This window comes from Nanohaloarchaea archaeon SW_7_43_1 (genome assembly GCA_003009795.1).
Taxonomy (GTDB): domain Archaea; phylum Nanohalarchaeota; class Nanosalinia; order Nanosalinales; family Nanosalinaceae; genus SW-4-43-9.
On the sequence record PXPE01000001.1, the window covers coordinates 286,369 to 396,624 of the forward strand.

The following is a 110,256-nucleotide window of genomic DNA, read 5'->3' on the forward strand; positions in this document are numbered from 1 at the left end:
TGAACCCCTACGGGACAGGATAACTTAAGTGAAAACCCTTTAGTTTTCTATGTCCTCGTTCCCTGAAGAGAACTTGAGGGTCTTAAGTCCTGCGCCTTTGGCCACTTGGCTACCCCGGCATGTTTCTTATTCATGAAATTAGAGTTAAAAGAAGAGATCTTAATCCGCAGCCTGTAGAAGTTTCTGTTTCGGTTCAAGTATGTAGCTTCCATCAACTTCCTTGCCAGGTGTCTGATCCAGTAGATGACCTAGGGCACGATTCAATTTCGCTAAATCTTTCTCCAGTTTATCATAGTTCGTTGTCAGGTCTTTGAAAACTTCTTCCTGTATATCTGTATCTTCTATCTCGTTATCAAGATACTCCTGATATTCTTCCTCAAGATCAAATAAGAAGTATTCCTGTGCTTCTTCCCAAGCTCTGGAAACGAAGTAAGAAAAGACTTTCATATCGGCTAAAGCTCCATTCTCACTGACTTCAATACTTGGATGTAATTCTGATCCTATATGTGGTGTTGATCCAAGTTCATATGCTATTCCAGGGTGTTGATGGGCTGCTTCGGCAAGTTTTTGTGTTTGGTTGTAGAGTTTGTTATATTTTTTACCTGCTTCAATAACAGGGTTGTCAGAAAAGTCCTCCTCCATGATAAATTACTTATAAACTAAAAGTTATAATGAAAACGGGTGTGTCCTAAATTTCGGCTACGGCTTCTTCGAACTCATTGAGCCGGTTTTTGATCTCTTCGACTCCTTTCTGTAGTAGTTCTTCGTTGCTGTATCCGGACGTTGATTCGATCCTGAACTCGTATGTGTCCTCACTTTTCTTTTCGTAACCGATTGTCCCTCCCTGATGTTTGGCATGTTCCTCTCCTTTCTTGAGTTCTGCCTCTGCTTCTAGGTCAACTGCCTGACCTTCATTCAGGTCGACAATCACAGCTTCTGGATTGACAGGTTCTGCTTCATCATTATCTGCCTGAAGGTCTTCTGCGAGAACTGTTCCAGGTCCTTCCTGCTTTAGAGCGATGTGAACCGTATCATCCTCGTCGACGTTCTGAGGTATTGTTAAAGGTACTTGTCCGATTCTGTTTGCTAGGATTTCGTCTATAAGTGCGGAACCGTTTTTTCTAATTTCTAGTTCCTCGACTGAAAGTGTTGGGACTTTGATCATCATTGATCTTCTGAGCGAATTGGCTATCACTTCGTTTATATCTGAGATTTCTACCTTTAGAACGTCTTCCGTTTCTTCTACTGTTTCAACTTCCATTTTTTGAAAAACCTCTGTTTATACTCTGCGTCCTCTTTTACCGCCTTTTGCTCTACATCCATCGTGCGGTACAGGTGTGACATCTTCAATGTTTCCGACCTCTAGGTCGGATCGGGAAATCGCTCTAATAGCTGGCTGTGCTCCCTTACCTGGCATCTTCTGTTTCTGTCCGCCAGGTGCTCTTACCTGTATGTCGACTTTCTCAATGCCTTTCTCCATAGCCTCATCTACTGCTTGTTTAGCTGCTTTCATGGCGGGGAAAGGGCTTCCCTGTAGTCTTCCTTTGTCTGTTACCATTCCGGCTGAGATTCTTGAGATTGTCTCCGCCCCGGTTGCATCTGTAATGTGTAGTATTGTGTTGTTGAAACTCGAGTAAATGTTAACTATCCCTTTCTTGGTCATTATCTGAGCACCTCTGCTTTGTTAAGTTGAAAATCCCTGACTTTCATATTATTCTTCACCTTCTTCGTTATCCTCGTTTTCTGTGGTTTCTTCTTCAGATTCGTTTTCTTCAGCTTCATCTGTCTCATCTGATTCATCTACTGTTTCCTCCTGTTCCTCAGTCTCCTCTGTTTCTTTGTTCTCTTCTTGTTCTGGAAGTTCGACTTCCAGATTTTTCTCTTCATCCTTTGTGAGCAGGTATCCTGGAATGTTTACTCGTTTTCCGTCGATCTCTGTATGTCCATGTGTTACCAGTTGTCTTGCCTCTTTGACGGTATCGGAGTATCCTTTTCTATTGACTGCTGTCTGCAGCCTTCGGTCTAGGATGTCTGTAGTATTCAGTGTTAGAATATTTTCAAGTTGTGCATCACTCTTCACAAGTCCGAGTGACTGCGCCTTGTTGATCAGGTTCCTGTTCTGTTCCTCATCCTCCTCTGCAACAAGCTTTCTTGCTTCTCTTCTCAGGTCTCTGAGCATGCTTTCTGCTTTGTATACTTCTTTCTTGTTCTTAAGGCCGTACTCCTCAACTAGCTGGTCTTCTTTTTGGATTCTTTCTTCGCTCCAGCCTTCGTTTGGTGTCTCGTACTGTTTCTTTAATTTTTTAACCATTATTCATCACCTTCCTCGCTGCTTCCCTCTGCGGCTTCTTCCTGAAGTCTTGCTCGGGAAACCCCGATTTTGCTTCCTGTTCTGAATGATGATTTTGTCTTCTGACCTCTCACTGGTAGGCCGATCTCATGTCTCCACCCTTTGTATGAATTAATTTCTTTCATTCTTCTGATATCGAACTCTTCTTTGAGCTCCAGATCGGATTCGATCAGATGATTATCTTCGCCAGTATCTCTTTCCTTTCTCCTGTTTCTTACCCATGTCGGCAGATCAATCTGGTCAGGATTTTTGATTATTTCTTCGATCTCATCTATTTTGTCTTCTGAAAGATCTCCAAGTGTCTGATCTGCGTCTATATCAAGTTTCTGTGAAACGGCATTTGCATACATATCTCCTACACCTTTAAGCCCTGTAAGCGCTTTGCTTACCGGTTTAGCTCCGCCCACACCTGTTCTTGCAATCCTTACAATTTGCTGTGTCTCGGCCATGATAACCTATACCCTGAAAATCTCGGTTAATTTTTATAAAGGTAGACTAGGTGTTAGAGCCTGTCTTTAATTGTATGTTTCCCGTAGCTGTTCTATCAGAGAACTCGTGTTTATACTCTGCTGGAATTTTTCTGGAGCGTTCTCACGATCGATTATCTCCTTACTGAGATCGAATTTGCCGTGGTTGTCTGCCACCGTCTTATAGTTTCCTTCCCATCGATAGAGGAAAACCAGAACTTTTTCGCCTTCATCATAGTCCGCGCTAGGTTTGTTATTGGTATACCCATCTACAGTGCCGGAGTCGATTCTTACCGTGACCCAATCCCTGTCTTCACCTTTGATCGTCTCATTTACGTCGATCCTGACATCATGATGAATATTATCGAGGTTTTCATTGGTAATGTTTTCTGGCCTCCGGTTGTTTGGAGTACTCCATTTTCCGTCGCTCACTTTTTCGACAGTTCCTGTCACAATAAGATCGGCTCTTTGAGCTTGATGGGTTGCATTGTGAACTTGTTCGCTGTACAATGATCTAGTATTTGCTTTCATTACACCGTTATTTTGGATTAAAACGAAGCCTCCGAATGCAGCCACAATTAGAGCTATTAACATGATTTTTCTACCGTGCCGTAGTTCTTGTCTAATAAATTGCATTAATCCCACTGTTGTCGTCCCCAAGAGATCTTTTTCTGGTGTTACCCTTCCCTGTAAATGAATCATCGTTGCTTCATAGGTATCGGAGTGTTCTAGGCCTAAAAAATGACCAAATTCATGTGGGGCGGCGCTTTCTACATCAAATGAATTTATTGGTTATCTTTCATCTGTTTTCTTGATTAGGTGCCATCCGAACTCTGTCTTTACAGGATCTGAGACTTCTCCTGTATCCATCTCAAATGCTTTCTTCTCGAAAGGCTTCACCATGTCTCCCCGGCTGAAGAATCCCAAGTCTCCGCCTTTGTCGCCGGAGGGTCCTTCGGATTTCTCTTTTGCTAGCTGGGCGAAGTTCTTATCGCTCCTCTCCAGCTCAAGCTTAATCTGGTTTGCGTGTTCTTCATTGTCAACGAGAATATGGGATGCACGTACTTCAGTCATAGGTTATAGTTCTCAGTTAATAATAAGAAAAGTAGATTTTAGCCCCCAGAGGATTCGAACCTCCGTCACCGGCTATCTTTTTCGAAGATCAGAGATCTTCTCAATCCCCGTCCCTAAGGACTTGAGGTTCCAAAGGCCGATATGAATGGTCCTACCGAAGTCAAACATCAGATAGTTTGACCGCTACACCAGGGGGCTATATCTGTATACCATAAAATTTAGTTGAATTCTTAAAAAGAAAGATGGTTAGCCCCCGCAGGATTCGAACCTGCGTCGAGAGGGCCAGGGCCTCTCATGATTGACCGCTACACCAGGGGGCTTTACGGCAACAGTAAAGCCAAAAAGTTGAGAGTGCGCCGGAGCTGGGATTTGAACCCAGGAGGGCGGTAATGCCCACCACCTGACCGAATCGAAAACCTAGATGGTTTTCTCAAACTGCCATCTCTTTCGGGAAAGCAGTATTCCAGGGTGGCACCTTAGGCCACTCAGTCACTCCGGCATAAGCCTAGGTTTAGAAGCTGGTAGAAACTTTAAATGAGAACTGGCAGATTAATGATTTACTGTTTCCATCTTTTGGGATATGTTTCCGGTTTCATATGTACTGATTCTAGAGTTACCGCTTTGTCGTCTTTGTCGAACATCTGCTCTGATGTCATCTCTGCGGTTCCGAGCGCTATTAGCTCGCCTTTCAGCGTGGTGATTGCCACTCTCTCACCTTCTTTTATGCCGTCCTGGAGTTTAGATATTCCTTGTGTTCCTAGGTCGGCGCCGTTTGCCACAGCGTTCACAGCGGAATCTTTGATAGCTATTTTTCTTAAGTGATTGATTGCTTTTTCGATCGGGCAGAGAACTTTACGTAGTTCTTCTTCGTCACCTTCGTTGTAGTAATGATAGGCATCGACTATCTCCTGTAAAGTGTTTGTCTCCGTTTCTGAGATATCTGCCTGCTGTGTTCTCCTGAGTTCCTCCATTTCTGCTTCGGTGTCAAGTTTCTCCCCTAGCTGGCTGATCAATACCCGGACATAGAACCCTGATTCACATTTAACTCTTCCTAGAATCCTTTTTTCTTCTACTTCCAGAAGTTCAGTTTCGTATGCTTCTCTTTCCCTCTCCTCTCTTTTCACTGCGCTTTTCTCAGGGGGTAACTGTCTGTTGACTCCCTTGAAGCTTTTAAGCACCTCTCTTATCTTAGCCTTATTTTTTCCTTCTCCCAGCTCAGCTTCGAAGATATACTCCTTATCTGTTTTGCTCATGGCTTTGCTGGCTCTTGTTCCTTTGTTTACGCCGATCGGTAGAATGCCTGTGGCGTTTGGATCTAGGGTGCCGAAGTGACCTGTTTTCTTTACATTAAGTTCTTTCTTTATCCATGTAGAGACTTGGTTGCTCTGTGGGCCGAAAGGTTTGTCCAAGAGTATGATTCCTTTCTCCATTAACTCTTCTATGCTTCCTTCCTTAGGTATACTCCCGAACTCCGGGTCGGTCTCTGCTTGTTCTTTTGTGTACCATTTAGCTGACTTCATGTATTAGAGAATGTACTGAAGTCTTTTTAATTGACGAGAATCGTTTTCACTGTACGCCAAGCATTTTCCTGAACACGAAGGTTAGTGGCATCGCTATCAGGATATAGAATCCAAGCCAGTTCAGTGCCGGTCCTATAAACGGCGGTGAGACTGGAAGCGGTATAAATACTGCATTTATTTTAGCATTGATTCCGTCACTTCCTGTTAGACCTAGGTAACCTCCTCCGCCTTCTCCAAATCTCTTGAATTTCCAAGATATTCCCTGTTGATTGAACTTTTGTCCCTGGTTTATTTCTTCCCCATCGACCTGAAGCACAGGTTCTGTCTCGTTGATCACAGTTATTTTATTGGTTTCTCCAGCGTAGCTAAAGTTCCCTTCGTAACTTGTACTGTCTACCTGTTTAAGATCTACTGAAGGTGCGAATGTTGCTCCAAGCCATGGAAAGATTAGTCCAACGAATACCATTGTGGCAATCATCGGTTTGAAGTTAAGCATCATCATTTTCTGGTTGAGTTCCATGGTCTTTTGCATGTGATCCGATGCTTTATCGGTCTCATCGTTCTTCCGGGCTTCCTTCATTTTTTCCTGTGTGTCACTAATTTTTTCCTTCAGATTCTTGTTTTTCTCAATATCAAGCAGGAACCAGTAAATTACGGAGAAGATACCTGCCAGCGCCACAGAGAAAAATGTTAATGCAAGATATGGCCCCACTGAAAGTACTGGCTGGAATACGGTATTGTAGAAACCGAATAACCCGGTAAGTAATCCCTGTATCGATACCATGCTGTGAAACTATCTTAGGTAGTGAAGCCTTTTAAACCAAAGCTTTGTCCGGTATCAGAATAATAACGTAAATAATCCCGTTACTGCATAAAGTCTTTCATGGCCGGATGAAGTTCCTCCATGTGCTTCTGCGCCAGCTGCTCGTACAGCCTATAAAGAATCATAACTGTCAGCAGGATCCCGGTCCCTCCACCGGCTGCCTGTGTCATATTGGCCACCCCTGCTAGAAGACCTACCACAAGTCCTGATAATATTGTTAGTCCTGGGATGTAACGGTTAAGCACTTTTTTGATAACTCGTTTATCCTTTCTGAATCCCGGCACTTTCATACCGGTTTGTTGTATCTGGTCTGCGACGGAGTCTGCGTCTTGTCCTGATGTTTTGACCCAAAAGATAGAGAACAGCATTGAACCGAATGTGTAGACGGATAGATAGAACAGTACGTGGAATAGACTCCCTGTCTGAGTGCTTAGTACAGGGATGCTGAGTCCGGCTACTGATGCTTCGGATAGTATATTTATGCTGGCGGCTCCACCTGAAATTAGGTTGGTGACAAACTGGGTGGGAGCTGTTAGAAGACCGATTAGACCGGAGGATGCCTGTCCACTTGAGTTGACACATCCCAGTAAGCTGCATCCGTCCGCTCCTGCTAACGTTGTACCCAGGATTTGGAAGTTGGAGACGAGTGCTGCGATTAGAATTACAGGCATGTTCGATGTGTAAAGGAACTTGAGAGGCCATTTCTGGCCGAATCCTCTGACATTTCCGAAGGTGAGAGGAATTTCTACTTTCATTATCTGCATGTATACCACTGCTGCAAATACTAACGCGGTTGAGATTATGGGTAAGAGGGAGGTAAATTCCAGTGTCGTTACAAACCGGAATATGGCTCCTACCGGGTTTCCGTTCACCATCCAGTAGAGGGTTCCTGAAGTCGTCAGAGGTGATATGATAGCTACATACACCTGTTTTGATACTCCGGCTGCGATGAACAAGCCTACTCCTGATCCGAATCCCCATTTCTGGACTAGGTCATCCATCATTATGATCAGCCATCCTCCGAGGGATATCTGTCCTGCAAGCAAAAATATGAGTGCCGGACTCCCTGTTACATTGCCGAATGTGCCTGATAGGACGTATCCGAATGCCTGGACAATTGTTAATACATAGGCAAGTAGTTTCTGTGTTGCCTGGAATTTCTGCTGTCCTGCATCGGTGTTAGTATCCCATGGAAGAAGCTCAGATCCTACCATCATCTGGAGGACAATGGAAGCTGTTACGATAGGTCCAATACCTAGAGTAATTATTGATCCGATCTGTGCTCCAAGCAGTGTCTGGAATGTCTGAAGACTGTTAAGTGCCTGTTCAACTGCTGCAGAGTTTGCTCCGTATATATCAATAGAACCTAGGACGAAGTACAGTACAAGTACGATCCCTGTCCATGTCAGCATCTGTTTCAGGGTCTGTTCCTTATCTGGTTCCTCTACGCTAGGTAGGTAGCTCGCTGCCTGAAGTAGTGCTGACATCTAGTTTTGGACACCTTGATGAATTCTTATCTCGAGAGCGTTATTAACTATGTTTATTCTTCTTCTCCGACTTTAACTGCTTTGGCTCCTGCTTCTTCAATCTTTCTTTCAGCTGTTGAGGAGAACTTTTCTGCGTGAATCTCTATTTCTTGTGTAAGTTGTCCGGATCCGAGAATCTTCTCGTATCCTGCTTCTTCAGCATTAAATACGTAGCCGTTGTCTGTCTCTTCTGCGAGTCCTGCTTCAATAAAGCTTTCAATTCTCTGGTCAATGTCTCTGAGGTTGATCCCGGTCTGGTCTTCGGCATCCTTGAATCCTTCTCCTTTCTCTCCAAGCTTGTGGAGTCCGTCTTCTGTCATTTTTTCGTGTTTCGCCTTCTTTCCTCTTCCAGCGTTTCCTCTTCCACCTCTGCTTCCTGCTCCCCGGTTTTTCTTGCTTGAGCCATGTCCGTGGCTTCCGGATTTGTTCTTCTTTGATCTTCTTTTTGTCATTGTTTTTTCCTCAAACCATTTTCTGGATCAGTTCATCCAGATTATCTCTTTTTCCAAGGCTTCCGCCTTGTCCGACCTGTTTTTTTGTGTTGCTGAATCCTCCTGTTGGAGGAGTAAGTTTTACAGTGTCTCCGCTTTCGATTTCTGAGCCTTTTCTTTCTTCAAGTTTTTCCAGTGTTTCCTCACTGATTTCTCCGTACGTTATGTAGTCTTTGGCGGTCTCCAGCATCCCTCTTATTGAGTTGTTATCTTCGAATATGACGCATTGGTTTCTTTTCTCAAGGTTGAGGTATTTGAGTGTTCTCTTTGCTTTGTGTCTTGCGTCGATACTTCCTCTAACTTTTACTGTCGCTATCATTCTTTTTTTACTCCTGTTTGTATTCTTCTACTTTTTTGAGGGCTTTGAAGGCTGCTTTCATCAGGTTTTCCCGGGTTCTTGTAGTTCCTCTTGCGTTTACCCATACGTCTGTGTATCCTGCGAGTTCAAACATTTTCTTCAGTTCGTCTGAGCATGCAAGCCCGATTCCTTTTGGTGCTGGTTTTACTGTTACTGTCACTGAACCTGAGTTTCCTTCTACTTCGAATGGTACTGTGTGTTTTGTTCCACATGAGCATTCCCAGGAACCGCATCCCCTTGTTATCTGAATGAGGTTGAGTTTGGCTTTCCGGTTTGCGTCTTCGATTGCTGCCCGGGTGTCGTTCGCTGTTCCTTCTCCGAGCCCGATTACGTTTCTTTTGTCTCCTAGTACTGACATTGCTTTTGTTGAGTATCTTTCACCTGATTTGTGCATCCGGGCGGTTCTCTTGGATACTGTTCTTCTTTTTCCGCCTCCTTTTCCAGGTGTTCCTCCGATCAGGATTACTTCTTCTTCAAGGTCTGTGAGTTGGTCGGCGATCTCTCCTTCCATTATTTTGTAGTCTGATTCAAGTGCTTCTACTATGTCTGTTATTTGGCCGTTTGCTACTTTTTTCCCGAGTTTTGTCTTCGGTTTCCAGATCTCCTCTTCCTCCATTTCTTGGTCAGCCATTATTCTAGTTCACCTTCGATATTTTCCTTTACGGTTTCAAAGTTTTCAGGTACGTTATTGCCTGTCATTTCCTTGATGTGTTCGCCTCTGAGTCTTGATTCTTCAGGTATTACCTCTTCTCCTGCAGGGATTTCTACTCCAGCGTCTTTAAGTCCTTGTAGAGCTGCGAACATTTTTCCACCTTTTTTGGTTTCTTTGATTCCTAAATCGAGTACTGCTTCATCTACATCTGCTTTCATCCCCGCCAGATAACCTGTCAGGTATGTTGCTGGAAGGTTTCCGGTGTGGTACTCCCATCCGTGGTCTTCCAGTTCTTTGCTGACTGTCTGTGCAGTGTTCTTGTCTCCATCTCTGTCGTAGTGGGCGATATGTACTCTAGTATGGTTGTTTGAAAGTCTTACTACTGCTCTTGGTTTACCTGATTTCAGCAGGGTCCTTCTCTGCTTGTAGTCGGTTTTCTGCTCTCTTCTCCTTCTAAATGGTACTTCGTAGTTAGTGTTATCTGCCATTGTTGATCACTCCAGCTTGTTCTCCACGTGGTTTTCCAAGTGTTTTGTGTCTCTGAAGAATCCTCCTTTCGCTCTGTCATAGAGGCTCCAGTATGTGTCGTTGTCAACTTCTCCTTCTTCCTTCATCTCTTTGAGTCTTTTTCTGATCGCTCTGATTCTTTCCATCCATTTTTTCTTTGATCCTTTTCTTGCTGTCTTTTTTCCTTTCCTGTTTCCGTGACCTTTTCTTCTTCCTTTCTTCTTCTGTTTCTTGATTTCTTTGCTTCTGGCCTTGGAAGTTCCTTTAACATCTCTTTTCTCGATTACGCCTGACTCAACTAGGTTTCTGATGTCCTGTCGTGTGATGGCTTCCTCTACTTTCTCTTGTTCTCCAGGATCGATTCTGACCCTGGTTTTTCCTACATCCATTACTTCTGCTGCCATCCTTTTCTGTGATTTAAGGTCTGTCATTCTTCCTCACCTTCTTTTTCTCCGTTCAGTACTTTGATATCTTCTTCATCAGCTTTTTCAATTATCTTTGCTCTTTTTCTTCCGCCTACTGTTGATCCGATTCTTGCTGCTTCTGTCTCCGGGTCTATATCTTCCAGGTCGCCTGTATTGTGGATCATTACTTCTTCGTATCCTGATGGGTGGAGTCCTCTTACTTCTGTATCTGTACGGTATCCTGCCTTTGGTTTTGCAGGTGCGCCGTTTACCTCAAGTCTTATTCTGGAATGCCCTCCTTTCGGTCTTCTCCACGATTCAGGTGTCTGAGTTTTCTTGTGGCTGTTTTCTCTCTTGAATTTGTCACTCATTTACTTTTCACCTCTGCTTGTGATGTAGACCCCGTCTTGGAATGTTCTGGGATCTCTGTTTCCTTTTTTGCATGCCTGTTCGATTTTTCCGGCGGTCTGGCTTACTGCATCTTTGTCTGGACCTCTTATTGTGAGGTCTTCGCCGTCGATTTCAACTGTTACTCCGTCTTCAACATTGATTTCTCGTGGGTTTCTCTCTCCCATGAAGTTTTCGATAAGTACTTTGTTTGATTGCTGTTTGATTGTCATTGGGAAGTGGGCGTATACGCCTTTCATTTTGTAGACGTGTTCGCTTTGGAGCCCTTCAATTATGTTTTCTGTGTGGCTTCTGAATGTGCTTACAATACTCTGTATATCCTTTCTTGTCTCTTTGGTGGAGATCTCTATCTCGTCTTTATTGGCTTCGACTTCTACCAGTGCGTGCTGCATTTTCTTCTCTACTTTTTCATCGTGTCCTTCAACTGTAAGTACTCCATCTGTGTATTCTGCTTCGAAGCCCTCTGGTAGTTCAATTGTTTCTTCCATTTCGATCACTCAGTAGACGTATCCTAAGAGTTTTCCTCCCACGTTTTTTTCTACTGCTTCATCGTGGGTGAGTACTCCTTCTGGTGTTGTTACAATGATTTTTCCGAATCCTTGAGCGGGCAGGTATCTTTTAGCCCATTTTGTGTATTCGTCACTTCCTACGAAGAAGTTTGGTTTGATCGGTTCGCATTTGTTTAATGCTGATTCTACTTCTACCTTGAATTTTCCTCCTTTTCCATCTTCGATCAGTTCGAAGACTCCGATGTATTCTTCTTCCTGTAGTTTCAGGAGGACGTTCTTGATCAGGTTGCTTGTGGGACTTACTTTGGCGTGTGTCCTGTCCTGTCTTGCTGCGTTGTTTATTGAGCTTAGTGCGTCGCTGAGTGTATCATGTTGCATTACTCTGCATCACCTATTTGAGCTGTTCGAATCCGATTTCTTCTGCGATTTCTCGGAAGCATTGTCTGCAGTAGTTGAGTCCGTACTGGCCGATGACTCCTCTACCTGTTCTTCCGCATCTTCTGCATTCTTTTTTGGCTTTTCCGTAATCTCTTTCCTTTGGAGAGTTGTTTTTCTCGAATTTCTCTTTCTTTCCTTTCTTGTGTTTTATCTGTTCAAGTACTCCTTCGTAAGTCATTATTTACTCACCTCGATTTCGAACCGGTCTTCGATGAATTCGATTGCTTCGTCGTCGGATACTTTGTGTTCTTTCCCGATTTCATTTGGCTTGTGGTCTCTTTTCTTTACACGGTATCCTGGTCTTTCTAGTTTTACTGCGACTTCGAATCCCATCATGCCGATGTCGGAGTCATATTCTACGCCCGGTACATCTATGTACTCCGGGATTCCGAATCCGAAGTTTCCGTTTCCGTCGAATGATGATTTTTTGATTCCTTCTGCTGCAGGCAGTACTTTTTCCAGGAACTCTTCTGCTTCTTCGTCTCTAAGTGTTACCATTGATCCGATTTCAAGTCCGGATCTCACCCCAAACTTTTTGGATCCTTCTTTTGATTCGGTTTTGACTGCTTGTTTTCCTGTTACCTTTTCCAGCAAGTCTTTGGCCTTCTCTACATCGTCGCTTACTTGCCCGATTCCAATATTTACTGTTACCTGACTGACCTGTATCTTCTTCATTTTGTTTTCTGCCATCCTGATCACTCCTCTACCTTGATATCTTCAACTGCTACAAGGTTTTCAAGATCTGTCTCGAACTCTCTATCGTTTTTAATTATTGCTGTGTTCTGCATTCCTTCTGTCCTCATCTCCTTGACTTCTGCTACGTCTCCTGCGTGTTTTCCTTGGACCACTAGTGCTTCTGATCCTTCCTCAAGTTCTACTTCGGTTACTCCGGAGTTGAAGATCAGTGTGTTTCCTGTCGAGTATTCGTCTTTTGTGGAGTAGTTCTCTCCGTTATGGAGTCTGTAGATGAACCGGTCTCCCTTAACATCTTTGTTTTCTATCTTTGCTGCAACCTTTGAGTCTCCTACAGGGATAAATTTGAGATATTTTCCGTCTCTTACTGCTCTGTAAGTTTCTTCTGTTTCCGGGATTTCAACTACGTCGAGAATACCTATTCCTTCCTTGACATCTCTGATTGTGTCGCCGTTTCTCTTGAGATCGCCGTTTTTAACTATTTCTTTTGCTTCTTTCTCGTTATCTGCATACTCCAGTATGTCTCTGAGCAGTACTACTACTGGGATTGCGTCTTCTTTACTTCTTGATCCTTTGATGGTTGAGACATAGGTGTTGTCCTTTCTCTTGATTGAGTAATGTTTTGGTGCCGGAATTCTTTTCTGGTGTGTCATGTATTTGTCACTCTTTTTGGTTCTCTAGGTATTCTTTGAGGGTTTTCCTGTCTTTGTTGTCTTTTTCTGCTTCGATAAGTGCGTCGAAGTCAGGATTCTCTATTTCTTTGATCTCGTCCTTTGAGTCGCTGATTGTTCCTGATACAACTTCATTATAATCAACTTCTGCAGTTGTTTCTTCGTCCTCGTCAGCTTCCTCCTCTTCTTCCTGCTCTTCCACTGCTTCCTCTATCTTTTCTTCAGTTTCTTCGTCTTCAAACTGTTCGTGTGCTCCTGATTCTCCGGACTGCATCTGCTGCATCATTTCCTGTTCCTCGTCTTCTTCAAGTGCTTCTTCCAGTTCTTCTTCGTCTACCTGGATTGATTCATAGTCGTCGACCTCGAACTTCTCCAGTCTGTTAGAATCTTCTACGTTCAGTGCTACTATCTGAAGATTGGAGGGTCTGAGCGCTTTCTGCTGAAGTGAGCCATCGTTCCTTTCATTATCGATTCCGTCAATGTAGACTACTGTGTTTTCTCTATCGATATTATTGATTATACCTTCTGCGCCTGATTCATCTCCTCTCATCACTTTCGCTCTGTCGCCGGTTCTTACCTTTACTGTCCGGGTTCCAAGTTCATTTCTGAGTTCCTGTGAAGCGTTGGCTGAAACCAGTTTATCCTTTACGTGTAGAGGTGCATTATCTCTGTATTTCCTCTGTTTGGAGGGGTTCTTGCTTGATTTCCATTCTTTGCTCCAGTTCTCTGTTTTCTGTGTCATTATTTTTTCCTCAGACTACCTGTGATGCGATTTTCCCGATTGGAGTGTATCTTTCAACTACTTCTTTTGCAATCGGTCCTCTTGTTACGGATCCTTTTGGAAGCCCCGTCTCCTCTACGAGTACTGCTGCGTTGTCTTCGAACTTGACCCTGAGTCCGTTTGGTCTCTGGAACTCTTTTCTCTGTCTCACAACAACTGCCTCGAAGACCTGATTTTTGACTTCTTGGTCTCCTTTTAGAATTTTGACCATGACAACATCGCCGATTCCTGCTGAGTCTCTTCTACTTCTTCTTCCCTGTCGTGTTTTGACTCCGATTATCTCCAGTTTCTTAGCTCCCGAGTTGTCTGCGCATGTAAGTTCTGCTCCGATGTCCAGGGTTTTTGTGATATTGGATCCGATCGGTTTCATTTCAGAACCTGCCTCGCATGTTACTAGTGGAAAATCTTTGTTTTTCGGTCATTCGGGATCACTCTTCAATTATTTCGGTTATGACTGTGCTTTTGGTTTTTGAGATAGGCTTTGTCTCTTCAATTCTTACCTCATCGCCTTCTTCTACTTCAAGGTCTTCAGGTACGTGTGAAGTGATCTTGGTGTTGCGTCTTTCGTATCTCTCATATTTTGGAACTTTCTGGCTGTGTTCCCATCTTACTGTTGCTGATTTCTCCATCTTTGTAGATTCTACTGTTCCTGTGAAGGAGCTCCCTCTAGTAGGAAACTCTATGCTCGTTGATTTTTGTGCTTCTTGCTGTGCCAAGACTTGTTCACCTATGGATGATCAAAGTGGATGTAATTCTTTTAAACCAAGTGACTCTAGACGTAGACCTGAGAAGCGCTACTCGATGAAAAGCGGGTTTTCCCGGCCGCCCAGAGTATCGATCAAATCATGGATCCCTTACAAAAGGATCAAATGATCTACCCGACTCCAAACGAGTCGAACTAAGTAACTCAAAATAGAATACAAGTTTTAAAAAGGAGTTTGGGTTTCTACAGCTTTTTTGTTTCAGGATACTACTTCTAGTTCTGGGAAGTATTCTCTGTGGAATCCGGTATCCAGACTAGCGAGTTGGTCGGCCTGTTGGATGGCGTGGCTGCCTATCAAAAAGTCGGGGTTAACGTGTTGTCTTCGGCTCAGGTTTGTTTCGCATTTCCGGCATTTTAGTTGGTTTTCTGTCCCGCATCTGGGGCACTGGAGTTTTTCTCCTCTGTTTTCCAGGTATTCTGAAAATTTCTTTCCAGCCAGTTGGGAAGCATCCTTACTCAGGGCTTCGAATCGGATTCCTGTGTCTTCGAGAAAGCTGTCCAGTTTCTGTTTGGAATCGAAGTAAACTGCCAGCTCGCTGTATACCACGGTATTTATGAATAGGCCTCCTTCTTGATTCAACTTTCCAAGAAGTTTTACCGCCCGTTGATTATTGGGATCATCCTTGTTCAAGAGTGATATCAGTATGTTGGTGTCAACTACGGTCTTGGTCACCGCGTAGCTCCTCCATTATCTCCTCTGTTTTCTTCCCGGTCTTTAGTACGCCTTCCCATCTCTTGAATGGATTCTCTTCTGTGTTTTTTCGGATCTTTATTTCTCCATCTTCGATATTAAATTTCAGGTCATCGCCAGGGCTTATACCGGTTTTTTCTCTTACCTTCTTTGGAATTGTTACTTGTCCTTTCTCTGTTACAGTAGTCATAAGTATTAACTTTCAGTAATACTTAAAAATCTTACTAGAAGTAAATAGGTCTTTCATTGATTGGGCTATTTTCTTTTCAAACTCTCGAGTTAGATTTTCTCCATTCCTTATTCCATACTGCCGATTATTCTTTTAGATCCGATATTTTGGCTGCTGCGAATGGTACTAGCATTTCTGCTTTGCTCATTCCTCCGTGATGGCCGTGGTAATCTTCGTATGTCTTGTAGTCCTCATAGTTATACCATACCATTTTCTCTTCTTTTCTAGGAATCACTACTATGTCTCCAAGCCTTGATCGGTTATTTACTTCTCCTTTTCCGAATAGATCTAACTCTACAGCTTCTTCTGTTTTTAGGACCTCTGCGTTCAGTTTTTGATCAAGGAATTCTTTGACTCTATCCTCTTTCCCCGATTTGATATGTAGGATTGCTGTTCTTGGCCCGCCGGTAGGTAGGATTATCTCTCCTTTTTGATCTCTTTCTAGGTTTTTCTCCACGGTTTCGAAGCTGAGAAGATCTTCAATATTGTCTGGATCCACATCTGCTTGGCCGTGATCTGCTATAATTATCAAAAGAGTGTCTTCTGCTACAGAGTCGCTTGTTTTTTCAACAAGTTGTTTCTGAAGTGCCTGTGAGACTGCCTCTAACTGAGAAATATGTTCTTCAGAATCAGGCCCTAATTCGTGTAGTGCTTTATCGACTTGATCCGTATAGCAGTGGAGATATTCTCTATTATCCGAGCTTTCGAGACTTTTTCTCAGTTTTAAAGCCATATCGAATGTATTGTTGAACCCTTTAACAGCAGATTCCTTCATCATCTTGGAGTTATAATCACTTCCTATGACCGCATCAGGCACTATGGCGGTAGAGTCAACTCCTCCAGAGCTCAAACGTTCAAATACTGTTTCGCCATCATAAAGCACTGATATATCTGTATCTCCCATTATTTCTCTTGGATCTTCTCTATCAAGTGTTGTAAAAGGCAAGGTTCTGATAGTTGTATCTAGTCCCTCCAGGAAAACCCTCCACGACACGATGGAGTGTTCTTGAGGGGTTAATCCCGTGTTCATACTTGTAACCGCTGCAGCTGTTTCCGATGGAAAAACTGCGGTTAGAGGAGTAACTTTTCCGTTCTCAATTAAGTTACTGAAGAACTCTAGATCTTGACCATACTTTTTCCACTGAACATAGCCGAACGCATCAACGAAAACAAGAGCTACATTCTGTACATCGCCAGTATCAATTCCCTCAAATACCGTCTCCGGAAGATCTCTTTCGGATTTGACATCTAACAGTTCCTCAATAGTTCCAGGTATGTTAGCAAAGTTATATTTGTTATAATGTGGAGTTACAAGCCCCTCGAGTTTTGATTCATCTAGAATTTTTTCTTCAATATCTTCATCCAGCATAGATTAGAATTCATCCTCAATTTTTTCTAGCTGTTGCTTAAGTTCCGTTTTGATACTATTTTGTTCTCTGTCTGCGGTTATATATATCATCAGAGTAACGTACGGCAGGAAATAGAGGTTTATTCTTTTCTCCCATCCATTTTTTATGAGTTCCCTATTTCTTTCATCCTAGTTAATCCTCTAATTATTTCTTTGCCAACACTATTAATCTGTCTGCTTCATCGTCAAAGTCTTCTCCTTCGACATTTCCGTAGAAATCTACTTCAGAGAATCCGACCTGTTTCAGCATTTGTTCTAGTTCGGAGGCGGCGTAAAGTCGTTGTTCCCAGGTGTATTCGGCGGTTTCCCCATTTTCGACTTTGATCCAGGTATTCTCGACCTTTTTCCAGTTGTTTTTGGGCCTTGCTTTTTCCATGTTATAAATTCCGTCTTGTTCGCTCCAGTGATGGCTTAGGTCTCGCATAGCTGCAATCTCTTTCCCGTAGTAGTCCATAACTAGAACTCCTCTGTCTTTTAAGGAAGTGTGAATGTTTTCCAGCATCTGCCTGTCGTCTTCTCTGTCTTCAAAGTAGCCGAAACTGTTCCACCAGTTGATAACTACATCAAAACTGTTTTCTCTCCCGAAATCCTTCATGTCTTCCCGGATGAACTCTATGTTGCCTGACTCGTCTTCCGCTTTTGCGTCTTCGATATAGTCTGTGGTTTTGTCTACGCCCACTACTTCAAATCCTTTCTTCTGAAGTTCTATGCTGTGTCTTCCTACTCCACAGGGCATATCCAAGACTTTCATTCCTGCTTCTAAATCAGCTAAATCAATTATCTTCTCGATCTCCTCTTTGGAAGATTCAAGTTTCTCTTCAGCGAATAGCAGATTTTTGAACTCCATCCAGAACTCTTCGTCAGTAAGTGTTTCGTCGGCCATCGAAGATCAACTCAGTTTAATTTCCTTGTTTTTCGCATCTATTCTGATCTCTCCACCTATAGGCAGAGGGATTTTTGGGTGTGTATGTCCGAAGTCTACATCGAATACTACAGGTGTACTCGGACAGTATCGCTGAACTTCGTCCTTAATTGTTTGTTTCTGTTCTTTGTGGTATTCTTGTTTTTCCTCTAGGTTTTTGTCTTCTCCTAATAGTGGACTTCTCATAGGTCTACCAACCAGAATTGCGGAGAATATCTGTAATATACCTCTTTCGCCCATACATAGCAGGTTTCTTTTCACTTCTAATGCGTCTGGGTTTTCTTCTGATGTTTCTAAAGCCAGTATCTTACCTTCTAAGTCTTCCATTTCTGGCAGGTATTTTTCCACCGCCATCTGTTCTGGAATTATAGTAAGACAGCCTCCCCAGAGCCTTCCTTCAACTGTTTCCTCATTAAAGTTCCAGAACTCCCAGCCAGGGTTGTCATATCTTTCACGGTCATCCTTGATTTCATCCTGAAACAAATTGAAGTAATCATCTGTGAACTGTTCTGAAGGCTGGACTATGCCTAAACTGTCTTCGAAGAATGCCTTTTCCAGATGTTCACAGGTGTATTCGCCGATTTCTCCTTCAGCCAGTAAGTCATCGAGTATCTGACCACCGTAGAACGTCTGGATACCCAAGTTCCAGAGATAGATATGTAGGTTAGTGTTATCGCTTATACCGTAGAATCGAGTTGGGTTTTGTTTTAGTCTTTCTTGCTCTAAGTGTTTCAGCATCCTGATTTGTTCCGAACCTCCTGTCAATGCGATCACTCCTTTGATTTCGGGGTCTTCAAATGCCGCCATGAACTCCTCTGCCTTTTCTTCATGATGATTATCCAGGTATTCTGTATCTTTTCTAGCAGTATCGTATACTACAGGTTCTAAACCGAATCTGTTTTCCAGTCTTTCAACTCCTTTATTCAATACTTTTGGAAAATCCTGAACACCACTCGAAGTCGCAACAATAGCCACTTTATCGCCTTTCTCAAGTGCTGGCGGCAACACAAATTCTTTACCCATAGCATTCATCCTCTAAAATACTCATCCAAGTGACATTTATCCATTCCCCGTCTACACACTTGTAGTCTCTTTCTACTCCTTCTTCCTGAAAACCTGCTTTCTCCATTACTCGGCGTGAGGCAGGGTTTCCTTCCAAGTATCCGCCTCTAATCTTGTGGCGGTTCAAGGTTTCAAAGGCATAGGTTACGACCATTTTCAGGCTTCTTGTTCCGATCCCTCGACCGTGATAATCCGGATGAATGAAGTATCCTACATGGCTTTTACCATAATCGCTTTCGAGTCCGTCAAGAAATATATGACCGACTCTTTCCCCCTGATGTTCTATGAGGAAATGAACGCTATTATCATCTGAATTGAATTCTCCGATGATTTCTTCCTGTTGCGATACGTTAGTCGGTCTTGGTTCTCTCCCAAGGTATGATCTTACTTCTTCGTGGCTAATTGTTTCGGTGATAAATTCGGCGTCACTCTTCTCTACTGGTCGGAGTACTACATCATCCCGTTCCATAAATTTGTTCTCAGTTTCCGTCATTCCCAGTCACCTTCTAAAATGCCGTAGTATACGATGTCTTTGTATTCTCCCTGTGTGAATGTATGGTCTTTGAATACCCCTTCCTTTTCGAATCCAAGTTTCTTCCAGAGGCTGATTGAGGCTTGGTTGTCGGTGTGTGCTCGTGCATAAATTTTATGATAGTTGAGTTGTTTGAATCCGTATTCTGTGATTAGTCGTGCTGATTCTGTTCCGTATCCGTTTCCGTGATGTTCTGGGTGTAGCCAGATACCGATTTCCGCCATTTTCTCTGCATTACTGCCTTTCGGTATCAAACTGATGATACCTTTTCGTTCATTATTTTTGGTTATTAGCAGGTGAACTTTGTCTTCGTCGCAGATTTGCTCCTCGAAGAACTCCTGTTCATTCTCAAGGTTTTGAGGTCTTCTGTTACCCATATGAACACGGACATCAGGATGATTAACTCCATTCCTCAAAAACTCTATGTCTTCCTCCTCTACAGTTCTAAGGTTTATTTTGTCTCCTTCCAGAAATACTGTTCCGGACATACCAATTAGTTAAACACGGATTGTTCTAAAACATAGGTATGAAGCAAGTACCTGAGAAAGATATTACAGAAGCAGTCAAGCAATTTGACTATAAAAACCAGATAAATGAGAAAGAAGACATCTCAGGTCATAACAATAGAATTTTCAAAGTCAAATTAGAGGACAAAACGGTTATCTGTAAGTCCTGCGTAGGTACTAAACCTAAGCAGGACTGCCGGAAAGAAGTCGGTATGAATCAACTTCTGAAAAGACGGACCAGCGTCAAGACCCCTGAGTTGCTTTACAGCAATCCATCCACAGACAAAACAGAATATCCGTTCTTCATAACCGAATACATCGATGGGAAAAGCCTACAGGACAGTTTTCCAGAACTTAATGCGGAAAATCAGGTTGAAATAGTGGAACAGGCAGGGCAGATTCTCGGAGAGGTACACTCCGAGATCAGTTTTCAACACGCAGGTGAACTGAAACCAGAAAACGAAGGTATCAAAGTTGATAGGGAATCCAACTGGATAGAATACATAGTAGAAGAATTAAACCAAGCAATAGAGAAGGCAGAAGATACAAGGTTCAAAGATTTAACGGGCAAAGCAGATAATGTAGTAGCTAAACTTTCCCAGCTTGAAGAACCTGAGAAAACACTGGTATTTTACGACTTCCGACCAGATAACGTGATTACTGAAGATGGCAAGATTAAAGCTTTGATTGATTTTGAGAGGGCTTGGTCGGGAGACCCGCTTTGGGACTACGCTTACAGCGAAATGAGCTTTGTTGAACCATATCATTACTTCACGATGCATAAACCGCGGAAGGCAGGCGATGCGGAGCTTCGAGAAGTCTTTCAGAAAGGCTACGAACAGGAAGAACAGTTGGGAACTGGCTGGCGTAGAAAAGTCAAGCTCTACAAGCTAGGAATAATTATTAAGGGATTTATCACTTTCAAGGGTTTTACGGAGGGTATGGAAATGTCCGAGGAAGAAATAAATCGGCAGGAAAAACTATTAAGAACTGCCTTTGGCAGGCTTTTTGAGAGTGTCTAGTTCTGGACTTCTATCTGGTTTCGTGAGAAGCCTTCTTCTTCCAGAACATCTGTGATTCGGTGGGTGTGGTCGCCTTGGAGCTGGATCTGTCCATTCTTGGCTGTTCCACCGCATGCCAGTTTTGTCTTCAGCGTGGAGCTGAGTTCGCTGAGATCCACATCGTCGGATAGACCTTCGATGACGGTCATCTCTTTTCCAAAGCTTCTGGTATCGATTTTAACAGTTATCTTTTGTTCGTCCCGCGCTATGTCGTCGCATACGCACAGGTCTTCAGGCATTCCGCATTTAGAACAATTTTCAGACATTTTAGTATACTTTTAATCCTCGTTTTGAATAGTTTTGATACGTGCAATGGTTTTCTTGATTTCGCCTATTCTTCCAGGGTTGTCTGCGAATCCACCGGTTTCGATCTGTCCTCTCTCCTCTACGATTTCTTTCTTGAGATCTGCGAGTTTCTCATCGAGTTCTCTTTCGTTCATGTTTCTTATCTCGTCTGCTTTTAGGATAGCCATTTTTTGATCACCTTTTCTTCGAGTTCTTATTCTTTCTTACTTTCAAGCCATTGCTTGAAGGTTTTCCTGTCTTTGTTGTCTTTCTCTGTCTCAAGTGCTGCTTCGTAGTCCGGATCGTCAAGATTATCTAATGCATCCTTTGCGTCGCCAATAGTTCCTGAGACGATATCCTCGTAGTCTGTTTCGTCCTCGGAATCTTCTGTGGCTGATTCATCTTGTTCCTCAGTTTCTTCTGTATCCGGTTCCGGTGTCTCTTCGTCTGCATCGGGTTCTTCTTCGGATGTTTCTTCAGGTTCGTTTTCTTCTACTTCTTCAGTCTCGTCTTCTGACTCTATTTCCGCTACATCCCCGCTTTCGAACACATCTCTTACTTCTTCCTTGGAGACATCAGCTGGCTGTACCTCTTCAAGTTCTTCGACCGCTCTCTCGATTTCGGATGCGGTCATGTTATCCGCTTCATCTATGATCCTTGCGATGATCTGCGGTTTCTCTGCCTCATCTGGTGCTTCAACTGTTTCATGGATCAGTTCTTTCTCCACATCCACGTCTCTGTGCATGAAATCTGGGATTTCCTTCATCAGTCGGACTTTTACACCGATTGCTCCCGGTTTGGTTCTCGCCAGTTTGTATCCTGTATCAACGTTTTCCTGTGATGTGTTCCCACATCTCTTAACATATCCGAACGAGAATTTCTCTGTTCTTCCTCTGTTTCCTGATAGTTTTCCTGATACCTCGATTTCAGCTCCTAGTACTCCTGATTCTTTTACTCTTCTCAAGTATGTGTATCCTACTCTTTTTGCCTGTCCGCCTTTTTCCAGCCAGTCTGCCATTGACTGTGCTACGATCTGTGCGTCGGCGTCAGGGTTTTCTATTTCGTTTACCTCGATCTGAGGATTCTCGAAATCAAATACTCTTTCTGTTTTCTTCGTAAGTTCTTTGATTCTGCTTCCGCCTCTTCCGATTACAAGTCCCGGTTTCTGTGCGTGGATAACTATCTTGGTCGAGGTCGGTGTTCTCACGATGTCCGCGTGTGAGTATCCTGCGCCTTCAAGTTCGTCCTGAAGGTATTCGTGCAGTTTTACTTTTCTTGCACCTTTTTCGATAAACTCTTTTTTCTGCACTCAGAGATCACTCTCGCGTTTTGAAATTCTTTTAGTTTCGCTCATATTATTCTTTACCTCTTATTTCTGTTCTACAACTAGTTTTACGTGTGAGCTTTTGATTTCACGGCCTCTGTGTCTTTTCGGTGTTCTAATGCTTGGTCCCTGGTTGGTTACCACGTTCTCAATCTTAAGAGCATTCCTGTTAAGACCTTCGTTCTCCGCGTTGCTTTCTGCCTGTTCAACCAGTTCAAGCATTTTCTCTGCTGACTTTACAGGGTATTTCCCTGGTCCTTTACCTGATTTGTGACCGGCTCCTGAGTCAAATTTTGTCATTGGTACAGGTAGTTTCTTTTCGATCACTCTTTCCAGTTTGTTCTTTGCTTTCTCTACTTCATCTCCTTTTATGAAGCGCCCGATTTCTGTGGAATCTTTCCATGATACTCGAAGGTTTTTGCCGACCGCCTTGGCTTGGTGTGGTTCTGTTTGTAATGCCATCTATATTGCCTCTATTTGAGCGGTACGTGCTGGGAAGATCTTGTAGCTCCCAGTCCTGGTGCGCTGTGTGATACTTCTTTCCGGGTTTTGGAGAACTCGCCTAGGTAGTGTCCGAGCATTTCTTCGTCGATCTCTACTTCCATGAATCTCTGTCCGTTATATACTTCTACAGTGTTTCCAACCATTTTCGGTACCACGATCATGTCTCTTTCATGTGTCCTTATTCGGTCTTTCTCTTCAAGGTCTTTGAGGATTTTCTTTTCGTTGTCTCTTAGTCCTCTCTGAATTTTTCTTCTTCCTCTTGCATCAAGCAGTTCTGAAAACTGGTTTAGGTTCATCTGCTTGAGTTCATCCATTGTTTTTCCTCTGAATGTGAATTCTTCATCTGACATTATAGTTTCACCTCGAATGGGTGATCTGTGGTTGCTGCTATCATTGCATCTTCCCATGGTATTCCTTCGTCTTTTTCCTCTATTACAGATTCGTTATAGCTGATTAGATCATCAACTTTTTGGTATATGTCCGTAAGTGTGTCTTCTTCTAGAGTTTCTTTCTCTTTCCCTATTTCGTTTATGATATAATCTGTTGTGTTTTCCAGAACTGCTCTTCTCTTCCTTTGATATTCCTGACTTTCTGAGTCTATCTTTCCCAAAATATCATAGAAATCCTCATTTGCTGCTTCTAGTTTTATTTCGTTCATGTTTTCAACCTCTAGTCGTTTTTCTTCTTTCCGGAGCGTTTGGCCCCGATGTTTCCGACCTTGCTTCCTGGTGAAGCATGTTGGGAAACTGTCTTTGGCTGTCCTGGTTTTGCTGATCCACCGAATGGGTGGTCTACTGCGTTCATTGATACTGCGGAGACTGTTGGGTAAGGCTTGCCTTTTGCCTTCATAGCGTGGTGTTTGTTTCCTGCCTTGGTGAATGGTTTCTCCTTTCTTCCGCCTGCTGCTACTTTACCGATTGTTGCCCGGCATTTAGTATTTAGTTTCTTGAAGTCCTTGCTTGGAAGCCGGATTCTTACTCCGTCTTGTTCATGTGTTACAACGAATGCATATGTTCCTGAGCTTCTGACAAGTTTTCCTCCATCGCTTGGCTGTAGCTCAATATTATAGATCGGAACTCCTTCAGGGATTTCTCCTACAGGCATTGTGTTTCCTTCCTTGATCTCTGCTGATACACCTATCTCTATTTCCTGTCCGACTTCAATATTTTCAGGTGCGAGAATATTTCTTTTCTCCCCGTCCTCGAATTCTATTACTGCTACAGGAGCTGTCCTCACTGAGTCATGCTGGAGATCTACGACTGTCCCTGTTGTTTCTGCGTTCTTGTTTTCTACATCTCCGTTTCCGTGATGTGAGTTTGCACGGTAGTTGGGAGATCCTTTTCCTCTTCTCTGTTGTCGTAGTGGTGATCCCATTTTACATCATCCCCATCTTGGTGGCAACATCCATCGCATCGTCAGAATCTGAAAGGCCGACAAACGCTTTTTTCTTTGCCTGTGGAGTGATATTCGTGTTTACTTTTTTAACCGTGACATCGAACAGTGTTTCGACTGCGTCCCCGATCTGGTTCTTATCTGCCTCTAGATCAACTATTAGAACAAGCTTGTTCTCCCTGTCAACCTGATCCATTGCTTTCTCTGTCATGTGAGGGTTCTCTATTACATCCCAAGCCTTGTCTGTTTCCATTATTCTATGTCACCTGTAGAGTTCTTCGTGTTTTAGTTTTTCCACTGCTTTTTTGCTCCAGACCACAACTCGTCCAGGTTCAGAGCCTGGTGCAAGTTTCTCGGCGTTAAGCTGATCGACTAGCGATACATCGACCCCTGCCAGATTGTTTGCTGCCTGTGCTACTCCTTCATCTTCTGCGATCACTACTAGGGGGCCGGTTTTTTTCCTGTATTTTCTTCCTCTGTTCTTTCCTTTTCCAGCTCTGACTTTCTTTTCACTGCATCTCTCCAGTTCTTCTTCAAGTCCTAGGCCTTCCAGTGCTTCTTCGAGTTCCTGAGTCTTCTCGACTGTTTCAACTCCGTCTTCAATTATCGGGACCTCTCCGTTGTATGAATGTTTTTCTGAGACCAGTTCTTGGTCTGCTGTTGCTGTGATAGCTGATCTGATTGCCTTTCTTCTTTCCTTGTCGTTGATTTCTTCGTCAAACTCTTTCTCCGGTTTCGGTCCGTGAGCTCTTCTTCCGCCTTTCGTGTTAGGGGATTCGGCTCCTCTTCCGAAAATTTGGCTTCCTCTTCTTAACATTATTTTTCTAGGTGTTCTGGATTGGCCTCTTCCTTTCTGTCCTCTGTATGCGTTGTTCCTCTTCTTCCAGTATGTTACATGTTTGTTACCTGCCTCTGGATCTGATCCGTATGGCTGTCTCTTCTTGGATTTGATTGATAGGAACGCTCTTTTGATGATGTCCGGTCTTACTCTTTCCTCGAACTGTGTCGGTAGGTCTGACATTTTTATCGCCTCTATTTGTTGATATGTGTTATTTCTGGTTCGCCTGGGTTTTCATCGTTTCTGATCGCGGTTCTCAGTCTTATCAGTCTCTTTGTTGCGCCGGGTACTGATCCCTTGATCAGGATGTAGTTGGATTCTACTTCTCCGTAGTTCTTGAATCCTCCATCTCTCTGTACTTCTTCTGCGTCTCCTGTGTTGAGGATTCTCTTGTTTAGTTCTGTCCTGTTGTTATATCCCTGCTGTCCTGGCAGAGGTACTCTCCAGGAAAGTGTGTCAGGGTGCCACGGGCCTACGTTCCCGGCTTTTCTTCTCTTTTTCTGTGTCTTGTGGCCGAGCTTCTTGATTCCGTATCTTTTTACCGGTCCTTCGGTTCCCTTTCCTTTTGTAACTGCCACTGCATCAGAGAAGTCTCCTTCGTCGAATACTTCTGAGAACTCGATTTCTTTTCCAATCATTTCTTCCGCGTATTCGGTTTTTTCTTCTACACTGCCTCCAATTCCCAGCTCGAAGTTCGCCGGTTTTTCCTTTGACATTCCTGTCCGGGTTGGCTGTGTGTGAACGAGAAGTCTGACATCTGTGATGTCGTCTCTTTCTTTCGCTTTTTCTAAGTTGTCGAGGTTTCCGTCTTTAGGTAGGTCTACTGCGTTCTGAAGTTCTTTTGATGGTGATTCTGTCCATGCCTCTGTGAAGACCTGTTTTCCTGTGTTAGGATCTTCTGTGTAGAAGCGTGCTCCGTAAACTCTGAGGGGTGGTGCTTCGAGTATTGTTACTGCTTCCGCTACTTCCTGACCCTTGGTCGCTCCTTCCTGATCGTCAATCATCACGACTCGGGTCATTCCTACTTTGTAGCCTGCGAAGCCTAACGGTTTTTGCTCATCGGTTTCCTTCCAGTTATCAATATCCGGATAGATTCTATCCGCTCTTACCTTGGGTTTGAAGCCCAGTGATCCGCTTCTTGGTACATTTATATCTGACATTCTTGTATTAACACCTTTGATCAGAGCCCTCTTGAGAGGGTTGACTCCCTTAGAAAAATACTTCCTAGAGAGTAAGAACAAAATCTCAACTAATTTTTATAAAGGGGTTGACCTGGTTTCCAGTTTTTTCCTCAAAAATGAATGAACCGGTAAAAGAATTCGTTCAGATAGTTATACCGTGAAAACTCCAAGCTATGAGATGAAGCTCAAAAGCGAAACGAAAAGAGGTAGAGAGGTTTACAAGTTCCTTTCTGCTGACGGTGTTCCAGCAAAAGACAGTTTCAGGGATTCAGAACTCACATTAGTAGACACAGTAAAGCCAAGTATGGATGATGACATTTTAACGGTTAAATCAAGTTACGGCTTTCTACCTGTAGTAATTGGTGATCAAGCACCAGAAGGAGAAACAATTGCAGCAAATACCAGCGACAGAGCAAATCAACTCACAAAACTAAACCTGAAAGAAAACGAGGTAGAAAATACCTCAACTCACAAAACAGCATTCTACAATAAAATCGAAAACAGCTTTGACAAGATAGTTTACGCTCCTGGCGGATACGAGCCGGCAGATGCCGTAAAAAACAGAATATCAAATCTGATACCTCTACTAGAAGAGAACGGAAAGTTATTCATAGCAGGCAAGAAGACAGACGGAATCAACAGATACAGAGATTATCTCAACAACTTGCCAGGGAACAATCAGAAAATAACGCAGCATGGCAAGCACAGAGTCTACAGATATACGAATATTGAAAATTTCGAACCAGAACCCGTAAATATAGAAACACAGTTTACCGCAGAGATAGATGATTTAGAACTCGACTTTACCGCTTGCAAAGGTCTCTTTTCCCCGAAAAATCTTGACGAAGGAAGCGGATTGCTGATTGAAAACCTTGAACTCTCTGAAAACGAAGAAGTATTGGATATGGCTTGTGGCTACGGAATTATCGGGATATTCCTAAACAAACTACACGATGTTAAACTCCACCTTTCCGATGATAACGCTACAGCAGTTCACTATGCAGGGAAAAACCTTGAATCCAATAATATTCAGGAATACGAACTGAAGAACAAGGACTGCTTGGACGGTTTTAAAGACCAGAAATTCGATACTATAGTTTCTAACCCTCCAACACACCAAGGTAGCGGAGTAACCGATGAAATGTTCAACCAAGCTCATAGTTCGCTGCGGGACGACGGAGAACTCCACATAGTCTACAATCAGAATATGAGATATGAAGACCAGCTTTCAGAAACATTCGATACTGTAGAAATATTGGAAGAGAGAAATAATTACAGGATATTAAAGGCTATGAAGTAGATTAGTCAAGGCCCCTAATTGCTGGGTCTATTATTGATTCGACTACTTTTTCGTAATCGTTGATCATGTCGGACATGACTTTATCTGTTGCTTCAAGGATGTCTTCTGCTATTTCGTCTGGTCTGGTGTTGTATTTTTCTTTAGCTTCTTCTGCTTCGTCAAGTGCTTTATCTGCCAGTTCTTGTCTGATTTCCTGGTTATGTCCGTCTTCGAACTCTTTCATTCTTTTGACGTTTTTGACGAAGTCTTTGAGTCCGTAAGATTTCTCCAGGGTGTCGATGAAGATTTCATAGAGCAGCATGTCTTCTACAGCATCGTAATGCTGCGGTTCTTCTGCTACACCGAGTTCGAAGATGTCTTCTCCGTCTACGTTCTGGTCAAGTTCCTGTGTTGTGAACTGGTGCATCTGGTGGAGAGAGTCATAGATAGCATTCATATATTCAGAATCTTGATTTTCTGGAACTGTTTCAAGTTCCATCATTATTTCGTCGTAGGAATTAGAGTTGATCATGTGTTATAACTAAATCATAACAAATAAAAGTGTTGTCGTGTTTTTCTATACATGAGATCGGGCGACATCCTTGAGAAATATGATGGAGAAGATGTTATAGTCCTTGGGGAAGTCCATACAGAAGATATGCACAACGAACTGGAGGAAGAGGCAGTTTATAGGACAATTCCGAGATATGTTCTCTCTGAAGGGCTGAATAATGCAGATCCTGAAGGGTTCGATGGGATGATAGAAGATGCCAATTTGATGTCGCTGAGAGATATTCAAACATACTTCGAAGAAAATTATGAGGATAGCGAATTTCTTGCGGGCGACACAAGAGAGCTGTACCAGGAAGCTCAAGGTGTTGAGTCTGAAGAAAGCATTGTCGGAATTGATGATGGTAATGTCCCTGAGACATATAATGAGTTTATGGACATGCCATTCTTCCGAATGAATGACGAAGTAATAGATTTAATTAAGAACAGTACTAGTGATAGAAAAGACTATGAGATGGATGAATGGGAGAAATGGATGGGTGAAGAAGAACCAGAAGAATTTGACCAGAAAATTGAAACATTATACGGCATACAGTCTAGCATCACACAGATGTCATTCAAGATGCCTAACTCCATAGGATCACTGGTACAACCTATTAATCATTTGAGACGAGAAGGCTACGATGTTGACCTTGCAGGCTGTGATATAGATAAAGACGCAGAGTATTCTGATGACTCTGAAAGACACTTTGAACAGCCATCAGATGGTTCGGTAGAAGAGTTTGAAGAGCAGATGGAGGAAATGGAGGAGAATCCAGAAAAGATGCTGGAGGACTTTGCAAAAGACGTAGCGTTTATCAGCGAACTTACGAGCGATGAGGAGAGAGACCGCAGAGACCAGGCTATGGCGCAAAGAATCAGCCAATTTGACCAACGGAACGATTCTGGAAGAGCAATTATGGCAGTAGTTGGAGCAAATCACCTAGATGGTATTGTTCAGAGTCTTCATGACCAAGAAGTTTCAGTATATGCAGAAGACTTGACGGAAATAGTAGAGCCGGAAGATGACGGTGTAGAAGGTTTATTTTACGCTATGGAAACTGCTCAGCAAATGAGAGAATAAAATAAATTTTGTTCCAAATAGTGGCTCTGGCCTTCAAGCAAACTGAGTCCAGAATGTATCTTGAACAGTCTTCATCATCTATTATTCGAGACAGCTGTTTATCAAAAGGAAAAAGTATCCCATCGTGCCACTAAATAAGCTCTTTCTCAGCTTCTTCTATTATCCGTATTAGGTGTTTTCGGTAGAAGTTCTTCTCGAAGTCGTTGAAATGATTCATTCGCATCAATCCTGCAACTAACCCGCTCAGAGTTTCGACTCTGTAAATTGATTCGTTCCGATTGAAGTCTTCTTTAAGCCCTTTTTCTTTTCTATAACCTTTGTAGAGGTTTTCTCGTATTTCTGTGTCTTCCCCCGGATCTATCATCCAGAATCCGTTAGCTGCTTTTACAAGGTCACGTTGGTTGTGTCCTGCGTGAGCCATATCAAAATCAATTATGCCTGTAATCTCTCCGTCCTCTACCATTATGTTCTGTGTGGAGAAGTCGTCTTGGCAGAAAACAGGCTCTATATCTTCAGGTAGTTCCTCACCGTGAGTTTCAAGAAAGTCCCGGGATTTTTCTGTTAGTTCATCCCAACCTTGATCTTCAAACGTTTCAATAGATTCCCTCCAATTCTTGAGAACATAATCTTTGAAGCTACCCTGTTCAAAAGTTACTACCGAGAAGCTATTTTCTTCTGGTAGTAGCCAGCCTGCTTCATCGTAGCTTTGGAAACTATGGATTTTTGCCAGCATTCTACCTGATTCTATTGTTAGTTCTGGCGTCATCTGGCTTTCCAGGCTTTTTCCTGGCAGACATTCCGATATGTAGTATTTCCACTCCTTGCTGTTTTCTTTGTATATCTGGAGTTCTTCGGTTATGAGTTCTGGGACAGGTATTTCTGTATTTCTCAGGAGTTGGTATGCTTTCACGTTTCTTTCTAATCCGTTATCTCCTTCCCCTAGTTTATCTGATAATTGAAGAATATATTTTTCATTTCCGTATTTGACTCTGTAGGTTTCTTGTTTCAGTCCTTCATCTATTTCTTCTACAAGACCGGGTTCTTCCCCAAATTCTCTTTCAACAATTTCGTTGATTTCAGATAGCTTCATACTTCTGTACGACCCACATAACATTCTATTTCTTCTGAATTAGTGGCTAATATTTTGGCGATCGTTCGGTGGTTTCCATCGTTAATCATTCCCCAAGTATCTTCTATATCCCAGTCTTTTGCTCCGTGTAGTTTATTCATCCTATCAATTTTTTCAGTTCTATTTCCAGGTGTTATGACCCACGGAGGGAACTGGTCAGTCGCTTTGTGTAATTCTTTCAGCTTCATTATGTACTTTATATTCCTATATTCTTCTGCTTCTGCTTTCTCAATAAAGTTAACTACTTCAGAAAGAGTCTTTGTAATCACTTCTGGAGGCAAATCACCAAAACGTGGCAGTGTTGTTCCTAAATCTTTCACCTTCACAGTCTCTTTCCTCTCAAAAACATTCCTCGAAGATTTTCAGTCTATATCCAGGATTACTATCTAATTCCCGTAATTTATCCTTCTTCTCCTGAATACTGTAATTTTCTTCTTGATAATCTTGTCTAACCTTTTCTATGACTTTCTTTAGCTGTTCTGTATCAATTGAGTCTTCAAGTATTCTTTTCTGAATATTTTCATTTTGCTTACACAGTTGCCAGACAAGATAACTATCGATAGCTTCTTCGTCAGCCTTAAGGAATACATTATTATCGTAGAATTATAGACTTAGTTTTCTTCCTCCTGTTTTAGGTGGTGTTCTACTAGTTTGTCAAAGTTTTTCTGGATGCCTTCATACACTGCGTCGTTGAGGAAGATCGGTACTGTTCCAAGTCCGAGCGGAAGCTTGAGTCTCAAAAAGTAGTTTCCGTTTTTGTCCTTGTCAAGCCAGGCCGTCAGTCCCTCGTCCCGGTTAACGAACATTGGAGGATTTCTTTTGCTGGTTTCCGATGCTTTTTCGAACTCAAGTTCTTCTTTAGAATCTGAAGTATCTTTTGACATGTTTTGTAATTGTTTTACGGCTTTTTAACCTTTTATATTTACTACGGGTAGTATTTTTACGACCTTTTCTCCGATTCCTAGTTCGTCGCTGACCTGTATAACCTCGTCGATATCTTTGTAGACGCCAGGTGCTTCCTCTGCAACTGTTGAGCCAGAGTCGGCTTTGACCAGTATTCCTTCTCTTTCCAGCTCTTTCTGGATATCTTCTCCCCAGTAATCCTGTTTTGCCTGTGTCCTGGATTTTAGTCTTCCTGCTCCGTGGGCTGTGGAACCGAATGAGATTTCCAGAGAGTTGTCTCCTCCAGAGAGAATGTAGCTTGAGGTTCCCATGCTTCCCGGTATCAGTACCGGCTGTCCGACTTCTGAGTAAACTTCCGGTACTTCTTCTCTCCCTGCTGGCATAGCACGCGTTGCCCCTTTCCTATGTACTATCACTTCTTTTTCTTTGCCTTCGACTTCATGTGTTTCTTCCTTGGCGATGTTGTGGCATACATCATAAAGCAGTTCGGTCTCCACTTCCTCATCGAATATTGTGCTGATGCATTCCCTGATTCCCTGTGTCAGTGCTTGTCTGTTCGCCCAAGCATAGTTGGCTGCAGCGTACATAGCTTTCTTGTAATCCTGAGCGGGTACATCCTCTATCGGCGCATAGATCAGATTCTTCTCGGGAATCGCCTCCGCTATCTCAGGGTATTCCTTCTCAAATCTTCTCAGGTATTTTGTACAGGTTTCATGCCCCAGTCCGCGGGAACCTGAGTGAATCATGATAACAACTTGGTTTGCTTCTAATCCGTAGGCTTCTGCTTTTTCTTCGTTGAAAATTTCCCCAACTACCTGTACTTCCATAAAGTGGTTTCCTGAACCCAGTGACCCAACTTGGTTCAGTCCCCGTTTTATCGCATCATCAGGTACTTTTCTGTGATCGCCAGGAAGTTTTCCATTTTCTTCACATCTTCTCAAATCTTCTTCATGTGCGTGACCGTTTTCCAGCATCCATTCCATTCCATTGTCAAGTATTTCTCTCAGGTCTTCTTTATCAGTATTTAGATAGCCTCCTTTTCCAAGCCCAACAGGTATCTTGCTGTACATAATGTTTGCGAGCTGCTGTTCTTTTCCATCTATATCTTCTGCGTTTAAATCTGTTTTTAGGACCCTGACTCCACAGTTTGAGACTATGAACTGGTTTGCCTGAAAGTTGTGGGCTTCATGTTTAACTCCTATATCGTATACTTTTTCTCTTCCCGCAGGTTCTATAGACTTGATTGATGTTTTCACAGTGAAGTCGTTCTCAACCTTGAGGTCTTTGGCGTACTCTTCGTAGTCCGGGAAGTTTTCAGGAGGTCTTGAACTGGTTTTTCTTCCGTTGTAAATACTTCTCTCAATAAAGCGGTTGTTTATGTCGAATCTTTGCTTTATTTCCTTCGGAGCTGTGCCATTTTCGTACAGTAGGACGCTTTCTTTTGCTATTTCTTCTCTTCTTTGTATTGCTTTTTCCTTGGTTTTGAGATACTGTATTGCCTTAATCGATTCTTTCTTTTTTTCTCGGTTGTACCGGTAACCTACTTTTTGGAAAAAGTTGATCAGATTATCGGAGTCGTTTTTTACTCCTAATCTGAGTCTGGTTACTTTGCCGTCCTTGTTTTCGTGAGTCTCGAATTCTTCAATCCGGTTGGTTTTAATACCTAGTTCTTGAAGAGCTTGTTTGATTCCTTCTAAGAATTTTCTCCCGCTTTCCTTCACAATGGTAGATTTATTTTGGGATATTTTAGGACAATAGAGGTTTTTGTCGTGCTGAGCTTTAGGTTTGCTCATTTCTGCCCCGAAAAATGTTGAGAGATACAGAGCTTTCTGCCACTTCGCAAGTTGATCAAAGTATTCGGGTAGTGCGAACTCTTTCCGAGTTTTCTTTCCTTTTGGTGTTCCCAATTTAATCATCAGTTTTTGAAACGCTCTGGAGGTGGCTTTCATACTTTTTTCAGTCACTTCGAATGGTTCCTGTCTTACCTGATGTGTTCTATCTCTTGAATATATCTTGGAGGGTTTGAAGCCTAATTCTCTGATATCTTCTTGAATAGCTTTCAAATCTTCTCTGTCAGCGTAGAATCTTGTTTCTCCGCTGTTGTTGAATGTTCCGTCTCCTGTATGAAAACCGATTAATTTCAGCAGTATGTTGAACTCTTCATCATTGGACTTTAGAGGCAGCAGGTCTCTTTCCAGTAGAGCCTCTACCAGTTGATCATTTTCCTCTTTGAAATCTTCGCCAGTCAGCAATGCAAATTCTTCTAGTTCTTCATCCTCTATACCTTTGAAAGGTCCCATAAATACTCTTTCTCCTTCACTGAGTTCTGATAGTTCTTTCATTCCGTCTTCAGTTAAGAAAGGGTGGTCTTTCGTCGCTTTGACAGTCTCTCCCGTCTCAGTTTCGATTTCAAACACCTTTCTATCCTTTTTTTCGGTAAAAAGCTGGATATCGGAGCCGACTGATTCATCTCCGGTTGCAACTACTGCTTTCTCATTATCAAAGTTATTTTTTAGTTTTTCTACCTTTTTGCTCCTTCCGAATTCTGTTAGGACTTTAGAGTCGCCTGTTAAGCAATTAATATCGAAGCCGATCGCTCCTGGGCTGATGATTCCTTTTTCGGCATCAAACGCTGCAACTCCTCCGATTGGGAACCCGTAGCCCTGGTGTCCGTCCGGCATGACTATTGAGTATTTCTGTATCCCTGGAAGCGAGGCCATGTTTTTCACCTGTTCCAGTGTGTCATCATTTCTCATTTCCTCAAGAAGTTCTTCGGAGGCGTAAACCCGAGTAGGTACATTCATTTCTCCATCTTTGGGAATTTCGTAGATGTTTTCGGATACTTTACTGAGTTCCATAAACTATTTCTCGCTGTGAAAAGATAAAAAAGAAGGTTGGAGATGCTTTATTCAGCTGGATTCCTTCAGCGCGAGAATGGTCGATGTTACCAGTAGGACTGCCCCTACACCGGTGAGTATGAATCCTCCTGTTTTGGCAGTTTGCCAGTTACTGTATGTTTGCTGAGCTGAGTCATCAAGAGCTCTGTCGAAAATGCCTGAAGCGTCTTCATATTCTCCTACCTTCATGTCTGATACTCCGTAAACTGTTATTCCGAGTATCAGCAGTGCTGCGCCGGCAATAATAAGTTGGTTTTCCATAGAATGTTTTAGGTAGGTGAACTTTTAGAATTTTTTCCAAGTTTAGATGTCGAGAACTGCTTCTAGCACCCAGCCTTCATCCTTCTCATATTCTACATTCATCTCATTATAGGTTGGGGCCTTGATGTCGAGAAAGCTATCATCCCTTTCAATTGAATCGGCCCAGATGGTTGCTTCGATCAGGTAAGATTCCTTTTCTTCCTCAAATTCAAGTTTATCTGCCTGGCACACTGCCACCCCTTCCGTGTCCTGGAGAAATATCAGTTTGTTCAGAAAGTCGAAAAGTAGGGCCTCATGGCTCTCTGACTCAACCTTTACTTCATGTCTGTATGCTCCGGCTTCAGGATCTGCGCCGACTATCTCTCCGAATGCCTTAACTGTCTCTGAAAACGCTTTCTCCAATGTCTGTCCTTGCGCCCTGAACTTCTCATCGGCCGTATGTTCCAGTATCTTGTATGCCATTTACTCTATTTCTAATCCTCTTCATATCTTTCTGTGAACTCCTGCTTCAAAACCTTATCGACTAGCTGATTCTGTTCCTCTATTCCCAGTTCAGAGTTATCTATTATCAGGTCATAGATTTCCTTGTTGTCAGTATCTATATTGTAGTAGTCACTGTATCTTCTGGAGTCCTCTCTATCCCTTTTCTTCACTACTTGTGAGGCCTCATACCTATCGATGTCTTCTCTTTTCGCCAGTCTCCCGGCTCTTTCCTCTAGACCTGCTGTAACTTTTGTCCGGAGATCGGAGTAGTCTCCCAAAGCATGGGAAGGGATTCGACCCTCAACCACACAGTCCTGGCTCAAAGCTCTTTTAACCGTTCTTCGATCGATCTCTAGGTCAAGTTCTTTCTCTGCCTCCTCAGATAGTTCATGGTCTTCAAGCCCTCTTTCTTCTGCTACCTCGTAAAAAACATCGCTGGCCGAGAAATGTTTGAGGTCAAGCTTATCAGCTATGAATTCGGCCAGAGTTCCTTTGCCTGTTGCGGCCATTCCATCTATAGTAATGATTATATCGGAGTTTCTCTCTCTGTCTCCCTGGAAATCCTCGATATAGCTTCCCATAGAGACTGAATTACCGGTAGCTATTTTATTGGTTTTTATACATGAGTGGCATGAAGGCTTTCCGAAATATGATATAGGAGTTCTCGGCTCTTTACCTAACCAATACCTATCCGCTCCGAAACTTCGCACTCAGGTTCAGAACACTTCAGTATCTTGATATTTTCTCCTATATTTGTCAATTGAGACAAAAATTAATCCCATTCATTCCTTTATGTCGCCTATTTTATCTTCAAATTCATCGGCAATCTTCAGGACTTTTCTACCTCTTTCTGTTACTTCATATCCTACTTTTCTCCTCCCTGTTTCTGATCTGATAACTGTTTCTTCGAGCCCATCCAGTGCAACTAGTTCCTTTAGCCGTTTTGTAACTGTTGCTGAGCTTAGTTTCTCTCCTTGTATTTCAATTTCAGTATAGTCATCGAATGATTTGGTCTCATCTTTTGTTTCTCTCAGTATTGCAATGGCGCCCTTTGGAAGAGTCATAAGATCTTTATTGAGTTTAACTTGTTTAAGTTTTCAGTTTTCCTTTCTTTTACTTTAATTTTCTAAAGTAGACTTTTTCTTGCTAAACAACTGTTTTAATCCACTAAAAAGTTTTATAGTTTGTTTAAAATGGTTTTGAGACATTTTGGTTCTTAATGAGGTGTAACAATTGAATTCAAAGATTTTAGTTTCGCTTGTAGCTGCAGTACTTGTCTCAGGTAGTCTGGGATATATGGGAGGGCAGATGAATAAACAGCCAGAGATTGATAGTCAGGAAAACACTATTGCTTCCCAAGAAGACAGGATTAATTCTCTTGAACAACAGGTTTCAAACGTTGAAACTCAAAGAGATGAAGCTCAGATAGAGTCGATGAATCCTGCAGATGATCTCAGAATAGGACTGAACAGTGACTTGAAAGAACACGTTGATTTAGGACTGGTCGCATTGAGAAATTCCTACGATGGCAATGAAGATACTCAGGCATCGGTTGCTCAACTCGATCAGAATAGTCAAGAACTTGCGGCTAAGGTTGGAAGTGTTTACGGTGATGAGGCAGAACAGCAATTTCTAGGACTCTGGAGAGACCACATCGGCTTCTTTGTCGATTACACAGAAGGTCTAAAGGCAGATAATCAGACAAAAATGGACAGAGCTGACCAGAACCTAGAAGGCTACGCTGAAAGCGCTGGAACATTCTTCAACGACGCTAACCCTAACATCCCGAGAGACGGAGTTGTAACTCTTGCAGAAGAGCACAAGACTTTGGTCATCGAATCCATGGATGCTTATGATAAAGGGAATTACGAAATGGCTTATCAGAAGCAGAGAGAAGCCAATAAGCAGGTTAGTAAGATAGCGGACGCACTAACAGCAGGAATTGTAGAACAGAACCCTGATGTTTTCCAGCCGGAAAACTAGAGGATTCCAACTCTTTCTTTTCTTATTTTTTCTTCAACAGACTTTCCATCTTTGATATATTGATGAATCTCGGTACATCTGATTTATAGTTCCGATAATTTTCTCCGTATTTTTCCTCTAACCACTTTTCCTCTGTGAATACCATCAGAAAAAGCCAGACTGCGGTTATTATGGCCAGCAATATAATTTCTGGTCTGGGAAGGAGAACTGTCAAACCTACAAGCATCAACAAGTTTCCCATTACTTGGGGATTTCTGGAAATCGAATATAATCCGGAATCAATTAGTTCATCGGTTAGACCGGAAGTGGTGTTCGCTCCCAGTTTTAAGATCGCAGCAAAGGTGATCAGTGTCCCGATTGTTCCTGTTAGAAGTCCGGCCAATATCTGCAGATTGAATTCTAGAAGGGGAAAGTTCAGGTTCATCAGTAGCACCAGGCTTGAGACGTTGATCCCTGCTAAAATCCAGTAAGCTAACCAGCAAAAATTTCTCTCGCTTGGAGGCCAGAAACGGTAATTTTTCTTTAATGAAGACAAAGCCATTAAAACTGCCAAAGTAATTGCTGCAGCAAAACCGGCCAAAAGTAAAATCTGCTCGATCATGAAACCCAATTAGTTTATGTCCTTCAAAATATACAGGTTGAACGCCGGAGCTGGGATTTGAACCCAGGAGGGAGCAGATGTCCCACCGGTTCTCAAGACCGGCACCTTTAGCCAGACTCAGTCACTCCGGCACGAACCTCTGAGAGTTTGACCACCGCTAGTCCTTCGTAGAGGCGCTCTCTGAACTTTCTAAAAATACAATCCGGTAGAAACTTTAAATTAGAAGTGGAAAGAGAAAGGATGGAAGATCTATTCTTCGAGTTCAATTTCGATGTCGACTCCTTCTGGAACGTGTACTCGCATTACTTGTCGAAGTGCTCTCTCGGAGTCCATGATGTCGATAAGCCGTTTGTGTACATGCATTTCGTATCTCTCAATGGTTTCACTTCCTTCACCGTCCGGTGCTTTTCTTGTTGGTATTGTTAGCTGGTCTGTTGGTAGGGGTACAGGGCCTGAAAGTTCTGCATCGTATTCGTCCGCTATTTCTTCGATTTCATCGGACAGTTCATCTACCTTTTCTTGATTGGTACTTCTAAGTTTTACCCGCGCCTTTTGCATATCCATAACTTCTGAAGTTAATTCTTATAAATGGTTTTAGCTGCTGATAGCTATTCCAGCTTTTCCAATTCTTTCGCCCTATCTGTTTTACCTATCTTCCTGTACGCCTTGATAATCCGGTCGATAGGCAGTAGGGGTACTCCATTTTCGATCTTTTCTATCTCGATTTCTTCCCATTCAACTAGAGGTTTCTGATCGTCCTCTTTGGTTCTGCTGTAGATGACTTCCACATCCTCTCCATTGATCCTGTACCTGTCTATCTGGGATACTCCTATTTTTTCTGTTTCCACGAATTTCGGGTTAAATATTGTCCTGAACTCACACGCAGTATCTTCTTCCATCAACAGGTCAATGTCATCGGGTTCAACCTCAACGCCTCTGAGAGCGGAGTCAATACTGCCGAAAGCAGCCCAGTCGCATTCCTCTGGCAGCATCGCAGCTATTTCTCGTAAAGTTTCTAACTTTTGAGGATCGATTGGCATGTAAAAAAGCTGTTTCAGCGATTTTTAAAGCATGAGAGAATATGATAGAGTGGGAACGACAGCTCGAAGATTAGACTCAGGGGTTTTTTGAGACACAGAAAAAAGGGTGAATCAGATTTGCTGGTTCGTTTGACCTGGCTGGTTTCCTTCATCTACTACTACAGTTCCTCCAGCTAAGTCCCCTACTCTCTGATTCTCACTCGTTAGCAATATTGAAGTTGCACCTAATATGTATGCTTGTGGCAGAATGTCGATAATCCTCAATATGTTTCTAACCAATGAACCAAAATATCCGCACTCAGAGCCGTCTTTCTTCATTACTTTGAGATTTAGGAACATTTTGGCCGGGGTTTGACCGTTTTTACCTTCAAAATAGATGAAGTATGTAATCATACCTAATCCGACGAAAATTTGGAGAGCCCTAAAACCTAGATTCGTATTTGCTGCAGCAGATACTGCTTTGAGCATGATTATACCCGATAATCCGAACAGTATTCCTCCTAAGATGGAGTCAATTACTACGGCAATCCCTCTGTTTACTATTCCTGCCTTCTCTGTCATTACAAAACAAATTCCGCCTCTTTTTTATAATATTTATGTTTTATGTTGGAGGTTATTGCTGTGTAATTTGCAGGGAAAAGTTAAGTGGTCAGAATACTGGTTTCTACTGTTACTGTCCTGTTCAGGGAGTAATTGTAGTGGAAATTTGGATAAGAAATAAAAGATCGGGGAAAGGCTTGCGCCTTACTGTTCATCGACAGATAGTGCCATTCCGGCTCCTACTGTCTGTCCCATGTCTCTGACTGCGAATCTTGAGAGCTGTGGGACGTCATCGTTCTCTTCGATGACGAGTGGCTGCTGTGGTGTGATTTCCACGATTGCTGCCTGTCCCTGTTTGATGTAGTCAGGGTCCTCTTCGATTGTTTCTCCTGTCTTCGGGTTCATCGTCTTTTTTAGGTCTGTGAATGTGCATGAGACCTGTGCTGTGTTGACGTGGAATACAGGTGTGTAGCCTTCTGAAACTACGTTAGGGTGGTTCAGAACGATTACCTGTGCTTCGAAGCTGTCAACTACTGTTGGAGGATTGTCCGCGTGTCCTGCTACGTCTCCTTTCTTGACATCGTCTTCACCTACTCCTCTTGTGTTGTATCCAATGTTGTCTCCAGGGTGTGCCGCATCAACTTCTTCGTGATGCATTTCGATTGTTTTGACTTCTCCACCTATATTCTGGTTAAGTCTTGTGGATGCCGGTTCGAATACTACATCGTCTCCCGGTGAGATGTCTCCTGTCTCCACTCTTCCGACAGTTACAGCACCGATTCCGGAAATAGAGTATACGTCTTGGATTGGGATCCTCATCGGCAGGTCTTCCGGTTTATCTGGTTCATCTAGGTCATCCAGCGCGTCAAGTAGTGTTGGTCCGTCGTACCATTCTAGGTTTTCAGATTCCTCGACTACGTCGTCTCCTTCGAATGCTGAGATAGGCACAAAGTTAATATCGCTCGGATCATAGCCTACGCCCTGAAGCATCTCGGAAACTTCCTCTTTGATGTCTTCGAAGTCTCCTTCCGCATAGTTAACAACGTCCATTTTGTTGACTGAGACAATCAGCTGGTCTATGCCCAGCGTTTTTGCAAGGTATGCGTGTTCTTTTGTCTGTGGCTGGATTCCGTCATCTGCAGCAACTGTAAGAACTCCTGCGTCTGCCTGTGATGCTCCTGTGATCATGTTTTTAATGAAGTCTCTGTGGCCTGGAGCGTCGATAATTGTGAAGTAGTAGTTCTCGGACGTGAAGTCTTTGTGAGCGAGGTCAATTGTAACTCCTCTTTCTCTTTCCTCTTCAATTGAGTCCATTGCGAATGCGAAGCCGAATGTTTCCTTGCCTTTTTCTTCTGCTGCCTCTTCTAGTTTTCGCATTTCTTCTTCTGGTAGGTTTTCTGTGTCCCACAGTAGTCGTCCAATTGAGGTTGACTTACCGTGGTCTACGTGACCGATGAATACGAGATTAACGTGTGGTTTGTCTGCCATTGTTGAGTTTCACCTAATGTGTATATATCGGAATTAACCGGTTAAACTTTAAAAAGGAATTGTGGTGATAGGTATTGTAGTTTTCAGGCTCTTTTTTCTGCGTGTAGAGCTTTGATTCTGTTATCCAGCTTCTCGCTGAATTTATCCCAGCTGTATTTTCTGGAGTGTTTTCTAGCTTTGATTCCAATTTCTCTGACTTTTTCAGATTTGGAGGCCAGATATTCCATTTTTTCTGCAAAGGAGCCAGGATCCGGATCTACTAGGTAACCGGTTTCATCGTCTTTAATTGATTCTACAGGTCCGCCTTCATTAACCGATATTATAGGCTTGGAGTAGCTGGCGGCTTCTATCGGTATTATACCCCAGTCCTCTTTCTCTGCACAGAAAAGAACAGAGTAACAGTTTGCGTAAAGTTTATTCCATCTTCCATCCTGTACATCCTTCTCAATTCTTATTCTGTCTTCGTCACTTGCCATTTGTTCAAGTTTCTGTAGATATTCCTCTTCTTGAGCGGATCCTGCCAGTACAAGTTCGAATTCCTCGTCGAGATCTGCTTGTTTGAACGCCTCTATGGCAATCTCATGTCTCTTGTAGCTTCTGAATCTGGTCGGGTATAAAAAGTATTTCTCACGACCTTCCGAATGGTTCTCCTCTATGTCCGCTCCAGGGTTGACGACTGTAAGATTTTCTTCATTTTCAAGCTCTTGGTCTAAAACTCTTTCTTTCGTGTTCTCGCTGTTGACAAATATGTGGTCGAAGTACCTCCAGGAAAACTTTTCAAGTTTGCCGAAGAACCATGTTGCTATTCCAAAAAATGGCTGTAGACCAGTAGGTAGATCGTTTCTGTAGGATTCTTTGAATTCCGGAAGGGCAGCTCTGAGCGGTGTATGACAGTATCCCATTGTTAGCTGGTCGTGGTTTCTCATGGTAAAGGGCGTTGAGACTCCTGAAGTTGAGAAGATAATAGAATCGTATTCCTCAAAATCTAACTTGGTAAATGTACCGCCGAGGCTGAATTTCAGAAGTCTTGAAATGAATCCTCCTGCTTCTCCTTGCCAGGCGACCTCCTTCACTTCTATATCTTTGAATCCTTCAAATGTATTTTCTTTATCGTAAAACGGGGTTAGAACGGTTACATTATTTTCCGACCTACTGGCGTATTCCAACACGACTTTTTCTGCCCCACCTTTCTCTTTAAGCCAGGGATGGAAAACCGCTATATTCATGATAATGTCTTATAGTTGAATTCTTTATAGATTAGTATCAAAACCGGTTTTCGAAAGATTTTAATGTTTTAATAATAATTATTGGTTTATGCCAGTTAGTACAGATCTACCTGATAAACTTAAGAAATTTGTTAACGACGAAGTTGAAAAAGGAAGATATAACTCTAAGTCAGAACTGATCAGAGATGCTCTAAGATTGAAAATGATGAACAGGGAACTAGATACAGACGTGATCAAAGGGAAAACTGTTGAGAGACTGGAGAAAGCTCTGAAAGATGTTGAGGAAGCCAGAACTTATACACCGGAAGAAGTGAAAGAAAAGGTTTCAGAATGAAATATGAATACTCAGAGGCCGCATTGAATTCATTAATGAATTTCTCTGAGAGAGAAGCTGAAAAAATCCAAGATTTAATCAATGAAGCTGCTGTTGAGGAATTCTACAACTATAATTCATATAGCTATATATACGATGACCACAGAAATCTGTGGGATAAATTAGATCTTAAACAAGAAAATCTAAATCATAGAGTATTTTTTACAAAAATTAATAGTGTAGTTTTCATCTTAGATGTCTTTGACAGGGATAACATAGAATATGGAAAGGATCTTTACAGCAAACTGAGTGAGTTAGATGATGAGATAAGAAATAACAGGAGTTGAGGGAGTTTTATTCTCTTGGGAAAGAATATTTGGGGGAAAAAGGCTACAGGAATTGAATAAAAAGTAGGAGAAAAAATTTAGTTAATCCTCTACTCTTGGCATCTCCTGTTTCATTCCTTTTCTTTCCCGGATCTCCATGATCTTTTCTTCTTGAAGGTTCATTGGTAGTGGGTCGAAGATGATCTCTACCAGGTTGAAGAATCCTTTTCCGTTGGTTGCTCCCTTCAATGCTGCTTCAAATCCGAACAGTTCTTCTACCGGGAGTTTGGATCTGATGATTGATGAGTCTCCTTCCTCTTCCATGTTAATGACGTCTCCTCTCCGGTTGGAGACCTCTGTCATCGCATCTCCCATTGTTGAGCTTGGAGTATCGATTCTGAGGATCTGTTTTGGTTCGATCAGTCTTGGCTGTGCGTTTAGGAATCCTCTCTTCATTGCGTCCTTGGTTGCCGGAATCATCTGTGCAGGGCCTCTGTGGATTGCGTCTTCGTGTAGAGAGGCGTCGTGAAGTCTCACCATGAGACCTATTACTGGTTCGTTGGCTAACGGACCTTCATCACAGAACTCGTGGAAAGCATCAACTAGGTACTCTTTGATCTCTCTGAGGTTCTTGATACCTCTTGAGTCATTGATGAACAGATTCTCCTCATACGCATCCATGATATTGTCGGCGTCGTCTTGGTCCATCCCTGCCTCTACAAGAGCATCTCTTACCTCTGTCTCGTCATCTGCTTTCCTTTTGATGTCTTCGTATTCTTCCTTGAGGAACTTCCTGACCTCCTCAGGGATTGGTTCGACTGAGACTTCTAATTGGTTGTGTCGGTTAGGTGATTTACCTGTGAGATGATCTGATTCTTCGTCTATTCCTTCCCTGAATACAACGATTGGCTCTGAGACATCAATGTCAATTCCCTTTTCTTCGAGATGTCTCTCGACCTTTGCCTCGATATGGAGTTCTCCAAGCCCTGAAACAAGTGTTTCTCCTGTTTCCTCGTCGATGTCGACCTTGATTGTGTTGTCTTCTTTCGCCCGTTTTCTAAGTGTTTCAATAAGTTTTGGAAGATCTGATGTCCTCTTAGGCTCGATTGACTTCGTGACTACAGGTTCGAATACGTGTTCAATCTGCTCGAACGGCTGGATTTCTTCCTCTCCTTCGAGGATGAATGTTTCTCCTGTCGAGAAATCCGGTCCTGTGATTGCTGCAATGTTTCCACAAGGAACACTGTCTACGGTTAGCTTTCTTGGCCCGGAGTAAATTCCGACCTGTTGTGCTCTTTCGGTTTTCTGTGATCCGATTCCGTAGAGTTCATCTCCTTCATTCACTGTTCCCGAGAATAGTCTTGCCGTTGCTATTGTTCCTGCGTGTTCGTCGTCTTCAACATTTGTGACGACTCCGACCAGTTCTCCGTCTTGGTCGTGTTCTATCATATCGTCTCCAACTGCTGATTCCACATCTCCTGGCCAGACAGCCGGGATTCTCCATTCTGCGGATTCGTGAGGGTTGACTAAATGCTTTACAACCATGTCAAGACACACTTCTTCAATCGGTGCTTCTTCTGCTAGGCCTTCGTGGTCGCTTTCATCTACATAGTCAATGATATCCTGAAAGCTGATTCCTGTTTCCTGCATGTATGGGACTGAGATTGCCCAGTTCATAAGTGCGGATCCGAATGCTACGGTTCCGTCGTTGACACTCATCTTCCATTTTTCAGCTGTTTCTTCATCAGCATATTTTCTGAGCGCGGTGTTTACTTCTCTTATGATTTTTGTGAATCTTTCCTGCATTTCTTCCGGTGTTAACTGCATCTCTTCTATCAGTCGGTCAACCTTGTTAATGAACAGGATGGGTTTAACTCCTTCTTGGAGTGCCTGTTTCATGACAGTCTCTGTCTGAGGCATAACCCCATCAACCGCATCCACAAGCACTAGAACTCCGTCAACCGCTCTCATGGCACGGGTAACATCTCCTCCGAAGTCCACGTGGCCGGGTGTATCGATAAGATTAATCAGATAGTCGTCTCCATCAAATTCGTGTACCATTGAGATGTTCGCAGAGTAAATGGTAATACCTCTCTCAGCTTCCTGATCATCAAAATCCATGAAACGTTGGTCTCCTGCCAGCTTCTCCGATATCATTCCGGCTCTGGCGAGAAGGTTGTCTGTTAGAGTAGTTTTTCCGTGGTCGATGTGTGCTGCGATCGCGATGTTCCTGATGTGTTCAGGGTCTTCAATTACGCTTTTAATTGCATCAAGTTCTTTATCTGACATTTTTGCTTTTACCTCAGTTTATACAGAAAAAAGAAGTTCCAAGATTTAAAAAAGGAGTTAGGAGTATCATGCAAATAATGCCGGAAGAATATTTAGCCACCGGTTTTCCTCATCTAAATATCAACTGCTTCCCCTAACTGTACAGAATCTAATGGTTCAAACCTTCTGTTAATGAAATCTTTCAAATCCCTGTCTGATAGCATTCTATTGCTGACTACATTATAATCCTCAAGAGCCTCTACAGTATCATCAACGTATTCCTCCACAGGTACATTATTACTTGCAGTGTTTTCCGGTTCGTAACCGGTTACAATATAATGAGTTTCTCCGAAGTCAACCCATTTTTCCCGAAGTTCTCCATATTTTTGGAGAGCGTTGTTTATGTCTTTGGATCTTATCTCTGTAAGAGAGGCCCTATTCCATTCTGTATCAAATAAACTCTTCTCAGGATTATCTTCACGGTATACTTTCTCTGTCAGGTACATCAAGTTATGTAATGTCGGAACTCTTAGGCCTGTATCCTTGAGCAACTGTATTGATTCCTCGGAGACAAGATTTTCCATGTATCTTTCTATAGCCTGGTTTACTTCATCATTAGACTCTGGGTAGCCAAGAGGGTTATCAGATGTCATGAATTTATCTGTAAGTTAAAGAATTATTAAGCTTCTGATACTGCGAAAAGAAAACTCATGAAATAAAAAAGATTTGCAATCTTTGCTTCTGTTACCTTGCTCCTTCTGCTTCTCTTTCTCTTCTTTCCTTCTCTCTAACAGCTCTCGCATCATCGTTTCCGTTTGCGCAGAGAATGATTTCGTTGGCAAGTGTTTCTGCAGCTGAGTCGGAGTCGTTTCTTCTCTTCTCGTAGGATCCCTGGATAATAAGTCTGAGAGCCAGATCAACTCTTCGCTGTGGTGCTACAATCACTGCTTTCCTTGCTCTCACTCCTCCCCTCTGGTATGTAACTACTTCTTCAGTCGGTGCAGAGTTCTCAATACCGTTTACAAGTACCTGTATCGGATTCTCACCTGTCTCTTCTTCAATTATATCGTATGTCTCATCAATTATGTTCCAGATCTTCTCTGAATTGCCTGTGTTGTGTCCGGAGTCGATGTAGTGTTTGTTTCCTCTGTGACCGGCTACATACATTCGGTTAAGAAGTCTTTCTGTAATAGGTACATCTGCTTTGTAGAACTGTCTTTCCTCATGTCTTCCCCTGCTTCTTGGAGCAAGAATATTGTCCAGGCTGATATATCTTACCAGTCCGTCGTCTTCTATCTCTGCTTCTTCTGCATCCCATCTTCCCATGGTCAGAATCTTGTCGTCTACTTCGATCTTTGCTGCTGATGTCATTGTCCTATAATCACCGTGTTGGTTTCTGCTGGTTTCCTCTGACCAGTTCGATGAGTGACACTCCGTTTACCTTTACCACTTGGTAGCGTACGGTTGGAATATCTCCTTTCGGACCTGCGTCTGCTCCACCGATGCCTTCGATGAGTACTTCATCGTGTTCATCGATGTGGTCGATTGCTCCGTCTCCAGGTACGAATGCGGTAAGCTGTTTTCCGTTTTTGATTAGCTGGACTCGCACACATTTTCTCAATGCTGAGTTAGGCTGTTTTGCTTCAATTATTCTTTTTTCCAGAACTATGCCTCTTCCCTGTGGTGAACCTTCCAGAGGATCAGATTTTTCCTTCAGGTTATTCATTCTTCTTTTGTAATCAATATCACTCCAGCGGTATTGCTGGCGTTTTTTTCTCATCTTTCTTGCGTTGTACAATCCCATATCTAAACCGGTGAAGTTAAACTTTTTATAAGGAGTGACCTCCGTTTATTCTCCGTGTTAATCGAGTTTTAGTGACTAAAAATGAATTTAGATGTAGAGATAGATTAGATATATTATGGTCGAGGGTATGAATATGTATAACACAAACTTGAGGTATCCTTTCCCGAATCCGGTATATTCTCGTGGATAATTTTCATTTGGTTCAAATTTAATTCCTTTCTCTACACTTTCCTGATCCTCTTCGCCCTCAAAATTCTGTTCCAAGTTAAAGTCTTTTTCGGGATCGCCTTCAGGCATTAAACCAGTATAACCACATTCATTACATTTCCACTTGTTGGGGTTTCCACCCGAGAAATAGATTTCCGCTCTGTTAGATGTATCCGGCTCTACATCGGTTGAACCGCAGTTAGGACAGAACTTCACCTTTTGCCCCATTGTATAACACACCTTTTTATATTCGAATTGTGAAAGGATCTGATTTTTTGACTCACTGTTTTGTACTCCTTTTTGAACTCTAGAACGGATTCGTAATCTGGGTTGCGACTGTAATTAACGCTGCCACGGCCATTATGCCTACAAAGGCGACTTTCGCAATGTTTTTCCCAGCATTAGCTTTAGCTCCTATAGCACTTGCTAACCGAGATTCCTTTTGTCCTGCCTTTTTATCTCCTGCTTCACTCGTTGATTATGGTATCAATTAAATTATCAGATGTAATTATTAAGCTCGATAATATATCTAGAGTACAAATATTATGATAATTATTCCTGTGACTATCGCTGCTGCGTAAGCAACATAGTTTGTTGAGGATTTGTTATTACTTCTCAACCCACTCTTCAATCTTGAAATTTGGTCCTCCTCTTTACTTAGTTCAGATTCTTCTTCATTTATCTCATTGTCAAGTCTTGAAGCCTCACGTCTTGAGTCTTGGACCATTCTTTCCAATATTTTTTTAGTTTGAGGATCTGTTTTTGATTCATCTGCTTTTGCTTCTTTTGAAATTCTTGCAAGCTGATTTTCTCTATTTTTGAGTACTTTCTCAACGTTTTCAGCTTTCAACAAATCGTCTTGCATTTCTTCTATTTCCTTGGATAGTTTTTTCTCCACATCCTCTGTTATTCTTTCGTCTTTCTTGAGCTTGTTATTCAGTTTCTGGAGTTTCATCGCTTCCTTCTGCCCTTTCTTTATTAATTCTTTGTCGTGAAGCTTTTCACCTGATTTTTCGATATTTTGAATTAATCCTCCCTCCATCTTTGATTGAGCTTGTAAATTTTTCTCGAGTCTTTCCAGTTCATTATCTTCCTTTTCTAAAGTAGCTAAATCATTGATTATATTTTCCATTTCTTCTATTGAATTCTGTTGGACTTCAGCAGCTTTATCTATGTCCTTGACATCTCTCTCGAATTGATTTAATTCTCTTTTACCGATTCTTCCAGGATCTTTATTCAATAAATTCTCCATCTGTGAAAGATCCTCTCCCAAATCCATAGCTGCTCTACCCAGATGCTCCTCAGACCCAATGGAGTGTTCGATCAAATTTTGAATCTCCGATTCTATTTTTTCTTCAGACTTAAGTTCTTCGCCAATTTCAGCAAGATCCTGTTTTTCTGCGGCTTCCAAGTCACCGATATCTTTTGCCACTTCTCTAAATTCTCGGTCATTTTCATCATCTAAAGCTGTTCCGAACTCCTCTTCAACTCTTTCTACCCCACTTTTCTCCTTTTTTCTTCTTTCAGCATAGTTCTTGTGAGTGTCTTTAGCTTGTTTTCCGAACTCAGATATTTCTCTCTCCAATGATCCACTTTTCTCTACATTGCTCTCAGCTTTACTTATCTCTGACTCAGCTTCATCAGACTTACTCATAATAGCTAATTGCTTTCTTTTTTTAAATCGTTTTTTCGGGTAGCGGCGATTTTTTGGATTTCATCGCCCAGAAAGAGTTCTCAGAATATGACAGTATAAATCTGGCTGAAGAGAAATTTGTGAAAGGATCAGTCTCTTACTCTACTGCGACATGGTCAACGTTATGAGTTCTCTCAAGAATTTCCCGGATGGAGTCGATTTTGTCTCCGTTCTTTCCTACTACTCTTCCCTTGTTTTCGGAAGATACCGAGATTTCTACTTTTTTCTCTCCGTCTTCCTCTTCTATGTTTACTCCTCTGAGATCGGAGGGAACAAGGTTGTTGAGGAATTTGCCTAGGTTGTCACTGTATTCATATATTTTGACGTCTTTGCCCAGTTTGTTCTGGATCTTTTTGACTATCTTTCCGCCTTTTCCGATTGCCATCCCTGCTTTTCCATCTGGTACGACAAAGTATACTTCATCTTCTTTGTTTATGACATCTACTGCCTCGACTCCTGTTATGGATTCGAACATGTTCATGGTACGGATGTTTTCTGTGTCATATTTTACTGTTGCCATATTGTACTCCTCCTAGAATTAGTTCTGTACTTAATCTGTGTATCAAAAGTATGGGAAAAAATTTTTATAAACCCCTTTCCTATCCGGGTTTTATTCGGCGTTAAAGCCGGGTTTTAGATCAACTGTGCCGGTTCCGGTTGGAACGGCCTGTCCGACTATAAGGTTTTCTATAGTTCCATCAAGTTTATCGGTCTCTCCCTTGAGTGATGCCTGTGTCAAATGCTTCTTTGTCTCCTCGTATGCTGATCTTGCGAGAACTGAGTCCTTATTTCCAACAATTCCGTATCTCGTGGTTCCGTTGAGTTCTCCTTCCTTCGTCATCATGTCTGCGAGAAGCATAATGTGTCTGTCGTTTACTCCGATTCCCTGTTTTTCCAGCGTCTCGTTGATCTCTTCGACAATTCTCTGTCTCAGGGCTTCTATCCCTATTACTTTTTTGATCTCGTATAGGTGGTTGGAGATTGTTCTGTCCTGATCTACTTCCTCCATTTTAAGTGTTTTTCTAAGTGAGGTTCCTGCTGTCTGAAGTCTCCATTCTCCGTTTTCTTCACTGACTACTACTTGTTCAATTCCTTTGATTCCTTTGATTCTTGCTTCTTCTGCATCATTCTTCAGATCTTTGAGATCTCGGAGATCGTAGTCGTCTTCAGTTGATTCAAGTACAATTTGGTTTTCTTCAACTGTCACCTTCGCTTTTTTAACTGAGTCCTTGATTCTTGATCTGATGTCTTCTCCGTCTACATCATAGTCATCTGTTAGGTCAGGGTTTAGTTCGTACTCTACTTTTAGACCCATGATATCCAGTGTATCTTTCTTGATTAGGTCTTCGAACTTGACCTCTCTCAGTTTTCTTGCTACCTTTTTTGCGTCTTCCTCATTACTATAATCTTCTGTGAGGTAGACGTCCATTGCAGGTGTTTTTGGATTTCTTCTTGCGTCAACGATCTCTTCAAGTCTTGGAAGTCCGGCTGTAAGTGAGACCGATGCGGCTCCTGCCGAGTGGTATGTTTCCATGGTTAGCTGTGTTGCTGGTTCTCCAAGTGATTGTGCAGCTACTGCACCGATTGATTCACCTGGTTCGTACTGCATCTGTTTGTATCTTTCCTTCAGTGTTTCCTCTTGTTCATCCGTAAGATCTAGGTTCTGGTGTTTTTCAGGTAGTTTTTGTGCTCGTTTTTTCCATGATAGGTTGTCAGTCATTTTTGTGGTCACCTCTAGTTGGTCTCAATCTCCGTTGATATCATTCCTCTATCTGATTTCTGTGGGTCTACTCCGTCTTCTCCAGCCCTGAACTGGATTATGTCGTCTTGTGCGTTTCTTACTGTTTGATCCTCTTTCACTGTTAGTTCCTGAAGTGAGTTGGATAGTCTGCGGTACATGTATCCGGATGTTTTGGTTCTAAGTGACTTGTCCATCAGTGCTTTTCTCTGTGCCATCTGGTGGAAGAAGATTTCCTGTGCGTCCATTCCTTCTAGGATGTTGGATGATACAAATCCTCTGGCCTTCGGACTTAATTCGTCTTTCTTGAAGTGGGATGTTGTTCTATCCTTATATCCTCGATTGATTCTCTGGTCTCTTACCGAGTTCTGTCCCATGAGTCCTGCCATGGTTGTAACGTTTTCCATGGATCCTCTTGCACCTGAGTCAGCCATGGTGTATGCAGATGATTCCTCGTTGACATTTTCCCTTATTATCTCTCCAATGTCTGTGAAGACGTTGTTCAGGGTCTGTGTCATCCTGATCTCTCGTGTCTCGTCCAGTGTCTTTCCTGTAATAGGTTCCATTTCTTCCTCTCGGTAGTTCTCAATCACGTCTTCAGCGTCTTCGACTGTTTGATCCACTAACTGATGGATATTTTCTGTTGCTTCGTCCGGTACCTCAAGATCTTCTACTGAAATTGAGAATCCTCTTCGGGTCAGGTATACTGCTCCTATTCTTGAGACCCGGTTAAGGAATTCCGTTACTTTTTCTGAACCGTACTCAATTTTGAGCTGCTGGATTATTTCTCCGCCATAGTCTCCGAGAGCTTCCTCATCCAGAATTCCCTCTACTAGTTCTCCGTCTTCTATTACTACGTTGTTTTCCTCGCCTTCATTGATTGTCAGTGAGATATCGTCCGGTATGAACAGTGAGACCAGTTCTCTGCCTGTAACTTTTTCCTTGCCTTCAGGAAGTGATTTTTCATGTTCTCCTGCCTCCGCAAGCAGGTTGAATGCTTTTTCCCGGGAGAGTTCCATGTCTTCCTGTGTTAGTAGGTATAGTCCTGATACATAGTCTTGAAGCATGCCTACGATCGGTCCTCCCATCTTCGGTGATTTAACGTGTTCTTGAACTTTCAGCAGTTCTTCTGCCTCTGCTCTTGCTTCTTCTGTCTGTGGAATGTGGAGGTTCATCTCGTCTCCGTCGAAGTCTGCGTTGTATGGTGCGCAGTCGTTCGGGTTGATTCTGAATGTTCGGTATGGAAGTACCCGGACGTGGTGGGCCATGATTGACATTCTGTGAAGTGACGGCTGTCGGTTGAATAGTGAGATATCGCCGTCCATGAGATGTCTTTCGAATTCCCAGCCTTCTCCGGTTTCAATTACTTCTTTGAGTTCTTCCTTATTCTCTTCCCCTACTCTTCGTCTTCTTCCGTCTGGCTGGAATACATAGTTTATTCCGGGATGTGTTTTTCTCCCGTTTTCTATCCATTCCTTGACTTGTTCAATATTTTCTTCTGTTACTTTTTTCTTGACAGTGAGTTTCCTCGCTACCTGTTTCGGTACTCCGACCTCATTGATGCCGATGTTGGGATCAGGTGTAATCACCGTACGGGCGGAGAAGTTGACTCTTTTTCCGATCAGGTTCTGCCTGAATCTTCCTTCCTTACCCTGTACTCTTTCGATTAAGGATTTGAGTGAACGGCCGCTCCTGTGTCTTGCTGGTGGAACCCCTGACATGTCGTTGTAGAAAAGTGTTGATACGTGGTACTGTAGTAGTTCATGGAGGTCATCGATAATGAAGTCCGGTGCCTCGATCTCTATGTTGTTCTGTAGCCGTTTATTGATTCTGATGACATCTACAAGTTTGTGTGTGATGTCGTCTTCCGATCTTTCTCCTGTCTCCAAGGTGATACTTGGTCTCATTGTTACCGGTGGAACAGGAAGATGTGTTATTATCAGGTCTTCCGGCCTTCCTCCCTCTACTCCTAGCTGTGCTGCGGCTTCATCACTTATTTCCTCGAATCTTTCCTCTATGTCCTGTGGCTTGAGTTCTTCGTTGTCCTCATAGAATGAGTATGGCTTGTCAAGTTTGACATCCTTCATCTCCTCTCCGCATTCGGGACATTCGTTCATCATGTTCGATTTTCTGTATGATCTGTTTTCGTTTTTCATCGCGAGAGATGCGCATTCTGTACAGGTGAATCTGAGGAGGTTCTTGACTTTCTTGGCGTGTAGAACGTGGACGACCGGTCTGGAAAGTGTAATTTTGCCGAAGTGTCCTTTGCATTCTCTGATTCTGCCTCCACATGTCTGGCAGGTCATTCCCGGATCGATTACTCCCAGCGCGGGATCCATTACTCCGTCTTCTACGGGGAAGCCGTCGGCGTCGTATACTTCTGCTTTGTCGATCTCCTTGACAGCCATTTTATCGATTTTTTCTGGGCTTACAATTCCAAAGTCAATTTTTTCGATCTTCTTTTTGTTGCTCATATCTGAACACCTCAGTTGTCTTCCTCAAGTTCGAGTTCTGTGTCTATCATCATGGATTTTAGTTCATTCATGAGGAGCAGGAATGCGTGTGGTACATCGGTTTTATCCATGTCTCCTGCGTCACAGTGTGGGCAGTAATCCCTGTTTTCTGCCTTGTCGTGTATTCCCATTTCTCCGCAGTTTTCACATATCATGATTTCTGTGGCGTCAGCTCCGAACCTTTCCTTGAGGAGTAGGGATGCTCCGTGTCCTACGAAGACGTCTTTTTCCATCTCTCCGAGTCTTAGTCCTCCTTCTTGAGATCTTCCTTCGGTCGGCTGTTTTGTTAGGAGTGTGACCGGGCCTCTTCCACGTGCATGGATTTTGTCTCCGACTTGGTGGTCGAGTTTGAGGTAGTATCCTGGTCCGATAAGGATTTCTGCTTCCATTTCTTCTCCGGTTACTCCGTTATACATTTTTTCTTTCCCGCTTCTCTGGAATCCAAGTTTTTCGAGCTGATCTCTGAGTTCGTCTTTGTCTTCTGAGTGGAATGCTGTTCCGTCTACCGGTTCCCCTCTCATTGCTCCGACTTTTCCGCCTATGATTTCGATTAGCTGTGATACGGTCATACGGCTCGGGATTGCGTGTGTTGATAGTATCATGTCGGGTGTGATTCCCTGGTTTGTGAAAGGCATGTTTTCTTCCGGTACGATCATTCCTACTGTTCCTTTTTGTCCGTGTCTTGTTGCAAACTTGTCACCAAGCTCCGGGATTCTGTAGTTTCTGAGCTTCAGTTTGATGAGTTTGTCGCCCTCGCTTGTCTCGGAGACCATTATGTTGTCTATTTTTCCTTCTTCTCCGTGTCTTACGGTGAGACTTGTTTCTCTTCTGTCTGCCAGTCCCATCTTTACCTCGTTTCCGCCTCCGGATCCAAGGAATTTTGGTGGTGAGGTTTTTCCTACAAGTACGTCGTCTGATTCTACTTTTGTTTCCGGATTTACGATTCCGTCTTGATCGAGGTGTGCATAGTCTTCTTCGCTTCTGTATCCTCTGACATCTTTGTCAGGTGTTCCGATTTTATCTTTTTGTCCTCCCCAGAATCTCTGGGCCTCTGTTTTGTATGTTCTTGCGTATGTGCTTCTTCCTATACCTCTTTCTATGGACGCTTTGTTCATGATTACAGCGTCTTCAATGTTGTATCCGTCGAAGGATGCGAGAGCTACAATCATGTTCTGACCTATTGGATGGTTCTCTAGAAGTGTATCATATGTCTGTGTCTCGACAATCGGCTGTTGTGGATAGGTCATTACGTTTGAGTTTGTGTCAAACCTTTGAGGATACTCTCGTGAGTACATTCCAATTCCCTGACCGGACATTTTTGCTCCGAAGTTTACTCTGTCTCCTCTGTTGTGCTGTGGGAAGACTGTCAGCGAAGCTGATAGTCCGTGTGTAATGGCGGGATCTATCTCCATGTGAGTATGCTCTTCTGTTACCTCTTCTTCATCCATTGCCACATATGTGTTTTCTTCTTCCTCTGCGTCTATGTGCTCAATTGCTCCTTCTTCTTCAAGATCTCCAAGCGTGATCTCTCCTGATTCCAGTTTTTCTCTCTGTTCGTCATCCATCTGAGGTTCTCCATCCTCAACTATAATTACAGGTCTTTGAACCCTTCCGGAATCAGTGTTGATCCTGAGCTCGTCCTTATCGTCTGCGTAGTATACTGATACCTGTTTGTCGATATCTCCTGATCTCCTTTTTTCTATTAGAGATTCCTTTAACTCTTCAGGTCCGTCAATTTCATCGATTATTTCTCCGTCCAGAAATACATTAGTCATTAATTGATCACCTTTTGAGTTTTTCTCTGTTTTTCTGTAGTTTCTCTGAAGTTCATAGTATATATTTTAGCTGCCATTCTGATTACCTTGCGTCGATTCCTTCTTCCTCAAGTTTTGCTTTTATCGAGTTTTTCTCCATACTGTTCATTCCTGTTGAGACGTTCGCTGACATAGCTAGGTGTGTTCTAAGTCCGATGTTCATACCTTCAGGGGTTTTAATCGGACAGATTCTTCCCCACTGTGTTGGATGTAAATCTCGGGCTTCAAAGTGCTGTCTGTCCGAGCTGAGCGGTGAGACAACGTTTCTCAGATGTGATAGTGTTTTGATTCTGTTTCCTCTGTCAAGTCTCTGACAGATTCCTGTTCTTCCTCCAACCCAGTTTCCTGTTGCCATTGCTCCCATGATCTGTTTCGATAAAGTGTCCGCGACGATTGTTGACTGGAGTGAAGGCAGTCGTCCTCTTTTTGCGGATTTCCTGAAGTTGTATTTCATCCTTGCAAGCAGACCCCATTTACCGAGGAATACTGATCTAAACTGCATTTCCAGAAGTCCGCCGGCAAGATTCAGTCTCTTGTTTGCGTAGTGATCCATGTCATCTTCTCTAATATCTCCTTTCCCTAATGCAATTGTATTTCTAATCAGGTTGGCCAGAAAAACTGCTTTCTCCTCCCTAACGTCCGATTCCTGCCCTAGATGCGGTAGAAGGTACTCATCAAGGATTGAGTCAACTCTTTCCTCAACATCTGAAGTAATTCCTGCTTGATTGGCTACATATTCGTATGCCTCTTCCTGATTTGAAGCACCGGTCTCGTATAGATTTAGATAGACATCGGAAGCATAATCCTCGCCTATCTCTTCTACTATTTCCTTGTCGGTCTCGTATCCCAGCGCCCTGATAAGTGAGACTGCTGGAGTGTTTTTAACGTTCGCAAATGATATTTCTACAATATCATCTTCTCTCACAAGCTGATGTCTCTGTACATATCCTGAGCTTTCCGAGTTGATCCTACAGGTCTGTTCCCCATCGTCTTCCTGGTAGATAGGTTTGTTATTAACCATCTCCTCCATGCAGATCAATGTCTTCTCTGATCCGTTGATGACGAAGTAGCCGCCGGAATCTTCAGGGTCTTCTCCATGTTCTCTTTTCTCTTCTTCATCCCAATCAGAGGACCAGCAGAGATCGCTTCCAACCATTACCGGGATCTCTCCAATTGTAACTTCCTCTGAATCCTGCTGAACTCCTTCGAAGATTGGCGTCATTGTAACTTTGATCTCTGAGGAGTATGTTAGATCCCTCATCCTTGCCTCTTTAGGTGTAATCTCTCTTACAGAACCGTCTGCTTCGTTAATTTTGGGTCTCTTGATATCGACATCTACTATTTTTATGACAAGCTCTTCGCCATCCGGTAGCTCTGGCTTGATCTCCCCTACTTCGTTTAGGATTGCTTGTACTCTTTCCTCAACGAAGCGGTTATATGAATCTATCTGGTGTTTTACTATGTTGCGGTCGATTAGCTGGTTTAGGAATTCTTTCTGCATAATTAAATCACCTTTCGATAACTGTCCTATAATAGGTCGTTTTCCCTGCGGTAGGGCTTTCTCTCCGTATTTCGATTACGTCGCCAACTCCGATATCCATCTGTTTTAAAGCGGCATCTGTCCGCTCTATCTTCGGCAAATTATCTTTTTCTGCGTCGTACTTTTCTAGAACCTCTTCTACTTCGTCTTCATCGAGTTTGCGGTGTTCGGGAACTGCTTCGTGATCGGTTACGTCAATGGCCATGTTTTATAATCCTCGCTGGGGAATCCGTTAGGTTTGAGAAGTTACATCAAAAAAGCGTTCAAGTAAATTTTAAATAGGTAGTCCGGTTGTCCCGAAAGGTACTTAATAGGCTTTTGGTTCCGGCGTGTTTTTACCTTTCAGAACTTAACACTGGAATCCGATCTCATACTTTCGATGGTATTTCCGACTATTACATGATCCAGAATTTCAACACCCAGGTTTCTTCCCAAATCCACTATTCTCTCCGTCGTTTCAACATCTTTTTCTGTCGCCGATGCTTTCCCCGAGGGATGGTTGTGTGCGATTATTACCGCAGCTCCATTCTCCTGAAGTGATTTTCGGAAAATCTTTCTGGGAGAAAAGCTGGCGGAAGCCACCTCTCCGTCGAACTCAACCTCTCTCAGTAACTTGTTTCCGGACGATAGAATGAACACTCTAACAAGCTCAGACTCCATGTACATCATGTCCTGAACCCGCGACTCTACATCTGAAAGACTAGAAATCTCTTCTTTCTCCTCATTCTGCATTCTTCTCGATAATTCCCCAAGAGCTTTCAATTGACCTGATTTAACCCGGGAAACGCCTTCGAACTTCTGCAGATCTTCCAAAGTCCTATTAGCAAGTCCGGAAAGAGTATGAGAACTGAGAATTTCTCCGCTCAGCTCTTTCACATTTTTCCCTGAAGTTCCCGTTCTTAAGATTAAAGAAAGTAGTTCTACGTCTGTCATTGCTGAAGCGCTGTTTTGATCCAGTTTTTCTCGAGGTCGCTCACTTTCAGGCAGGTCTTTAATTCTATAATCCATATTTCTGGTTCTAAACTGCTGATTTTTAATTATCCTGGTTGCTGTCACTGGTTTAACTCTTTACATGCACAAGCCTCTACATGGAGAAAATTATCAAAAATCCCTCGTTTTCGAAAGCTTCAGAAATCCTTTCCGAGTACTTGAGAAGAAACTTTACGGTTCAGGTATCCGGTCTCTGCTCGGTCAATTACCAGGGCAGAGCCAAGTCGAAGCTAGATAGAGGTGAAAGACTGGTTATCAAGAAACAGGATTCGGCTTTGCTTGTGCATGGACCAGAGAATTACCAGCCTAAGAACTGGCAGCCTAAGGTTGATGAATGGGAGGTTGAAGCTCAAGAGGATGAGCTTCTTCTGAAAGCCCGAAGGAAGAATCCGGACGAGATAGTGGAAGTAAGATTTGAGGATCTGGAGTTTTTGATAGTTACGCAACTTGTAGATTCTTCAGATCTCAAGATCAGAGGTCATGAAATTGATATCCATGAGTCGATTGAGGAGGATCCTAAGATTGTTGAGAAAGAGCTGAAGGTTGTGGAACGGGAAAAAGAGACTCCAGCCGGTTTCATAGACGTTTTCGGCCGTGACTCGGAAGGCAATTATGTCGTTATAGAAGTAAAGCGTAACCCTGACTACAACACTGTTCTCCAGTTGCAAAGGTATGTGGATGAGATTGAGGATGAGTTCTCCTTAGACGTTAGAGGGATACTGGTTGCACCGAAGATGACTGATAAAGTTCTTGACTATCTTAAGGAGCGAGGCCTGGAGTTTGTTGGGGTCGAAATGGAGGATGTGATCGCGTCATATGAGACAATAGATAATTCACAGAAGGGCTTGAGCGATTTTAATCCTGATTATGAAGTTGATTAAATCTTTTCCTGATAAAACTCCATTATCTGGTTTACCTTCTCTTCAATATTTCCGAAGCAGATTAGATCGACTTCTGTACTTTCCCACTCATTACTGTATGCGTGGGCGTTGATCTGATATTTACCGGATTCTGATGCGAAGATGGCTTCTCTACCTTTGTCGTGATCCTCAATCTGGTACGGGAACTTATATTCGATAACTGTATCCAGGTCTATTAGAGAATTATATACTTCGTCAATTGATTTTTCGGTCTTCCAAGAGGCTGTGTTGAAACCAGGATTGCGTCTTCTTTCCTCTTTCCGGTGTCTTATCACGAGAAAATAAAATGGGGAGAAAATGTTAAATCAGAAATCTTTCTGGACCCTCTATTTCAGTTTTGTCCAAGTTCAGTTAATAGTTTGATCGTCTGCTTTGCGTTCGTACAGTTATTGTTTTCCATTTGAATTCATTCTTATTACTATCTTTCCTTTCACTTCAACCGCTTTCCAAAGCCTTTCTTAATTTCCACTGTGATAGTTCTTAGTCAACTGTCAAAAAGTTTCCGAACGGTTTTCCCTGTTTATGTGTAGCATATCTGGAGCTGAGGAAGAAAAGCTGGTTGAAAGACTGATTCAATGTACGGAACACAGAGGCGACAGCCCTAGCTTAGAAAAGGTAGAGGATCTCTGTCTGGGCCACGTGCTTCACTCTATCGTTGGTGAAGTCAGCCAGCCGTTAGGAAATGAGGGATTGATTTCAGCTAACTGCGAGATCTACAACTGGAAAGAGCTAAGAGAGAAATACGGGCTTGAAGCCGAAAATGATGCGGAGCTTCTGCTAAAAATGCTTGATAGAGAAGGTTTGGATGCGCTCCAGGAACTTGATGGCATCTATGCTTTCGCCTACCTGAAAGATCAAGAACTGGTCATTGCCAGAGACGTGACCGGAGTTAATCCTGTCTGGTACTCCAAAGAGCCTTTTGTATTCTGCTCGGAGAAACAGGCGCTGGAAAAAAATGAGATAGAATGCCGGGAGCTGCATCCGAGAAGAATACTGAAATATAATATTGAAACCAGTGAGATCAGCTTCAAAAACAGGGAGTTCTTCGAGATAGATGTCGGAGAGAGGAAGAGTATAGATGAACGTGCCGAGGAAATAAAGGAGCTCTTCCTGAAATCAGTGGAGAAGAGAGTTCCTGAGGAAGAGGATGTAGCACTTTTATTCTCTGGGGGAGTTGACTCTACGATGGTTGCAGCTGCTCTCCAGGAACTTGGTATTGGTTTCACCGCTTACACTGCAGGGATCCAGTACGGAAACATTGATGCACCTAGAGATGTTAAGTGGGCAGAAGAAATCGCTGACGAAATGGATATAGACCTTGAAGTTCATGAATCGAATCTGGAGGAGGTTGAGGAAAGCCTGAGAGAGATTACCGAATGGATTTCTTCCAGCTCTACGGTGAAAAACGGGGTGGCTCTGCCCTTTCATCTATCCCTACAACAGACAGATGAGAAAGTAGTGATGTCAGGTCTCGGGTCGGAGCAACTTTACGCAGGTTATCATAGACAGCAAGGCTATTTGAACAAAGAATGTCTGTCCGGTTTGAGAGGTATTTTCGAGCGTGATCTGTACCGTGATAATGTCATCAGTTTCAGGAATGGCTGTGAGCTTCGAGTGCCTTTCCTTGATCACAGTCTAATTGAACATGCACTTACAGTACCTGAAGATTACAAGGTCAATGAGGAATACAGGAAACTTGTGCTGAGGAATGCAGCGGAGAAACTTGGAGTTCCTGAAAAAGTTGTCTGGAGAAATAAAACTGCGGCACAGTACGGCAGTAACTTCGATAAGGCGATCAATCGGCTTGCCAAGAATAACAGTTTTGACCTTAAGCAGAAGTATCTGAACTCGCTGAGAGATAAATCTAACAACAGATTGGTTGCACTGACTTCAGGAGGTAAAGACTCCAATGCAGCACTTTATCGAATGAAACGTAGGAACAATGATATCAGCTGTCTGCTTACTTTGAGAAGTGAGAACAAAGATAGTTACATGTTCGACTCGAAGAAAAAGAGGAAAGACCTAGAATGGCAGTCAGAGCAGCTTGATACACCTCTTATCATTCAGGAGACAAAGGGTCAAAAAGAAGAAGAGCTGGAGGATCTGAAGAAAGGACTGGAAAGAGCTATCAATGAGTATAATGTTGAAGTTGTCGTCGCTGGCGCTCTGGCATCGACATATCAGCGTGACAGAGTGGAGAAGATTGCTGAGGAGCTTGGTCTGAAGGTCTTTGCACCGCTTTGGCAGGAGTATCAGGAGAATTACATGAAGTGGCTGGTGAGGGAAGGATTCCAGGTGGAGATAACTGATGTTGCGGCACGAGGGCTGGAGAAATCTTGGGAGGGGAAGGTTTTGGATCAGGAATCCGTAGATAAACTAATAGAGCTTTCCCAGGAGTACGGTTTCAATCCAGCTGGAGAAGGCGGAGAGTACGAGACGAAAGTAGTGGGATTTCCCAGCTCTATGTTTTCAGATAAGTAACGCAGCCAGGAAAATTATCAGTGTTAGACCTGTCAGGAATCCCTGGATGATAGCCGATCCCAGTACAGAGATCGCTGTGTAGGCTGCTGCTTTAAGACTTTTCTTCGATTCTCCTGTTATAAGGTATTCTCTTGCCAGCACAACTCCTGTAACTCCGGCAATCATTCCAACCGGTCCGGCCACAAAGAAGAATACAAGTCCGGCGATCGCCGCCATCTGAACGGTTTTATTCGAGGCACCACCAGCTTTTGAACCTATCGCACCGGCAAACAGATCAAACAGAAGCGCTGTTAAAGCAGTTAGGTAGAGCAAAACAACTACAACTATACTCGGCTGTGTGAAACCTGTGTTCCACCAGTACAAAGTCACTCCGATAATTGAGAGCAGAGCACCTGGAACGAGTGGAGCAAAACTCCCTATTACACCTGCGACAAGAAGCAAAACTGAAAGACCAAGTATCAGATCCACCATCTATTCATCCTCCGACTTCCAGGTATTTGTCAAGAGTTTTCATTTTATCTATCTGAAGACCCAGGTTTTTTACGGCGTTTTCTTCAGTAATATTGTCTGTCCTCAGGGAGTAATACTGGTCAATGCCAAAAGGAGAGAAAGGAATTCTTTCGGAAATTGTCATTGCCAGCTTAAATATTGGCATCGGTAAACCCAGAGCTTTCAGGCTTCTTCTCTTGCTTTTCTCGATTTTTACCGCTATCTCGCCGAGGCTCAGTCTCTCAGATCCACCGACTTCAAATTTTTCTCCGGAATATTCATCTTCTAGAGAATTTTCTATCAGAGTCACAACTTCCTTGACATAGATTGGCTGGAACTTGGTGCTTTTTCCAGGTAAAACTGTGAGATATGGAGTCGTCAGACTGGAAAGAAACTCAAGAAACTGTCCGCCATTCCCGAACATTGTTGAAGGTTTCATTATCCTCCAGTCAAGGTTCGAGTTCTCAACATATTTCTCGGCCTCTCCTTTGGTTCTCAGGTACTCTGTATCTGCGTTCTCATCAGCGCCTAGAGCGCTCATATGGAAAAATTTCTCTACTTCATCTTCCTGGGCCTGATTTACAACATTTCTTGTTCCTTCAAAATGTATTTTACTATAAGGTATAGGAGGTTTTTTCAGTGGAGAGAGTGCTACAAGATGAATTACGCATTCATAATCTGAGAAATCCAGAACTTCCTTGTCTGTTACATCGATTCTCTCTCGTTCAACTTCTTCAGGCAGTTCGAGTGTTGCTTCTTCCGGGCTCAGGCTTCCGACAGTAACTTCGTGGTTCTCTACCAGTTTTCTGGTTAGATGTGATCCGACGAAACCTGTTCCACCTGTTATGAAAATCCTCATGAAATAATTTTCTCAGACACAAGTTTAACTCCCACCGCTTTCTTCTTAAGAATTCATATCAAAACAAGATGTATGCCGACTGATATTGATTCTAATAAACTGGATGATATTAAGAACTCTGATGAAACCTGGGTAATAGATTTCTGGGCGGACTGGTGTCAGCCCTGCAAGAAACTGGCTCCAATCTATGAAGATGTCTCAGAGGAGATTGATGATGTCAACTTTGGAAAGGTTGATATGGAAGAGCACCAGGAACTGGGAACTTCAATGGGTGTGAGAGCATTACCGACAATGATTATAATGAAAGGTGATGAAGAGGTAGCACGGACATCAGGAATGAAAAAGAAAGAGGAACTGAAAGGCTGGATCCAGGAAAACAGCTAGAGATGGTCCGTCCAGTCTACTCTGCCATAGCCGGTTTCATCGTTTCTTAATTTTTCCTTTATCCTTTGAACAGTCTCGATTAATTCTCGATCTGTAGTATCTATCTCAATGATATTTTGCTGTATTCCAACTGCTTCAGTGAGAATGACGTCAAGCATTTCGGACTCTATGTTTTCGTTTATCTTTTCCTGTGAATAATCCCGTTTTTGGAGTCTTCTCTCAAGCTCTTCGGGATCACATCTTAGGACTACGCAGTAATCTGCCAGGAAATGATGGGCTAGATGGCCTTCAATTATAGTATCCTGATCGTCCTCAATCTCTTCCTCTAGTTTTTTCCTCATCTCGGTTACGTCAACATTGAACTCTTTGTCTCCCTGCTTTCCGATCCCGTGTTTTTTCACAAATTCGGTTAGATCCAGTATTTCGAACCCCTCAAGCTCTCGGGCCACACTAGTTTTACCGGTTCCCGGAGTTCCTGTAAGTGCTACTATCATTTGTCTAATCTTTCGAGTATCTGTTCTGTGTTGATGGTTTCAATTTCTGTATCAGCCATATCAGAATCTTCGGTTATCATGGTGTAAATACCATGATTTCTTGCTGTAGCTATATGCATACTGTCTCTCGGATCTGTTTTGTTCTCTTCCATGATTTGAAGCGATTTTGTCCCTGTTTCTGCATCAGTTGATAGGATTTCCAGATTTTCCATCATAAGAAGTTTCCTACCTGTTTTGATGGCTGTTTCCCTATTAATTTCCTTTTGGACTATCCATATTATCTCATCTAGAGTCAGAACTGAAGTAGCTCCGTTTATTTTTCCTTCTTCAATCTTTCTTATTAAATCTCTAGCTCTTCTTCCCGGATCTTCCTCTGTCACTGAATAAATAAAAATATTTGAATCGAGGTAGTATTTCACGTTTTCAGCCTGCTTTCCATTTGTTCTTTCCGGTAGTCTTTAACGCTTTTATCGAGTTTTCCAATTTTTTCTGAAGTTTCTTTGGCCCAGTCACTGAACGATTCGTTCTTCTTCTCTAGGACTACCTTACCGTCATCTTCTGAGAAATAAACTTCGGTGTTCGGTAAAATCCCTAGTTGATCCCTAAGATCTTTAGGTAAAGTTACTTGTCCTCTATCCCCGACCTTCCTCTTAAGTTTCATACATATCCCACGATATGAATATTTCGTATTTAAGATTTAAATTTCTTTCTATTGTAGTATTCCGTCAGTTCAAAGAAAGAATAAAAGATTGGCAGAGCCAGTGTTTGATGTGATAAAGAATGACTGAAATTGATGTCTGGACAGAAAAATACCGGCCCGATACTCTGAATGAGGTAGTTGGGCAGGAGAAAATAGTTGACAGATTAACCTCTTTCGTGGAGGAAGATTCAATTCCTCACCTCATGTTTGCAGGACCGGCCGGGACCGGTAAAACAACCTCAGCTATGTCCCTGGCGAAGGATCTCTACGGAGATTCATGGAGACAGAACTTCATGGAAACAAATGCCTCCGATGAGAGAGGTATCAATGTTGTCAGAGAGAGAATCAAGGATTTTGCTCGGACAAAGCCGGTCAACGCCGATTATAAGATAATATTCCTGGACGAAGCAGACGCGCTTACACAGGACGCTCAGCAGGCACTGAGAAGGACAATGGAACAGTTCTCTGACAACTGTCGATTTATACTTTCATGCAATTACTCCTCGAAGATAATCGATCCAATTCAGTCACGTTGTGCCGTGTTCAGGTTCAACCGTCTGGATGATGAAGATGTTGAGAAATATATTATGAGGATAGCTGAAAATGAAGGATTCAAGATCTCCCGTGAGGCGATTGATGCGGTTCTCAGAGTTTCCGGTGGAGATCTGAGAAGGGTTACTAATGTTTTACAGACAGCCTCCATGACTGAAGATGAGATAGAGGAAGAGGATATTTACGGCGCCTCTGCTTCTTTGAAACCGGGTGAGACAGAGGATATACTTGAGAAAGCTCTTGAAGGCGACTTTATTGAGGCCCGTGAACACCTGGCTGATATCATGATTGAAAGAGGGCTTGATGGACAGGATGTAATCAACGCAATCCACAGAGAAGTCATGGATCTAGAAGTCTCGGATCGGGCGAAACTGGAGATCATCGAACATCTCGGAGAGTTCGAGTTCCGGATTGCCGAAGGCGGAACCTCTGATATCCAGATAGAAGCACTTTTAGCTAAAATAGCAGATCTGGAAGAAAAATGATGACGGTTAACACGAAACAAAACCTCGAACAGAGAGCTATTCTGAAGAGTTCTCTCACAACTAACCTTGTGAAGTTTGATGTGGGTAAAAAAATATAGGCCGGATTCCCTGTCGGATTACAGGGGTGCAACCAGCGAGAAAGAAGAGCTGAAGGAATGGGCTGAGAACTGGGAGACGGGAGATAAACCAGTTTTACTTCACGGCCCGCCTGGAACCGGTAAGACTTCTCTTGTTGAAGCTCTCGGTAATGATCTCGGATATGAGATGCTTGAGACCAATGCCTCCGATGCTAGAACTAAGAGTAAGTTGAAAACCGAACTGAAGCAGGCAACCCAGCAGAAATCATTTTTCGGCGGCAAAAAGCTGATCTTGGTAGATGAAGTAGATGGTATGTCTTCTACAGATAGAGGCGGAACCAAAGAATTAGGGCGAATACTTGAAGAGACAAAGTTTCCCTTGGTTATGACTGCTAATGATGCCTATGATTCAAAGATTAGATCCCTCAGAAACAAATCGAAGGTCATAGAGATCGGGAAAGTACATACGAACTCGATTAACGCCCATCTAAAGCAAATCTTGGAACAGGAAGGTATTGAATACGAGAAGAAGGCTGTTAAAAAGATTGCCCGACAAGCTAATGGCCAGATGAGATCGGCTATAAATGATCTTCAAACGGTAGCCTCAGGAAAACAAGAACTTACTGAGGATGATCTTGATGCAGTCGGAATAAGAGATGCGGAGAAAGGTGTTTTTGATGCCCTTAAGATGATATTCAAGACTGATAGTGCGGAGACAGCTACCAATGCAACTGATAACCTTGATGAGGATCCGGATACGTTTCTTCAATGGGTTAGAGAGAATATTCCACGGGAATATACCGGATCTAGTGATACAGCTGAAGCCTATGACTGGATTTCGAGAGCCGATCTATTCAATGGCAGGATCAGGAGACGGATGAACTGGAAACTGCTGAAGTATGTCTATGCCTTCTCTACTATAGGAGTGGCTTTGAGCAAAGAGGAGCGTTATCAGGGATGGACGAAGTACCAGTATCCTTCAAAAATTAGGCAGATGGGGTCGTCTCGAGCCTCTCGAAACAAATTAGAGGAGATATCGAAGAAACTAGGTGAGAAGCTTCATATCTCGCTTAACGAGTCCAAATCGATGATGCCATTTGTAGCTGTGCTTCTTGAACATGATGAGAAAAAGTTTGCGGAGCAGTTAGAACTGGATGAGGATGAGATCCAGTTTATCCAGGAATTTAGATAGATATTGATCATGAAGAATCGAGGCAATTTCCAGACTAACTAGAGTCTTCCTTATTTTTTCAGTACTTTGATTTGGTTTGTGAACAGTTTAAGTTGACTTCAGTATTTGAGCTGACAAGTGTTATGTTGAAACAGGACTGGCCCTGTAATTTTTCTGTAGTTGTCTGATATCCTGTTATGGATGAGACCATGTCAATGAAATTTTGTACTTCTCGGGTATCGCTGTGATCAACTTTTTCTGCAGAGTTCTTTATCATTTCTACTGTGCCTCGGGCGCCATCGCTTTCAAAGCTTCTTTCTTCGACCTCTGATATTGTGGAAGCTGCTGATATTACTATAAATCCGATAACTATTGAAGATATCAGCATGAACTGTCCCTTCATTAGTTCCACCTCATAGAAATTTTGTAAGGTATAAATACATCTTCCTTCACAGCACCCACTGATTCTGTTGATGTAACGGATCTTGCCTGCTCCCCGAACTGTGCAGAATCTTCTGAGAGCCAGTGAATCAGAGCTGAAATCATCCTTTTTTCATCTTGATTGTACTTGTCTTTATAACCTATTCTCGCCAGTTTTCTTCCCTCAAATCCTTCGAAACTGGTTCTGTAGTTAATATTCTCAATATTGCTGTTTCCTGTATAGACGAAAGTAGATTTGTTACCATATCTTATAGCGGTTTTGCTTGGGAAATATACGCTGTATACCTTATTTTTGATGGTTACTGATTCGCCGTTGAGATATGGGCCTTCGCCCTTGTCTCCAAAGTTGTTGTTACGATCGAAGTCTATATTTAATGCTCTAACATTGTTCTGACAGAACTGTTTATCCTCTCCCAGTTTAGTATTTATGACCTCGTATTCTACAGTGTTATCGTCTTCATAGTTTTCGAACTCAAAGGTTCCCTTTGTAAGGTTTCTATCGGTTTCTCCATCTTCCACACAGGCAGTAGAAGGATAGCTGTCAACATTGGAAGGATCTACGTTTTTCATTGAGGAATTAGTCGAGTTCCAGTTGTTTATTCGGTAACTGCCTTCTTCAGTAGATAATATTGACTCCGATTTCTTGAAGTCTTGATCTTTCGAAGAAGTAACATTACCACTCGGAGTTAGATTAATTTTTCCAATATCCCCTTCTCTGCCTTTGAAATACGTTTCAACTTCATTAGCTGCGGGATTATCTCCGTAACTACCTCCTACAGAGTCTCCAGGGTTTCCCCGATAACCTGTTTTATGCGGAAGTTCAACCCACTTAAGCCCTGTGTCGTTGATGAAACTTCCTCCTCCATAAAAATCAGTTTTCTCCAGATCCATCATCAAAAGTACAGATCCCGCCGACATGAAATCCTTTATTTTCTTAGGGTTACCATTCAATATACCGTTTTCTATAGTCTCCCTGTCTCTGAAAACCAGAATATCGTAAGATCCGAGGTCTTCTCTATCAGCTGCCAGTGTATCAACTACTACTCCTGTATCCATCCCGTTTACCCTGCTTTCGAGTTCTGGCCGTAAACTGATTACCTGAGTTGAATTGAAGAGTTCAAGTTTCTTATCGGTGTCGCTGTATATTTCGTTAATATCCCAGTAGTCTCCTCCTGTTCCGTCTCCCCAGTAGATGAACTCGTCCTTGTAGTATGGTCCTTCTGATGAGGAAAACTGGCATCTGGTTTTGTTGTCAACCCATACCGTGTCATAGCCTTTTGTTCCTCCGGAGGTACTGGGATCTGTATCTAACACGTAGATGTATGCACCGGATTTTGGATTTTCCGTTCTCAGTGTTTCGTCTTTAGAGTCTAGTTCCCCCAGGTCGTCGTTTTGATAGCATTGATCACCTAGGTTCTGAACCGTATCCAGGGATGCATTAAATCTGTTATTCTCTAGAATGTTGAAACCGACTACTTGTTCAGTTAAAGGAATGTTCTCAATTGAACCTGAGAGCTTTATTCCTCCTCTAGAAAAGGTTTCCGCAGCTGTGACCAGGGAGCCTGTCTCTCCCTCTTTTATGAAATTAGTGGTGTCCCCTGATTCTTCCAGTGTATACATTATATCTTGGGCAGAAATCTCTTTTTGGAAATTATTCCAGTCGGTTGCTGGGTCGGAGGGCACGTTTCCTGCGATGAAACCAAACATTATCAGCATTGAGGCCATCACTTCAATAATATAGCCAACCCCCTTTCTATTCACCATGCTGTCACCTCAATTCTCACAGGTTCTCCCTCAAGAATTGCGAAACGATCAAAAGTTGTAACCTGTGTATCCGTATTGACTGTCGGCCCAAAATCCTTGATTTTTCTTCTGAAGATAACCAGTGAACCCCTATCGTTTCGCCGATTTTGGAAACTTTCCACATAGAAATCGTTTTCATTAATTTTATCTCCTGGTTTGTATGGCTCATCTGAGTTCGAATTACTAAAGTCCCAATCACCTTGCTGTACGTAAAGCGAGTCGTATACTCCTTCTTGAGAGGTTACTAGCATATTGTAGGTTAAGCCATTCAGATCTACTGATCCGTAATGGACACTGTTATCTGCGGTGGCGTATGGATCAGTGTCTGGATCGGTAATTTCTGGTTCAGTAATATTAGGATTTGACGGTGGCTGGGTTTTTTGGAAGGAATAATTGGTTTGAACTGTTGGAAGCCAGACAAATTTGAACCTGTACTGGTTTTCTACCTGGGTCTTGTTTTTGAATTCGGAATAATTGAGGCCGGTATTGCCGCCTACTGTAACGGTTTGAAGCTCATCGAGCTTTGATCTTTCTATCACGTGGTAATCGGAAGCTATGCCTATTGCTTCAATGTTTTTTAGTGTCGATGAGTTTTCTTCCCAGTTATTTCCACCGTCTCCGAAACTATGTCTACCTTTTTCGTTAATTAACTGTTCTGTCAGTGTCTTTGCCTCCAGATATAGGTCCATGTTCTCTGCGCTGGAACTGTATTGTGGAAGAACGTTGCTTGAGGTGATAAGACCTGCCATAGCTATCAGGAACAGACCTGCTGCTGCTAAAAACTCTATATTTATCTGTCCTTTGGAAGTCTTTTCCTGTTTTCTCATTTTAGACCCCTGCTAATCCAACCATGTACATAAATACTAGAAATGCGATCGGAAGCATAACCATTGCGTGTTTTATGCCTGCTGCCGGGCTTCCTTCACCAATCTGTCCGGCTACTGCTCCGGTACACATACCTTGTATCATAAGCATAGCGAATAATAAGCCCTTATAATATGCCATCTGACCATACTTGTAGTTTTCCGAAAATTCGCTTCCAAGCCCTTCTTGAGAGGCCTTATCCGGTATGAATCCAAATATCTCTGAAATAGTACAGATCGGTTTCGCATAAATTATATCACCGCTGCAGTAATTTGTGATCCCTTCACCGTCACCTCCCATGAAATCTACGTTCTGGAGAGCTCCTTCTCCTGGTTCACCCAGCCCTAAAAGTTGACCAAGCATCAAGTAAATTCCGACCGTAATCCCAACGAAAAGAAAGAATATAACATACATGATAAGGATTTGTTGTTTAGTCTGAGCATTCTTCTTCTGTATAACCTCTTTCAAGTTAGCGGAGTCCTCCGCTATTGATTCAATGGTTCTAGTTATATCTCCTCCGCTACGGAATCCTTGAAGTAGAATTGAGATCGATTCCTGTATAACTGTTGATCCGCTCATTCTTTCCGAGAATCGCTCCATTACTTTTGGGAAAGGTATCCCCCAGGTAAGCTCATTATGTATTTTTTCAGTTTCGGAGTTCAGTCTGCCATAATCGGTTTCTCTGGCGGATTCAAATGCCTGGATTATGGTCATTCCCCCTCTCTTTGATTCTGCTAAGTCTTTAAGGAAGGAAGGAAACCGATCCTCTATCTCCCTGATAGCTCGGTTCCGTAGAAACGATACGAGGCCGTATGGAAGCAAACCTATGATAAGACCTAGAATAAGGATAGAACCTCCTGTCTGCGCTGCTCCTGTCATATAGGCTGCTATACCTGCTATTATCAGTAAAGCTCCGATTACTGCGGATCCAAGTATTATTTTTTCAGGCTTCGATCTACCTGATTTCAGTTCATCCTCAACGAAGAAATCGAACACCGGTTATCACCTTATACCTCCTGGAGCCATTCCTCTTACCATAAGGATGAACATACCTGAGACCAGTGGTAGACCTACAAACATTGCTAGAATCTGTATCAGTACGATAAACTCTCCGGACATACTTGTAAAGCTGCTCATAACGGCGCTCATGGATGTGAAAACTATTGATCCGACAATTACTACTGTAATATACATTTCAACTAATAGAGATAACTGTTCTGAGAACGATTCAATTCTTCTCTGGTAATCTTTCATCAGGGTCTGTGATCTTTCCTGCAGGAATGATTTCATGGAGCCTCCAGAGGTCATTGCGTGGTTCATACCCCACATCAGGTCCTTGAAGTTCTCACTTGGTGTTCTCTCCGCCGCCCTCTGCAATGCCCTGCTCATATCCATTCCAAATGTTTCAACATCTTTGCTGATTTTTGCAGCTTCCTTAGATACTTCTCCATACTGTTTTACTTCCGCCATGTTCCGGAATACTTCTGACATAGAAGTACCTGTACCGGCCAATGTTGCCATATACATGGTGGCAAAAGGAAGGCTGTCACGGATTTTTGATGCTCTCTGCCTGATAACTATCGATGGGTAAAGATAGGTGGTAACTAATACCATAGTCGGTAGAACTATCGAAAGTGTGATTCCCAGAATAAATCCTGAAAGCCCCATCATCAATGAAAGCACCGTACACAGGATAAAGAGGCTTCCTACAAAAACTGCCGCAGCTGTAAACATCATCATAGCAATATACTCAGGTAAAGAAGCAGGGATATCGGCCTTAGACAGTTGTGGTCTTAAATCCTTAAAGTAATCAACAAACTCAAGGGCATAAACCCCGAACTGATCGTAGCAGAAACTTGCGTATTTCTCCAGCATTAGCTTTCTATCTCAACACTGTTTTCAGTAGAGTTCAGGGTTTTGTCCATATCCCTCAGTACCGACTGCGGATCGGAATAATACCTTGATATAATATCTCCTACATCCCGGTAATGTTTTGTCCCCTCATCCTGCATATGTTGTAGTACGTGTTGTCTTTTTTTCAGCTCGTTCTTAATCTGTTCATCATCTCCTCCTGTCTGATCGACTATATCTTTCAACAGAATTGAATTGTTCACAACCTCATAGTTATCTGATTGAGAGTCCCACCCGAAAACCTTGTTGGCATCTATACCTGTCCTCTTATTGTATCCTTCTACCTCGTAGATACCTGTAATCCTTCTGATGTATTTATCGCCTCTCCTGATTCTTTTGATCAGCATGATGGCGTCTAAGGTCTCTATGAGGGATGGTGAGAGATTGATTGGGTTGGTTGTCAGTCTATCCATAAGCATCTCAAGTGAGTCGGCGTGGATTGTTGAGAGCCCTGTGTGTCCCGTTGCCATTTGCTGGAATAGAATATATGCTTCTTCTCCTCGGACCTCTCCGACGATAATGTATTCAGGTCTTTGACGCAGGGATTCTTTCAATAGGTCGTCCATTGAAACTTTTCCTCCCTCTTCTACTGAACTTCCGAAGCCGGATCTTGCGACTTCAGGTACCCAGTGGTCGTGTGGCAGCCGGAGCTCAGGTGTATCTTCGATGGATACGATCTTTTTGTCGGGCCGGATGAAAAGCGATAAAGCGTTTAACTGGGATGTTTTGCCGGCTCCTGTGGTACCACATACAAGTACTGATTTCTCGTGTTCAATTACAGTCCAAAGATAACTCATCATCTGTGCGTTCTCTGTTTCAAAGTCCATCATGTGGATAGGTGTCAATGGGTCCTCTGTGAACCTTCTGATCGTAAAGTTAGATCCTTTACGGGCAATATCTGTCGCAAGTGTTGCCTGAACTCTTGATCCGTCGGGCAGCGATCCATCAAGAAGTGGAGAGGAGACTGATATAGATCGTCCGCATCTCTGCGATAGTTTCATAACAAAGCTGTCAAGTTCTTCGGTATCATCCCATACTACATCGGTTTTAAGCGATCCGAACTTTGGGTTTCTGTGGTATGCATAAACCGGTATACCTGATCCGTCACAGGAAATGTCCTCAATTTCTTTATCATTCATCAAAGGCTGTAGTTTTCCAAGCCCTGCGAAATCTCTTTTTGCATAGTACCTGATTACTTGTCTTTGATTGGTTTCCAAGCTGATGTTGTATTTATCTGTTATATGGTTAATTTTCTCCTCAAGGTATTCTTCAGCTTCTTCAGTCTCTAAGTCGGTGAAGTTTACATCGAAGCTTCTCTCTAGAATCATTTTTATTCTATCTAGAGCCTTCTCAGTCTCTGGTTTTAGCTCCGGTTCTATAACCCTATAGATTAACTCGCCTTCTCTCTCATTCCAGGTGATGTAGGCCCATGCGTATACGAGTTCTCCTTCGTCCGGGTCTTGTGGCATTAAGGGATATACGACTTCTGTATCCGTTAGACCATCGTCTTCGTCCTGTTCTTCCAGCTCTGAGGAATCAAACTCTCCGGGGGGAGGTACTTGGACTCCTTCAGGGTTTTTTTCTACTTCTTCCTCATCTTCCTCATATAGTTCAGGGTGTTTAACCCTTCTCAGTTTCTCTGAAAGACTCATGAAATTGTATGACATTATCTAGCCCTCAAACTGTACTGGTTACCGGTTTTGTATAATGTTACTGTTCCTCCCTCTACTGAACCCTGTAAATCATATTCATTGAAATTGTGGAGTGTGGTGATGTATTGTTTTTGTGCTGTTACTAGTTTAATTTCCTCTCCGAGGATCAAGTTATAGTTCACACCGCCAACATCTTCTGGTATTTTCAATTCAACTTTTCCTTCGTCTGTTCCTTTCATTGTGTAGACAGCTGATTTTATTTTATACTGTATTGTTTCGACATCTTTTTTCTCTGTAGAATCTTTTACCTGGTCCTGATAATCTCCAAATATGCTTATAGTTCCGGTGGCCAATGTGAGCCCCATGGCAACTACCAAAACGCTTTCCACGGCTAGGTACTGTCCTTTCAAACTATCACCTGAAACCTAATACGAGCTCTGTATTTTCTCTCGGAACTTTCTCCTGGTTTGGAAGCTCTACGCCTTGGTCACCTCTCTCCCACGCTGTTCCCTGATTCGAAATAAATATTGTAGTACTACCTGAACTGGATGTCTGTCCTCCTGCTGTTAGATTGATTCTTGACAATTCTCTTCCTGAAGGAGTATCTGCAAGCATGTTTCTAAATTCAACTCTATACGTAACCAGTGATTCTTCATCGGCACTTATTGATCTGACAAGTACTGCTCCAGGTAGATCGTCGTTACTTCTCGCATACGCACCGCTTCCAACTGAAAGATTCTGTAAAGAATTCCCTTTCAACAATGTCCAGGTATCAACAGGATAAGGAGAACTACTTCCTCTTTTACGGATATCTATATAGTTTTGCTCTTCATTAATTCTGACCCTGGTATCGGAGCTTGAACTCTCGAATAAATCTATTTCTGCGGATGTACCTTCTCCGCCCTGACTTACCTCAACTATTTGGTTGTATAATCCTAAAACATTTTGCTCAGTTCTATCAAGTTCTGCTTGACTCTGTTGTTTTTCTAGGAGAGGAACTCCCCACGTATAGGAAGTTGCCACAGTGCCTACTACCACACTAGTTATGAGTACGGCCGTAACCGCCTGCGCCTGACCTTTCATAAATTAATAATCAGTTGTCTGGAATATAAAGTATCGGGAAGAAAAAAGAAAAGAAAAACCAAATGTATTGATTAACAGGTGTTAGTACTGCCTGTTTGCGGATTACACATGTAGCTGTAATCCTCTGAATCTATCTGCTGGTAATCAATAACGACCCTAATCTCCTGTGTCGCATTCGGGAAGTTAACGCCTGTATCGCATGTCCTTTCGGCTCCTGGGTTGAATGGTTCTGCTTGATCTGTTCCTTTGAGACAGCCGTCAGCTTTGCTTGAATTCCATTCCTGGTTAATCCTGAAAAGCGTATCTCTCTGCAGAGGTTCTTGCTCATTTCCAGGCTGGTAACGCATAGCTGTTTCGTTGGGTAGGTCAACTGTCCTTTCCCCGACATTTCTGTAAGTCAATGTGATGGTATTGCTTGTACTATTCTCGTAAGCAGACTCAATATTGATATCAGTCTGTTGAGCCTGTTGTCTTGAGTTTAATTGATCTACTTGGCTTTGATCGCTTATTATGTTTTGATAAAGTCCCCATGCTGATGCCACTGCGCCTACTGTTATCAATAGAAGTAGGACAACTGCAATGACAGGTGTTATTCCTTTTCTCATGATATAAATACAATTGAACTTCCTGTTTAAATAACTTTAATAACAGGTGTTGTCCCCTGTGTTGTAACACGGAAATGAAATAGATGTTTTGGAGGGACCTTCAAAATTGATATTTGTTTGATTTCCTTCATCCGGGAATTCTTTGGTTGTATTTACAGGTATTGATTCTCTCGGATTAAGAACGATTGAACCGGATTTCGAGTTCACGAACTCCCAACTTCTACTATCTCCGTTTACAGGTCTACCATCTACATACAGATTAAGTGTCTTTACTCCGTCTGCGTTCTGTAGTTGAAGTGAAATTGCTCCGCTGTTCCTAAGAGCCATCAGTATGTATCCATCAGATCCATTGTATGCATTATCGCGACTTAATTCAGCTTTAGATTCTTCAGATTGTTTGTCAATCTTATCTTTAACATTTTCCCGGGTTTGACTCGTAATTTCGTCTATAAAGGTCCATGCAGAAGTAGCTGCTGCCACACTGATTAATATTAGAAGAACTGCTCCTATAACTTGGCTTACACCTTTACTGCTCATCATCCATCTTGTCAAACTTTTCTTTCAGTTTTCTCATTCTATCTGAGTTCTGGTTTCCTCCACCGGAATTCCTGTTTCCTGAGCTTCTACCTCCTTGTTTACGTGCTGAACCCTCAGCCTGGTTTCTGCGGTTCGAATTTCCCGAGCCACCTCTGTTCACGTTTAAACCTTGGTTGCCGGATCCACCAGTTCTAGAACGGTTTCCGCCTCTCTGACCGCTTTGTTGTGAGTTATTTCTGCCTAGCTTGTTCTTTGAAAGTGTATTGTCTTTGCTCTGAGCGGTATAAGATCTCTTAATGCTTTTGTTTAGATCCTGAAGATTGTCAACTACTTGCCTGTTTGAGTTCCTGATATCATCTGCTACTTCCTGCATTTCATTTCCAACCGCATCAGCTATTCTGGAGTGAACATCGTTTATGACCTCACCCTCTAGATCTGCCTCAGATGCCTCTTCTAGAAGATCCATGAACGAGTTCATGTTGTCAATCACATTGTCCATCTTGTGGGTCAAATCCTCTACTGAGTTCTTCAGTTCATGGGTAGACTCGGTCATATCATTGACGATTTTCTGGTTAGACTTCATTATATCAAGAACATCTCTGATAAGTTTGTCATCTGCCGAACCTGCGGTTCCTTTTGTCTCGATTTCGTCAATTCTTCTCTCCAGTTTTCTGATGGGGCCTACCGGAACTACCTCGTAGTCCTCTCCGGCATCTCCACCGCCTAACTCTACCTCTTCTTTGGACATAGTAATATTACCTAGTCAACATTTGTCGAAATCGGATTATAAAGGTAATTAATCTGGCTTAGAAGAAAGAAAGAGAAAGAACGAGATATGGATTGTTTACATCATTCCTCCCATTCCACCGCCAGGCATTCCGCCTGGAGCTCCTCCGGGTCCGCCCGGTGGGCCTCCTGCTTCATCTCCGCTTCCTGATGCTGAGATAACATCGTCGATTCTGAGAATCATCTCTGCTGCTTCTGAAGCGCTTGATACTGCCTGTGTCTTGGTCTGCTGTGGTTCTACTACTCCTTCGTCAAACAGTTTCTGTGATTCACCTGATGTTACATTAATTCCGGCCCAGACTTCGCCTTCGTCATGTTTGTTTCTGAGATCGACAAGTGTATCGATCGGGTCGAATCCTGCGTTCTCGGATAGGGTTCTTGGGACGATCTCTAGGGCGTCTGCGAATGCGTTTATTGCGAGCTGTTCTCTGCCTCCAACTGAGTCTGCATAGTCTCGTATTTCTTGTGCGAGTTCGACTTCGGTTGCGCCTCCTCCGCCGACTACTCTTCCGTTTCGTAGAGCTGAGGATACACCTCCTATTGCGTCTTCCATTGCTCTTTCGATTTCATCTACCACATGTTCTGTTCCTCCTCTGATCAGGATTGAGACTGATTTGGCTTCCGGGCAGTCCTGGACAAATGTCATGGCTGATCCACCGATCCTTCTCTGTTCGACGGCCCCGGCTTCTCCTAGATCCGAGTTTTCTATCTCTGTGATTGATGTTACGATGTTTGCGTTTGTTGCCTTGGCGAGTTTGTCCATGTCACCTGAGGAAACCCTTCTGACCGCATAGATTCCTTTCTTCGCAAGGTAATGCTGTGCGATGTCGTCTATTCCTTTCTGGCATAGAACGACGTTTGCTCCGGCTTCATCGATTGCTTCTACCATTTCCTTGAGCTGTTCTTCTTCCTGTTCTACGAAGTTTTTCATCTGGTTTGGGTCGGAGATCGAGATTTCTGCATCGGTTTCAGTTTCCTTGACTTCGATCGCAGAGTCTAGAAGTGCGATATTTGTATCTTCTACTGTGTCAGGCATACCGCCGTGGACTTTCTCTTTGTCGAGAATTACTCCTTTTACAAGCTCTGTGTCTTCTACTGATCCTCCTTCGTTTTTCTCTACCTTGATCATGTCCCGGTCGATTGCGAAACCTGACTCTGTCTGTTCTGCGACTCCTTCAACTGCATCGACTGCGATTGTTGCGAGATAGTCTCGGGCTGTCTCAGCTGATTTTCCTGTCATTGCTGTCATCGCCACCCTTTCAAGTACTTTACTGTCGTCAAGGTCGACTTCCTCACCTATATTGTCTAGTACCTGAACAGATTTTTCTCGGGCTAGCCTGTATCCTTTGGTTATCACTGTTGGATGGATTTCCTGGTCTAAAAGGTCCTCGCTTTGTTTAAGTAGTTCTCCTGCAAGCACTACTGCGGTCGTTGTTCCGTCGCCGACTTCTTCTTCCTGTGTCTGTGCGACTTCGACCATCATCTTGGCTGCGGGATGGTCTAGATCCATTTCTTCTAGTATTGTTACGCCGTCGTTTGTTACTACTAGGTCTCCTATGGAATCGACCATCATCTTGTCCATTCCTTTTGGGCCTAGTGTTGTTCTTACGGCTTTTGATACTGATTTACATGCAGAAATATTGTTTTCCTGTGCGTCTTCTCCGGTTGTTCGTTCAGCGTCTTCCGACATGATGAAGACAGGCTGTCCTCCAAGTCCTGGCATTGTTATGATTCACCTATTTTTGTTGATGTGTGTAAAAATATTAAAAGATGACCGAAACGTACAGCCAGATTAGGTTCTCCGTCATTCTTTGTTTCTGTATTCTTCTATCTGCTCTACAAACTCTAAAAGGTCGTTAAGATCTTCATCAATTATTTTTTGGAGTTCTTCTTCATCAACTTCCATATACCTATGGACCACAAGGTTTCTGAATTTCGCCATCTGTTTGAGCCTTTCCACGAGTTGTTTCTCTATTACGTTATTTTTTCCCAGAGTCTGGAAATAATCGCTATAAGATTCTTCTCGGCCCCATCCGTTCCTTGAAATTATTTGACTTGAGATATCTATGGAAGCTTCGACTGCCTCTTGAAGTGTATGTTTCAAGCCTTGGAAATGGTAGAAATCATCTTGATTGACTTTTTCGTCTTTGAGTTTCCTGATACTCTCCTCAATTAGATCCATTCGTTCATTTATTGAACTCACGATTTCAAACCCTCCAGCCTCTCAGATCTTGAATTATAGTATCTTTGGATGTAAGGTTTCATGTCGAGGTACTTTCTCATCACAGACTCCTCAAATTTGCATCTCTTATCTCTCTTCAACTCGAATACCAACTCACCGGTTTTGACAACTTCTTTCTTGAATACTATATCATCGACATTTAGCGGTCTTAAATCTATTTCCTTATCGAAACAGGGTTCTAAGGCTTCTTCTAGATCTACGACCTGTTCCAATCCTTCATAGTCTTCAAACAGCACTCCAATATCTAAGTCACTCTTCTCATCACTTTCTCCCTTCGCGAAGGAGCCGTACAGATAAACGGCTACAATATCCCTGCCCTGGAATAGGTCTTTTCGATTCTTTATTTTCTGCTTTACTTTCATATTAGAGAATTAGTGGGTCAAATCAGTTAAAACTATCGAACAATCGGTGGGATTGGGTTATTTTTCAGACTTCTTTTTTGAGTTCTTCTTCAAGTATTTTCGAGACAGTTCCGCCGTCAGCTTCAACTCTTCCCATTACCAGTCCCATCAGTGCTCCCTGGGCTCTCATTCCTTGTTCCTCGATCATTTCCTCTTTTTCATTAATAACATTCTGGACTACTTCCCGGATTTCTTCTTCGCTAGTCTTGGATTCTGCTACTTTTTCGATCGCCTCTTCTGGAGGCATGTGAACCATTTTCTCAAGAACTTTCTCAATGTCGCCTTTGGCAATTAAACCGTCTTCAAGTGCTTCAAATAGAGACTTGAAGTGTTCCTCAGCCAGTTTTTCCACTTTTACTCCTTCCGATTCGAGCCGGGAGTAGGTGTTTGTCAGAGTGTTTGCAGCAAGTTTTGGATTAAATTTCTGCTTCAGCTCCTCAAATATCAGCAGTTTTTTGGAGTGTACGATCTGTGATGCTAGTTCATCTCCTATTTCCTCCGAGTACTTTTTTTCTCTTTCTTCTAGAGTATCTGGTAGATTATTTCCAACCTCTTTGATTCTTTTATCTGATATCTGGATCGGCGGTATATCGGTTTCAGGGTACATCCTTGCGGCTCCGGGCAGCGGACGGGAGTAGCTAGTGGTAAAATCCTGTTCCGCGCTTCTCGTTTCTTCAGGTACTTCTTGTTCGTACAGCATTTCTGCTCTTCTTTTCACTTCCTGAGCTGCTTTCTTCGCCTTCTGTTCTTCCGCTGCAATTATCGCTATTACATCTTCTTGCTCTTTATCAAATATATCCGCAAGTTCTTCAAACTCTTCCTCCAGTCCGTATCCACCGATATCTTCATCTGTATGAATTATCCCTCTCGGACCCTGGTTTCTCGCGTAATCGACAAGTTCCTTTGCCAGATATCTTTCTCTGGAAATCTTTTCTTTCATCTTCCCGGTCATTTTCGGCAGTTTCAGTGCGTAGACTGCGCCATCATTCTCTAGAACTGTTGAGACCATTTCATTATCTGTTCCCTCAAATACGTAGGTTACGTTGTCGCCTACTACTTCAGAATCTGAGTTCAGGTTCTCACCTAGTTCAACAAGGTTCTTCTGTCTCTCAACTTCAAGTTCAATCAGTTTGTCGATATTTCTGACATCTTGGAATCCCTTGATCTCGACTCTTGCACCCTCTTCAATTGAAACGTTGACGTCCTGCCTTATCGTTCCAAGCCCTCTTCTGGCTTTTCCGGTTGAGCGAAGAAGCATACCGATTTTCTCAGCGACTTCTCGGGCGTGTTCCGGATTCTTAACTGAGGCATCTGTTCCGACCTCAATTAGCGGTATTCCCAGCCTGTTAAGGTCGTATACTGCTTTTTCCTGTGTTCTCTCATGTATTCCGGCGGATTCCTCCTCCAGCTCAATATCTTCGATTGATACTGTTCCGGATTCTGTTTCCAGTTCTCCGTCCAGTCCTATCATGGCGGTTCTCTGGAATCCTGAAGTGTTGGAGCCGTCGATCACCATTTTACGCATAACCTGTATCTCTGCCGGGATCTTCGCATCTATCATCCTTGTGAATGTCAGCGCTGTTTCGAGTGCTTCCTCATCCATTTCATGTGGTGGTTCTTCGTCAATTTCGACAAGACAGTTGTTTCTCTTGTAGTAATTGTAGACAAACTTTCTATCCTTCATTTCCTCGACTTCTGCTGCATGGTCTTTTCCACCGGATTCTCCTTTTACAGCCCTCAGGTATCTCTTTACCTGTGAGTCCGCTGCCTCGTCTTCAAGATCGATTGGACAGTCACAGAACAGTTTGGTCTCAGTTGATAGCTGCTGATGAATTTCTATTCCGCACTTAAAGCCGAGTTCTTTGTAATTCATTTTTCTAGGAATTCGTCTGCCAGTTCAATTAGATCTTCTCTATCGGTTTTTCTCTTGTTGAAGATTTTTAGTTCAAGTCTATGATCAGCTACTTCGCTGTATGCACTGACTTTTGTTTCTTCTCTGTAGAATTCATTTACCTTTACGATACCGTGGTATCGGGAGTCGATGGCTGATTCTATATCCTTTAGCTCAACTGTCTCTAATTCTGTGTTTTCCGCTGCGTAATCGAAAAATTCCTTAGCGGTATCTGAATCTTCGAATTCTATGCCGTATTCGGTCGGTTCATGCCTGTTTTTCTGATTAGATGCCAATATGTTTCACCTTTTCTTCTAATTCCTCCAATGTTCCTTCATTTTTAATTAGATGATCGCTCAGTGCCATCATGTTTCCGATTCCGTTTCCTAGTTCCCGCCAGTCCCGTTCCTCGAATTTCTGGCCTTCTACATCTTCCTTTCTCTGCCGTTTTTCCCGTCTCTGTCTCCGAGTCTTGCGGCTGCTCCATACTGCTATTATATTTATTTCTTCACCGGTCTCTTGTTCAAATCTCTCTTTTTCTTCCCAACCTCTCATCCCGGTTATCATAATTTTTTCGTTTTCATATATTATTTCCTCAAGATAGGGAACGGATAGTTGAGCGATCGCATTCATTCCGTGTTTGTCTCTCATTGAGTTGACAAATTCTCCCTCATTTCCAGGTTCTATACCTCTTTTTCCCATTTCTATCCTTACTACTTCACCCATGTCAAGAACAGTGTATCCTTTTTCTTCCATTAAATCGGCTACCGTTGTTTTACCTGATAGAGGCATTCCTGTTACTCCTAGGATCTTAGGAATTGGAAAACACCTTTTTTCTCCTTTCTTTTCTCATTTTTTATTCTATCTTTCACCATGTTTTTCGCCACCTGGTACTCTGTGAAATCCTCTATATCTTCTACATTAACACCGGCTAGGTTAATTATTCTTTCCGGGTTGTCAAGTTCCATACCGTTGTCGTATCCCTCGCATAAGGCGAACTCTCTGAGTATGTTTCTCAGTCTTTGCTTGTTCCCGTTTTCGAGGAATTTCTTGGCTTTCCTATCAAATTCGTCTAGGCTGTGTTCACTCATTGTAGATCGATCGTTTCTGTGTCTCCCCTGCAATATTGCTCTTGAAAACTTGTTTTGCTTCTTCTAGGTCTTCCCCTTGACCTAGAGACCACATCAGCTTTACGTAAGCCAGTTCCGGATGCATATCTTTTGCCTCAATTACTCCGGTTTCTTTGATCTTCAAACCGGCATCGTACACGTTCATGTTGGTTCTACCGTATATACATTCTGAAGACATTACTACAACTGCGTTTTCAGTTATCTCTTCCACTTTTTCGAGTATTTCTTCGTGATGTTCTGTCTTACTGTCGAATGAGTTTACAGGCATGTGTCCCAGTCCTGTACCCTCAATTATAACGCCGTTATATCCTTTTTTCTTTATCCAATTTAGTTCCTCTGGTTTCATCCCCGGTCTTACTTTAATATATCCTATCTGAGTATCAAGATCGAATTTCGGTTCATATTCCTCGTTGTTCTCTGTTTTGTTTTCTATTTCTACCGTGTCTTCTCGGTAGTCTACTAACCCTATTCTTTGTGCGTTGACTGTCTCAAATGCATCTCTTCTTGAGGTATGCATCTTTCTTATCTTATTTGCTGGCATTAGACTGCATAAATCGTCATCTACGGTGGAATGCATGCATACACTGATTCCTTCGAAATCTGTATCTTTCAAGAACTTTGCGGCTGAGTAAAGGTTTTGAGCGGCATCGCTGCTTGGCCTGTCAGATGACCTCTGAGAACCTACCAGTATCACTCCTGTATCAATTCCCTTCAGCATAAGCGAGAGGGCTTGACCGGTATACTGCATTGTATCCGTTCCATGACCGATGATTATGCCATCGTACTCATCTTTCTCCTCGTCTATTTTTCTGGCTATCTCCTGCCAGTGTTCCGGTTCCATGTCTTCGGAGAGCATCTGGGCTATAACTTTTGAGTGCAGGTTACAGATTTCTCCAAGCTCTGGATACATCTCTAAGAGCGCTTCTGGATCAAAAGCAGGTTTTACCCCTCCTTCCTCGTATGAGACTCTAGAGGCTATAGTTCCTCCAGTGTGGAGAATCAGTATATCTGGCCTATCTTTTGAGTGTTCTATCTCTGTTTGGTTGCTATCTTCTGTTTCTTTTTTCTCTATAAGTTCTATTTGGTCTGTTTTTACACCTATATTGTAGCCGCTGTCAAGTTTGATTATAACTGATTCCGGGTCACCATTTTCTGGTTTAGGCATAAGTCTGCCTGTGTTGTTACCGGCTTTGATCTCATCGCCCGGCTCTATATCCTTTTTTTCCAATGTTTGCCGGATTTGTTCAGAATACATAGTAGAAAGTGGTCGGGTTGAAATCTTAATAATCAATTGGAAATACAGGCTTCAAATATCGCTTATTGTCGGTAGTTCTGTACATCAACCTGTATGAAGTCAGCTCCTGTTGGAAGCCTGAAGAAGATATCGTAAGTAAATAGGTTGCTATCGATTGTTGCCTGGACCTCTCCCGTTCCTATGAAATCGCCGGTGTTTGCGGTTGTATAACCGGTGCCGTTGCTTGTTGATTTTTTATCGTTTAATTCGATTGAGAGGTTTGCATTAAGTTTTCTGTTCTCATCCTTGAACTCGTAGAGGGTAAGTAGCTCTGAAGTGTTTATACTTTCAGGGTTTGATTCGTTACCTATTTTCTTGATGCATGCTTTGATATGTTCGTTTTCCATCATATAACAATTTGTCCCGCCTACAGTTGTTTCACTGACGTTGACGTCTGCAGAAGAGCTTAAAAGCACGTTTCCTTCTCCGGCTGTGGTTTGTGGTGATATTACATCTGCATTTGTCTCCAGCTCATATATCAGTGTTTTTGTATCATTGTCAAAGTATATTTCTCCTTTATCAAATTCCCCGCTAACCGTTCTTGTAGATCCTTCTCCCTCTGTTACAACTGTTTGAACGTTAGAATCTAGTTCCTGCATAAAGCTTTGGGCCTGTCTCACTGAGGCGGCATCCTGCATGTTCTCCAAAGCTGGTACTCCCGCAGTCAATGCAACTGATATGGCTGATACCGTTACACCAATGTATATAGCGGAGGTTGCTACCTGGGAAACGCCTTTAGACATAATTGTTTGTTGTTAATTCCGGCTTAAATATTATCGGAGGATGTAATTACTCCAGCTCTCATACTCCGTACTTACTTTTACATGCCCCAAAAGCAGTGGGCTGGTGGTATTAAAACTGTCTGAAACATTCAGTTTCTCGGCCTCAAATCTGAATTCTTCTCGATCCTCGGATACAGATATTTCTTCATATTGGAGAGGTTCCAGAGTCTTATTAGTCCATGAACCATTGTAAAAGTTGTAAGATGTATCTTGATCCCTGTAATTGATTAGAACAGCGGTCTCCTTTTCGGGCAAAACAGTTAACTGGAATGCCGAGTAATCGATGCCTTTGGATGAAGATGTAGAGTTCACAAAACTGTTGAAACTGTAAAGCTCATTTCTTACATTTCCTGAGCTATAGTTTTCCGCCACTGCCTGATCGACTACCTTTGATTGCTGTTCTAAAGCCCCTTCAAAGTAAAACTGTGTGCTTACACCTCTTTCTACCAGGAAGACCTGCTGTATCGATATAAATGTGAGGATCAATAGGGAACCAAATATCACAGCTGCAATAATGAAAACCTGTCCTTTAGATTTCATTTCCACATAATCACCTGGACTTCTCTTTGTGCTCCGTCTACTAGGTTTCGGGAGATAACAGAATCTGCTTCCGGAACAGTTCCCTTGCTGTACTGTTTCTGTACCTCAAAGGTGAGATAAGGAGCTCCGGTGAAGTTGAGGTACCCAGATCTTCGGGAGAGGACTACCTCATTGTAACCCTCGCTGCTTGAGCTGAAGACATCTTCACCTCTATAATTCACGTCGAAGCTATTGGTTGAATGAACCCAGAGAATCAGTTTCTTGTATCCTTGATCCAGTTCGTATTCCTGTTCGCTGTTAATCTTCTGTCTAGTTCTATTTATTTTGTTTATTCTAGCTGTGGAGTTGTAGTTTTTCGGCGTGTAAGGTTCTATGTTCTCCGTTATCTCGTTTGTAGAATTTCCTAGTTGATCTCTGTCCTGGAGTGAAAGCATGCCTTGTTCAACCGGTTCGAAACTTGGTTCAGGCTCTGATACCGTATTCGGTATGACAAAAATTGATACTGAAAGAATTAATGATGAAGCTATCACTGCTTCAAGAGTGTACACAAAACCTTTTCTCATCGCCAAACCACCACTTTGTTCTGAATCGGCTCCAAGCCCCCCGTACGGTTTATTATAAGTGATTCAGTGTCTCTCACAAAAGTGTCTGTAAAAGGTATATTGTTACCTGCATTCAGAAGGCTTAGATTATTAGCCGGATCAATAAATACTTTTGAGCTTTGGACTTCCCAGCTTTTCGATGCATTCTCCGAGGTTCCATTGAAACCTAATTCTAACTGCTCTGAATCTCTAACGCCAATACTGTAGTTTTTAAGTCCTTCCTGGACAACCAGGTTCTGCCGGCCAAGTTGGTTCCCGAATTCGTTATAGGCATTGATTTGTGCTGATAAAGCGGTTTCATCAGGTACTGAAGCATTGATCTCCAGTTCGGTCCAGTTTTTCTCATCGTTATCTCCAAATCGGTTGCTGGTATAGTTTCCTTCGAACTTTCCGTTTTTACCTTTGAAGTAAAGATCTTCGACATCAGAGTTGGATAGGCTGCGGTTGTATATCCGGATTTCATCAAGTTTTCCATCATAGTGTGTCTCGTTATCGGCTTCGGCTCCTAACGCTATAGAGTTGGTATTTGTTGAAGGGGAACCGGTATCATCAGTGTCTGAAGCTCTTCTTTCACCATTCACGTAGATATACCTATTGTTGTTAGAATCATCAAATACCGCGGTTAAATGGTACCAGTTACCGACATTGATCAGATCTGAGGTATCAAGACTGACGGTATCCATTCCCCTCACAAAAAACCTTAATCTGCCCTGACCAGGATCACCGTAAGATAATGCCCAGCCGTTACCGCCTGAATCTTTTTCCACCAATCTCTGACCGGAGGAAGGCCTTGAATCAGGATTAATCCATAAAGATAACGAAAAATCACCGGTCTGAATATTATCTGATATACCTGTATCAACATAATCATCGGTGCCATCAAAGTCAAATGATTGAGTACTGAAAGTACCGTTAACTCCTCTATTTACTCCGTTTTCAGGTATTCCATCATTTCCTTCACCGGAATAATCAATGACATTACCGGATTCTCTGTCCATCCGCCAGTATCCTACCAAGCCTTTGGTTAGGTCAATGCCTGCTGATCCATCTCTGTATCCGATTCCCAAAGTACCTGAATTGTTTTTCCTATCTGCTGAAGTCCCGGTATAACTTCCTTTATTCCAGTCTCCTTGGTTTGATATGTACTGTTGAATGGTTCTGAATTTCTGTTTGGCGGCTTCTGCGAAACCGAATGTTATATTGTATCCTTGGTTTCCGAGCTCCAGTTTTTTCTCAAGTTCCTGCTGTCCAATAGTGTTTAGTTCCCTGATATTTTCCCTGGTTGCACCTCTTATTTTTTCTGATACACCGAAATAGATTTCGCCTTCTTTGTACGTTTTAGCTCTTTTCCATCCTTCAACATAATCTGAGTTATGAAGCATAATCCTAAGCCTGTCAGTCTCTATTTCTGCCTTCACCACATCAGATCCATCAGATTTCGTGACGTTGGCGTCTAGATCTCCGATAAAGCTTATTCCGTAATTGGATGCAACTGTGAACCCTTTTGTCTGGTTTGATTTAGATACCTGACCTTCTAGAGGCGTGGTTGAGTTATCGTTCTCCCAGTAAAGGGTTGAAAGGTTTTTGAGATAGAAGGTTGTGGTCTGAGTATCTTCTACAATTATCTCCGGTGTTTCCTCATAAACTGTCAGGTTACCGTCGAAGGTTGAAGCCGAGATCGTCTTTTTTTCAGTACTGTAGTCTGTATACTGGAAGGTTGCATTATCGTTTAGTAACTCATTCCCTTCTATCTGTAAAGAGGTAAGTCCGGGGTTTTCAGGATTTACTGTTATCAAACTGTTTGAGATATCCCCATTGGTTGAAATATTGGTCGTACTTGTGTTATCTAGAATGCTTTCTTCGTAGTGACTCATTTCATAGGTTGAGTTACTGCCTTCAATTACAGCTTTCACGTTTTTCCCGCTTACGTTGATGTTTGAGGTTGTATTCATCGACCCTGAGTTTTTCGCAGTCGAGCCATGGAAAATATGGGGTTGGTTGACAGGTATATCATACTCCAGTTCTACAGGTGTTCTCACGTAGAGATTGGTTTTACGGCCTTCGATATAGGTTTCTTCCTCTAGGTTTGAGGAAATCTCTGCAAGCTTGTTCTGGATTCCCGATGAGTCTAGTACCTGTAGTTCAGGCTGTGAGATTATTATTACCGCTGAAAGGGTTGTAATCAGGAAAAGGGATAAGCCGATAGTCCAATCAATGTTTATTGCCTGACCTACGGATTTCATCAGTATATACCTACTGAGTTTTCTCCTTCTTTGGTTATTTCAAAGTCATATCTTCCAGGTCTATATGATATATTGGAATCTAGATCTATTTCCGGATCGTAGATTACTCTTACCTCCCGGATTTCAGGTAAAACGTATGCGAAGCTTGGTTTGATCTGTTCGAGGAACTCGTTTTGTTTGATCAGTTCTTTCCGGTTCTGGATTTTGTTGCGGTCTCCTTCGGTTAATGGTATAATGAAATCAGAAGATGCAGAATCAGACTTCATTACATACACGTTTTCCTCATCAATCCTTCTTGAGGCTGAAGACATTTCATCTGATACGATTCCGGAAGCTAATTCATCTCCCTCTGCGACCATGGCAGGGTAATCAGCTGAATCAAAACTTTGTTCACCTTCAACTTCCTCATTATCAAAGTAGACATCATCGTTTGAAGTAAGATTGAACTCTATCTCCAAGGTGATGTTTTCAGGTTCAGCATAACTTCCACAGACAAGTCTGTTGAACAAACTTGGTCCTCCCACATGAGCGTTATCCAGTCCTGATACGGAGAAAAGCTCTGTTTCGTTAGCTAGACATGTTTCGCCTATTAAGGTGGTTCTTGTACTCATTTCGCTGGTACAGACATTTAACCGGTATCCTCCGAATGTGGAGAAATGTGCGTTATCTTCTCTACTGCTTAAATGGAAACCTGTTGTACCGGTACATCTTTCTTTTTGTATGTCTACATCTGAGATGCCTTCAATACAGAGGTTATTATCGTAATAACCGGGTTCTGCTGGATGACTGTATCGTTTATTGGGATCTGAGATGGATATCAACGGTTCTTCCCGTGGTTCACATTGATCTCTGAACTCAGTTTCTATCTGTCCGGATACTGATGATACAAGAAGTATGCAAATAAGGGACAGGAATGTTTTTCTCATTAATGATTTTTTAGCCGTTGCTGATTATTAAACCTGATTTTTAAACTCGCTACTACAATATGTTAAGTATGCCTGATACGTTTGGAGCCGGAGATATGAAAGAAAGTTTTGATAAAAAATCGTTTAGTTTTCTAGTTTCCGGACTGATTCTAGGTTCGGTTGTGGTATTTTTATCATTGAATGCTGGTACTGTAGGCAGCGAAGAGGCGGCTCAAGACCTGGTATCGACTTTAGAGCAGAGTTCAGGTCAGGATCTCGAGGTTGTGAATGTTGAGGAAAGCAATGGTTTGTACAAGGTTGAGGTAAAAGACGGTAATAACCAACTTTCCACATATTATATGACGAGAGATGGAGAGATGATAGCTCAGGATACAGCTATGACTAACTTTCCTGAGTTCAGACAACAAGTCTCCGCACAGACAAACTTTTCCTCTTGTCTAGAGGATGAAGGTGTCGTAATGTTCGGGAACCGGTCTCAAAGATCAACTGCCACTCAGATCCAGATTCTGGGAGGTCTGAACATGGTGTCAGGGATTTATGCTGATGTCAATAATGAGCAGATTCTGAATCAGGCTCAACAGATTGGAATACAGAGAATACCGGCTTTTGCAACAAATGAGTCTGCTGTACAGGGAGTACAGACAGTACCGCAGCTGGAGGAGTTTTCAGGCTGTGAATACAACGGTTAGGGAAAATGGAGGAGAAAAAAGAAAAACTGCAGGATCTCAGAAAGGATCTGGACCGGAAATTAGATTCAGGTGTAGAAAATTTGCTGGTCTACGGTGTTATTGGTTTTGCGGCAGTATTTGCCACAGCTTTTCTCTATTCAAGTCCTCCAGAAGTTTCTCAAGGTGAAGATGGGAGAAATGTTATTACAGAGGGAGAGACTATAGATGTAACTGTGGGCAGTGAAGGAGTTGAACCCTTTAGACCGGTAATATCGCCGGAAGACGGAATCAATTTTACCAACAACGCAGATCACCAGCTTGAATTTGAGTTTGATAGACATGTTGATTCTTTCTCACTTCGGTCCGGAGAAAGCCGGGTCGTGGATACGAATATGACAGTTTATTATGACGTAACTGCATCGGTACAGGAGGAGTTCCGAACTATTTCAGCAGGTATTTCAGTTCAGTGATTCTTTCTAGGAATCCAAACCAGTTTAAATAAGGCCTGAAAAATAGGTATCAAGGTAATCTGTGTGGAAAATCTAAAAATAATCTTAGCGATATTTTTGTCATTGTTTCTAGTGGCCAATGTTGGCGCACAGGACCCAAGACATCCGTTAAGTCAGATATATCCGATAGATACTGATCTGGGTATGGAGGCCCAAGATATTAGGAATGTCTCACAGCTCCAGTTGAATGATGGTATAGGAGATAAAGGGCTTTTGCTTGAAGGATACAATATTTCAGGTGAGGGAGAGTCACAGAAGATTATTCTTGATTATCAAAACGATGAATGGGATATTCAGAACTCAAATGTAAACATGAACGGGAACAACATAACAAATATTGATACCCTTCTGTTCGAGACCGGTATGAAAATCAACGGCTCAATTAATACCTCAGGCGGAAACGTCAACCTGGATAACGGTTCTATAACAAATGTATATTCGATTGATGGCGGAGGCGACCCAATAAACTTTTTCGACCCGATTGATATGAATGGAAATCATCTTGAGGATTCGAATGGGAACCTGGAGATTCGGGGCAAGGTCTATCTTCCTACCGGAGCCCTTGTTATGGGAGGAAATCCTATTCAAAATCCGGGTAACGTGGACGGCGTTGATATAGGTAAACCTGGTGACGGAATTGGTGTAACGGATTCACGATATGAGATAGTAGAGGATGCGATCGGAGACTCGGAGCTGAACAACTCAGAAGAATTTACCGCTGACGGACTTGTTCTTACATCCAATCTCAATATGACAGGTAATGATATAGAGACCGGTGGCGGGGATATGGCTGTGATAGATACTGCGAACGAACAAGATATAATAAGACTAAAGGAAGGTGGAGATATCCAGATTCCGAGTGGCGATGTTGATATTGGAAATCCTTCTAATACTGGGAAAGCATTGGATGTGGGAGGCGGCATCAACGTAGAAGAAAACATAGATCTGAACGGCAATGACATCAATTCATCAGGAACCGGCTTGAAAATAACCTCAGATACCAGCAATAATTATCTAGCATTCACGGATGTTGGTCAATCAGAGGATCTACTTAGGGTAAATAATGGAGATGGTGACGGAGTCTCAGTACTTAATGAGAATCTTAATCTGAATGAAAACAACATAGAGAATGTAGATGGATTACGGGACGGTTCTGGAGCCAATACCATCAAGTTCGACGGAAATAACAATGTGAGTATACCAAATGGCAATGTTGATATTGGAAATCCTTCTAATACAGGAAAAACGTTGGATGTTGGTGGTGGAGCCAATTTCGACGATGTTGTTGATATGAATCAAAACAGTATTGAGACGGTAGACAGCCTTGAAGGTACTTCCGGAAGCTCTCTTGAACTATCGGTTTCAGGTAATGGCGGATCGGAACTTGTACTGGATAGTTCTGGTGATGTCCAGGTTCAAAACGGTGATCTTGACTTAAGAGGAAACTCGGTTACAGACGGAACTTCAAGTAACATAGTGAGTATTGGTGATGGAGTTGATGACAGTGTTGTCATAGATGGAGATGTCGGGTTTGGTGGAGACCTTGACTTGGCTAGTAGTTCAATCAAAAACTATTATGATTCGGCGTGTCCGTCCGGAAAGACCATAGCAAATATAGAAGATGATGGCAGCTTCCAATGTGTAGATGTATCGGAAGAAGTTTCTGATGTCTATGTTAACAGATCCGGGGATACAATGACGGGTGATCTCAACATGTTGGGTAATCAAGTGAATAATGTATCTAGGCTTGGCGTGGGAACAGCCGATCCTCAGGAAAACCTTGATGTTGATGGAACCGCATCTGTCGAAAACTCGGGAACGCGTATGGAAGTCGACTCCTCTGGTGATGTGGTGGTGACATTAGGGCCATGAATGATTACCAAGATAAGAGAATATCCTATACATCGCACGCCAAACAAAGGATTAGAGAGAGATTTATCTCCAGGAAAGACGTTGAGAAAGGAATTTTGAACCGTAAATGGAAAGAGGCCTACGGAGATAAACAGAAGGTGATCCAAGCAATCAATGGAAAAGAAATAGAGATAATTTTAAAACCTGAAGATGATAAAATTCTGGTTATAACAGTTTATTGGAGGTAAGGTAAAATGGATTTAAGTTTTGACTCTGAGGCTGATGCGGTCTACATTCGATTTTCAGACCGTGACATCAAAGACAGCAACAAAATAGATGAAAGGACAATCGTTGATGTCGATGAGGATCAAGAAATTGTAGGAATAGAGGTTCTAGAAGCATCAGAAAGATTCAATGAAATATCCAGCCTGAATGTAGATTTCGAGCCAGAGGAAATGAAAGCTTAAAAATGAAATATTCGAGAGCATTACCGCTTTTAGCAATTCTTCTAATCTCTACAACTCCTTTAGGAGCCGCAAACGATTATATTATACAGGATAGTGGTGAGAATCCTTTGTTCGCTGTGAATGAATCAGGGGAAAAACAGGTCTATAACGGTGAACTGGATTTGAACGGGAATAATGTAACTTCGGTAGGAGGACTTGAGTTAGGTTGGGAGAATCTTACTGATTATCCATCAGGTTGTGGTTCGAATGAAGCGGTCAGGGTGATCGGTGATACCATTGGCTGTACGTCTTTGAATCCGGGAGGAACTGTAGAGACCGGTGGTGGATCGAAAGGCCAGGTTGCTTACTTTATTGATTCGGAAAATATTACAGGAAGCGATAACTTTTACTGGAATAACTCTGAGATCGAACTAGGTATTGGAACCAACACTCCTTCCGCAGCGTTAGATGTAAACGGTGATGTAAAGATAAATGATGGTCTGGATATGGCCTCATCAGATATTACAGGAATTAATGATCTTGGAGGTACAGGTATAGTTGATAACAACCAGTTATCTGATGGAGCGGTTACTTCTAGTAAAATAGGTGGTCAGGAAGTAACTTCAAACAAGTTAAATACCGGTGTAGCTGGAACAGGGCTTTCAGGTGGAGGCGGTTCTTCTTTATCGGTTAATACTGATACAGGCCTAACCACGAGCGGAGACAGTGTTTTGATTAATACAGCGGTTGTTCCCCGGAAAGGAGAAGATGAGACAATTACAGCTTCACAGTGGGTATACGAAAACGATGTCCAGGTTCAGGGTAACCTAGATGTTTGGGGCAATATAACTAATACAGATGTAGAGAACCTGAACATTAACGGTTCATTATTACCGCCTTCAGGTTACTCTGATACATTTGATATAGGTTCTCCTTCCCGAAGATGGAAAACAGGATACTTCCAGGATATGGAACTCGGTAACAACGTGATTGATAATTCGGAGCTGGCAAATACTGGTTTCTCAACGGATACTAACTCAGGTATAGACTCTGGTTCTGTTAATCTAGGTGGGGAACTAACAATTAATCACTCAGATACCTCCTCAGTGAGCGATAGCGATACTACGAATTCGGACGGCCAGGTTCTACAGGACCTTACGTTTGATGGTTTCGGGCATGTACAGACTCAATCAACTAAAGACTTGGATAACCGGTACTACACCGAGGCAGAGAGTGATGAAAACTTTGTGGATGAAAGCGGGGATACAATGACCGGAACATTGAATCTAAACCAGGGAGGAACAAACCTTGCTTTGAAACCAGGTTCCACAGATCACAGCTATATGGAGTTTTATGCTGACTCCGATAATCCAGGAACAAGATCAGGTTGGATAGGTTATGGATCCGGTGGCTCAGATCAGTTACGGATAAAGAACCAGATGGGAGGTAATCTTATACTTGACCCTGGCACAGATGAGGTAAGTGTTGCAGGTAATCTAAAAATGAATTCTAATTCGATTAATGGTTTCTTCGGAGGTAACTGTCAGTCCGATGAAGTTGTAAAAAAAGTTAACAGCGACGGAACGTATAACTGTCAATCTATTACAGGAGCATCTGATGATACTTACGTCAACGAAGGCGGAGATACGATGACCGGTAACCTCAATATGAGCGGTGACAACATCCAGAACGTAGGAACAATAAATGCATCACAGCTGGAGAAAAACGGTAACACAGTCACCAGTCTATTCCTTGATATTTCAGGTGATGCAATGAGCGGCCAGATCAACATGCAAGGTAACCCTGTAACGAATGTAGAAACCATCGATATGAACCAATCAGGCCAGATACAGACAGACAGTACAAACGCAGTAAGTATTGACAGCAACCAGAACGTAGAAATTTCGAACGGCGATCTAAATCTTGGGGATAACCAGCTTACCAATGTCGGAGGAACAGACTGTGACGCTGATGAAACATTACTAGGTGACGGCAGCTGTGGTACAACCGGCGGTAACCTCTCTGAGACTTTGAAAGCAGGGAATGAGGCTGGTAACACCGATATAAACCTTACCGGCCAGCAGATACTTGATACAACTGGCTCAGTAACACTCGGAGGAGGAAACGTCGACATACCTGACGGAGAATTGGATGTAGGCAGCCCATCGAATACTGGAAGCGTGTTGGATGTAGGTGGAGACCTTAGAACTGAGGGAGCAATGAGAATTGATAACCCTGGAGCAAACGACTTCCTAACCGTTAGCGGAAGTAACATAGACCCACATACTCTTCGTTTTGATGATCGTTCCTTCCGGATTTACAGTGGCGACAACGCGGAGGCAGGTTTACGGATAGATAACGAGACAGCTAATATTGATACCTCCGGAAACAATTTGACCGATACCCAGAAAGGGAATGTCACCATCGGTCAGGATCTTAAGGTGTACGGAGACATTTGGGCGCCCGGAACAGGAGGAAGTGGCGGAAGCGGAGGAAGTGGAGAAACCGAAAACCTATCAGAAACCCTGACCGCAGGGAATGTAGCTAACCGAACCATAGAATTTGGAGAAGATACGAACGTCGAGATAGGTAGAAATACTGCAACAAATGAAGAAAGCCTCGCAATCGGTAAAGGTGCACAGGCTGACGGTACGGATGCAGTTGGTTATCCTGGTAATGAGACTGCTGTAGGTACCGATGCAGCTGCAACCGGAACCCGGAGCTCTGCGTTTGGTGCCTCTGCAGAGGCCACTGGCATTGGCTCGACGGCGATTGGAGAGGGTGCAAGTGCCACTTCTACCCGGCAGACGACAGCGATTGGAGGTGATTCAAGCGCCACCGCCAGCTTTGCAACGGCGATTGGATATTTTGCAGATGCCTCTGGCTATCAGGCGACTGCGACTGGAGAACAATCAGAGGCCTCTGCTCTTGATGCAACAGCAACTGGATACGTTGCAGATGCTACCGCTCAGGAATCAACGACGACCGGAGCCTATGCAGAGGCTACTGCATTTGGTGCAACGGCGACTGGACACAATGCAGATGCCTCTGCCAATAGTTCGACAGCGACCGGATCTGAAGCAGTTGCTTCGGGCAAGGGTAGTATAGCATTGGGCGGTGACCTTCAAAACGGCGACATCACTGGTGCGGAAGCCGAAAAAGAAGCATCGGTGGCAATCGGACCGAATGCTGTAGCACCTAACAGCTACGAGGCAACATTCGGTAATCTGGACGGCCAAGAACTGGACGTGAACATCACCGGTAACCTTACCGTTCATGGCGATGACTTTATTGAGCCGGGCCCGAATACAAATATAGAGATAGGCAGAAATACTGAGACGAATAACGAGTCACTGGCGATCGGAAAAGGTGCCTTGGCAAACGGTTCCGATGATGGGTTTGGTAACTTCGGTAATGAGACTGCTGTAGGTACCGGTGCTGTTGCTACCGGAGTCATAAGCTCAGCATTCGGCGCCTCGGCTGAGGCCACTGGCCAGTCTGCTATAGCTACTGGGAGTTATACTGTGGCCTCTGACAGTGAGGCGACAGCTACTGGTTACTTTGTAAATGCAACTGCAATTCGTGCCACGGCGACTGGAAGCCGTGCAGACGCTACTGCCCGGCGCGCAACGGCGACTGGAGCTTTTGCAGAGGCCTCTGGTAGTGATGCGATAGCTACTGGAAGCCAGGCAGAGGCAACCATCAGTAATTCGATAGCGACTGGAAATCAAGCAAGGGCCAGTGCCTATGGCGCGACAGCGACTGGATACTATGCAGATGCCGCAGGGCAAGGCAGCGTGGCATTAGGCTCAGATCTTGGCGGCGATCCTTTTATCGGTGCAAATGCTTCTCAAAGAGCGTCTATTGCGATTGGGCCGGATGCCGTTGCAAGCAAACCAGGTTCTGTTGCTATAGGCAACGGCTCGAAAGCCGAACATGATGATACAGTTACATTAGGTGATAGAGATGGAACAGCTTACGATCTGAGGGTTACCGGAAATATTTACACGGATGGTGGAGACCTAGCGGAGTTCTATCAGAGTCCGCAGGACCTTGAAGCAGCGGAGGTTGTAAAGATCTCGGAAGAACGGGATAACAGGGCGGTTAGAACAGATGAGAAGTTTGAGGAGAAGGTCTTCGGCGTAGTCTCTTCGGATCCAGGTCAGATCATGAACACAGAGGAAGAGGAGGAAGGGCATGCGATAGCACTGGAAGGTAAAGTACCTGTCAAGCTGAAAGAAGGAGTATCTGTAGATAGAGGAGACCGTATAGCTCCAAGTAAAGTAGAAGGAAAAGCAACTACGTGTAAGGTTATTGACCCTGAGGAAAACAAGGAGATGGATTTACGGGAAATAATCAGCCACAATCAGAAATGCGAGTCATCAACCGTTGGAAGATCACTTGAAAAAGCAGAAGACACTGATGAAGTACTGGTGAAACTTGAATGAGTCAAGACACCGAATACATAGAGATCAAAAGACATGAACTGGAGGAGAAGGTAGAGGAAAGAGTCAGAGAGAAAGTTGAGGAAAAAGAATCCGCCGACAACAAACAGAAAATAGACACAGCATTGTCAAGAAGAGAACTGCTGAAGCTATCAGGACTAGGCATAGGAGCACTAAGCCTCTCCACACTAACCTCTGGCTGGAGTGTTGTTCAGCCTGAATCCGATGGTGTGAGTGAGGTTGATGTTTTTAGCGTGAATGGTCATCGTTTATGGGTCCAGGATAGTGCGCCCTCCGGCCCAGAAGTGAGTGATTTATGGTATTCGACCTCTGAAGCCGGTAGTCAAGGATGGGTTTATATTGGCAACAATAGTGTGGTGGGAGATGTTGCTGTAGGCCCGAGTGGTGATTATGTTTATAGTGGTGACTGGTATAATGGAGTACATCGGATTGATGTTTCGAATCCAAGTATTGATGAGTGGGTTTATGAGGGTCATTCTAACTCTGTATACGGTGTTGCTGCAGGCCCTAACGGTGATTATGTGTACAGTGGTTCTAGGGATGAGGAGGTTCATCGGATTGATGTGTCGAATCCTAGTCAGCCCGACTGGGTGTATACCGAGCATTCTGACAGGGTTGCGAGTGTTGCTGCGGGCTTGAATGGCGATTTTGTGTATAGCGGTTCTTGGGATTATGATTTGCATAAAATTGATGTGTCAGATCCCCCTCAAACAGACTGGGTTTATGATGGCCATTCTGACTCTGTGACAGATGTTGCTGTCGGTCCTGATAATGAATATGTTTACACTAGTTCTTGGGATGAGGAGGTTCATCGGATTGATGTGTCGAATCCTAGTTCAGCAGACTGGATTTACACCGATAATACTGGCCAAGTGTACTGTGTTGCTACAGGTCCGAATGGTAATTTTGTGTATAGTGGTTCTTATGGTGAAGTGCATCAGATAAATGTTGATGGTAGTCAGGGCTGGGTGTATACGGGTTATTCTAAGAATGTCTATGATGTTGCTGCAGGTCCAAATGGTGATTATATATATGTCGTCGCAAGGCAGGATGAGGAGGTTCATCGGATTGATGTGTCGAATCCTAGTCAGCCCGACTGGGTGTATACCGAGCATTCTGACAGGGTTGCGAGTGTTGCTGCGGGCCAGAATGGTAACTATGTGTACAGTGGTGACTATGATTATAAGGTTCATCAGATCAGTAATATTAGGGAGGGTTCCATAGTTTACTGGGATGGCAGTAACTGGGAGGGTTACCAATGAGGACAGTTCAAAAAGTATGTTGTACAGGAGTAGGTCTGAGGTGATAAAACAGTGGGTGATACCGATGATGAGATTGTAAGGATTAAGGAGTCAGCGCTCAACGATTTGATTGAGGAAAAAGCCAAGGAAAGGCTTCAGAATCGAAACGATGATACTAAAGATACTGCAACGAAAGGCTTCCACTCTATCTCTAGGAGACAGTTTCTCAAGTATACAGGTCTAGGGATTTCCGGAATCACTCTACCGTCTCTGGTTTCTGCTCAGAGTATTATCCAACCTCAAGAAGATGGTGTGAGTGAGATTGATGCTTTTAGTGTGAATGGTCATCGTTTATGGGTTCAAAGTGATGAGCCTTCCGGTCCGGATCCTAATGATTTGTGGTATTTGACCGAGAACAACAGTGTTCAGGGCTGGGTTTACACCGGTCATTCTGAAATTGTGGCTGTTGTTGCCGTTGGTCCGAATGGTGATTATGTGTATAGCGGCAGTTATGATGAGGAGGTTCATCAGATTAGTGTTAGTGATGGTAGTGGGGGCTGGGTTTATACCGGTCATTCTGGGGAAGTTTATGGTGTTGCTGCGGGTGTCAACGGTGAATATGTGTACAGTGGCGGTGGTTATACTGATGAGGAGGTTCATCAGATTAGTGTTAGTGATGGTAGTGGGGGCTGGGTTTATACCGGTCATTCTGACGATGTAAGGGATGTTGCTGTTGGTCCGAATGGTGATTATGTGTATAGCGGCAGTTATGATGAGGAGGTTCATCAGATCAATGTTAGTGATGGTAGTCAGGGCTGGACTTATTCGGGTCATTCTAGCTCTTCTCTGAGTGTTGCTGCGGGTCCTAACAGTGATTATGTGTATAGTGGTTTTGGATTTAGTGAAAATGAGGTGCATCAGATTAGTGTTAGTGATGGTAGTCAGGGCTGGACTTATTCGAGCAATACTGGCCCTGTGCGTGGTGTTGCTGCGGGTGTCAACGGTGATTATGTGTACAGTGCCGCTGATGAGGAGGTTCATCAGATCAATGTTAGTGATGGTAGTCAGGGCTGGACTTATTCGAGAAATTCCGTTTTTGATTTGGAAGATGTTGCTGTGGGCCCCAACGGCAATTATGTATATTGTTGTTCTTCGGACGATAATGATGTCCATCAGATTAGTGTTAGTGATGGTAGTGGGGGCTGGGTTTATACCGGTCATTCTACCAGTGTGGAAGATATTGCTGTGGGCACTAACGGTGATTATGTGTATAGTGGTTCTCAGAACAGTGAAAATGAGGTGCATCAGATCAGTAGCATTAACGAGGGTTCTATGGTTTATTGGGATGGCAGTAATTGGAGGGGTTAATGATGAGCGATAAAGAAAATGATTTTATAGGAGTCGAGAGATCGGAGGTGGAAGACCTTGTTGATGAAAAAATTGAGGATGTAGCGGAATCCGATTACCAAGAGAATGAGGAAAACAAGTCCTGGAACCTGATGTCCCGTAGAAAGTTTTTGAAGTCAACCGGTTTAGGCGCAGGTCTTCTAGGTGTTTCCTCCCTGGTTTCTGGATACAGTATTGTGCAGCCTCAAGAAAATGGAGAGAGTGATATTGATGCTTTCAGTGTGAACGGTCATCGTTTATGGGTTCAAGGTGGCTCTCCTTCTGGTCCAAGTGCGAATGATCTATGGTATTCGACCGAGAACAACGGCGTTCAGGGCTGGACTTATTCTGGTCATTCCGACACCGTGTATGATGTTGTTGCGGGCCCGAATGGCAATTACGTGTATAGTGGTTCTGGCGATTTCAATACTGATGATGTGGTGCATCAGATCGATGCTTCAGATGGTAGTCAAAGCTGGACTTATACCGGTAATGATGCACTTGTAAATTGTGTTGCTGTAGGTCCGAATGGTGATTACGTGTATAGTGCCACAGGCAGCTTTACTGATGCTGATGTTCAGGTAGATAAGATTAATGTATCGGGTCCCACTCGAAGTTGGAGATATACCGGTCACTCTTTTGCTGTCGATAGTGTTGATGCGGGTCCGAATGGTGAAAATGTTTACAGTGCTGCTAGGGATGATGAGGTTCATCAGTTAGATGTCAGTGATGGTAGTCGGAATTGGAGATATACCGGTCATGGAGACAGTGTAAATGATGTTTCTGCTGGTCCGAATGGTGATTATGTTTATAGTGTTTCTGATGATAATGAGGTTCACCGGATTGATGTGAACAATCCTAATCCTGCAGACTGGAAATATACCGGTCATTCTGATTATGTACGTGAAGTTGCTGTGGACCCTGAGAATAATTATGTGTATAGTGGTTACGATGAGGTTCATCAGTTAGACATCACTGATGGCAGTCGGAACTGGAGATATACCGGTCATTCTAGCACTGTGAGAGATATTGTTGCAGGCCCTGGGAATAATTATGTTTATAGTGTTTCTGATGATAATGAGGTACATCAGATAAATGTTGATGATGGTAGTCAGGGTTGGGTCTATTCTGGTCATGATAACGCAATTTATGGTGTTGGTGTTGGTCCGAATGGTAAGTATGTGTATAGTGGTTCAACCGGTAATGAGGTGCATCAGATCAGTAGCATTGACCAAGGCGCAGTGGCTTACTGGGATGGCGATGACTGGGCAGGATTTTAAATCTTAATTTTAACATATGATGAGTATGTCAGTCGCGATTAGAACTAGAAATGTTGAGGAGGATAAACATAGGATTATCTCTTATCACAACAACCCTGAGAAACTATCCGAGGAGGAAAAGAAGAACTCTATTATTGTAGATCAGCTTCCGGAAAAGGAGAGTAAATCAGGTAAAGTTGCTGAAATGTTTTATAACCCGGAAAACGGTGAGGTCTGGACAGAGTACGAAGAGAAAGAGAGAAATGACCAAGAAGGTATGGAAGAAGTTGTAAACCTTTTACAACAGATTAACCAACGACTGGAAAGCATTGATCAAAAGATTGAAGACTGATTACGGAGTATTGAAAACAAGATTCTTTTTTATTATTGATTCGTTTATTATTTTGCTGCCATTTTATAGGTTACAGCACTGAGCTTGAGGGCTTGGTTCATCTTACATGTTCAAATGCATAATTTCAGGGCTCAGGGATTACTGATTTAAGACTCGAGTAATAAAATTTGATTATGTCAGAACCTGAAATTGCCTCAACGGAAGATAATCTCGGCGGAGAACCCAGGCTCAAAGACACCAGAATCGGTGTCTCTCATATCGTTCAATACTATGAGAATGGTTGGAGTATTGATAAAATCTCTCGGGAACTTGAGCTTGAACCTCTTCAAGTTGTGAAGGCCCTGGAATTCTACTACAGGCATCCGCAGGAGATAAGAGGTATAATCAGGGATCGGAAGAGCCGTGAAAGTTCCTTAGAAAACGAGAAAGCAGCAGCCGAAAAAGCTTAAGTTGAGATATAGAATGTCAGAGGTTTCTTTTCTGTTTGATGAACACATTCCTTCAAGCGTGGTTGAAGAACTAGAAGGTAGAGGTGTGGATGTCAAAACAGTATATGATATTGATCTTGAAAGCACTCCAGACTCTAAAATTTTAGAGTTCGCTGAGCAGGGTAGTAGAGCTATTGTTACTCAAGATTCTGACTTTCTTGAGTTAGATGGAAAACAGCATTCAAAGATTCGATCACCTGAACACACCCAACGAGCTCGGGAACTTGTTCGAAACATTCATCCACAACTTCCTCAAAACAGAGACACGGCACACAAGACTTAATGTAAAATACTGGTGGACCAAGTCCCGGGCAGAAGTGGATTTTGTCCTGACCGCTGAAAACAAGGAAAAACTACCTGTAGAAGCAAAATACAGAAGGCTAAATGAACCCGAGGTTACCAGGTCACTGCGCAGCTAAAAAAAAGCCGGAAAAAGCGGTAATCGTCAACCTCTCACTCGAGGAAACCAGAGAAATAGAAGGAACATCAGTAGAGTTCATACCTTACCACAAACTCCTTTTCAGCTCGTCCATCACCTCTTAGAACGTGACATGCTTGTTTTTGACTATTTCGATGTTTTCCTGTGTTTCTAGATATTTCTGCAGGATGTTTGGGATAGGTGGGAATAATTATCCAAAGGTTTTTATTCTTGTGGGTGTACTTGTGGATTATGAGTAAGAATATCACGATTTCAAATGATGCGTATCACTTTTTGAAGAAGATTAAAGGCGATGAGAAAAGTTTTTCAGACGTAATTCTTTCGTTGAAAGGGAAAAGAGCTGATGTTATGAAGTATGCTGGATCTATGGAAGAAGCGGATTTGCAAAGCGTTGAGGATGTCAGGGAAGATATGAGAGATGACTGGAATGAAAGGGAGATAGCATGATTGGCGTTGATACTTCATTCCTGATTGACTTTTTCAACGGTGAAGAAGATGCCGTTAAACGGATGGAGGAACATAAGGATGTCGTCCATATCTCCGAGAACGTGGTCTACGAGTTTATGTGCGGCAACTTAGACAATAATGAGGTTGAAAAATTTCTAGGTTTCGTATCTCATTTTCCGACTGTGAGTTTTGACAGGGATTCGGCCATAAGGTCTTCGGAGATTCTCAGAAATCAGAAAAGAAACGGCACAAGGATATCACATCCTGATACCATGATAGCTGGATCATATCTAGGCCATGAGGTAAGCAAAATTGTCACAGGGAATACAAGTGATTTTGAAAATATTCAGGATCTAGAAGTATTGGAGTACTGATGTATAGTTAGAATTTTTCCTGTATTTCAAGGTTTCTGTAACGGATGTTTACAGCAAATTTTGTTTAAATTTGGCTCTTAAGGTAACAGATTATTTCAGATAGTGTCTTTCTCTGAACCCGTACTGAATACATTGATAGTGCATGTACTCCTATCTCTACCTTGAATACATGCTTGAGGTACTGCTCCAGCTCGGGTTCGGAAGCGCCAACCACTTATTTACCCGGGGATCGGTGAGTCCCACCGATGTAGGACTCAGGTATTGCCGTAAAGAGTTGGTCTAATTCCTAACAAGAAAATTCCCCTACTATTTGCCGAACGCATTATGCATTTAACCCTACTAAATTATCGATAGGTATTCAAGTTCTTCCCCCCACTCGCATTAGCGTATTCAGAGAGGTATGCTGGTGTAGGCAGCGAACTCACCGAATAGCTGAAATCAGGACGTCAGTGTCTGGTACTATTCTCTTGCCCATTCTACTGCATCATCAATTTCGTCCCGACTGACTTCTTTATCATTTAAACGGTCTTGAACCTTCTCGCTTAATCTTTCATACTCTCCTTGAATGTCCAGGTTGACCCTCTTAAACATCATACCGTCTTCCATTGATATGGCGATAAATCGGTCCGAAGGTTTGAAACCTGTTTCTTCCCGTATTTCTTTAGGAACCACCAACTGTTCCTTCGGTGACATTTTCACAACTTCATCGTTCATGACAGTAAAACAATTAAACAGTTAAACTCTCAAATCTTGCTCAAGCCCGGAAACGCCAGTGACCTACATAAACACTTAAAAATGTGTCTACACATATTATTTTCATGGCCAACGTTACCGTTACAGTACCAGAAGATTTCAAGGAGAGAATGTCTGAGCACCAGGAAATCAATTGGAGCGAAGTAGCCCGTGATGCATTCGAACAAAAAATTGTCGATCTCGAAACCATCGAACGTCTGAAAGACTTCGAAGTAATGGACGAAATAGCGGAAGGCAGCGATCTCACGGAAGAAGAAGCAGCTGAGATAGCAGAAAAGATCAACGAAGATATGAGAAAAGATTTCCTCGGTGACCGAAAGGAGTGAAACTGGTTGCTGACTCAAATATACTGATCTCAGCGTTCATTTCCGATTCAACAACCCGTCAACTAGTCAAAGACCTCGAAGCCGAAATATATGCGCCAGACAAACTCAAAGAAGAAGTCGGTAAATACGACGATCTAATCCAAAATAAATCCAATCTCACCGAACGGGAACTGGAGCATCTTAAAAACCGTTTATTTGACCACGTCAACTTCATTGAGACAGAGCGTCTCGAGCCTTACCAAGGCAAAGCATCAGAAACAATTGGAAATATCGATCCTGATGACGCAATATTTATAGCCGCAGCATTAGCCATCAATGCCACAATTTGGAGTGACGACACCGACCTTCAACAACAAGACCAAGTACCAATCCTAACCACTACAGAACTCCTGGACCTACTAGAACGCTAAACTTATTAACTTACCAAACCGTAGTATTGTATATGGCTTTCCTTGGACCACCGGAAATTTTACTTGTTGTGACTGCTTTAGTTGCTTTAGTTCTTGGACCTAAGAAGCTTCCTAAACTGGCTCGTTCGTTAGGTGAGTCGAAGAAAGAGTTTAAGAAGTCGATGAAGGAGGCTGATGAGGTTCATGAGGAAATTAATGAATCTGCGGAAGAAGTGACTGAAGTAGATAATAATGAATAAGCAGCCTGTTGAGCAACACCTGATTGAACTGAAGAAAAGGTTGAGAAACTCTTTGTTAGCCTTAGCCGTTGCTACAGTCGCCGGCTTTATGTATTCCCCAACTATTCTTGGATGGCTTCAAAAGGATCTATCACTCAGCCTTCACGCATTAACCGCCTATGAAGTTTTTTACACCAGGATCAGTATTGCCTTACTTTCCGGACTTGTAATAGCGCTTCCATTCATTGCTTTACAATTGTTGAAGTTTGCTCAACCCGGTTTAAAGCCGAGAGAGTACAGGGTGGTAAGAAACTATCTTCCTTTCTCCCTGATTCTTTTCTCTGTCGGAGCTGTTTTCTCCTACCATTTTGTTGTTAAATCGGCTCTAAGCTTTTTCTCGACGATGACCCGGACATCCGATGTTACAGCGGTTTGGGGGCTTCAAAACACGATTGGTTTTGCAGTCAAGCTTTCAGCCTTCACCGGTTTAATGTTCCAGCTCCCGGTTATCTCAGTTGTACTTGCCAGCGCCGGCATCATCGATAAAGAGATGATGGTAGAACACCGAGGCTATTTCGTGGTAGCTATTCTCTTACTTTCAGCAGTCGCCACTCCACCCGATATAATTACACAGATCCTCGTCACATTACCTGTTCTGGGGCTTTACCAGGTCAGTATCTGGCTGATAGGGAGATACGAGCATTAACTCTTACTATCAGACCATACATTCTTGATCCGCAACTTCATTAGAAACTTGTCTGAACTTTTGATATCTCAGAAATTGCAGAGATATGTTAGGAAAAAAACTGGAAAAGTTATCAATCCGTTTTGTTGGGAAGTAAATATTTAAAGATTATTTCCTTATGTAGAAGTATGGATCAGAGTGTTGTCTCACAGTATCTACGTGACTTTCAGGAAAGAAGTTTACCTGAGCTTACGGACAGAGAGCTTGAAGTGGCCGATACAGACAAAATTTTGACCATTTACGGTTCCCGGAGGAGTGGTAAGACCTTCTACTTGTTCCAGATAATGAAAGAATTGATGGAAAACGGTGTTGATAAGAATAGGATTTTATACCTAAACTTTGAGGATACCAAGTTATCTGATCTGGATTACAAGGATATTGAAGAGATTTTGAAGCTTCACTGGGAGATATATCCGGATACAAGTGACGGTGAAATGCATATTTTCTTAGATGAGATTCAGACCGTAGAGAACTGGGAGAAGGCTGTGAGAACTCTTCATGACAGAGGTTTTGAAAATATTTATGTTACAGGCTCTTCGGCAACGCTTCTAAGCAAGGAAATAGCTACAGAGCTGAGAGGCCGTACTCTTTCATACTTGATGCTGTCGTATTCTTTCAGAGAGTTCTTGAAGCAGAAAGGTTTCCCAGTTGAGAACTATCCACAGCTCAGCTCCAGAGAAGAAGCCAGGATTAAGAACCTTCTAGAAGAGTATCTCGAGTGGGGAGGATTTCCTGAAGTGGTGAAGGAGGAAAATGAGAATGTAAAGACCCAGATTCTTCAGGAATACCGTCAACTGACGCTGTATAAGGATCTTGTGGAACGGCATAATGTAAAGAATGAGAAAGTACTGGATACACTTTTCAAGCATCTTTACTCGTCTTTCTCAGCTCCTTTCAGTCCTCACAACTTTTACAATACCCTCAAATCTCAAGGAATCAAAGTGGGGAAGGAAACCGTTTACAACTATACTCACTACATGGAGGAGACTGTAGGAGTGTTTATGTTGGATAGATGGCATCCCTCCGCTAAAACCAGAGAAATGAGCCAGAAAAAAGCTTACCTACCGGATACAGGTTTTGGAAATCTCTACACAGCTTTTTCCGATAAGAAAAGCCAGTTACTGGAAAACATGGTGTTCATGCATCTGAAAAGACGGCAAAACACTTACCCAGGTGAAGAAATCTATTGCTGGAAAAATGACACCCAAGAAGAACTGGATTTTCTTTTAAAGCAGAAAGACGAAGTAAAATCTTTGATACAGGTAAGTCACAGCATGGAAAACGATCAAATACGAGAAAGAGAGCTCCGGGCACTGAAAAAAGCAAATAAATCATTGGAATGCTCCGATCTCAGGATTATAACCTGGGATACCGAACAAGAATTACAGGCCAACGGAGAGACAGTTCAGGTTACACCTGTCTGGAAATGGATGATGGAAAACAATCTATAGATTACCTAATTCAAACGAATCATATCTTCAACACAGAAATTTAGTCTAGAGTATCAATTGAGTATTTTACTTGACATATTCGACTTCCTCCTTATCCTCAAACTTTTGGTCGCCCGTAAGGAACTTGAGATTGTTCTTCCCTGCAAGAGTGTAACCCATGCAGTCAACGTAAGAAAGCTGTTGTTCCTTGTTTTCGAATTTGATGTTCGCCGCCGCCATCAGATCTTCCTCTCTAGTCTCGATAAGATTATAGTTTAGTTTGTTCAGGACTTCTTCAGCTTTATTCCTATCATACTGTCTCAGTAGATAATAGCTAAATTCATAAATGTTGTATAGCGAAGTTATAATCGGTTCTCCATGATATTTTCTATAGTTCTCCTTACCTTCCACCATTTTTATTATAGCGTATGTATCAAAGAAATAGTCAGCGTTCATGGTGCTTCCTCAATTCATCTTTAGCTTCTTGGGCATCTAAATCCCAGTCCGATAAGATTCCAAAAACTTCATCATCCGGCCTCTTAAGCTTCTTAATATCCACTATAACAGTATCATTTGGCTCTATTTCTTCCTCTTCTACAGCTTTTTTCGGAATCCTGACGCCTATTGAGTTACCCCATTTCTTTGCCTCAGTCTCGATCTCAGTCATGTATAATTATGTATAACTAGGATTTAAGTAGTTTTCCAATGTCCACGTGAACCGAGTCAAAAGCGCCTGATAGCCATAAATGCTGGCGGGGCAAATGACTTAATCTTTTGACATCATCAAACTTCCATGAATCTTACAGAATCCGATAAAAAGGCTATCAAACGGATGTTAAGCCGAGAAGAAGCAGCACAGGTATCGGTTTTCGGTTCCTATGCTAGAGGAGAAGCTGATACTGACAGCGATATTGATATACTGGTTGAGTTCTTGGATGAAAAAAGCCTGATGGAAATCTCCAGGATTGAGCGAGAGCTCTCTGAAGAGCTTGGTACGGATGTTGATCTTGTGACCGAGAAAGCACTTCATCCATTGATAGCTGAACGGATAGAGACGCAGGAGCTCCTGATAGCTTGAAAAACCGTAATCTAGTTTATTGACTTCTTTTTTACGCCCATAGTTACGAATTATAAAAGACTGCTAGCCTAGCTTAGTTCCATGAGCAATATAAAAGCTGGAAAGGTATTTAGGGAGAATGAATCTGAGATAAGGAAAATAATTTGAACAGGATGAGGATGTAGAAACAGCTTATGTTTTTGGATCTGTAGCGACCGGGAAAGATACTGACAGAAGTGATATAGATATTGCAGTCTATCTAGAAGAAAGTTTTGAGTCCGAAAAGGTTTTTGATAAGAAGATCAGTATTCTCAATAATCTAGCTAAAATACTAGGTGAGGAAACGGATTTAGTAATTTTGAATTCTGCCTCATTTCTTCTCAAGTACAATGTGATTTCTGAAGGAAAGATCATTTATTCCAGTTCTTAAACCAGAAAAGCAGAGATAGAATCCAGGATGTTGAGAGAATACTTGGATTGGAGTTTCTATGAAGACAGACATGCTGATTATAGGCTTAAGAAGTTTGCTTAAGAGGGTTTGGCGTGAAAAAGAGAGATTGAATCCAAGCTGAAGAAACTGGAGGAGAATGTCAACAAGCTCAAGGTACATTCTGATATAAAGCAAGAGAAACTGGAAAACGATAGACGACTTTGATTCTGAAAGCGATCTGCCTGTTAATTAGTTTATAAAGCTCATCTTCGATTTTAGTAACATTAGAACGTGATAAACACTATGAAAATACACACTTTAGGCGGCTATGAAGAAGTTGGCCGGAATATGACAGCAGTTGAAGTCGATGGCGAAGCAGTTATCTTCGACATGGGCTATGAGATGGAGGAAGTAATTAATGCGGATGGAGAAGTAAACGAGATGACAACCAACCAGACACTTGAAACCGGGGCAATCCCCAAAGACGAGGTTCTATACGAAAGTGATGCAGATGTACGTGCTATCGTAATCGGGCACGGACACATGGACCACGTCGGAGCAATTCCAAAGCTTGCTGGTGCATACGACTGTCCGATTCTTTGTACGCCTTATACAAAAAAGATTGTTGATAAACAGATAGAAGACGATAGAAAAAATATTCAAAACCCTGTAATAGCAGTAGAGAAAGGAGACGAATACGAAATCTCCGATGCATTGGATCTGGAGTTCATCCACGTCAACCACTCAATTCCCCAAGCAACCCTGAGCTGGTTGAAAACTCCGGAAGGAGGAGTAATTTACGGTAATGACATGAAGATTGATCGTTCACCTGTAATAGAAGAAACAACTGATATAGAGAAGATGAGAACTGCAGGAGAAGAAGGAATCGAACTTATGATACCGGGAACCACAAGAGTTGAAGATGAAGGAAGATGCAGATCGGAAGAATCCGTCGAAGTAGAGCTTAGAGACGTTCTTGACTCATGTTACGATGCAGGCGGAGCAGTAATCCTTTCCACATTCTCATCCCAGATCTCACGGCTGAACACTGTCCTAGATGCTAACGATGGGAGAAGAAAAGTTGCTTTCGTCGGAAGATCGTTGAGAGAGTATACAGAGGCGGCTGAAGATCTCGGCCTTATAGATCTCTCAGATGTAGAGGTTGTCTCCTATTTCGATGAATGTGAAGAGGTAATGGATAAAGTTGAGGGAGCGAGAGAAGAATGGCTTGTTGTTGCGACAGGAAACCAAGGGGAACCCGGTGCACAGATGGATAAGATTGCTTCCCAAACCTATCCATTCAAGTTCAGAGAAGGCGATCATGTAATCTTTTCCTCACAGGTTATCCCGACACCTCTCACACAGGCAAACAGGTACAGCCTGGAAAAGAAGATGAAGAGTCAGGGAGTAAGGCTCTACAAAGATGTTCATACATCTGGTCACGCCAAAAAAGAAGATCACAGAGACTTCATACAGATGCTTGATCCCAGCAACATTGTTCCATCACACGGAACAGTCCAGAAGCTAGGAAGCTATGTAGAACTTGCCAGGGAAGAAGGATACACTCTGGAAGAAGATGTCTTCATCAGCGAGAACGGTAGAACAATCGAGATCAACTAGCGGTAATATTCCGCTTCTACTTCTTTTATCTTTTTGAAATCTTTATCTCTCGTGATTAATGTCATTTCTCGATTGATTACTTGTCCGGCAATCAAATGATCGATTTCACCAATTCTCTTACCGTTTACATTCAGGTTCCTCCATGTCTTAGCTGCTTCTCTTACATCTTCAGGACTCAGATTGAGTATTTTATCAGTGAAATCAGATTCGTATTTGGGAAACTTGTTTAGTTCATATATTACAGGTGCTCCGGTAAATAAATTATCTATATTTTCTAACATATGATCTGCTTTTTCATCAGCGTTGAATAGATCTATGATGAAGCTAGTGTCTGCGTAATAATTTTTCACGGTTCTCATCCTCCTCGGCTACTTTTCTCATCTCCTTAAGTTCCTCAAAACTCGCATCTATACCATCGCCGACAATTTTCTCAAAATCTCGTTTACCACTTTCCTTTTCAGTCAACTCCAGAACTACATCCGAAAAGCTCTTGTCCCCTGTTTTTAGAGCCTTCAGTCTTTCATAGGCCTCATCTTTCAAAGATATAGTTTTTGATCCCATAGTCTGTGTACATATACCAATATTTATACTTCTTCTGGCTCATTTAGTAGAGAATTTCACAGTATCGCCAGATTCAATATTATTTCTATCAGTATAATTTTGATTGACCTCGATGACGTATTGTGCGGGAGCATCGCTTTGATATCGTCTAAGTTCGGAGTCGGCCGCATCCGGTTCAGGGTATGCTTTCTCAATGTTGATTATCCTTTTTTCAGAATCTAGAAAGACTATATCTAGCGGTATCAGGGTGTTTTTCATCCAGAAAGATCTTTTCTCAGACTTATCATAGACAAAAATCATTCCATGATTTTCATCTAGCTCCTCCCGTAACATCAATCCTTCTCTCTTCTCCGTATCACTAACAGCGGTTTCGTAACTTATTGTGGCCAGCTCCTCACCTGAATCATCAACGAATGTTGCGGTAGACGGTTGCTGGAACAAGCCATAACTTAACAATGCCCCGCCGACAATGAGGATCAGTCCAGCGGCAAGGTTTCGGGTTCGATCGTCCATGCCAAAAAGTTGACTGTGGAATATAAAGAGGTTGTTGTGAGATTTGCTTCCAATTTGAATTAACCGCTATACATTAGACATTTTGATAATATCTGACATCAGAATTTAATTATGGATAACTTAGGCTATGCTGATAGAAATATGCATCTCCGTGATGAAGGCATAAGGGTAAACAGGGGCATGCAGAAAAAAACATTCAATGAAAAAGGCCTGGATTATGTAGCGAAACTGGGCGAACAGAATTGTAGGGATCTGGAAAAAATTGTGAAATGGAAAAATGAAAATGATATCAATTTCTACCGGATAACCTCTGAATTTCTCCCGTGGCATAATAAGTATGAATTCAAGAAGCTCCCGAATCATGCTGAAATTGATGAACTCCTGGATAGGATAGGTTCCTTAGCACAGGAAAACAATCAAAGGCTGACATTTCATCCCGGACACTTCGTAAAATTAGCTAGTCCAACAGAAAGAGTCGCTCAAAAGGCTATAGACGAACTAGATTTCCATGGAAAAGTCTTAGACATCATGGGTGCGGAAAAAACCACCTATAATTCTATTAACATACATATCGGCGCCCATTACCAAGATAAGGAAGAGACCGCAAAGAGGTTCTGTAAAAACTACAGAAAGCTTTCAAAATCAGCCCAGGAAAGACTAACGGTGGAAAATGATGACAAAGAATCCCTCTGGAGTGTATCAGAGTTGATAGAATCAGTCCATGATGAGATCGGGATACCGGTAGTGTATGATAGATTACATCACCGATTTTCTGGAAGAAATCTAACTCATGAAGAGGCTTTGAAAAATTCTGTTGAGACCTGGGATCAAAAACCGATTATGCATTACAGTGAATCAAGAGATGAACACGGAAAAGAAGACT

General features: G+C 42.7%; 139 protein-coding genes, 4 tRNA genes and 1 pseudogene (2 of these 144 cut by a window edge). 34 read left to right on the plus strand and 110 right to left on the minus strand.

The genetic code is table 11. From position 1 onward, the window contains the following. From BRC29_01595 to BRC29_01760, 34 genes are all read right to left on the minus strand, one after another. Positions 1–119, minus strand: a tRNA-Leu gene (locus BRC29_01595) (it extends 24 nt beyond the left edge of the window). 40 nt (positions 120–159) lie between these two features. Further along, positions 160–642, minus strand: a complete 483-nt coding sequence (locus tag BRC29_01600; protein PSG98803.1) for a hypothetical protein — start codon at positions 640–642, stop codon at positions 160–162. Positions 643–688: 46 nt separating this feature from the next. Beyond that, entirely contained in the window at positions 689–1,261 is a 573-nt protein-coding gene (locus BRC29_01605) for a hypothetical protein (GenBank protein ID PSG98804.1), read from the minus strand. 18 nt (positions 1,262–1,279) lie between these two features. Continuing rightward, the gene (locus tag BRC29_01610) at positions 1,280–1,663 is read right to left on the minus strand and encodes a 30S ribosomal protein S11 (GenBank protein ID PSG98805.1); all 384 of its coding nucleotides are present in this window, start codon (positions 1,661–1,663) and stop codon (positions 1,280–1,282) included. 48 nt (positions 1,664–1,711) lie between these two features. Beyond that, positions 1,712–2,311, minus strand: coding sequence for a 30S ribosomal protein S4 (locus BRC29_01615; GenBank protein ID PSG98806.1), 600 nt, complete (start codon positions 2,309–2,311; stop codon positions 1,712–1,714). Beyond that, positions 2,311–2,799: a 30S ribosomal protein S13 gene (locus BRC29_01620; GenBank protein ID PSG98807.1), complete on the minus strand. Its 489-nt coding sequence runs from the start codon at positions 2,797–2,799 to the stop codon at positions 2,311–2,313. Before BRC29_01620 ends, BRC29_01615 begins: the two co-directional genes overlap by 1 nt. Positions 2,800–2,865: 66 nt before the next feature. Next, on the minus strand, positions 2,866–3,453 hold the full coding sequence (locus BRC29_01625; protein PSG98808.1) for a hypothetical protein: 588 nt from the start codon (positions 3,451–3,453) through the stop codon (positions 2,866–2,868). Between the two features lie 156 nt (positions 3,454–3,609). After that, positions 3,610–3,891: a peptidylprolyl isomerase gene (locus tag BRC29_01630; protein PSG98809.1), complete on the minus strand. Its 282-nt coding sequence runs from the start codon at positions 3,889–3,891 to the stop codon at positions 3,610–3,612. Positions 3,892–4,138: 247 nt separating this feature from the next. After that, positions 4,139–4,211, minus strand: a tRNA-Gln gene (locus BRC29_01635). Between the two features lie 34 nt (positions 4,212–4,245). Continuing rightward, positions 4,246–4,390, minus strand: a tRNA-Ser gene (locus tag BRC29_01640). A gap of 58 nt (positions 4,391–4,448) precedes the next feature. Further along, complete coding sequence (locus tag BRC29_01645) at positions 4,449–5,411, minus strand: RNA-guided pseudouridylation complex pseudouridine synthase subunit Cbf5 (protein PSG98810.1); 963 nt, start codon at positions 5,409–5,411, stop codon at positions 4,449–4,451. A 46-nt stretch (positions 5,412–5,457) separates the two neighbouring features. Then, positions 5,458–6,195 carry a hypothetical protein gene (locus BRC29_01650; protein PSG98811.1) on the minus strand — a complete coding sequence of 246 codons (738 nt, stop codon included), beginning with the start codon at positions 6,193–6,195 and terminating at the stop codon, positions 5,458–5,460. 80 nt (positions 6,196–6,275) lie between these two features. Further along, the gene (secY, locus tag BRC29_01655; protein ID PSG98812.1) at positions 6,276–7,721 is read right to left on the minus strand and encodes a preprotein translocase subunit SecY; all 1,446 of its coding nucleotides are present in this window, start codon (positions 7,719–7,721) and stop codon (positions 6,276–6,278) included. A gap of 53 nt (positions 7,722–7,774) precedes the next feature. Next, the gene (locus tag BRC29_01660) at positions 7,775–8,212 is read right to left on the minus strand and encodes a 50S ribosomal protein L15 (protein ID PSG98813.1); all 438 of its coding nucleotides are present in this window, start codon (positions 8,210–8,212) and stop codon (positions 7,775–7,777) included. 10 nt (positions 8,213–8,222) lie between these two features. Continuing rightward, a complete protein-coding gene (locus BRC29_01665; protein PSG98814.1) occupies positions 8,223–8,570 on the minus strand; it encodes a hypothetical protein in 348 nt (115 codons plus the stop codon). Positions 8,571–8,577: 7 nt separating this feature from the next. Next, a complete protein-coding gene (gene rpsE / locus BRC29_01670; GenBank protein ID PSG98815.1) occupies positions 8,578–9,240 on the minus strand; it encodes a 30S ribosomal protein S5 in 663 nt (220 codons plus the stop codon). After that, positions 9,240–9,749 carry a 50S ribosomal protein L18 gene (locus tag BRC29_01675; protein PSG98816.1) on the minus strand — a complete coding sequence of 170 codons (510 nt, stop codon included), beginning with the start codon at positions 9,747–9,749 and terminating at the stop codon, positions 9,240–9,242. Before BRC29_01675 ends, rpsE begins: the two co-directional genes overlap by 1 nt. A gap of 6 nt (positions 9,750–9,755) precedes the next feature. Next, entirely contained in the window at positions 9,756–10,199 is a 444-nt protein-coding gene (locus tag BRC29_01680; protein PSG98817.1) for a 50S ribosomal protein L19e, read from the minus strand. Then, entirely contained in the window at positions 10,196–10,543 is a 348-nt protein-coding gene (locus BRC29_01685; protein PSG98818.1) for a 50S ribosomal protein L32e, read from the minus strand. Before BRC29_01685 ends, BRC29_01680 begins: the two co-directional genes overlap by 4 nt. Next, entirely contained in the window at positions 10,544–11,077 is a 534-nt protein-coding gene (locus BRC29_01690; GenBank protein ID PSG98819.1) for a 50S ribosomal protein L6, read from the minus strand. Next, entirely contained in the window at positions 11,078–11,467 is a 390-nt protein-coding gene (locus BRC29_01695) for a 30S ribosomal protein S8 (GenBank protein ID PSG98820.1), read from the minus strand. Between the two features lie 13 nt (positions 11,468–11,480). After that, the gene (locus BRC29_01700; GenBank protein PSG98821.1) at positions 11,481–11,705 is read right to left on the minus strand and encodes a 30S ribosomal protein S14; all 225 of its coding nucleotides are present in this window, start codon (positions 11,703–11,705) and stop codon (positions 11,481–11,483) included. Further along, entirely contained in the window at positions 11,705–12,217 is a 513-nt protein-coding gene (locus BRC29_01705) for a 50S ribosomal protein L5 (protein PSG98822.1), read from the minus strand. Before BRC29_01705 ends, BRC29_01700 begins: the two co-directional genes overlap by 1 nt. A 5-nt stretch (positions 12,218–12,222) precedes the next feature. Next, positions 12,223–12,873 carry a hypothetical protein gene (locus BRC29_01710; protein ID PSG98823.1) on the minus strand — a complete coding sequence of 217 codons (651 nt, stop codon included), beginning with the start codon at positions 12,871–12,873 and terminating at the stop codon, positions 12,223–12,225. A gap of 7 nt (positions 12,874–12,880) precedes the next feature. Beyond that, positions 12,881–13,633: a 50S ribosomal protein L24 gene (locus tag BRC29_01715; GenBank protein ID PSG98824.1), complete on the minus strand. Its 753-nt coding sequence runs from the start codon at positions 13,631–13,633 to the stop codon at positions 12,881–12,883. A 10-nt stretch (positions 13,634–13,643) separates the two neighbouring features. Next, positions 13,644–14,042: a 50S ribosomal protein L14 gene (gene rpl14p / locus BRC29_01720; GenBank protein PSG98825.1), complete on the minus strand. Its 399-nt coding sequence runs from the start codon at positions 14,040–14,042 to the stop codon at positions 13,644–13,646. Positions 14,043–14,100: 58 nt separating this feature from the next. Next, positions 14,101–14,388, minus strand: coding sequence for a 30S ribosomal protein S17 (gene rpsQ, locus BRC29_01725; GenBank protein ID PSG98826.1), 288 nt, complete (start codon positions 14,386–14,388; stop codon positions 14,101–14,103). Between the two features lie 246 nt (positions 14,389–14,634). Further along, on the minus strand, positions 14,635–15,108 hold the full coding sequence (locus tag BRC29_01730) for a nucleotide-binding protein (protein ID PSG98827.1): 474 nt from the start codon (positions 15,106–15,108) through the stop codon (positions 14,635–14,637). Beyond that, positions 15,089–15,316 (minus strand): AbrB family transcriptional regulator, encoded by a 228-nt coding sequence (locus BRC29_01735; protein ID PSG98828.1) that lies wholly within the window; start codon positions 15,314–15,316, stop codon positions 15,089–15,091. The genes BRC29_01730 and BRC29_01735 overlap by 20 nt, the downstream gene beginning before the upstream one ends. A 124-nt stretch (positions 15,317–15,440) precedes the next feature. Further along, a complete protein-coding gene (locus tag BRC29_01740; GenBank protein PSG98829.1) occupies positions 15,441–16,724 on the minus strand; it encodes a hypothetical protein in 1,284 nt (427 codons plus the stop codon). 184 nt (positions 16,725–16,908) lie between these two features. Beyond that, a complete protein-coding gene (locus BRC29_01745; GenBank protein ID PSG98830.1) occupies positions 16,909–17,646 on the minus strand; it encodes a hypothetical protein in 738 nt (245 codons plus the stop codon). 6 nt (positions 17,647–17,652) lie between these two features. Further along, on the minus strand, positions 17,653–18,708 hold the full coding sequence (locus tag BRC29_01750; GenBank protein ID PSG98831.1) for a peptidase U61: 1,056 nt from the start codon (positions 18,706–18,708) through the stop codon (positions 17,653–17,655). Further along, a complete protein-coding gene (locus BRC29_01755; GenBank protein ID PSG98832.1) occupies positions 18,701–19,240 on the minus strand; it encodes a hypothetical protein in 540 nt (179 codons plus the stop codon). The genes BRC29_01750 and BRC29_01755 overlap by 8 nt, the downstream gene beginning before the upstream one ends. Beyond that, positions 19,237–19,767: a GNAT family N-acetyltransferase gene (locus tag BRC29_01760; protein PSG98833.1), complete on the minus strand. Its 531-nt coding sequence runs from the start codon at positions 19,765–19,767 to the stop codon at positions 19,237–19,239. The genes BRC29_01755 and BRC29_01760 overlap by 4 nt, the downstream gene beginning before the upstream one ends. Before the next feature lie 38 nt (positions 19,768–19,805). Between BRC29_01760 and BRC29_01765 the strand changes: the two genes are divergently transcribed. Next, positions 19,806–20,807, plus strand: coding sequence for a hypothetical protein (locus tag BRC29_01765; GenBank protein PSG98834.1), 1,002 nt, complete (start codon positions 19,806–19,808; stop codon positions 20,805–20,807). Here BRC29_01765 and BRC29_01770 read toward each other — a convergent pair. The 10 genes from BRC29_01770 to BRC29_01815 are packed head-to-tail and all read right to left on the minus strand — an operon-like array spanning position 20,804 to position 26,349. Further along, positions 20,804–21,112, minus strand: coding sequence for a stress response translation initiation inhibitor YciH (locus BRC29_01770; protein PSG98835.1), 309 nt, complete (start codon positions 21,110–21,112; stop codon positions 20,804–20,806). The genes BRC29_01765 and BRC29_01770 overlap by 4 nt on opposite strands. A gap of 12 nt (positions 21,113–21,124) precedes the next feature. Further along, positions 21,125–21,319, minus strand: coding sequence for a 50S ribosomal protein L29 (gene rpmC, locus BRC29_01775; GenBank protein ID PSG98836.1), 195 nt, complete (start codon positions 21,317–21,319; stop codon positions 21,125–21,127). 26 nt (positions 21,320–21,345) lie between these two features. Continuing rightward, complete coding sequence (locus BRC29_01780) at positions 21,346–22,440, minus strand: 30S ribosomal protein S3 (GenBank protein PSG98837.1); 1,095 nt, start codon at positions 22,438–22,440, stop codon at positions 21,346–21,348. 60 nt (positions 22,441–22,500) lie between these two features. Next, positions 22,501–22,917: a 50S ribosomal protein L22 gene (gene rplV / locus BRC29_01785; GenBank protein ID PSG98838.1), complete on the minus strand. Its 417-nt coding sequence runs from the start codon at positions 22,915–22,917 to the stop codon at positions 22,501–22,503. A gap of 11 nt (positions 22,918–22,928) precedes the next feature. Continuing rightward, positions 22,929–23,366 carry a 30S ribosomal protein S19 gene (locus tag BRC29_01790; GenBank protein PSG98839.1) on the minus strand — a complete coding sequence of 146 codons (438 nt, stop codon included), beginning with the start codon at positions 23,364–23,366 and terminating at the stop codon, positions 22,929–22,931. Further along, positions 23,309–23,617: a hypothetical protein gene (locus tag BRC29_01795; protein ID PSG98840.1), complete on the minus strand. Its 309-nt coding sequence runs from the start codon at positions 23,615–23,617 to the stop codon at positions 23,309–23,311. Before BRC29_01795 ends, BRC29_01790 begins: the two co-directional genes overlap by 58 nt. Before the next feature lie 11 nt (positions 23,618–23,628). Continuing rightward, positions 23,629–24,333, minus strand: a complete 705-nt coding sequence (locus BRC29_01800) for a 50S ribosomal protein L2 (protein PSG98841.1) — start codon at positions 24,331–24,333, stop codon at positions 23,629–23,631. A 1-nt stretch (position 24,334) separates the two neighbouring features. Next, positions 24,335–24,604, minus strand: a complete 270-nt coding sequence (locus tag BRC29_01805; protein PSG98842.1) for a 50S ribosomal protein L23 — start codon at positions 24,602–24,604, stop codon at positions 24,335–24,337. Positions 24,605–24,613: 9 nt separating this feature from the next. Next, positions 24,614–25,372 carry a 50S ribosomal protein L4 gene (locus BRC29_01810; GenBank protein ID PSG98843.1) on the minus strand — a complete coding sequence of 253 codons (759 nt, stop codon included), beginning with the start codon at positions 25,370–25,372 and terminating at the stop codon, positions 24,614–24,616. Positions 25,373–25,383: 11 nt separating this feature from the next. Further along, entirely contained in the window at positions 25,384–26,349 is a 966-nt protein-coding gene (locus BRC29_01815; GenBank protein PSG98844.1) for a 50S ribosomal protein L3, read from the minus strand. A gap of 178 nt (positions 26,350–26,527) precedes the next feature. Here BRC29_01815 and BRC29_01820 point away from each other — a divergent pair, with 178 nt between their 5' ends. Beyond that, the gene (locus tag BRC29_01820) at positions 26,528–27,670 is read left to right on the plus strand and encodes a hypothetical protein (GenBank protein PSG98845.1); all 1,143 of its coding nucleotides are present in this window, start codon (positions 26,528–26,530) and stop codon (positions 27,668–27,670) included. A 1-nt stretch (position 27,671) separates the two neighbouring features. On the opposite strand, the gene BRC29_01825 is transcribed toward BRC29_01820, so the two are convergent. Then, positions 27,672–28,181 (minus strand): hypothetical protein, encoded by a 510-nt coding sequence (locus BRC29_01825; protein ID PSG98846.1) that lies wholly within the window; start codon positions 28,179–28,181, stop codon positions 27,672–27,674. A 51-nt stretch (positions 28,182–28,232) separates the two neighbouring features. Here BRC29_01825 and BRC29_01830 point away from each other — a divergent pair, with 51 nt between their 5' ends. After that, positions 28,233–29,282: a hypothetical protein gene (locus tag BRC29_01830; GenBank protein ID PSG98847.1), complete on the plus strand. Its 1,050-nt coding sequence runs from the start codon at positions 28,233–28,235 to the stop codon at positions 29,280–29,282. 130 nt (positions 29,283–29,412) lie between these two features. Here BRC29_01830 and BRC29_01835 read toward each other — a convergent pair whose 3' ends face one another. From BRC29_01835 to BRC29_01870, 8 genes are all read right to left on the minus strand, one after another. Then, entirely contained in the window at positions 29,413–30,396 is a 984-nt protein-coding gene (locus BRC29_01835) for a hypothetical protein (protein ID PSG98848.1), read from the minus strand. Beyond that, entirely contained in the window at positions 30,369–30,731 is a 363-nt protein-coding gene (locus BRC29_01840) for a hypothetical protein (GenBank protein PSG98849.1), read from the minus strand. The genes BRC29_01835 and BRC29_01840 overlap by 28 nt, the downstream gene beginning before the upstream one ends. A gap of 291 nt (positions 30,732–31,022) precedes the next feature. Continuing rightward, positions 31,023–31,295 (minus strand): hypothetical protein, encoded by a 273-nt coding sequence (locus BRC29_01845; GenBank protein ID PSG98850.1) that lies wholly within the window; start codon positions 31,293–31,295, stop codon positions 31,023–31,025. 24 nt (positions 31,296–31,319) lie between these two features. Next, positions 31,320–34,172 carry an RNA-splicing ligase RtcB gene (locus tag BRC29_01850; GenBank protein ID PSG98851.1) on the minus strand — a complete coding sequence of 951 codons (2,853 nt, stop codon included), beginning with the start codon at positions 34,170–34,172 and terminating at the stop codon, positions 31,320–31,322. A gap of 51 nt (positions 34,173–34,223) precedes the next feature. Then, positions 34,224–34,472 (minus strand): hypothetical protein, encoded by a 249-nt coding sequence (locus BRC29_01855; GenBank protein ID PSG98852.1) that lies wholly within the window; start codon positions 34,470–34,472, stop codon positions 34,224–34,226. A 42-nt stretch (positions 34,473–34,514) separates the two neighbouring features. Further along, positions 34,515–34,934 (minus strand): hypothetical protein, encoded by a 420-nt coding sequence (locus tag BRC29_01860; GenBank protein PSG98853.1) that lies wholly within the window; start codon positions 34,932–34,934, stop codon positions 34,515–34,517. Between the two features lie 11 nt (positions 34,935–34,945). Next, complete coding sequence (locus BRC29_01865) at positions 34,946–35,665, minus strand: cytidylate kinase (GenBank protein PSG98854.1); 720 nt, start codon at positions 35,663–35,665, stop codon at positions 34,946–34,948. A gap of 72 nt (positions 35,666–35,737) precedes the next feature. Further along, positions 35,738–36,019 (minus strand): hypothetical protein, encoded by a 282-nt coding sequence (locus BRC29_01870; protein PSG98855.1) that lies wholly within the window; start codon positions 36,017–36,019, stop codon positions 35,738–35,740. A gap of 169 nt (positions 36,020–36,188) precedes the next feature. On the opposite strand from BRC29_01870, the gene BRC29_01875 reads away from it, so the two are divergent. Next, positions 36,189–36,938, plus strand: coding sequence for a hypothetical protein (locus BRC29_01875; GenBank protein PSG98856.1), 750 nt, complete (start codon positions 36,189–36,191; stop codon positions 36,936–36,938). Between the two features lie 22 nt (positions 36,939–36,960). Here the strand turns inward: BRC29_01875 and BRC29_01880 are convergent, their stop codons facing one another. The 7 genes from BRC29_01880 to BRC29_01910 form a co-directional block, all read right to left on the minus strand. Then, on the minus strand, positions 36,961–37,539 hold the full coding sequence (locus tag BRC29_01880; GenBank protein ID PSG98857.1) for a hypothetical protein: 579 nt from the start codon (positions 37,537–37,539) through the stop codon (positions 36,961–36,963). Between the two features lie 42 nt (positions 37,540–37,581). Further along, positions 37,582–37,670: transfer RNA gene (locus BRC29_01885), tRNA-Ser, on the minus strand. A gap of 118 nt (positions 37,671–37,788) precedes the next feature. After that, complete coding sequence (locus tag BRC29_01890; protein ID PSG99532.1) at positions 37,789–38,097, minus strand: 30S ribosomal protein S10; 309 nt, start codon at positions 38,095–38,097, stop codon at positions 37,789–37,791. Positions 38,098–38,147: 50 nt separating this feature from the next. Further along, positions 38,148–38,579: a hypothetical protein gene (locus tag BRC29_01895; GenBank protein ID PSG98858.1), complete on the minus strand. Its 432-nt coding sequence runs from the start codon at positions 38,577–38,579 to the stop codon at positions 38,148–38,150. A 111-nt stretch (positions 38,580–38,690) separates the two neighbouring features. Continuing rightward, the gene (locus BRC29_01900) at positions 38,691–39,140 is read right to left on the minus strand and encodes an RDD family protein (protein PSG98859.1); all 450 of its coding nucleotides are present in this window, start codon (positions 39,138–39,140) and stop codon (positions 38,691–38,693) included. A 183-nt stretch (positions 39,141–39,323) separates the two neighbouring features. Next, the gene (gene tuf / locus BRC29_01905) at positions 39,324–40,607 is read right to left on the minus strand and encodes a translation elongation factor EF-1 subunit alpha (protein PSG98860.1); all 1,284 of its coding nucleotides are present in this window, start codon (positions 40,605–40,607) and stop codon (positions 39,324–39,326) included. 83 nt (positions 40,608–40,690) lie between these two features. Further along, on the minus strand, positions 40,691–41,833 hold the full coding sequence (locus BRC29_01910; GenBank protein PSG98861.1) for a hypothetical protein: 1,143 nt from the start codon (positions 41,831–41,833) through the stop codon (positions 40,691–40,693). 88 nt (positions 41,834–41,921) lie between these two features. Here BRC29_01910 and BRC29_01915 point away from each other — a divergent pair, with 88 nt between their 5' ends. After that, the gene (locus BRC29_01915) at positions 41,922–42,167 is read left to right on the plus strand and encodes a hypothetical protein (GenBank protein ID PSG98862.1); all 246 of its coding nucleotides are present in this window, start codon (positions 41,922–41,924) and stop codon (positions 42,165–42,167) included. Beyond that, a complete protein-coding gene (locus BRC29_01920) occupies positions 42,164–42,493 on the plus strand; it encodes a hypothetical protein (GenBank protein PSG98863.1) in 330 nt (109 codons plus the stop codon). The genes BRC29_01915 and BRC29_01920 overlap by 4 nt, the downstream gene beginning before the upstream one ends. Positions 42,494–42,574: 81 nt before the next feature. On the opposite strand, the gene BRC29_01925 is transcribed toward BRC29_01920, so the two are convergent. The 13 genes from BRC29_01925 to BRC29_01985 all read right to left on the minus strand — a co-directional run bounded on the left by BRC29_01925 (position 42,575) and on the right by BRC29_01985 (position 57,105). Continuing rightward, positions 42,575–44,761, minus strand: coding sequence for an elongation factor EF-2 (locus tag BRC29_01925; protein PSG98864.1), 2,187 nt, complete (start codon positions 44,759–44,761; stop codon positions 42,575–42,577). A 113-nt stretch (positions 44,762–44,874) separates the two neighbouring features. Further along, entirely contained in the window at positions 44,875–45,393 is a 519-nt protein-coding gene (locus tag BRC29_01930) for a hypothetical protein (protein ID PSG98865.1), read from the minus strand. A 91-nt stretch (positions 45,394–45,484) separates the two neighbouring features. Further along, positions 45,485–46,111 carry a 30S ribosomal protein S7 gene (locus tag BRC29_01935; protein PSG98866.1) on the minus strand — a complete coding sequence of 209 codons (627 nt, stop codon included), beginning with the start codon at positions 46,109–46,111 and terminating at the stop codon, positions 45,485–45,487. A 10-nt stretch (positions 46,112–46,121) separates the two neighbouring features. After that, positions 46,122–46,544, minus strand: coding sequence for a 30S ribosomal protein S12 (locus BRC29_01940; protein PSG98867.1), 423 nt, complete (start codon positions 46,542–46,544; stop codon positions 46,122–46,124). A gap of 87 nt (positions 46,545–46,631) precedes the next feature. Then, positions 46,632–46,979 (minus strand): hypothetical protein, encoded by a 348-nt coding sequence (locus tag BRC29_01945; GenBank protein ID PSG98868.1) that lies wholly within the window; start codon positions 46,977–46,979, stop codon positions 46,632–46,634. 301 nt (positions 46,980–47,280) lie between these two features. Then, positions 47,281–48,405 carry a hypothetical protein gene (locus BRC29_01950; GenBank protein ID PSG98869.1) on the minus strand — a complete coding sequence of 375 codons (1,125 nt, stop codon included), beginning with the start codon at positions 48,403–48,405 and terminating at the stop codon, positions 47,281–47,283. Between the two features lie 136 nt (positions 48,406–48,541). Then, on the minus strand, positions 48,542–48,964 hold the full coding sequence (locus tag BRC29_01955) for a NusA-like transcription termination signal-binding factor (protein ID PSG98870.1): 423 nt from the start codon (positions 48,962–48,964) through the stop codon (positions 48,542–48,544). A 90-nt stretch (positions 48,965–49,054) separates the two neighbouring features. Continuing rightward, positions 49,055–50,164, minus strand: a complete 1,110-nt coding sequence (locus BRC29_01960; GenBank protein ID PSG98871.1) for a DNA-directed RNA polymerase subunit A'' — start codon at positions 50,162–50,164, stop codon at positions 49,055–49,057. 14 nt (positions 50,165–50,178) lie between these two features. Beyond that, a complete protein-coding gene (locus BRC29_01965) occupies positions 50,179–52,656 on the minus strand; it encodes a DNA-directed RNA polymerase subunit A' (protein ID PSG98872.1) in 2,478 nt (825 codons plus the stop codon). A gap of 11 nt (positions 52,657–52,667) precedes the next feature. After that, positions 52,668–54,470 carry a DNA-directed RNA polymerase subunit B gene (gene rpoB, locus BRC29_01970; protein ID PSG98873.1) on the minus strand — a complete coding sequence of 601 codons (1,803 nt, stop codon included), beginning with the start codon at positions 54,468–54,470 and terminating at the stop codon, positions 52,668–52,670. 82 nt (positions 54,471–54,552) lie between these two features. Beyond that, on the minus strand, positions 54,553–56,010 hold the full coding sequence (locus BRC29_01975) for a DNA-directed RNA polymerase subunit B'' (protein ID PSG98874.1): 1,458 nt from the start codon (positions 56,008–56,010) through the stop codon (positions 54,553–54,555). Positions 56,011–56,017: 7 nt separating this feature from the next. Then, positions 56,018–56,254, minus strand: a complete 237-nt coding sequence (locus tag BRC29_01980) for a DNA-directed RNA polymerase subunit H (GenBank protein PSG98875.1) — start codon at positions 56,252–56,254, stop codon at positions 56,018–56,020. 137 nt (positions 56,255–56,391) lie between these two features. Further along, positions 56,392–57,105, minus strand: coding sequence for a hypothetical protein (locus BRC29_01985; protein ID PSG98876.1), 714 nt, complete (start codon positions 57,103–57,105; stop codon positions 56,392–56,394). Between the two features lie 32 nt (positions 57,106–57,137). On the opposite strand from BRC29_01985, the gene BRC29_01990 reads away from it, so the two are divergent. Beyond that, complete coding sequence (locus tag BRC29_01990) at positions 57,138–57,920, plus strand: endonuclease NucS (GenBank protein ID PSG98877.1); 783 nt, start codon at positions 57,138–57,140, stop codon at positions 57,918–57,920. Here the strand turns inward: BRC29_01990 and BRC29_01995 are convergent. After that, positions 57,917–58,234 (minus strand): hypothetical protein, encoded by a 318-nt coding sequence (locus BRC29_01995; GenBank protein PSG98878.1) that lies wholly within the window; start codon positions 58,232–58,234, stop codon positions 57,917–57,919. The genes BRC29_01990 and BRC29_01995 overlap by 4 nt on opposite strands. A 247-nt stretch (positions 58,235–58,481) precedes the next feature. Here BRC29_01995 and BRC29_02000 point away from each other — a divergent pair, with 247 nt between their 5' ends. Then, on the plus strand, positions 58,482–60,440 hold the full coding sequence (locus BRC29_02000) for an ATP-binding protein (GenBank protein ID PSG98879.1): 1,959 nt from the start codon (positions 58,482–58,484) through the stop codon (positions 60,438–60,440). On the opposite strand, the gene BRC29_02005 is transcribed toward BRC29_02000, so the two are convergent. Beyond that, positions 60,429–60,911 carry a DUF456 domain-containing protein gene (locus BRC29_02005; GenBank protein PSG98880.1) on the minus strand — a complete coding sequence of 161 codons (483 nt, stop codon included), beginning with the start codon at positions 60,909–60,911 and terminating at the stop codon, positions 60,429–60,431. The genes BRC29_02000 and BRC29_02005 overlap by 12 nt on opposite strands. Positions 60,912–60,915: 4 nt before the next feature. After that, entirely contained in the window at positions 60,916–61,788 is an 873-nt protein-coding gene (locus BRC29_02010; protein ID PSG98881.1) for a complex I NDUFA9 subunit family protein, read from the minus strand. Between the two features lie 72 nt (positions 61,789–61,860). Between BRC29_02010 and trxA the strand changes: the two genes are divergently transcribed. Further along, positions 61,861–62,172, plus strand: coding sequence for a thioredoxin (trxA, locus tag BRC29_02015; GenBank protein ID PSG98882.1), 312 nt, complete (start codon positions 61,861–61,863; stop codon positions 62,170–62,172). Here trxA and BRC29_02020 read toward each other — a convergent pair. Genes BRC29_02020 through BRC29_02030 form a run of 3 tightly spaced genes read right to left on the minus strand, consistent with a single transcriptional unit; the run spans position 62,169 to position 63,327 of the window. Continuing rightward, positions 62,169–62,666 (minus strand): kinase, encoded by a 498-nt coding sequence (locus tag BRC29_02020; GenBank protein ID PSG98883.1) that lies wholly within the window; start codon positions 62,664–62,666, stop codon positions 62,169–62,171. The two genes, trxA and BRC29_02020, sit on opposite strands and share 4 nt — an antisense overlap. Beyond that, positions 62,663–63,085: a hypothetical protein gene (locus BRC29_02025; GenBank protein PSG98884.1), complete on the minus strand. Its 423-nt coding sequence runs from the start codon at positions 63,083–63,085 to the stop codon at positions 62,663–62,665. The genes BRC29_02020 and BRC29_02025 overlap by 4 nt, the downstream gene beginning before the upstream one ends. Continuing rightward, positions 63,082–63,327, minus strand: a complete 246-nt coding sequence (locus tag BRC29_02030) for an AbrB/MazE/SpoVT family DNA-binding domain-containing protein (protein ID PSG98885.1) — start codon at positions 63,325–63,327, stop codon at positions 63,082–63,084. The genes BRC29_02025 and BRC29_02030 overlap by 4 nt, the downstream gene beginning before the upstream one ends. Before the next feature lie 119 nt (positions 63,328–63,446). On the opposite strand from BRC29_02030, the gene BRC29_02035 reads away from it, so the two are divergent. After that, a complete protein-coding gene (locus BRC29_02035) occupies positions 63,447–64,403 on the plus strand; it encodes a replication factor C small subunit (GenBank protein ID PSG98886.1) in 957 nt (318 codons plus the stop codon). Between the two features lie 78 nt (positions 64,404–64,481). Next, positions 64,482–65,672, plus strand: a complete 1,191-nt coding sequence (locus BRC29_02040; protein ID PSG98887.1) for an AAA family ATPase — start codon at positions 64,482–64,484, stop codon at positions 65,670–65,672. Positions 65,673–65,730: 58 nt separating this feature from the next. Here the strand turns inward: BRC29_02040 and BRC29_02045 are convergent, their stop codons facing one another. The 24 genes from BRC29_02045 to BRC29_02160 all read right to left on the minus strand — a co-directional run bounded on the left by BRC29_02045 (position 65,731) and on the right by BRC29_02160 (position 87,384). Continuing rightward, positions 65,731–66,054, minus strand: a complete 324-nt coding sequence (locus tag BRC29_02045) for a hypothetical protein (protein PSG98888.1) — start codon at positions 66,052–66,054, stop codon at positions 65,731–65,733. Further along, positions 66,054–67,856 (minus strand): hypothetical protein, encoded by a 1,803-nt coding sequence (locus tag BRC29_02050; protein ID PSG98889.1) that lies wholly within the window; start codon positions 67,854–67,856, stop codon positions 66,054–66,056. The genes BRC29_02045 and BRC29_02050 overlap by 1 nt, the downstream gene beginning before the upstream one ends. Continuing rightward, positions 67,850–68,722 carry a hypothetical protein gene (locus BRC29_02055; protein PSG98890.1) on the minus strand — a complete coding sequence of 291 codons (873 nt, stop codon included), beginning with the start codon at positions 68,720–68,722 and terminating at the stop codon, positions 67,850–67,852. Before BRC29_02055 ends, BRC29_02050 begins: the two co-directional genes overlap by 7 nt. A gap of 1 nt (position 68,723) precedes the next feature. Continuing rightward, a complete protein-coding gene (locus tag BRC29_02060; GenBank protein ID PSG98891.1) occupies positions 68,724–69,755 on the minus strand; it encodes a hypothetical protein in 1,032 nt (343 codons plus the stop codon). Positions 69,756–69,761: 6 nt separating this feature from the next. Further along, complete coding sequence (locus BRC29_02065; GenBank protein ID PSG98892.1) at positions 69,762–70,634, minus strand: hypothetical protein; 873 nt, start codon at positions 70,632–70,634, stop codon at positions 69,762–69,764. Then, entirely contained in the window at positions 70,634–72,337 is a 1,704-nt protein-coding gene (locus BRC29_02070) for a type IV secretion system protein VirB11 (protein PSG98893.1), read from the minus strand. The genes BRC29_02065 and BRC29_02070 overlap by 1 nt, the downstream gene beginning before the upstream one ends. Beyond that, a complete protein-coding gene (locus tag BRC29_02075; GenBank protein PSG98894.1) occupies positions 72,337–72,687 on the minus strand; it encodes a hypothetical protein in 351 nt (116 codons plus the stop codon). Before BRC29_02075 ends, BRC29_02070 begins: the two co-directional genes overlap by 1 nt. 49 nt (positions 72,688–72,736) lie before the next feature. Beyond that, on the minus strand, positions 72,737–73,405 hold the full coding sequence (locus tag BRC29_02080) for a hypothetical protein (GenBank protein PSG98895.1): 669 nt from the start codon (positions 73,403–73,405) through the stop codon (positions 72,737–72,739). Positions 73,406–73,476: 71 nt separating this feature from the next. After that, complete coding sequence (locus BRC29_02085; protein PSG98896.1) at positions 73,477–74,010, minus strand: hypothetical protein; 534 nt, start codon at positions 74,008–74,010, stop codon at positions 73,477–73,479. A gap of 36 nt (positions 74,011–74,046) precedes the next feature. Further along, entirely contained in the window at positions 74,047–74,550 is a 504-nt protein-coding gene (locus BRC29_02090; GenBank protein PSG98897.1) for a hypothetical protein, read from the minus strand. Further along, positions 74,537–75,295: a hypothetical protein gene (locus BRC29_02095; protein ID PSG98898.1), complete on the minus strand. Its 759-nt coding sequence runs from the start codon at positions 75,293–75,295 to the stop codon at positions 74,537–74,539. Before BRC29_02095 ends, BRC29_02090 begins: the two co-directional genes overlap by 14 nt. A gap of 96 nt (positions 75,296–75,391) precedes the next feature. After that, positions 75,392–77,056 (minus strand): thermosome subunit, encoded by a 1,665-nt coding sequence (locus tag BRC29_02100; protein ID PSG98899.1) that lies wholly within the window; start codon positions 77,054–77,056, stop codon positions 75,392–75,394. 81 nt (positions 77,057–77,137) lie between these two features. Further along, positions 77,138–77,515: a DUF86 domain-containing protein gene (locus tag BRC29_02105; GenBank protein ID PSG98900.1), complete on the minus strand. Its 378-nt coding sequence runs from the start codon at positions 77,513–77,515 to the stop codon at positions 77,138–77,140. 17 nt (positions 77,516–77,532) lie between these two features. Continuing rightward, the gene (locus BRC29_02110; GenBank protein PSG98901.1) at positions 77,533–77,937 is read right to left on the minus strand and encodes a hypothetical protein; all 405 of its coding nucleotides are present in this window, start codon (positions 77,935–77,937) and stop codon (positions 77,533–77,535) included. Between the two features lie 64 nt (positions 77,938–78,001). Continuing rightward, a complete protein-coding gene (locus BRC29_02115) occupies positions 78,002–79,849 on the minus strand; it encodes a Glu-tRNA(Gln) amidotransferase GatDE subunit E (protein ID PSG98902.1) in 1,848 nt (615 codons plus the stop codon). Then, complete coding sequence (locus BRC29_02120) at positions 79,846–80,163, minus strand: hypothetical protein (GenBank protein PSG98903.1); 318 nt, start codon at positions 80,161–80,163, stop codon at positions 79,846–79,848. The genes BRC29_02115 and BRC29_02120 overlap by 4 nt, the downstream gene beginning before the upstream one ends. Further along, on the minus strand, positions 80,153–80,659 hold the full coding sequence (locus BRC29_02125) for a dephospho-CoA kinase (protein ID PSG98904.1): 507 nt from the start codon (positions 80,657–80,659) through the stop codon (positions 80,153–80,155). Before BRC29_02125 ends, BRC29_02120 begins: the two co-directional genes overlap by 11 nt. 11 nt (positions 80,660–80,670) lie before the next feature. Continuing rightward, the gene (locus tag BRC29_02130) at positions 80,671–80,958 is read right to left on the minus strand and encodes a hypothetical protein (GenBank protein PSG98905.1); all 288 of its coding nucleotides are present in this window, start codon (positions 80,956–80,958) and stop codon (positions 80,671–80,673) included. Then, positions 80,951–82,252, minus strand: coding sequence for a Glu-tRNA(Gln) amidotransferase GatDE subunit D (locus BRC29_02135; protein ID PSG98906.1), 1,302 nt, complete (start codon positions 82,250–82,252; stop codon positions 80,951–80,953). The genes BRC29_02130 and BRC29_02135 overlap by 8 nt, the downstream gene beginning before the upstream one ends. Positions 82,253–82,314: 62 nt before the next feature. Beyond that, positions 82,315–83,034 (minus strand): hypothetical protein, encoded by a 720-nt coding sequence (locus BRC29_02140; GenBank protein PSG98907.1) that lies wholly within the window; start codon positions 83,032–83,034, stop codon positions 82,315–82,317. A gap of 30 nt (positions 83,035–83,064) precedes the next feature. Further along, positions 83,065–83,613 carry a hypothetical protein gene (locus tag BRC29_02145; protein ID PSG98908.1) on the minus strand — a complete coding sequence of 183 codons (549 nt, stop codon included), beginning with the start codon at positions 83,611–83,613 and terminating at the stop codon, positions 83,065–83,067. Next, positions 83,610–84,176: a hypothetical protein gene (locus BRC29_02150; protein ID PSG98909.1), complete on the minus strand. Its 567-nt coding sequence runs from the start codon at positions 84,174–84,176 to the stop codon at positions 83,610–83,612. The genes BRC29_02145 and BRC29_02150 overlap by 4 nt, the downstream gene beginning before the upstream one ends. Then, positions 84,173–86,458: a hypothetical protein gene (locus tag BRC29_02155; protein PSG98910.1), complete on the minus strand. Its 2,286-nt coding sequence runs from the start codon at positions 86,456–86,458 to the stop codon at positions 84,173–84,175. Before BRC29_02155 ends, BRC29_02150 begins: the two co-directional genes overlap by 4 nt. Further along, a complete protein-coding gene (locus BRC29_02160) occupies positions 86,458–87,384 on the minus strand; it encodes a hypothetical protein (GenBank protein ID PSG98911.1) in 927 nt (308 codons plus the stop codon). The genes BRC29_02155 and BRC29_02160 overlap by 1 nt, the downstream gene beginning before the upstream one ends. Positions 87,385–87,452: 68 nt before the next feature. Between BRC29_02160 and BRC29_02165 the strand changes: the two genes are divergently transcribed. The 14 genes from BRC29_02165 (at position 87,453) to BRC29_02230 (ending at position 101,310) form a co-directional block, all read left to right on the plus strand. After that, the gene (locus BRC29_02165) at positions 87,453–88,073 is read left to right on the plus strand and encodes a hypothetical protein (protein ID PSG98912.1); all 621 of its coding nucleotides are present in this window, start codon (positions 87,453–87,455) and stop codon (positions 88,071–88,073) included. Between the two features lie 5 nt (positions 88,074–88,078). Beyond that, a complete protein-coding gene (locus BRC29_02170) occupies positions 88,079–88,522 on the plus strand; it encodes a hypothetical protein (protein ID PSG98913.1) in 444 nt (147 codons plus the stop codon). Positions 88,523–88,633: 111 nt separating this feature from the next. Continuing rightward, on the plus strand, positions 88,634–90,433 hold the full coding sequence (locus BRC29_02175; protein PSG98914.1) for a hypothetical protein: 1,800 nt from the start codon (positions 88,634–88,636) through the stop codon (positions 90,431–90,433). Then, entirely contained in the window at positions 90,430–90,660 is a 231-nt protein-coding gene (locus BRC29_02180; GenBank protein ID PSG98915.1) for a hypothetical protein, read from the plus strand. The genes BRC29_02175 and BRC29_02180 overlap by 4 nt, the downstream gene beginning before the upstream one ends. 6 nt (positions 90,661–90,666) lie before the next feature. Next, positions 90,667–90,879, plus strand: coding sequence for a DUF2283 domain-containing protein (locus BRC29_02185; protein PSG98916.1), 213 nt, complete (start codon positions 90,667–90,669; stop codon positions 90,877–90,879). 2 nt (positions 90,880–90,881) lie between these two features. After that, entirely contained in the window at positions 90,882–95,306 is a 4,425-nt protein-coding gene (locus tag BRC29_02190; protein ID PSG98917.1) for a hypothetical protein, read from the plus strand. Next, positions 95,303–96,586, plus strand: a complete 1,284-nt coding sequence (locus tag BRC29_02195) for a hypothetical protein (GenBank protein ID PSG98918.1) — start codon at positions 95,303–95,305, stop codon at positions 96,584–96,586. Before BRC29_02190 ends, BRC29_02195 begins: the two co-directional genes overlap by 4 nt. Before the next feature lie 51 nt (positions 96,587–96,637). Further along, a complete protein-coding gene (locus BRC29_02200) occupies positions 96,638–97,933 on the plus strand; it encodes a hypothetical protein (GenBank protein PSG98919.1) in 1,296 nt (431 codons plus the stop codon). Continuing rightward, positions 97,933–99,231 (plus strand): hypothetical protein, encoded by a 1,299-nt coding sequence (locus BRC29_02205; protein PSG98920.1) that lies wholly within the window; start codon positions 97,933–97,935, stop codon positions 99,229–99,231. Before BRC29_02200 ends, BRC29_02205 begins: the two co-directional genes overlap by 1 nt. A 25-nt stretch (positions 99,232–99,256) precedes the next feature. Further along, positions 99,257–99,562, plus strand: a complete 306-nt coding sequence (locus BRC29_02210) for a hypothetical protein (protein ID PSG98921.1) — start codon at positions 99,257–99,259, stop codon at positions 99,560–99,562. Positions 99,563–99,735: 173 nt separating this feature from the next. Continuing rightward, a complete protein-coding gene (locus tag BRC29_02215) occupies positions 99,736–100,011 on the plus strand; it encodes a hypothetical protein (GenBank protein PSG98922.1) in 276 nt (91 codons plus the stop codon). 206 nt (positions 100,012–100,217) lie between these two features. Beyond that, entirely contained in the window at positions 100,218–100,469 is a 252-nt protein-coding gene (locus BRC29_02220) for a hypothetical protein (GenBank protein ID PSG98923.1), read from the plus strand. A 251-nt stretch (positions 100,470–100,720) separates the two neighbouring features. Continuing rightward, positions 100,721–100,936: an antitoxin gene (locus BRC29_02225; protein ID PSG98924.1), complete on the plus strand. Its 216-nt coding sequence runs from the start codon at positions 100,721–100,723 to the stop codon at positions 100,934–100,936. Beyond that, positions 100,933–101,310 (plus strand): hypothetical protein, encoded by a 378-nt coding sequence (locus BRC29_02230; GenBank protein PSG98925.1) that lies wholly within the window; start codon positions 100,933–100,935, stop codon positions 101,308–101,310. The genes BRC29_02225 and BRC29_02230 overlap by 4 nt, the downstream gene beginning before the upstream one ends. A 459-nt stretch (positions 101,311–101,769) precedes the next feature. On the opposite strand, the gene BRC29_02235 is transcribed toward BRC29_02230, so the two are convergent. Beyond that, positions 101,770–102,024: a hypothetical protein gene (locus BRC29_02235; GenBank protein ID PSG98926.1), complete on the minus strand. Its 255-nt coding sequence runs from the start codon at positions 102,022–102,024 to the stop codon at positions 101,770–101,772. Between the two features lie 104 nt (positions 102,025–102,128). Between BRC29_02235 and BRC29_02240 the strand changes: the two genes are divergently transcribed. From BRC29_02240 to BRC29_02260, 5 genes are all read left to right on the plus strand, one after another. Beyond that, complete coding sequence (locus tag BRC29_02240) at positions 102,129–102,389, plus strand: hypothetical protein (protein PSG98927.1); 261 nt, start codon at positions 102,129–102,131, stop codon at positions 102,387–102,389. Further along, entirely contained in the window at positions 102,386–102,799 is a 414-nt protein-coding gene (locus tag BRC29_02245) for a DNA-binding protein (GenBank protein ID PSG98928.1), read from the plus strand. Before BRC29_02240 ends, BRC29_02245 begins: the two co-directional genes overlap by 4 nt. A 32-nt stretch (positions 102,800–102,831) precedes the next feature. Continuing rightward, the gene (locus BRC29_02250; protein PSG98929.1) at positions 102,832–103,038 is read left to right on the plus strand and encodes a twin-arginine translocase TatA/TatE family subunit; all 207 of its coding nucleotides are present in this window, start codon (positions 102,832–102,834) and stop codon (positions 103,036–103,038) included. Next, complete coding sequence (gene tatC, locus BRC29_02255; GenBank protein PSG98930.1) at positions 103,031–103,723, plus strand: twin-arginine translocase subunit TatC; 693 nt, start codon at positions 103,031–103,033, stop codon at positions 103,721–103,723. The genes BRC29_02250 and tatC overlap by 8 nt, the downstream gene beginning before the upstream one ends. Before the next feature lie 167 nt (positions 103,724–103,890). Next, positions 103,891–105,213, plus strand: a complete 1,323-nt coding sequence (locus BRC29_02260; GenBank protein PSG98931.1) for an AAA family ATPase — start codon at positions 103,891–103,893, stop codon at positions 105,211–105,213. Between the two features lie 66 nt (positions 105,214–105,279). On the opposite strand, the gene BRC29_02265 is transcribed toward BRC29_02260, so the two are convergent. Further along, the gene (locus BRC29_02265) at positions 105,280–105,648 is read right to left on the minus strand and encodes a hypothetical protein (GenBank protein ID PSG98932.1); all 369 of its coding nucleotides are present in this window, start codon (positions 105,646–105,648) and stop codon (positions 105,280–105,282) included. Further along, a complete protein-coding gene (locus BRC29_02270; GenBank protein PSG98933.1) occupies positions 105,638–105,859 on the minus strand; it encodes a hypothetical protein in 222 nt (73 codons plus the stop codon). The genes BRC29_02265 and BRC29_02270 overlap by 11 nt, the downstream gene beginning before the upstream one ends. A 126-nt stretch (positions 105,860–105,985) precedes the next feature. On the opposite strand from BRC29_02270, the gene BRC29_02275 reads away from it, so the two are divergent. Both BRC29_02275 and BRC29_02280 read left to right on the plus strand, forming a co-directional pair. Continuing rightward, positions 105,986–106,270 carry a hypothetical protein gene (locus tag BRC29_02275; protein ID PSG98934.1) on the plus strand — a complete coding sequence of 95 codons (285 nt, stop codon included), beginning with the start codon at positions 105,986–105,988 and terminating at the stop codon, positions 106,268–106,270. Positions 106,271–106,424: 154 nt separating this feature from the next. Continuing rightward, positions 106,425–106,679: pseudogene (locus BRC29_02280) on the plus strand (nucleotidyltransferase domain-containing protein). On the opposite strand, the gene BRC29_02285 reads toward BRC29_02280, so the two are convergent. Then, a complete protein-coding gene (locus BRC29_02285) occupies positions 106,620–106,859 on the minus strand; it encodes a hypothetical protein (GenBank protein ID PSG98935.1) in 240 nt (79 codons plus the stop codon). The pseudogene BRC29_02280 and the gene BRC29_02285 overlap by 60 nt on opposite strands. A gap of 123 nt (positions 106,860–106,982) precedes the next feature. Here BRC29_02285 and BRC29_02290 point away from each other — a divergent pair, with 123 nt between their 5' ends. Next, positions 106,983–108,299 carry a ribonuclease J gene (locus BRC29_02290; protein ID PSG98936.1) on the plus strand — a complete coding sequence of 439 codons (1,317 nt, stop codon included), beginning with the start codon at positions 106,983–106,985 and terminating at the stop codon, positions 108,297–108,299. On the opposite strand, the gene BRC29_02295 is transcribed toward BRC29_02290, so the two are convergent. The 3 genes from BRC29_02295 to BRC29_02305 are packed head-to-tail and all read right to left on the minus strand — an operon-like array spanning position 108,296 to position 109,373. Next, complete coding sequence (locus BRC29_02295; GenBank protein ID PSG98937.1) at positions 108,296–108,658, minus strand: hypothetical protein; 363 nt, start codon at positions 108,656–108,658, stop codon at positions 108,296–108,298. The genes BRC29_02290 and BRC29_02295 overlap by 4 nt on opposite strands. After that, positions 108,624–108,860, minus strand: a complete 237-nt coding sequence (locus tag BRC29_02300) for a hypothetical protein (GenBank protein ID PSG98938.1) — start codon at positions 108,858–108,860, stop codon at positions 108,624–108,626. The genes BRC29_02295 and BRC29_02300 overlap by 35 nt, the downstream gene beginning before the upstream one ends. Positions 108,861–108,899: 39 nt before the next feature. Further along, positions 108,900–109,373, minus strand: coding sequence for a hypothetical protein (locus BRC29_02305; GenBank protein ID PSG98939.1), 474 nt, complete (start codon positions 109,371–109,373; stop codon positions 108,900–108,902). 111 nt (positions 109,374–109,484) lie between these two features. Here BRC29_02305 and uvdE point away from each other — a divergent pair, with 111 nt between their 5' ends. Next, positions 109,485–110,256: the 5' portion of a UV DNA damage repair endonuclease UvsE gene (uvdE, locus tag BRC29_02310; protein ID PSG98940.1), read on the plus strand. Its footprint extends 125 nt past the window's final position; only the first 772 of its 897 coding nucleotides appear in the window; it begins with the start codon at positions 109,485–109,487; its stop codon lies off the right edge, out of view.

Bases quoted from the DNA above. Each gene is read 5' to 3' on its own strand.
- BRC29_01600 (PSG98803.1), bottom strand. From the start codon at position 642: ATGGAGGAGGACTTTTCTGACAACCCTGTTATTGAAGCAGGTAAAAAA.
- BRC29_01605 (PSG98804.1), bottom strand. From the start codon at position 1,261: ATGGAAGTTGAAACAGTAGAAGAAACGGAAGACGTTCTAAAGGTAGAA.
- BRC29_01610 (PSG98805.1), bottom strand. From the start codon at position 1,663: ATGACCAAGAAAGGGATAGTTAACATTTACTCGAGTTTCAACAACACA.
- BRC29_01615 (PSG98806.1), bottom strand. From the start codon at position 2,311: ATGGTTAAAAAATTAAAGAAACAGTACGAGACACCAAACGAAGGCTGG.
- BRC29_01620 (PSG98807.1), bottom strand. From the start codon at position 2,799: ATGGCCGAGACACAGCAAATTGTAAGGATTGCAAGAACAGGTGTGGGC.
- BRC29_01625 (PSG98808.1), bottom strand. From the start codon at position 3,453: ATGCAATTTATTAGACAAGAACTACGGCACGGTAGAAAAATCATGTTA.
- BRC29_01630 (PSG98809.1), bottom strand. From the start codon at position 3,891: ATGACTGAAGTACGTGCATCCCATATTCTCGTTGACAATGAAGAACAC.
- BRC29_01645 (PSG98810.1), bottom strand. From the start codon at position 5,411: ATGAAGTCAGCTAAATGGTACACAAAAGAACAAGCAGAGACCGACCCG.
- BRC29_01650 (PSG98811.1), bottom strand. From the start codon at position 6,195: ATGGTATCGATACAGGGATTACTTACCGGGTTATTCGGTTTCTACAAT.
- secY (PSG98812.1), bottom strand. From the start codon at position 7,721: ATGTCAGCACTACTTCAGGCAGCGAGCTACCTACCTAGCGTAGAGGAA.
- BRC29_01660 (PSG98813.1), bottom strand. From the start codon at position 8,212: ATGACAAAAAGAAGATCAAAGAAGAACAAATCCGGAAGCCACGGACAT.
- BRC29_01665 (PSG98814.1), bottom strand. From the start codon at position 8,570: ATGATAGCGACAGTAAAAGTTAGAGGAAGTATCGACGCAAGACACAAA.
- rpsE (PSG98815.1), bottom strand. From the start codon at position 9,240: ATGGCTGACCAAGAAATGGAGGAAGAGGAGATCTGGAAACCGAAGACA.
- BRC29_01675 (PSG98816.1), bottom strand. From the start codon at position 9,749: ATGGCAGATAACACTAACTACGAAGTACCATTTAGAAGGAGAAGAGAG.
- BRC29_01680 (PSG98817.1), bottom strand. From the start codon at position 10,199: ATGACAGACCTTAAATCACAGAAAAGGATGGCAGCAGAAGTAATGGAT.
- BRC29_01685 (PSG98818.1), bottom strand. From the start codon at position 10,543: ATGAGTGACAAATTCAAGAGAGAAAACAGCCACAAGAAAACTCAGACA.
- BRC29_01695 (PSG98820.1), bottom strand. From the start codon at position 11,467: ATGCAACATGATACACTCAGCGACGCACTAAGCTCAATAAACAACGCA.
- BRC29_01700 (PSG98821.1), bottom strand. From the start codon at position 11,705: ATGACTTACGAAGGAGTACTTGAACAGATAAAACACAAGAAAGGAAAG.
- BRC29_01705 (PSG98822.1), bottom strand. From the start codon at position 12,217: ATGGCAGAAAACAAAATGAAGAAGATACAGGTCAGTCAGGTAACAGTA.
- BRC29_01710 (PSG98823.1), bottom strand. From the start codon at position 12,873: ATGACACACCAGAAAAGAATTCCGGCACCAAAACATTACTCAATCAAG.
- BRC29_01715 (PSG98824.1), bottom strand. From the start codon at position 13,633: ATGACACAGAAAACAGAGAACTGGAGCAAAGAATGGAAATCAAGCAAG.
- rpl14p (PSG98825.1), bottom strand. From the start codon at position 14,042: ATGAAACCGATCGGATCCAATATCACAAAAACCCTGGACATCGGAGCA.
- BRC29_01735 (PSG98828.1), bottom strand. From the start codon at position 15,316: ATGACTACTGTAACAGAGAAAGGACAAGTAACAATTCCAAAGAAGGTA.
- BRC29_01740 (PSG98829.1), bottom strand. From the start codon at position 16,724: ATGCTGGATGAAGATATTGAAGAAAAAATTCTAGATGAATCAAAACTC.
- BRC29_01745 (PSG98830.1), bottom strand. From the start codon at position 17,646: ATGGCCGACGAAACACTTACTGACGAAGAGTTCTGGATGGAGTTCAAA.
- BRC29_01750 (PSG98831.1), bottom strand. From the start codon at position 18,708: ATGGGTAAAGAATTTGTGTTGCCGCCAGCACTTGAGAAAGGCGATAAA.
- BRC29_01755 (PSG98832.1), bottom strand. From the start codon at position 19,240: ATGACGGAAACTGAGAACAAATTTATGGAACGGGATGATGTAGTACTC.
- BRC29_01760 (PSG98833.1), bottom strand. From the start codon at position 19,767: ATGTCCGGAACAGTATTTCTGGAAGGAGACAAAATAAACCTTAGAACT.
- BRC29_01765 (PSG98834.1), top strand. From the start codon at position 19,806: ATGAAGCAAGTACCTGAGAAAGATATTACAGAAGCAGTCAAGCAATTT.
- BRC29_01770 (PSG98835.1), bottom strand. From the start codon at position 21,112: ATGTCTGAAAATTGTTCTAAATGCGGAATGCCTGAAGACCTGTGCGTA.
- rpmC (PSG98836.1), bottom strand. From the start codon at position 21,319: ATGGCTATCCTAAAAGCAGACGAGATAAGAAACATGAACGAAAGAGAA.
- rplV (PSG98838.1), bottom strand. From the start codon at position 22,917: ATGGCATTACAAACAGAACCACACCAAGCCAAGGCGGTCGGCAAAAAC.
- BRC29_01790 (PSG98839.1), bottom strand. From the start codon at position 23,366: ATGGGAAGATGCAATGATAGCAGCAACCACAGATCACCCATTCGAGGT.
- BRC29_01795 (PSG98840.1), bottom strand. From the start codon at position 23,617: ATGAACGAAATAAAACTAGAAGCAGCAAATGAGGATTTCTATGATATT.
- BRC29_01800 (PSG98841.1), bottom strand. From the start codon at position 24,333: ATGGGATCACCACTACGACAACAGAGAAGAGGAAAAGGATCTCCCAAC.
- BRC29_01805 (PSG98842.1), bottom strand. From the start codon at position 24,604: ATGGAAACAGACAAGGCTTGGGATGTAATAGAGAACCCTCACATGACA.
- BRC29_01810 (PSG98843.1), bottom strand. From the start codon at position 25,372: ATGTCAGACCTACCGACACAGTTCGAGGAAAGAGTAAGACCGGACATC.
- BRC29_01815 (PSG98844.1), bottom strand. From the start codon at position 26,349: ATGTCAGATATAAATGTACCAAGAAGCGGATCACTGGGCTTCAAACCC.
- BRC29_01825 (PSG98846.1), bottom strand. From the start codon at position 28,181: ATGATCAACTCTAATTCCTACGACGAAATAATGATGGAACTTGAAACA.
- BRC29_01830 (PSG98847.1), top strand. From the start codon at position 28,233: ATGAGATCGGGCGACATCCTTGAGAAATATGATGGAGAAGATGTTATA.
- BRC29_01835 (PSG98848.1), bottom strand. From the start codon at position 30,396: ATGTTATGTGGGTCGTACAGAAGTATGAAGCTATCTGAAATCAACGAA.
- BRC29_01845 (PSG98850.1), bottom strand. From the start codon at position 31,295: ATGTCAAAAGATACTTCAGATTCTAAAGAAGAACTTGAGTTCGAAAAA.
- BRC29_01850 (PSG98851.1), bottom strand. From the start codon at position 34,172: ATGGAACTCAGTAAAGTATCCGAAAACATCTACGAAATTCCCAAAGAT.
- BRC29_01855 (PSG98852.1), bottom strand. From the start codon at position 34,472: ATGGAAAACCAACTTATTATTGCCGGCGCAGCACTGCTGATACTCGGA.
- BRC29_01860 (PSG98853.1), bottom strand. From the start codon at position 34,934: ATGGCATACAAGATACTGGAACATACGGCCGATGAGAAGTTCAGGGCG.
- BRC29_01870 (PSG98855.1), bottom strand. From the start codon at position 36,019: ATGACTCTTCCAAAGGGCGCCATTGCAATACTGAGAGAAACAAAAGAT.
- BRC29_01880 (PSG98857.1), bottom strand. From the start codon at position 37,539: ATGATCGAGCAGATTTTACTTTTGGCCGGTTTTGCTGCAGCAATTACT.
- BRC29_01890 (PSG99532.1), bottom strand. From the start codon at position 38,097: ATGCAAAAGGCGCGGGTAAAACTTAGAAGTACCAATCAAGAAAAGGTA.
- BRC29_01895 (PSG98858.1), bottom strand. From the start codon at position 38,579: ATGCCAATCGATCCTCAAAAGTTAGAAACTTTACGAGAAATAGCTGCG.
- BRC29_01900 (PSG98859.1), bottom strand. From the start codon at position 39,140: ATGACAGAGAAGGCAGGAATAGTAAACAGAGGGATTGCCGTAGTAATT.
- tuf (PSG98860.1), bottom strand. From the start codon at position 40,607: ATGGCAGACAAACCACACGTTAATCTCGTATTCATCGGTCACGTAGAC.
- BRC29_01910 (PSG98861.1), bottom strand. From the start codon at position 41,833: ATGAATATAGCGGTTTTCCATCCCTGGCTTAAAGAGAAAGGTGGGGCA.
- BRC29_01915 (PSG98862.1), top strand. From the start codon at position 41,922: ATGCCAGTTAGTACAGATCTACCTGATAAACTTAAGAAATTTGTTAAC.
- BRC29_01920 (PSG98863.1), top strand. From the start codon at position 42,164: ATGAAATATGAATACTCAGAGGCCGCATTGAATTCATTAATGAATTTC.
- BRC29_01925 (PSG98864.1), bottom strand. From the start codon at position 44,761: ATGTCAGATAAAGAACTTGATGCAATTAAAAGCGTAATTGAAGACCCT.
- BRC29_01930 (PSG98865.1), bottom strand. From the start codon at position 45,393: ATGACATCTGATAACCCTCTTGGCTACCCAGAGTCTAATGATGAAGTA.
- BRC29_01935 (PSG98866.1), bottom strand. From the start codon at position 46,111: ATGACATCAGCAGCAAAGATCGAAGTAGACGACAAGATTCTGACCATG.
- BRC29_01940 (PSG98867.1), bottom strand. From the start codon at position 46,544: ATGGGATTGTACAACGCAAGAAAGATGAGAAAAAAACGCCAGCAATAC.
- BRC29_01945 (PSG98868.1), bottom strand. From the start codon at position 46,979: ATGGGGCAAAAGGTGAAGTTCTGTCCTAACTGCGGTTCAACCGATGTA.
- BRC29_01950 (PSG98869.1), bottom strand. From the start codon at position 48,405: ATGAGTAAGTCTGATGAAGCTGAGTCAGAGATAAGTAAAGCTGAGAGC.
- BRC29_01955 (PSG98870.1), bottom strand. From the start codon at position 48,964: ATGGCAACAGTAAAATATGACACAGAAAACATCCGTACCATGAACATG.
- BRC29_01960 (PSG98871.1), bottom strand. From the start codon at position 50,164: ATGACTGACAACCTATCATGGAAAAAACGAGCACAAAAACTACCTGAA.
- BRC29_01965 (PSG98872.1), bottom strand. From the start codon at position 52,656: ATGAGCAACAAAAAGAAGATCGAAAAAATTGACTTTGGAATTGTAAGC.
- rpoB (PSG98873.1), bottom strand. From the start codon at position 54,470: ATGACTAATGTATTTCTGGACGGAGAAATAATCGATGAAATTGACGGA.
- BRC29_01975 (PSG98874.1), bottom strand. From the start codon at position 56,010: ATGCAGAAAGAATTCCTAAACCAGCTAATCGACCGCAACATAGTAAAA.
- BRC29_01980 (PSG98875.1), bottom strand. From the start codon at position 56,254: ATGGCCATTGACGTAACCGATCACGAAGCAGTTCCCGAACACCGCAAA.
- BRC29_01990 (PSG98877.1), top strand. From the start codon at position 57,138: ATGGAGAAAATTATCAAAAATCCCTCGTTTTCGAAAGCTTCAGAAATC.
- BRC29_02000 (PSG98879.1), top strand. From the start codon at position 58,482: ATGTGTAGCATATCTGGAGCTGAGGAAGAAAAGCTGGTTGAAAGACTG.
- BRC29_02005 (PSG98880.1), bottom strand. From the start codon at position 60,911: ATGGTGGATCTGATACTTGGTCTTTCAGTTTTGCTTCTTGTCGCAGGT.
- BRC29_02010 (PSG98881.1), bottom strand. From the start codon at position 61,788: ATGAGGATTTTCATAACAGGTGGAACAGGTTTCGTCGGATCACATCTA.
- trxA (PSG98882.1), top strand. From the start codon at position 61,861: ATGCCGACTGATATTGATTCTAATAAACTGGATGATATTAAGAACTCT.
- BRC29_02020 (PSG98883.1), bottom strand. From the start codon at position 62,666: ATGATAGTAGCACTTACAGGAACTCCGGGAACCGGTAAAACTAGTGTG.
- BRC29_02030 (PSG98885.1), bottom strand. From the start codon at position 63,327: ATGAAACTTAAGAGGAAGGTCGGGGATAGAGGACAAGTAACTTTACCT.
- BRC29_02035 (PSG98886.1), top strand. From the start codon at position 63,447: ATGACTGAAATTGATGTCTGGACAGAAAAATACCGGCCCGATACTCTG.
- BRC29_02040 (PSG98887.1), top strand. From the start codon at position 64,482: ATGTGGGTAAAAAAATATAGGCCGGATTCCCTGTCGGATTACAGGGGT.
- BRC29_02045 (PSG98888.1), bottom strand. From the start codon at position 66,054: ATGAAGGGACAGTTCATGCTGATATCTTCAATAGTTATCGGATTTATA.
- BRC29_02050 (PSG98889.1), bottom strand. From the start codon at position 67,856: ATGGTGAATAGAAAGGGGGTTGGCTATATTATTGAAGTGATGGCCTCA.
- BRC29_02055 (PSG98890.1), bottom strand. From the start codon at position 68,722: ATGAGAAAACAGGAAAAGACTTCCAAAGGACAGATAAATATAGAGTTT.
- BRC29_02065 (PSG98892.1), bottom strand. From the start codon at position 70,634: ATGCTGGAGAAATACGCAAGTTTCTGCTACGATCAGTTCGGGGTTTAT.
- BRC29_02070 (PSG98893.1), bottom strand. From the start codon at position 72,337: ATGTCATACAATTTCATGAGTCTTTCAGAGAAACTGAGAAGGGTTAAA.
- BRC29_02075 (PSG98894.1), bottom strand. From the start codon at position 72,687: ATGGGGCTCACATTGGCCACCGGAACTATAAGCATATTTGGAGATTAT.
- BRC29_02080 (PSG98895.1), bottom strand. From the start codon at position 73,405: ATGAAAGGTCAGGCGCAGGCGGTTACGGCCGTACTCATAACTAGTGTG.
- BRC29_02085 (PSG98896.1), bottom strand. From the start codon at position 74,010: ATGAGAAAAGGAATAACACCTGTCATTGCAGTTGTCCTACTTCTATTG.
- BRC29_02090 (PSG98897.1), bottom strand. From the start codon at position 74,550: ATGATGAGCAGTAAAGGTGTAAGCCAAGTTATAGGAGCAGTTCTTCTA.
- BRC29_02095 (PSG98898.1), bottom strand. From the start codon at position 75,295: ATGTCCAAAGAAGAGGTAGAGTTAGGCGGTGGAGATGCCGGAGAGGAC.
- BRC29_02100 (PSG98899.1), bottom strand. From the start codon at position 77,056: ATGCCAGGACTTGGAGGACAGCCTGTCTTCATCATGTCGGAAGACGCT.
- BRC29_02105 (PSG98900.1), bottom strand. From the start codon at position 77,515: ATGGATCTAATTGAGGAGAGTATCAGGAAACTCAAAGACGAAAAAGTC.
- BRC29_02110 (PSG98901.1), bottom strand. From the start codon at position 77,937: ATGAAAGTAAAGCAGAAAATAAAGAATCGAAAAGACCTATTCCAGGGC.
- BRC29_02115 (PSG98902.1), bottom strand. From the start codon at position 79,849: ATGAATTACAAAGAACTCGGCTTTAAGTGCGGAATAGAAATTCATCAG.
- BRC29_02125 (PSG98904.1), bottom strand. From the start codon at position 80,659: ATGCCTCTATCAGGTAAAACAACGGTAGCCGATTTAATGGAAGAAAAA.
- BRC29_02130 (PSG98905.1), bottom strand. From the start codon at position 80,958: ATGAGTGAACACAGCCTAGACGAATTTGATAGGAAAGCCAAGAAATTC.
- BRC29_02135 (PSG98906.1), bottom strand. From the start codon at position 82,252: ATGTATTCTGAACAAATCCGGCAAACATTGGAAAAAAAGGATATAGAG.
- BRC29_02140 (PSG98907.1), bottom strand. From the start codon at position 83,034: ATGTCTAAAGGCGTTTCCCAGGTAGCAACCTCCGCTATATACATTGGT.
- BRC29_02145 (PSG98908.1), bottom strand. From the start codon at position 83,613: ATGAAATCTAAAGGACAGGTTTTCATTATTGCAGCTGTGATATTTGGT.
- BRC29_02150 (PSG98909.1), bottom strand. From the start codon at position 84,176: ATGAGAAAAGGTTTTGTGTACACTCTTGAAGCAGTGATAGCTTCATCA.
- BRC29_02155 (PSG98910.1), bottom strand. From the start codon at position 86,458: ATGAAATCCGTAGGTCAGGCAATAAACATTGATTGGACTATCGGCTTA.
- BRC29_02160 (PSG98911.1), bottom strand. From the start codon at position 87,384: ATGAGAAAAACATTCCTGTCCCTTATTTGCATACTTCTTGTATCATCA.
- BRC29_02165 (PSG98912.1), top strand. From the start codon at position 87,453: ATGCCTGATACGTTTGGAGCCGGAGATATGAAAGAAAGTTTTGATAAA.
- BRC29_02170 (PSG98913.1), top strand. From the start codon at position 88,079: ATGGAGGAGAAAAAAGAAAAACTGCAGGATCTCAGAAAGGATCTGGAC.
- BRC29_02180 (PSG98915.1), top strand. From the start codon at position 90,430: ATGAATGATTACCAAGATAAGAGAATATCCTATACATCGCACGCCAAA.
- BRC29_02185 (PSG98916.1), top strand. From the start codon at position 90,667: ATGGATTTAAGTTTTGACTCTGAGGCTGATGCGGTCTACATTCGATTT.
- BRC29_02190 (PSG98917.1), top strand. From the start codon at position 90,882: ATGAAATATTCGAGAGCATTACCGCTTTTAGCAATTCTTCTAATCTCT.
- BRC29_02195 (PSG98918.1), top strand. From the start codon at position 95,303: ATGAGTCAAGACACCGAATACATAGAGATCAAAAGACATGAACTGGAG.
- BRC29_02205 (PSG98920.1), top strand. From the start codon at position 97,933: ATGATGAGCGATAAAGAAAATGATTTTATAGGAGTCGAGAGATCGGAG.
- BRC29_02210 (PSG98921.1), top strand. From the start codon at position 99,257: ATGTCAGTCGCGATTAGAACTAGAAATGTTGAGGAGGATAAACATAGG.
- BRC29_02215 (PSG98922.1), top strand. From the start codon at position 99,736: ATGTCAGAACCTGAAATTGCCTCAACGGAAGATAATCTCGGCGGAGAA.
- BRC29_02220 (PSG98923.1), top strand. From the start codon at position 100,218: ATGGAAAACAGCATTCAAAGATTCGATCACCTGAACACACCCAACGAG.
- BRC29_02225 (PSG98924.1), top strand. From the start codon at position 100,721: ATGAGTAAGAATATCACGATTTCAAATGATGCGTATCACTTTTTGAAG.
- BRC29_02230 (PSG98925.1), top strand. From the start codon at position 100,933: ATGATTGGCGTTGATACTTCATTCCTGATTGACTTTTTCAACGGTGAA.
- BRC29_02235 (PSG98926.1), bottom strand. From the start codon at position 102,024: ATGAACGATGAAGTTGTGAAAATGTCACCGAAGGAACAGTTGGTGGTT.
- BRC29_02240 (PSG98927.1), top strand. From the start codon at position 102,129: ATGGCCAACGTTACCGTTACAGTACCAGAAGATTTCAAGGAGAGAATG.
- BRC29_02250 (PSG98929.1), top strand. From the start codon at position 102,832: ATGGCTTTCCTTGGACCACCGGAAATTTTACTTGTTGTGACTGCTTTA.
- tatC (PSG98930.1), top strand. From the start codon at position 103,031: ATGAATAAGCAGCCTGTTGAGCAACACCTGATTGAACTGAAGAAAAGG.
- BRC29_02260 (PSG98931.1), top strand. From the start codon at position 103,891: ATGGATCAGAGTGTTGTCTCACAGTATCTACGTGACTTTCAGGAAAGA.
- BRC29_02265 (PSG98932.1), bottom strand. From the start codon at position 105,648: ATGAACGCTGACTATTTCTTTGATACATACGCTATAATAAAAATGGTG.
- BRC29_02270 (PSG98933.1), bottom strand. From the start codon at position 105,859: ATGACTGAGATCGAGACTGAGGCAAAGAAATGGGGTAACTCAATAGGC.
- BRC29_02275 (PSG98934.1), top strand. From the start codon at position 105,986: ATGAATCTTACAGAATCCGATAAAAAGGCTATCAAACGGATGTTAAGC.
- BRC29_02285 (PSG98935.1), bottom strand. From the start codon at position 106,859: ATGTACCTTGAGCTTGTTGACATTCTCCTCCAGTTTCTTCAGCTTGGA.
- BRC29_02290 (PSG98936.1), top strand. From the start codon at position 106,983: ATGAAAATACACACTTTAGGCGGCTATGAAGAAGTTGGCCGGAATATG.
- BRC29_02295 (PSG98937.1), bottom strand. From the start codon at position 108,658: ATGAGAACCGTGAAAAATTATTACGCAGACACTAGCTTCATCATAGAT.
- BRC29_02300 (PSG98938.1), bottom strand. From the start codon at position 108,860: ATGGGATCAAAAACTATATCTTTGAAAGATGAGGCCTATGAAAGACTG.
- BRC29_02305 (PSG98939.1), bottom strand. From the start codon at position 109,373: ATGGACGATCGAACCCGAAACCTTGCCGCTGGACTGATCCTCATTGTC.